This window comes from Paenibacillus sp. 1781tsa1 (assembly GCF_024159265.1).
GTDB lineage: Bacteria > Bacillota > Bacilli > Paenibacillales > Paenibacillaceae > Paenibacillus.
The window spans coordinates 6,286,187-6,401,529 of sequence record NZ_JAMYWY010000001.1 but is presented as its reverse complement, the minus strand read 5'-3'; the positions used below and the strand labels follow the sequence as shown (position 1 = coordinate 6,401,529).

The window sequence follows — 115,343 nt, the reverse complement described above, 5'->3', positions numbered from 1 at the left end:
CGTTAGAATAAAACTAGACATGGCGTCTTGCTGAACAGCTTTGACTTGTGAGCGTATGCGCTGGGTCTGATGGAGCAACGTCCGCTAACGAACCTGTAACACCTTATTTGGCGATTTAGGTGTTAGTTGGGAATCTAACGAATCTCACACACGCTATGAGGCTAGAAAACAGTGATTTACAGCGGATGACGCCAAAGAAAGAGTAAATAACGAGTCTATAGTTCGTTAGATTTTCAAAACGTATGAAAAGTGCTGAATAGTGTCTCTCAGGTTCGTTAGACTGTGAGGGAAACGTGGAACGGTTCATGGAACTATTCCGATGGTTCGTTTGGTGGGCATCAAAAAGTGGCGAGAGCCGAATCTGCAATCTTCCTAAAAGGAGATTGCATTTTTTTTTCGATGATTGATTGATAAACCCCTTTACATACATTCATCTTTCACGGTGATATTCTCATTGGTTACAGTGACGTAGGAATTGCCGGACAAGTATTCGGTATAACCGCAAACTGTTTTGTTATAGGTTTTACCGCGACTGTCCGTAAACGCCAAGGAGACGACCCCCTCACCGGAACGTTTCAGCTGCGGGGCGAATTTCACGTTTGCTCGGCTGGGAATATCTTTTTTGAATACGTAGGTGGAGCCATTCTCATTGTTGTTGTTAAACGAGTTGTCGCCTTGGACTAGGCTAGCCTGAATATTGGTGAGGTCATAGTCGGATTGATTGTGGATCGTGATCCTTAAGTGGCGAAAGGGATCCATTGCATTCAGAAAGCTCATAAAAGCGACAATGGCGATTCCGAGTATGATAGCGGACAAGATAATCATTTTCTTTTTGGAGAATCGACGACGTATGTTCAATATGATCCACTCCTTTCCTTCATGAGGTATAAACGATGGGAGGAGATCAAAAGTTATAAATAAAATGGTTACATATGCAAATTGAAGCTCGAATCGTATCAATAACTTCATGCGCTAAACGGGAGAACAGGATACAATAAGATACTAGTAGTGCAAAAAGGATTGCACAGAGATCATACATAATGAAGATCACTCGAAATAAGGAGGGAAACAACATGGAACTTTCTCCAATGAATCAGGAAGATTATGCGAGTTTTCGCATTCGATCGATTAAGGATTTTGCACAGGAAAAAGTAGAAGCGGGTACCTGGGCGGTGGAAGAGGCACAGCAACTGGCGGAGGAATCTTATGAACGTTATCTGCCAGAAGGCTTGAACACACCCGGAGCGTATCTCTACAATCTAATGCATTCTGTGGACGGAAATGTAGGGTATATCTGGTTTAATATCACGGATAATCGTCGTGGAAAAGATGCTTTTTTGCTGGATATTGTGGTTGAAGAAGCACATCGTGGTAAGGGATACGGAACAGAGACGATGCAGGCGCTCGAAAAGACGGCCTTGAGTCTTGGCGTGGATCGCATTGGTTTGCATGTGTTTGGACATAATGTGCGGGCAAGCAGCCTATATCGCAAGATGGGATATGAGGTAACGGATCTAACCATGTACAAGGAAATCAAAGGGTAAACCTAATAGCGGATATTCTGGGCCAAACTTAAGATCTGCGCAAAACGAATTATCTGCATTAACCGGGGATTTCGGGAAGCGGATGGGACTCTGGTCGAATTGGCGAAGTTCCTTGATGCCTTGAGGTTTGTCATATATAATGTATAGGATTATCCATACCGAACAAGTAATCAATGAGGAGTTGTCATATACATGGCTTTGAAAGCTGGAATCGTGGGTTTGCCTAACGTTGGTAAATCTACATTGTTTAACGCAATTACACAAGCAGGTGCCGAATCGGCAAACTATCCGTTCTGTACAATTGACCCTAACGTGGGAATCGTTGAAGTACCCGATGAGCGTTTGGACAAACTGACAGAACTCGTTGTACCTAAGAAAACAGTACCAACGGCGTTTGAGTTTGTAGATATCGCGGGTCTTGTTCGCGGTGCGAGCAAAGGCGAAGGTCTTGGTAACAAGTTCCTTGCCCACATTCGTGAAGTAGATGCAATTGTACACGTGGTACGTTGCTTTGTAGATGAGAACATCACACACGTCGACGGCAAAATTGACCCGGTAAGCGACATCCAGACCATCAATCTGGAGCTGATCCTGGCCGATATCGAGAGTGTTGAGAAGAAAATCGACCGCTCCAAGAAAAACATGAAGGGCGGCAATAAGTCTGCCTCTCAAGAAGTAGAAGTGTTGGAGAAAGTGAAGGCTGTTCTGTACGATGATAAGCCGGCACGCAGCATGGAACTTACGGATGACGAGCTTTTGATTATACGCGATCTGCACTTGCTTACCCTGAAGCCTGTTCTGTATGCAGCCAATGTAGCTGAGGACGAAATCGGCGACGTGGCGAACAATGCTTACGTGCAAAAAGTAAGAGAATTCGCAGCTGCTGAAAACGCAGAAGTGGTGCCAATCAGTGCGAAGGTTGAAGAAGAGATCTCCGAGCTGGAAGGCGAAGATAAACAAATGTTCCTGGAAGAACTCGGTATCGAGGATTCCGGTCTGAACCTGTTGATCAAAGCGGCTTACAAATTGCTCGGTCTGTACACATACTTCACAGCAGGTGTACAGGAAGTTCGTGCTTGGACAATCCGTAAGGGTACCAAAGCACCAGGCGCAGCAGGTGTCATTCACACGGACTTCGAGCGCGGATTCATCCGGGCAGAAGTTGTTTCCTACGACGATCTGGTGGCAGCAGGTTCCATGAACGGTGCCAAAGAGCGCGGACAACTTCGTCTAGAAGGTAAAGAGTACGTTGTAAATGACGGCGACGTTATGCACTTCCGTTTCAACGTGTAAGTTGTTACACATTTATATGTAGACTTAAAATTATGACCCTACGACCTTCTTCGTGAAGTTCGTGGGGTCTTTAACTTAGAGCTCTGAAGATGAGGATGCAACGGAGAATAGTCTTCCAAGAGAAACGGGTTCTTTGTTTTCATCATCAAAATCAACTGCTGAGACAGAGATGTGAATAGGCATATTATGGTATAATAGAGGAGACAAAGTAACCGGTGGATAATCGATACGGTGATGCTTACCCGAAAGGGGGTGACGCCGTGTCATTTCTTGCAGTAGTGCAGCATTTCCTAGAAATTAGCGACAAGCTAATTAGTATTGCAGTGGGGTTAATAGCCGTATGCAGTGCGTGGAAAGCAGCGCGGAACAAGAAAAACCACCGGGATTAGGTTGGTCGCCTTGCAATCCGGTGGTTTTTCATTCATTTGATTGAAATTCGCCGTGGTCTCCCACCGGCCTTTGTTGGAGAAGTCACGATGTTAGCGCATCGTGGCTTTTGTTTATTTTACACCTGTTATACTTGTATTATACCACAGTAGGATCATTTCGGAACCACATCGAACAACAATTTCATTTTGTATCTTACAGCACAAAAAATTAGTTCATCCGCTTGCGGAACAGTTACTATTCAGAACCATAAGAATATGCTATAATTAAGAGTCGTATACCACGTTAAAATTCGCACTGTAACCGATGAGTCGAAGCGAGTTTAACACGGGGTACACGATTTCTTGATATCACTTTAAAAGTAAAGGATTTGATGACGTTGTAGCGATGTTATACGTCGATCATACATGAATGTGAATACATGCTGCGGTCAGGGGATTCATTGAGAATCCTGTGCGTTGTGGAATATAGATTATAGATGTGATTAATGTTGAATTGAAATATTTATTGAAAATGTGATGTGCTTGGACAAAATAATGCGTGAGGTGACTATACATGTTGGATAAATTACAGGCGTTAGCCGACCGTTATGACAAGTTGAGCGAGCTTTTGTGTGACCCGGATGTGGCAAGTGACAACAAAAAGTTGCGGGAATACTCCAAAGAACAATCCGATCTGCAACCGACTTATGAAGCGTACACGGAATACAAACAGGTAAGTCAGGATCTCGAAGCTGCAAAGGAAATGCAGGGTGAGAAACTGGATGATGAGATGCGCGAAATGGTCAAAATGGAAATTGACGAACTGAGCACTCGTCAGAAAGAGCTGGACGAATTGATTCGTGTACTCATGCTGCCAAAAGATCCGAATGACGACAAAAACGTTATTGTTGAGATTCGCGGAGCAGCTGGTGGAGATGAAGCAGCGTTGTTTGCAGCAGATCTGTATCGGATGTACACACGTTATGCAGATGCACAAGGCTGGCGTGTAGAGCTGATGGACGTTAACACGAATGATCTTGGTGGATTCAAAGAGGTTGTTTTCCTGATCAACGGACGCGGTGCTTACAGCAAAATGAAATACGAAAGCGGCGCACACCGTGTGCAGCGTATTCCAACAACCGAGTCTGGCGGACGTATTCATACGTCAACTTCAACGGTTGCCGTTATGCCTGAAGCCGAAGATTTCGATATCGAAATTCATGACAAAGACATCCGTGTGGATACGTTCTGTTCCAGTGGTGCTGGTGGACAATCGGTTAATACGACGAAATCCGCAGTACGGGTAACGCACGTTCCAACGGGGATTGTGGCGACATGTCAGGATGGAAAATCACAGAACTCCAACAAGGAAAAAGCGTTGCAGGTTCTGCGTACACGTATCTTCGATATGAAACGTATGGAAGAGGAAGCAAAGATCTCTGTTGAGCGGAAGAGCAAAGTGGGAACGGGTGACCGCAGTGAGCGGATACGTACGTACAACTTCCCGCAAAGCCGTGTGACGGATCACCGGATTGGTCTGACCATGCACAAGCTGGATCAGGTGATGAACGGAGAGATTGAAGATATTTTGTCTGCACTGACCATTGCTCAGCAGACTGAGATGATGGATAGAGGAGAATAATCTGTGACCCGCGCGCAGTTTGTCATGACGCCGGAACAGAGCTGTCGGGAAGCCTTCGTGGAGGCTTCCTCTTTTTTGGAGAAGTGCGGCGTGTACGAGCCGCAAAACAATGCCCGGCTGCTGTTGGAACATGTACTCGGTGTCTATGGCGCCGCGTACTACATGATGCAGCCGGAGCCTTTTCCCAGCGAGCATCGCAGCCGCTGGGAGGACGCCGTCACGCGCAAGGCAGCGGGTGAGCCGGCGCAATATATTATCGGCAGCCAGGAATTCTATGGGCTGCCGTTCGAGGTCACGCCGGCCGTGCTGATTCCGCGGCCGGAGACGGAGCTGTTGGTCGAGGCTGTGCTGCGCGAAGCCGACCGCGTGTTTCCTGACGGCGCTCCGCTCGCCGTCGATATTGGCACGGGCAGTGGTGCCATCGCGGTGACGATGGCTTCACTACGCCCGCGCTGGCAGGTCGGCGCCGGGGATCTCTCGGCGGCTGCCCTGCAAGTGGCCGCGCGGAACGCGGCCGCGAACGGGGTACAGATCGACTTCCGTGAAGGCGATCTGCTGGCCCCGTTCGCCGGGGCACGGGTGGACATCCTGGTGTCCAACCCGCCATACATCCCGGCGGCGGATATCGGCGGGTTACAACAAGAGGTGCGCGATCATGAGCCGCGCATGGCACTGGACGGCGGTCCGGACGGGCTTGCACCGTACCGTATCATGCTGGAGCAACTGGCGCTGCTGCCTGCACCGCCGCAGATCATTGGTTTTGAGCTGGGCCAGGGGCAGGCTCGCGACATCGCGGCTCTACTTGAATCGGCGGGACATTGGCCGGAAATTATCATTGTACCGGACCTTGCCGGAATCGAGCGGCATGTCCTGGGTGTTCGTACTTCGGAACAGGTGACGAAAATGTAAGGTTCCGCGGGTTTTCTTTTTACCGTGAAATCCTCTACAATGAGATATACCGAAGATTTCTGAATGCTTGGGGGAACATAATTACATGCTGCACAAATTTAAAAAGATAGATTATTCTATCGTGTTTATACTGGTTATTCTGATGGTTATCAGTATTTTGTCGATTTACAGTACAACGTTTGGTCGTCCGAGGCTGGAGGGACTCCCGAAAGATGCGGTGTTTTATTACATTGTGGGATTCATAGTATTTTTTGGGATGTCCATGATTAACTATAAATTTATAATCAAAAATTATTTATATATCTATGGCGTGGGTATGCTGCTGCTCATTTTCGTGATGTTCTTTGGTAAAGAGTATTACGGTGCAAAAGGTTGGCTGTCCATCTTCGGGGTCAGTTTGCAGCCTGCTGAATTGTTCAAGCTATGTCTGATTGTGTTTTTATCGGCCCTTTTGGCCCGAAAGAAGAATCGTCCGCTTTATTTCGGACGTGATGTTATTCCGATCTCACTCTGTGTTCTGCCACCGTTACTACTCGTATTGCTGCAAAATGACTTGGGAAATGCGCTAAGCTATGTGATCATTCTTGTGGGCCTGTTATGGATTGGCAACATTAAATTCACACATGCCCTCATTGGCTTTATGATTGCTGTGGCTGCTTTTATCGGTGGTACGCAGGCGTATATTCATTATCATGATGAGATTGTAAAATTCCTGAATGACATTGGACGTTCGCACTGGGCGGATCGTTTTGACCCCTGGCTTGTACCAGAGCTGACCTCAAGAGATGTACTCTGGCAGACGTATAATGCGAAGCTTGCGATAGGTTCTGGCGGTATTACGGGCAAAGGATATCTGGAAGGCACAACGATTCAGTCGAATCGGGTGCCGCTGGCCTATGCAGACTCGATCTTTGTACAGATCGGGGAGGAATTTGGCTTCATCGGTGCCTCAGTATTGCTTCTCCTATACTTTATCCTGATTCACAGGCTGGTGCTGATTGCACTGGAGTGTAAGGATCGCGCCGGACCTTATCTTATTGTAGGTATTATAGCGATGCTGCTCTACCAGATCTTTGTCAATATTGGTCCGTTCATTGGTCTGATGCCATTGACAGGGATTACGCTGCCGTTTATCAGTTCGGGTGGTACCTCCATTATGATCAACATGATCAGTATGGGGATTGTGATGAGTATCAAGGTTCACACGGAAGAAAACGAGGATATTCTTGGCTCTGCGGAACAACCGAGTATTACCGATTTGGTGATGAAATTGCTAAGACGCAAGCCATCCCAGCAGGAACAATAACGTTCTCGGAATTAAAAAAATCTGGGGATAACAGCGATTGGTCATCGTAGTGTCAGTGTAAATAATCCTTAGTTTAACTTATATATATAACTACAGAACCCTGGAACAGATCAGCCCTATTGACTTAGGGAGGAATGTTTTGGGGTTTTATTGTTTTTACGGTGGGAGACAGGCCATTGAATGGTTTAATTGTCATCCTGAAGCAATCCTGATTTCCATTTTATTATCCAATTATATACAATGGTAATATTGAGTTCAATTGGAAATCATAGAATGTTAGATTCAGGGGGATGGACGGAGTCATGGTGAGAATGTTGAAAAAGATGGACGGTGTGATTCTCTTCATCATGCTGTTGCTCATGATTATTAGTGTATTTGCAATTTACAGCGGAACGCAAACAGATGCTCACCTGGCGAGTCACCATGTCAAAACGATTTATTTCTATGTGGCTGGATTCATTGCGGTGCTTGTCATCGGGCTTGTGAATTACAAGTTATACGTGAAATATGCGTTTTATTTGTATGGGTTGGGAATTATACTATTGATCCTGGCCAATGTACTGGGCAGTTCGATCAATAATGCCAACGGCTGGCTGAAGCTGGGCGACAACTTTTCTTTTCAACCGGCAGAGCTGTTCAAGATGATTCTGATTCTTTTCCTTGCCCATTTGATTGTGAAGAGACAACGAGGCACGCTGAAATTTTGGAGAGATATTGTGCCGATTGGCTGCTGGGCGTTTATTCCATTTGCTCTGGTTATGGCTCAGAATGATCTGGGAAATGCGCTGGGGTACGTGGTGATTCTGGCTGCGGTATTCTGGATCGGCAATATGAGGCTGAAGCACGCATTGATTGCACTGGCGATTGTGGGAGTGACCTTCTTTGGCTTTGTTAAAGCCTATACGTTCTATCATGATGAAGTGTTCACCTTTCTTGAAAAGATAAAAAGGGAACATTGGGCGGAACGGATTGATCCTTGGTTGGTACCAGAAAAGGCTACCTCCAAAGCTTCCTGGCATACGAAAAATGCAGGTTTAGCCATCGGATCAGGGGGCATCATCGGCAAGGGTTATTTGCAAGGAACATCCGTTCAGAGTGGACGAGTTCCCTATACGTATTCGGATTCCATTTTTGTCGTGATCGCAGAGGAGTTTGGCTTTGTCGGTGCATCCGTACTGATTCTGTTGTACTTTATTCTGATTCAACGGATGGTGTGGATTGCTCTGAGTTGCAGAGATCGCGCGGGACCCGTCATCATTGTAGGTATTATCGGAATGTTGTTGTATCAGGTGTTTGAGAATGTGGGGGCGTTCCTCGGGCTGATGCCGCTCACAGGCATTACGTTGCCATTCATCAGTTACGGGGGCACCTCCCTGCTCATCAACATGGCTTGTATTGGTGTGGTCATGAGCATTAAGTTGTATGGTCAGGAGGAAGAGGATGAACTTCTCATGGGGGAGCAGCAACCTCGGTTATCGGAACGTTTATGGAATATGCTCAAGAAAGAGAAAAGTGCTGTGTAACTGTTGAGTTGGTGTAGTGAAAAGAAAAGCTGTGGAGCGTATAACGTAATTGTTCATTGTTCGTAAGAATGAAGAGGTTGATTTGCCCTGTAACCAGGTGCGGATCAGCCTTTTTAACATGACTGGTGAGCGAATGTATATCCTAGAATCGATCGCTCTAAAGCGTGTCTTCAAGCCTGCTGTAAGCCGAAGTATATGATGCGTATCTAGGAGTCAACATCAGAGTGTTGGTATGGTGTGGATCTTCAGGTGCCTGCTACTAGAAGTTAAGAGTTAAGAGTTAGGAGCTAGCGAACCTGACACATCTTATTCGGGGATTTGGAGCGCTTGGAGAAAGCTAAGGAATCAGAGACACGTTATATCAGCATAAACAGCCTTTTGTAGCATGTTGGTCAGATGATTTTGGGAAATAACGTGTCGCGTGTTCCTTACAATTTCAAAAGAAGACCTGAAGGCCGAATAAGACGTCCTCGGTTCCTTAGAACATCGACTGGTCCTTCGCGAGAATCGTTCGCCAGAGTCATTCGTCAGGGTTAGCTAGTACAGTCTTCAAGGCTATTTGAAAGCTGACATTCGTCATCGCATAACTTGCCTGAGTTTAAACACAGATACTAGTAGTACATGCTCAAAAAAAATGTTTTTTAGTAACGTTTGAGTATAGTTCCAGTAACGAGAAGATGAGATGAAGCAAGAAATGGAGTAGTGGAGTGGAGGATAAACTACGTGAGCAACTGGAATGTTTCCGGGGAAAACAACCTTAATAAGGCCCGCTTATTTCGGCTGAGAATTTCATATCCAACGTTGATGATGCAGCTAGGCATCCTTCGTAATTAAAAGCAAACTTTTTGAATAAACTCTAGTAGATTTATTGCAAATGATAGGTTTATTTCCGTCTCTTCCGGACATACTGATAGACATGAGAGAGTTGCAGGTCGCGTGATCAGAGAGCCGAGGGGGAGAACGGAATGAACAGACGAATTGTAAAGCAAATTGGACTTATTATTGTATGTCTTATGATGATGATCATGATGTGGGAAGGTCAGAAAACGGATGCAGCTGTGGCGGCCACAGCGATTCCTGAACAATCGATCCGCTTGCGTATTCTAGCAAACTCGGATGCACCGGGAGATCAATTGGTGAAACGCGAGATTCGGGATGCTGTCGTTGCTCAGATGGGCGAGTGGGTAGGCGAACTGGAGAATCCGCAAAGTCTGGATGAAGCGCGCCATGTCATTCGTGAGCATTTGTCCGAGATTGAAAATAGAGTAGGAGAAGAGCTGGCCAGTCGCGGTTTGAAGTATGAGTATCAGGTGGAATTGGGTTCTGTTCCGTTCCCAACCAAGCTATATGGAGGCACCGTGTATCCTGCCGGGGATTATGAAGCGGTTCGAATCACGCTGGGCGAAGGCAAAGGTCAGAACTGGTGGTGTGTGTTGTTCCCGCCGCTGTGCTTCATTGATGCAGGAACCGGGGATGCACTGGCGAAACCTTCAAACGTATCAGCCGCAGCGGCTGAACCTGGAGATGTAGATGCATCTGTGCAGGGAGAGACACCGGAGGCGAGATTCTTTCTGTGGGATATGGCTGTGAAACTGTGGAGTTGGGTCACTGGATTATTCGCATAACAACACATTTATACTATACATAAGGGTGGCTTCAATTCAGGGAGCTGCCCTTTTGATATGAATTGGCGTTGAAGCTACAGTAAGACTCATGCGTGGAGCGAAGTATGAAGGGCATCCGAGGCGGGACAGGTATGTTATAATTACTTATATTGAATATGGAGTATGAAGCGAAGTGAACAAAGATGTGTATGGAGTGTGAGGTGTTTTTCTCACGTGCACAAGTAACCTATTATGATGTTTAGGAATGATGGATATATGAATAGAGAGAATGAGCAAGTGCAATCCACCTCAGAAATGGGAAATGACATGGAGGTTCATGACAAGGGAACTCCAGCAGAGATGGTCACAGTCAATTGGGATGTGCGCGTTTTATTGAACAATGAGGATGATCATGGATTGGGTAATATTGAATTAACGGATGTGAAAAAGGGGAGCGCCCATCAAAGGGCGCTCGACGACTTGCAGGCTGCCGCAGCCTGCCTTCGTCAAGGTCAGACGGTGGCCTTTCCGACCGAAACGGTCTACGGCCTGGGTGCGGATGCGCGTAGCACGGCAGCCGTGGAGGCTGTATTTGTCGCCAAAGGCCGACCTTCCGACAATCCACTGATTGTGCATATCGCGCATCGGGACCAGTTGGACGCTCTGGTCACGGAAGTGAATGAGACAGCCGAAGCGCTGATGGCGGCCTTCTGGCCGGGACCGCTGACGCTGGTGCTGCCGGTTAGGCCGGGGGCGGTGTCTCCGCGTGTCACCGCTGGTCTGGACACGGTGGCCGTGCGCATGCCGGACCATCCGGTGGCCTTGCAGTTGATCGCGGCGGCGGCATGCCCTGTGGCTGCGCCAAGCGCCAACCGCTCCGGGCGGCCAAGTCCGACACTCGCGTCTCATGTGCGCGAGGATCTGGATGGCCGCATCGGCGGCATCGTGGACGGCGGCCCCACCGGGGTGGGCGTCGAGTCCACGGTGGTGCAGGTCGGTGACGACGGTACCGTCACCATCCTGCGCCCTGGCGGCATTACGGCGGAACAACTGTCCGCCGTTGCCGCCCGTGTCGCCACGGACCCCGCGCTACTCGCGGAGGGGGCCGATGGCGTGGGAAGCCCGGCGCCGCGCTCGCCGGGCATGAAGTACACGCACTACGCACCCGCAGGGGCGCTGTGCGTGGTGGAGGGGCCGCCCACAGCGGTGGCGGCCTGGACCAGCGCCGCCCTCGCAGAGGCGGCGCAGCGCGGAGAGCGCACCGCCGTGCTGGCGTTCGCCGAGCACGCGGAGCAGTACCGCGCCGATGCCGTGTTCTCGCTGGGTGACGCCAGCGAGCTGGAAGAAGCGGCGCGCCGGCTATACGCCGCGCTGCGCAGTTGCGATGAGCAAGGCGCCACATATATTGTGGCTGAAGCCTGCTCACGCGAAGGGCTGGGAGCAGCCGTCATGAATCGGCTGCTCAAGGCCGCGGGTAACCAACTCATCCAAGTTGGCGACCCACAGCCCTTCTAATCTCTCCTGATCATACAGTCAGGAGAGCCACTTAACTTTTTTCCATAACAAAATCAATTAAAACATCGTATCCACCTGCCCTTATGCATCATGGATATGGAGTAGATACGCAACGTTTACCTTTCATCGGTCATGTTTAGGTCCTTGTCCGCATATCGTGTACAAGAACCTTTACGTGACTTGGGGGTATGGGGATGTGGGATGTGTCTGCCCATGTAGGGCAGTTGGTAACCATTTTGATCATGGCTGTTGCGCTTGGCCTCGATGCGTTTTCGCTCGGAATCGGAATTGGCATGAAGGGCATTCGGCTGAGGGATGTATTGCGGATCAGTACAGTAACGGCGCTATTTCATATCATCATGCCGCTCATCGGCATGTATATGGGCAAATACGTCAGCTCGCTGCTCGGTGACATTACGACGTATGCAGCAGGTGGATTACTTATTCTGCTGGGTGGTCATATGATTCTGAATGCATTCCGTGAAGGTGATACCAAGCTGGTGGACCACCGTTCCCTGCTCGGCGTTATTTTGTTCTCCCTCAGCGTAAGTGTGGATTCGTTCTCCGTTGGCGTTTCCTTAGGGATGTTTAGCAGTAATCTAATCTTGACCGTACTTGCCTTTGGTGTATGTGGCGGGGTGATGTCGGTTATGGGTCTGCTATTAGGCCGTCGGGTGAGTCAGAATCTTGGGGATTACGGTGAGGCCATTGGTGGCGCAATCTTGCTTGCGTTTGGACTTTTGTTTATATTTTAAAATAAAACGTGAGACATCATATCATTCGCATCATATGTAAAATGGGGAGGCTAACACAATGAAACATATTTTATTCGTATGTACAGGCAATACGTGCCGCAGCCCCATGGCAGAGGGGCTTTTGCGAAAGTTGGCATCGGAGCGCGGCATTCAGGTAGAAGTCCGTTCCGCAGGTGTAGCAGCTACGTCGGGTATGCCGATCTCCCGTCATGCGGAAGCGGTTTTAAGAGATCATAACGTTGAAGGTCCGCCTCATTCCACACAGCTTAGCGCTAACCTGGTCGGTTGGGCCGATCTGGTTCTTACACTAACGCGGAGTCATAAGCAGCATGTCATGCAGGTATTTCCCGACTCCGTTCACAAAACCTATACATTAAAAGAGTATGTGGAGGACGACAAGCAGGTATTAAGAGATGTTCAGGAGTTGGACAGCCTGTTTGCAACGCTGGAGATGAAACGTGCCCTTGGTCAAGAGATTCTGGCATCAGAGCGCGAGCGAGCCATTGAGATCAGACAACGCATTCCAAGTTTCGACATCTCCGATCCTTTTGGAGGCAGTCGTGATGATTATAATATCGCTGCGGCCGAGATTCGGACGGCATTGGACCGGCTTTTGGATAAGCTGGGATAATTCTGATCCTACGGGGCAGGTTATAGAAACAGGACGCGTGATGTAAATTAACCGTTGATTTTAGCCGCGGGTTGTTTTATGATGAAGGGGAAAACAGGGATCCGGTGTAACTGGCGACGAAGTGGGCATAACCACGATGGAGCACCGGAACAAACGGCCGGTCGCCTGGGCAAAAGAGCAATTCTGCGTTACCCGCAGACTGCTCTTTTTTTCGTCTTTCATCTGATTATTCGCTATAATAGTACCTGAGATGCCGTGCAAGAATACGAAGGACAGCCAAGAGACAGCGGGCATGATTTTATCGGGAGGCGATGATAGGATGACTATAGAGTTAGATTCAGAACAAGCCGGATTGCAGGAACAGACCGCATCCATTCTGCATGAACTGGCGCTTGCCGGACAGCTTGGGCCTGGACAGATCGTTGTGATCGGTACAAGCACAAGTGAAGTTGCAGGTGCGCGGATTGGTACGAGCGGTGCCATTGAAGTGGCGCAGCAGCTTCTTGCGGGGATACGCGAGGTGCAGGAGGAATTCGGTTTTGACACGGTATTCCAGTGTTGTGAGCATCTGAACCGTGCGTTGGTCATGGAACGTTCTGTGCTTACTCGACTTGGATTGACCGAGGTTGGTGCAGTACCCGTGCCCAAGGCCGGAGGTTCAATGGCATCCGCAGCATATCGTTCGCTGACCGATCCATGCCTGGCTGAATATGTGCAGGCCCATGCGGGAATGGACATTGGGGAAACGATGATTGGCATGCATCTCCGGCATGTAGCCGTACCCTTTCGTACAGCGCTCCGCTATGTTGGAGATGCCCGCGTGACCACGGCGCTTACTCGTCCGAAGTTGATTGGCGGCGAACGAGCGGTGTATCGTATGGAAGAACAACCAGATTCATCATTTTGTGACTGATATCTTCAACCAATATAAAGCTAAATTATACTTTACACGAAAACGGAGAGTGCAACACCAATCTGAAGAAGCGAAGCGTTCGCCTGAAAGCTTTCCGAAGGAAAGCTACATCGGAAGCATACGCTATCCCCGGATTTTCCCCTTATTATAAGTGAGTTCAGAAAAATCCGGGGATAACAGCGATCGGAAGATGGTGATGCAATCGAAGTCAGGAATGTAACCACTGTAGTTTCGCTTTATAACTTCACTTATACCTGGGAGGAATTTAATCATGGAACAATTGCGCAAGAATGACCCGGCAGTACTGGAAGCGATGAATCTTGAACTGAAACGTCAACAGAACAACATCGAACTGATTGCATCCGAAAACATTGTAAGTGAAGCAGTAATCGAAGCATTGGGATCTGTTCTGACCAATAAGTACGCTGAAGGATATCCAGGCAAACGTTACTATGGTGGTTGTGAGCATGTGGACGTTGTTGAAGACATTGCGCGTGATCGTGCCAAAGAATTGTTCGGAGCAGAACACGTGAATGTTCAACCTCACTCCGGAGCACAAGCGAACATGGCAGTATATCTTGCAGCGTTGAAACCTGGTGATACTGTACTTGGTATGAACCTTGCCCATGGTGGACACCTCACGCACGGTAGCCCGGTTAATGCTTCCGGTTTGCTGTACAACTTTGTAGCATACGGCGTACAGGAAGATACATTCCTGATTGATTATGATGAAGTACGCAAAGCGGCTTTCAAACACCGCCCTCGTCTGATCGTTGCAGGTGCAAGTGCATATCCGCGTACCATTGATTTTGAAAAGCTGGCTTCCATCGCCAATGATGTAGGTGCTTTGTTCATGGTGGATATGGCTCACATCGCGGGACTCGTTGCTGCTGGTCTGCATCCAAACCCGGTTCCACATGCGCATTTCGTAACAACAACAACACACAAAACGCTGCGTGGACCTCGTGGTGGTATGATTCTGTGCCGCAAAGCGTGGGCAGCAGCGATTGATAAAGCGGTATTCCCGGGTTCCCAAGGTGGCCCTCTGATGCACGTGATTGCTTCCAAAGCGGTAGCATTCGGAGAAGCTTTGCAACCAGAATTCAAAACATATGCACAGAACGTTGTGAAAAACGCACAGGTTCTGGCTGAAACACTGATCGCTGAAGGCTTGAACATCGTATCCGGTGGTACAGATAACCACTTGATGCTGATCGACACACGCAGTGTGAACATCACAGGTAAAGAAGCTGAGCATGTACTTGATTCCATTGGTATTACCGTGAACAAAAATGCAATTCCATTCGACCCTACAAGTCCGTTTGTAACGAGTGGTATTCGAATCGGTACACCTGCTGCAACTTCCCGTGGGATGAACGAAGAAGCGATGGTAGCGATCGGTAAGATCATTGCCAAAACATTGAAAAATCCTAAAGATACGGCGAAGCTGGATGAAGCCCGTGCAGAAGTGACTGCACTGACAGACCAATTCCCGCTCTATACCGACCTTAAATACTAAAAAACTTTGCTCATGGTGTTTGTATTTGAGTTTCTCTAAAATGGAATACAAAATAACGAAGCAGACAGAATGAGGCCGTAGAAGCGAAGCGCTCGCCTTTATCCCCTGATTTTCTCCTTTTATAGAAGATCAAAAAAATCAGGGAATAACAGCGATCGAAGGAGCATTCTGGTGGCGGAGTGCAATTGTATTTAACATTTTCCTTATCTCAATGACATAACAGCAGGAGCAAAACAGGACCGGATGGATCATTTTCCGGTCCTGTTTTTTATAGGATTCGGTATTCTGTAATGATTGGGTGCCCTTTGATGGTGTAATTCGTTGTTGGTGATGATATAATATACAGGATTTATCGAGCCCATGAATGGTGGCTAGGTATATTTGGAAATGCTGAACATGAAGAACTTACCGGAGGGACAAAATTAATGGGAAAATTAGTAATATGTGATCACCCTTTGATTCAACACAAACTGACGTTTATACGCGACATGCGTACGAATACGAAAGATTTTCGTGAATTGGTGGATGAAGTAGCAACGTTGATGGCTTATGAGATTACAAGAGATGTTGAACTGGAAACGATTGATGTACAGACACCTGTAGCTGCAACACAAGGTAAAGTCATCTCTGGACGTATGCTCGGACTGGTGCCGATTCTGCGTGCAGGACTCGGAATGCTGGATGGCGTTGTGAAATTGTTGCCAGCGGCAAAAGTTGGACATGTTGGTCTGTTCCGTGACCCGGAAACACTGCAACCGGTAGAATACTACACCAAACTGCCTACAGACGTGACAGAGCGTCAATTGATCGTAATTGATCCGATGCTTGCAACTGGCGGTTCGGCGATTGCAGCTATTGACGTGCTCAAAAAACGTGGCTGTACCCAAATCAAGATGATGAACCTGGTTGCAGCACCGGAAGGCGTTAAAGCTGTGCAGGATGCACATCCCGATGTGGATATCTATGTAGCAGCATTGGACGACCGTCTGGATGATCATGGTTATATCGTTCCAGGGCTTGGAGATGCAGGAGACCGTCTATACGGCACTAAATAAGCATATCGCATGCTTGTAATCGGAACTTATAGAAAAGGGGCTTTGCTCGAATGTCCAAGAAAATTAAAGTCATGACGATCTTCGGGGTGCGTCCAGAAGCCATCAAGATGGCTCCGCTTATTTTAGAATTGCAAAAACACCCTGAGTCTATTGAATCTATTGTTTGCGTAACTGCGCAGCATCGCCAGATGTTGGATCAGGTACTTGAAGTTTTCGACATTCATCCCGATTATGATCTGGATGTAATGAAAGACCGCCAGACATTGAATGAGATTACAATTCGTGTTCTCGGTGGTTTGGAGCCGGTGTTAGCTGAAGCCAAACCTGATATTGTACTGGTTCACGGAGATACATTAACTACCTTTGTAGCGAGCTATGCAGCATTCCTGCAACAGATTCAGGTAGGGCATGTAGAAGCGGGGCTGCGGACGTGGAACAAGCTGTCTCCATATCCCGAAGAGATGAACCGTCAGCTGACGGGAGTACTGGCTGATCTACACTTTGCGCCTACGGATTGGTCTTCTTCCAATCTTGCCAAAGAAAATAAATCGGAGTCTAGTACGTACGTCACAGGCAACACGGTAACAGATGTGTTTCAATATACAGTACGGGAGGACTACACACACCCGGTACTTGATTGGGCCCAAGGCAAACGCCTTGTGCTGATGACAGCTCATCGCCGTGAATCTCAAGGCGAGCCTCACCGCAACATTTTCCAGGCCGTCAAACGGATTGCCGACGAATTCGAAGATATTGCCATCGTGTACCCGGTGCATCCAAGTCCTGCTGTGAAGGAGCCGGCTCACGCGATTTTGGGGAATCATCCCCGTATTCAATTAATTGATCCGCTAGACGTGGTGGATTTGCATAACTTTTACCCGCACACTCACTTGATTTTGACCGATTCAGGCGGTTTGCAGGAAGAAGCACCTTCGTTTGGTGTGCCTGTGCTCGTATTGCGCGATACGACAGAGCGCCCGGAAGGTATTGAAGCTGGAACGTTGGAACTGGTAGGTACCGAAGAGGAACGTGTGTATGAACGGACCAAAGCTCTGCTTACAGACAAAACCCTGTATGCAAGCATGAGCCAGGCTGCTAATCCATACGGTGATGGACATGCTTCGGAAAGAATTGTCAATGCGATTCTGCACCATTTTGGTGTAAATAGTGAGCGTCCGGAATCATTTCACAGAAAATTCAAAAAATAATACAATTTTTCTGACGGATTTATAAAGGGCATAGCATACAGTTAAACTGTACGGTTTACGCGGGTTTATGGGCTTTGAGGGTCTGTATTCCCGTCGTTTTCCCCTTTAAAACGCTAAAATCATTCAATTGACAAAGGCTCTCATCATTCAGTAAAATTAACTGGGATTGCAAGGGTGGCGTGGAAAATGGCCGATTCGAACAAACCAAATTCATCCCGTAACCATGACGATAATGTATGGAAAGCGATGGGGCTCGTGACAGCTTTTGGGATCGAGATTGCCATTCTCGCTGTTGCCGGATATTACGCTGGCTCCTGGTTGGACAAGACCATCGGAGGTAACGGAATATGGATCGCCGTAAGCGTTCTCTTTTTTCTTGCGGCAGGCGGTGTAAGCATCTACTTTATCGCGAAAAAATTCATGGGGGAAAGTGATGAGTGAACTAACCAGATACCGCAGATCGATGACTGTTTTCATCATGTACTTTCTTATGATTTGTTTTCTCGCAGCGGCCTTTATGCCACGTGTGGAGACAATTGCTTTGGGACTAGCCCTGGGTACAGGAATTAGCTGGATCAATGCATTTTACTTGGGCTACAAAGTAAGGAAAATGTCTGATGATGCGGCAGAAGGTAACTTGAAGCGTGTGAACCTGGGATTTTTGACAAGAGCGGCACTCGCTGTGCTCGGTATATTCATATCGATGCGCTTTCCGCAGTACTTCAATACATATGCGGTTGCAGGCGGTCTCGTCATTGCACAATTTTCCTTACTGATTATAGGGATTGTCCATTCCCGCAGAGCAGAGTGATGTTAAGGGCTGCAGCTTTCAAGTCGAGAAAGGGGTGAGAAAAATATGCATGAAGCTCCAATTATTATGCTTGGCGGATTTCGACTGGATCTATCTGTTCTGTTGATGCTGGTAGTTACAGGTGCAATTGTTTTTATTTTTGCTGTACTGGCAACACGGAGATTATCCGTTGAAAATCCCGGCAAGCTGCAAAATTTTATGGAGTGGGCAGTAGAATTCGTCCGCAATCTGATTTCCAGCACAATGGATATGAAGAAAGGTAAACATTTTATCTCTCTCGCTCTTTCCATGATTATGTTCATTTTTGTAGGGAATATGCTCGGCCTTCCGCTCGTGGCTGTATCTGAGGTAACAGATGTTAATCAGGCACAGGTATTCGGTAAGCCGATTGTTACAGCGGTGGAGGCGTTTGAAGAAGCGCATGCCAAGGACCCTGAAGCACACCCACACGTTGAACTGGCTTGGTGGAAATCACCGACAGCCGACTTGTCTGTGACGATGGGACTTGCTCTCGTAGCGTTCCTTGTATCTCATGGACTAGGATTGTTCCGCAACACAAAAGGGTATCTCCAGCATTACCTTAAGCCATTCGCCTTGTTCTTGCCAATCAACTTGATTGAGACGGCATCCAAGCTGTTGACACACGGTATGCGTCTATTCGCGAATATCTTCGCGGGTGAGGTACTGATCGCAACGATCCTGAAACTGACCACATTCAAAGTGTTTGGTGCTATTGCAGCAATTCCGCTACTCATGGTGTGGCAAGGATTCAGTATCTTTATCGGCGCGATCCAGGCATTTGTGTTTGTTATCTTGATGATGGTGTACATTTCACAGAGCATCGAGACGCACGACGAGCATTAAGTTTCAAGCCCTACGAAGATTTCTTCATCAGGCTGAACAATAAAAAATTCGATTTATCATTTTAAGGAGGATATACAAATGGGAGCAATGGCATTAATCGCAGCAGCAATTGTTGCAGGACTGGGCGCGTTTGGCGCAGGTATTGGTAACGGTATGGTAATCAGCAAAACGGTGGAAGGTATTGCCCGTCAACCGGAAGCAAAATCCACTCTTCAAACAACAATGTTTATCGGTGTAGGTTTGATCGAGGTATTGCCGATCATCGGTGTGGTACTCGCGTTCATGTTCTACGGTATGGCTTAATTAAATTTTAAAGGTTTGGCGGGGAAGGCCATAGCCATCCGCGCCTTCTTTTTAGGTAATGTCCGTTCTAACGGATGACGTTTCAAGGATACCTCCAGGAAGGAGTGAACAGATTGAGTTTCATATGGGAAAATACGCTTCTTGCGATTGTTGCATTTGCAATTTTATACTGGCTGCTTAGCCGTTATGCCTTCGGGCCTTTGTTCTCCATTATGGAAAAACGTCGTGAACTCGTGATGACGCAGATGAATGAGGCTGCACAGACTCGGGAACAGGCCATTGCCTATGTGGAGGAACAAAAACAAGCTCTTGAGCAAGCACGTCAAGATGCTTACGACATCATTGAACAGTCCAAACAAACGGGTGGCAAACAAGCTGAATCGATTTTGGCTGATGCAAAAGCTGAAGCTAATCGTCTCAAAGACGATGCAGTACGCGAAATCGAGAGCGAGAAGAACAAAGCAGTCGCAGCACTTCGCAGCGAACTGGGTACAGCTTCCGTTCAGATTGCATCCAAGTTGATTAAAAAAGAAGTTGAGAACGGTCCTGCACAAGAAGAGCTTGTGAACCAATACCTCAATGAGGTAGGAGGCCGACAATGAGCCGCGATACGATTGTTGCCAAGCGTTATGCGAAAGCATTGTTCGAAGTTGCTCTTCAGCAACAGCAGGTGCTTGAGGTTGAACAGGAACTGGTTGCAGTAGTCAGTGCATTGACCGGAGATGCAGATATCGAGAAATTTATCGTATCCCCTAATATTTCTGATGAAGCCAAACAGAACGTGATTCACTCAAGTCTTGATGGCAAGGTATCCGAATCAGTCCTTCGCACAGTCTTGTTGTTGATTGAACGCGGACGCGTTGAATTGCTGGGAGACTTGTTGAATGATTATCGGAAGATCCAAGGTGAGTCGCTGGGCATCGCTGATGCACGTGTCTACTCGACTTATGCGTTGAATGATGAAGAAAAAGAAGCGGTAGCCCGTGAATTCGGTGGCCGTGTGAATAAAAAGATTCGTATCGAGAACATTGTTGATCCGACTCTGCTGGGCGGATTGAAAGTCGCCATTGGCGATACGATCTATGACGGCAGCTTGGCTGGCAAGCTCGAACGTCTTGAGCAGTCTTTTAACAGACGAGTACAGTAGATTGGGGTGAGGACACTTGAGTATCAAACCAGAAGAAATCAGTACATTAATTAAGAGCCAAATCGAACAATACAAGACCGATATCGATGTAGTCGAAGTCGGAACGGTAATCGAGGTTGGTGATGGTATCGCTCGTGTTTACGGACTTGAGAACGTCATGTCCAACGAGTTGGTTGAATTCCCAAGCGGTGTTATGGGACTCGCCATGAACGTGGAAGAAAGCAATGTCGGTGTCGTTATCCTGGGACCTTACTACGATATTCGTGAAGGTGACCAAGTGAAACGTACGGGCCAAATCATGCAAGTGCCTGTAGGCGAAGCATTGATTGGACGCGTTGTGAACCCGCTCGGTATTCCAGTGGATGGCAAAGGGCCAATCGCTACAACGGAATTCCGTCCGGTTGAAGGTAAAGCACCAGGCGTAATGGATCGTAAATCGGTTCATGAGCCGATGCAAACAGGGATCAAAGCCATTGATGCCATGGTTCCAATCGGTCGTGGACAACGTGAGTTGATCATCGGTGACCGTCAAACAGGTAAAACATCCATCGCGATTGATGCGATCCTGAACCAAAAAGGTAGCGGCATGAAGTGTATCTATGTGGCTATTGGTCAGAAACAGTCTACGGTTGCTCAAGTTGTGGAAACTCTTCGTCGTAAAGGCGCAATGGAGTACACAATCGTTGTAACTGCAGCAGCTTCCGATCCATCACCACTCTTGTACATCGCACCGTATTCCGGTTGTTCGATGGGTGAGTACTTCATGTACAAAGGCGAGCACGTTCTGGTTATCTATGATGACTTGACTAAACAAGCCTCTGCATACCGTGAACTTTCCTTGTTGCTTCGTCGTCCACCGGGCCGTGAGGCATATCCGGGTGACGTCTTCTACCTGCACTCCCGTTTGCTGGAGCGTGCTGCGAAGCTGAATGATGAACTTGGTGGTGGTTCTTTAACCGCACTGCCGTTCATTGAAACACAGGCTTCCGACGTATCTGCATACATCCCAACGAACGTAATCTCCATCACGGACGGACAAATCTTCCTGGAAGCTGACTTGTTCAATGCTGGACAACGCCCGGCGATCAACGTAGGTATTTCCGTATCCCGTGTCGGTGGTTCTGCTCAGATCAAAGCGATGAAAAAGGTTGCAGGTTCCCTGCGTCTCGACCTCGCTCAATATCGTGAGCTTCAAGCGTTCTCCCAGTTCGGTTCCGATCTGGATAAAGCGACTCAGGCCCGCCTGAATCGTGGTGCGCGTATGATGGAAATCCTGAAGCAAGGTGTTAACCAGCCTCTGCCTGTAGAACAACAGGTTGTAAGCTTGTACACTGCAGTTAAAGGATTCCTGGATGAGATTCCAACAGGTGATGTTACTCGTTTCGAGCGTGAGTTCCTCGCGTTCATGGAGAGCAGCCATCCGGAGATTCTTGCATCCATCCGTGATACTAAAGAATTGACTGCAGACAACGAAAATGCACTGAAAGGTGCAATCGAGAAGTTCAGAAAGAGCTTTGCTGTCTCTGTCTAAATAAATGATTGCAGGTGCGGAGTTGTCTAACCGATTCCGCATGTCTGCATGTAATACGTTGACTCTGTCAAAACAGGGTTGTGTTTACGATGTAGTTTTGACAGAGTCAAAACTAGTGAATGCTTACGAAGTAACTTTGGCTTTGCCAAAGTAGGGTTGTGCTTACGATGTAGTTTTGACTTTGTCAAAACTTTAAGGTGGTGAAATCATGGCAAAAGGCATGCGCGAAATTAAGCGGCAAATTAAAAGCGTACAAAGCACCAAGCAGATCACCAAAGCAATGGAGATGGTAGCTGCTGCAAAACTGCGTAAAGCGCAGGAAAAAGCGGAAGCAGCCCGTCCTTATTCGGAGAAACTGAAAGAAGTTGTAGCTAGTATTGCATCAAGCACGCAAGGCATACAGCATCCGATGCTGGAGAGCCGTCCGGTCAAAAAGACAGCTTACCTGATCATTACATCGGACCGTGGTCTTGCAGGTGGGTACAATGCGAACGTTTTGCGTCAGGTTAATCAGACGCTCAAAGAGCGCCACAACTCCCAGGATGACTACGAGTTGTTCGTCATTGGACGTAAAGGACGCGATTACTTCAGACGTCGTGAAATGGCGATGGCATCCACAACAACGGATCTGTCGGATTCGCCTTCATTTGCAGATATCAAATCCATTGCACACGAAGCTGTTCATGGGTTTGAACTGGCTGAATTTGATGAATTGTACATTTGTTATAACCGCTTTGTGAATGCGTTGACCCAGATTCCTACGGTAGAAAAACTTCTTCCAATGGAAACACCTGAGGTAACTGCTGCGGAAGGACCAACGGCAAGCTACGAATACGAGCCGTCTGCTGAAGCTGTACTTGAAGTTTTGCTTCCGCGTTATGCGGAAACACTGATCTATGGTGCACTTCTGAACGGTAAGGCGAGTGAGCTGGGTGCGAAAATGACGGCAATGGGTAATGCAACCAAAAATGCATCTAAACTCATTAATGACTTGTCATTGACATACAACCGTGCCCGCCAAGCGGCGATTACGCAGGAGATTACGGAAATTGTGGCAGGTGCCAACGCAGCACAAGGCTAACCGTTTTTTTATTAATGAAGGCTTGCAGAGCAAAGATAAACGAACGGTACATTATTTTTGCAAAAGTAGCAGGCTTGTAGGAGGGGAACGTTAAGATGAACAAAGGACGCGTTGTGAGCATCATGGGTCCGGTTGTTGACGTCGAGTTTGATCGCGGCGGTCTGCCGGAAATCCTCAATGCCATTACGATCACGACAGTAAGTGAGAGCGGCGTTAGTGTAAACCTTACACTCGAAGCTTCGAAACATCTGGGTGACAACCGAGTACGTTGTATTGCGATGTCCTCCACGGATGGACTTGTTCGTGGTATGGAAGCTTTAGATACAGGAGCACCAATCTCTGTACCTGTCGGTGAAGCAACACTGGGTCGTGTATTTAACGTACTCGGCGAAGCAATTGATACTGGCGGTGCCGTAGCTGTTGAGCACAAGAACCCGATTCACCGTTCAGCACCTGCATTTGATGAACTGACTACCCAAGCAGAGATGCTGGAGACAGGAATCAAAGTTATCGACTTGCTTGCTCCTTATGCTAAAGGTGGTAAAATCGGTCTCTTTGGTGGTGCCGGTGTAGGTAAAACGGTAACCATTCAAGAATTGATCAACAACATCGCACAAGAGCACGGCGGTATCTCCGTATTTGCGGGTGTTGGTGAGCGTACACGTGAAGGTAATGACTTGTATCACGAGATGAGTGATTCCGGCGTTATCAACAAAACAGCAATGGTCTTCGGACAAATGAACGAGCCTCCAGGCGCACGTCTTCGTGTAGCCCTCACAGGTCTGACCATGGCGGAATACTTCCGTGATGAAGAAGGCCGTGACGTGTTGCTCTTTATCGATAATATCTTCCGTTTCACCCAAGCGGGTTCAGAAGTATCTGCCTTGCTTGGACGTATGCCTTCCGCGGTAGGTTACCAACCTACGCTGGCAACAGAAATGGGTCAACTGCAAGAACGTATCACTTCAACGAAAAAAGGTTCTGTAACATCCATCCAGGCCATCTACGTGCCTGCGGATGACTACACTGATCCGGCTCCTGCAACGACGTTTGCCCACTTGGATGCAACGACGAACCTGGAGCGTAAAATTTCCGAGATGGGTATCTACCCTGCGGTAGATCCGCTGGCATCCAGCTCCCGGATTTTGTCCCCTGAAGTTGTAGGTGAAGAACACTACAGCGTAGCTCAAGGCGTTAAACGTATCTTGGCGCGTTACAATGAATTGCAAGATATCATTGCGATCTTGGGTATGGACGAGTTGAGTGAGGAAGACAGAGCGCTTGTATACCGTGCTCGTAAAATCCAACGTTTCTTGTCCCAGCCTTTCCACGTTGCTGAAGCATTTAACGGTATTCCGGGTAAATACGTTCCGGTTAAAGAAACGGTGCGCAGCTTTAAAGAGATTCTCGAAGGTAAGTATGATGATCTTCCGGAAGCAGCTTTCCTCTTTGTTGGTACAATTGAAGAGGCAGTGGAGAAAGCCAAAACACTGGTTTAGTCTGAATCCAGGATTGTCCTTATGTGGGCTATCCTTCGGATAGTTTCAGGAGGGATGGAATTGAGCACCTTTTTGTTGGAGATTGTAACACCTGAGCGTCTGGTGTATTCAGAACAAGTGGATAGCATCACGGCTCGTGGTATTGAAGGGGAACTGGGCATTCTGCCTGGTCATATTCCTATGGTTACACCTTTGCAGATTTCACCAATCTATATTCGTAACGGAAAAGAAAATAAACAAGTTGCTATCGGTGGCGGGTTTATCGAAGTACGTAAAGATAAGGTTGTTGTACTCGCAGAGAGTGCTGAATTCCCGGAAAACATTGATGTGGATCGTGCGCGTGCGGCGAAAGAGCGGGCAGAACGTCGGCTTGCAAGCCAAAGCAATCAGGACCACTTTGATCACCGTCGTGCAGAGATTGCGCTGCAAAAAGCGGTTAACCGGATTAACGTTTTTGGCAAATAAACGATTCTTGGAAGCCCGGCGGCTTAGTCTGCCGGGCTTTTTTGAGTTTGTCTGATAGAATTGTTTTATCGAATATATCAAAATCGCTGACCACAAAACCCCATCATATTCCTTCAGTAAACAGAAGTATTTTAAGCAAATTATTCACCTATGATGAGGATTTGAATAGAATATAGGACTAAAGTAGTGGGCGTATTTACCACTAAGAGAACCATTTTTTTCATGAGAAAATTAAAATTATTTCCGAGGAAATGACAGAATCGATATCGAAATAGCGCTCTTTTATGTCGTTTTAGTCACAAAATCCCGGCATTTTAAAATTAAAATATTTGAGAAGTGGAAATCAATGTAATTGACAATGTATGATGAAAGAGCCTATATTCCATAGAGTCAGCAGAAGCAGGAAGCTGCGTAGTAGATTCCATAGTCTTGCACAGCCGGATTGTTGCTGCTCGCTCTTTGGGCATCAGGAGATTCCTGCCTGGCAGGAGTAAATCTGACAGTACGCTCAGTATGTTGTGCTTAAGACATTCCAGTGTACTAACAAGTTATGGGTGTCGGGCATATGATATGCTGATCGCTGCAACAAATGTGGAGGTAAAGAATATATGGATACTGATCTGACGAATCAGGTGAATCAGGCGTTAAGCACCAATGGCTTGGTCTCAATCATCGTCTCCCTTTTATGTATTGCGTTGTCTTGGTGGGCTTTGCAAAATCTCAAGCTGGATTTAATCATCAGACAACCACGAGGTGCTCAGGGAAGACTGTTACATTTGTTGCTCGCCATCATTCTGGGGCATGCCGTTGCTGGTTTTGTCATTGACTACTTGTCATGGACTCAAATGTTGCGTAATTTGTTTTAATGTTGAGATGGTTGGTTAATCATCTGTTAGGCCCTTGAAGGAGCTCATTGTCGAATAACATCGATTAATTGTGTTAACAATTAGAGTATGAGTTGTCGGTAAAGAAATTAAGAAAAAAATGTGACGTAAAATTGGATGAATTTGAGATGTTTTATGTAAAAATGCTTGTATCGTACAATTCAACAATGTTATGATGGAAGTTAGGGAATTCACAATTGTTCACTTATTTTGTAGTTATAAACGGGATATCCGGTTCATACCGGCTAATAACCATCCCACTCTGTCTGTTCTGATGCTCTGCTGGCTTGTAAGACACTAATTTTACATGCTGATTAGCAAGACGCACGGCACATGGTATCATTGATATGGATTATAAAAACCAATTCTTTTCTGAACAGACATCTGTGGCAATATGCCAGAATATGTCGAAATTCCACACACAGCAACAGTCCTTTCTACACACAGTGGGGCTTACGTATTCCGGAATGAAGAAAAGGGAATAAAAGCGCGGAGGGAACCATGATGAGCAAATTTATCGTCCGCGGTGGCAAAAGGTTGACCGGAAGTGTCAAAGTTAGCGGCGCTAAAAATTCTGTTCTTCCGATCATCGCTGCCTCTCTCTTAGGGGAAGAAGGACAAAGCGTTATTATTGACGCGCCTCCTCTAGACGATGTGATGACGATTAACAAGGTGTTGGAATCGCTGGGAGCGGGAGTTACATACCGGGACGAAGTGATTACCGTAAATGCGGAGAAGCTTACTTCCTGTGAAGCCCCGTACGAATGGGTAAGTAAAATGCGGGCGTCTTTCCTGGTCATGGGGCCTTTGTTGACTCGAATGGGTCATACAAGAATCTCACTTCCTGGTGGATGTGCCATCGGTACACGGCCTATTGATCAGCATTTGAAAGGTTTTGAAGCCATGGGCGCAGAGATCAGCTTGGGCCAAGGTTATATCGAAGCTCGTAGCCAAGGACGGTTGCGTGGCGCGAAAATTTATCTGGATGTGGCTTCCGTAGGTGCCACTCAAAATATTATGATGGCTGCAACATTGGCCGAGGGCGTAACTGTTCTGGAGAATGCGGCGAAAGAACCTGAGATTGTGGATCTTGCCAACTTCCTGAACGGAATGGGTGCCATCGTACGTGGTGCTGGTACTGGAGTGATCCGTATCGAAGGTGTGGAGAAACTGACAGGTGTTACACACACCGTTATTCCGGATCGGGTAGAAGCGGGTACGTATATGGCTGCTGCTGCAATCTCTGGTGGTGACGTGTACATTGAAGGTGCAATCTCTGATCATTTAGGCTCCGTTATCGCGAAGCTTGAAGAGATGGGTGTAACCATCCAACCGGATGAGAATGGCGTGCGTGTAATCGCAGATCGTCCTCTTAAGGCTGTGGATGTGAAAACATTACCTTACCCAGGATTCCCGACAGATATGCAATCCCAGATGATGGCACTCTTGCTCGCATCTGAAGGAACAAGTGTTGTGACAGAGACTGTTTTTGAAAACCGATTCATGCATGTGGATGAGTTCCAACTGATGAATGCGGAGATCAAAGTTGAAGGACGTTCGTCCATCATCACAGGTAATGCCAAACTGAAGGGTGCCAAAGTAACGGCTACCGATTTGCGTGCGGGTGCCGCACTCATAATTGCAGGTCTTGTTGCTGAAGGTACAACGGAAGTGGGCGGTGTTCATCACATCGACCGTGGCTATGTACATCTCGCTGAGAAGCTTAACGGACTTGGAGCTGACATCTATCGAATCTCGGTTGATGAGCCTAAGCTGGAAGCAACCAAAGCACCTAGTGAAAAAGTGGAGAAAGAAGTACCGATGTTTAAGGTGCAACCAACTCTTGCTTAACATTGGATTGAATAAATAAAAATAGGGTCCCTCTATTTTGAATCACACGCTTGCGTGGATTATGAATGCGATGGAACGTATATTGTAAAAAAATGATAAAGCTAAGCCATCTGGCTTGGCTTTTTTTGTGTTTACTTTTAAGCAGATGACAAGGAATTTGATACCTGATTCTATTAATAGCTGGTCTTAATTTATATAACATAACATCGTATTCTGTACCAATTCTGAACAAAATGAAAGAGCGCCTTTTTTAGGGATTTGGTTTCGCATAAACACCTATTTTGGGCGACAGATCAGCATTTGTAAGAGATGCAAGGCAAAACAAAGCAGGTGAGTGAATGGAAGGAAAAGGGCCTCGTTTCTCTTAAATCAGGTTCTATCAGATCGAGCTAGCTCATAACCTAAACTATGGATTTGAACAACACGACCGGCACATGACCGGCCATAGATAACGGAGGGTTATAGTCGAATGAAAGAAGCTCGTGTACAGGTAAAGGTACCCCTTGTCCCTCGTCCAGGTATGCAAGAGCCGGAGAAGAATACCGTTTCTGGAGTGGAAAGAGACAAGCCTACCCCATTGAATCTGAGGACTGTTCCATCACAGCCTGCAAAATGTTCAAACCCAGGACGGATGTCGACAGATGAGCTGAACCGGCAGGCAACTGAGCATATTCATATACCTGTTATTGAGCTGGACCAATTCCGCCGTGTGAAGCGTCGCCGAATGCGGACATTCGGACGAAAACCCCGATGGGGACGCAACGCTACACGATGGCAACCTGCAGCTGGCGTATCTGCTTTATTGGCAATGGCATTACTGATTCCGGTCATTCTGGTATGGCCGCGGACAACCGAATCACCCAAGCCGATCCCTGCTCCAACAGATGCCAGCAGTACAAGAACTCCAGCTCCTGTGCCAGCAGTTCCTGTTACCTACCCTGAACCTAAAGTGCGCGTATACCTGTCTGCCACAGGCACAATGATGAATCTGCCACTGGAAGACTATGTTACCGGGGTTGTGGCTGCTGAGATGCCAGCGGAATTCAGGCTGGAGGCGTTAAAGGCGCAGGCAATAGCAGCTCGCACATTTATCGTGCGAAGGCTTGCTGCTAGTGATACAAGCGGTGTTCCATCAGGTGCGGCGGATGTGACGGATACGGTCAGCCATCAGGTGTTTATTCCGCCAGATCAGGTAAAAGCGGATTGGACTCGCCTAGGGAAGGCGAAGGAATGGGAGAAGCTGCAACAGGCTGTGCGCGAAAGTCGAGATACGGTGATGACATATCAGGGCAAGGCGATCACCGCATCCTTTTTTTCCACAAGTAATGGGTATACCGAGAATGCGGAGGATGTATGGGGTAACGCTGTACCGTATCTGCAAAGTGTGGACAGTCCATGGGACAAAACCCTGGCGCCAGGCTACAAGCAGACCGTTACCATGAAGCGTAACGAAATTCTGCAGAAACTGAACCTGGATGCCATTCCGGTTACCACCCAGAAGAGTGGAACGTGGATGGAAGTATTGTCTACAACCAAAGGTCATCGGATTAAGGAAATGCAGATCGCAGGTGAAACATTCAGCGGCCCCGAGGTGCGCAAGCTGCTTGGATTAAGATCCAGCCAGTTCAGTTGGAAGACCACAGGTGACGAGGTCCAGATTACAACGTACGGATACGGGCATGGTGTTGGCATGAGCCAGTGGGGAGCAAACGGCATGGCGCAGGAGGGACACACGGCCACCCAGATTCTCAAACACTACTATACTGGCATCTCATTCGGACAGGCATCCAAGATGCTGGCCTCGAAGTAGGAGAGATGAATGCGGATGGATAAAGCGAAATAATTCGAATGGGTAGGAATATGTGAGAATGTGTGCAAAAGTATGTGAAGGACAGCAGTTTAAGTTTGTTTGGAACTGTTCTAAGCTTCCCATAACCCATTGGTGCCCTAACGAATCTGAGAGGCCTTATCAGAGGATATCAGGACGAATGGAAATTCTAACGAATCTCAGACACGTTATATCACGACATACTACGGTAATGGAGCGATCATAGGGCCAAAAAGAGTATTTAGGGTGTCTACGGTTCGTTAGGATTCTTAAGCAGCGATTTCCTCGCCAATAAGGCCGCCTGAGTTCGTTAGAAATATTTTATATCTATTCATTAGCAAAATTGAGGGTGCTGTCATTGACTACATGCTATTCGTAATAAGCAGCCAAACCAAAACCAAAACCAAAACCAAAACCAGAACGTTGAAATCAAGTTTCCAAGTTATAAGCTTACAAATTTGATTTATGTCCCCAATCTACAAAGGAATTTCAAACTATACTGTGACCAATCAAGATCCAGCTTTTTTCTAAATTAGTATGTTAGAAGCATCAGTCATTAGTGTATCACCAATCTCTAATCTCACATCACACTTCAACGAACCTAGAGCATCTTAAATCTGTATTATCCAGTCACAACTTATATCATTTCGCTCTCACCGATAAATGCACTTCATAAAAGGATTGGTCTCTACAGCCAATCCAGACCAGTCTACCAACACCCATTCCGGAGCTTTCGAGATTCGGCTATATATGCGGAGAGTGCTAGTGTATGGAGAGCGCAGGGGACAGAAAAGACCTGTAGAAACAAAGTTAAAAGCTTTCTGAAAGAAAGCTGCATCGGAAGCGTAAACTTGCCTTTACTACCGGATTTCACTTTTGTAGAAGGCGATAGAAGAAATCTGGTAGTAACCAGCGGTCGAAAGGTTTTCTGGCCCCGAAGCGGCGCACCAACTAGCTGCACACACTCCATATATAGCACTCTTTGAAACCTCCGTGAAAATAATTAGAGTCGCGCGTGTATAAAAGAGTTGCACCCGGTAACACTTGTTACTGAGGTGATCAAGATGAATGAACAAAACAAAAAAACAGTCCAAGAAGAAACTCCTAAAACAACTCAAGGAGTACCGGCTAGCCAGCCCTCTTCATGGAAAAGAGCAATGTCCAAACGCTGGGTCTTCCCGGCAGCCTACATCGCAGCAGCAGGCATTATACTAACCTTAGTGTGGGTCTATCAGGGAACAGGCGACAAAGCTATGAACCCGGACTCTGCTAGCGGGGTAGTAGAAACAGGCGCATCGGCGGGTACAGAAGGAACAGCAGCAGGCGGAGAAGAAGAAAGTGTGGAAGTTGTTGCAAAGTCGGAGAATTTTGTATGGCCGGTAGCGGTACCGTCCGAAATTTCGGTAGTGAAACCTTTCTATGATAGCGAAGCTTCAACCGAGGAACATGAAGCGGCAATGGTGCAGTACAATGATACATTCATCCCGAACACGGGTGTGGATCTGGCACGTGGGGATAACAAAACGTTTGAAGTCAAAGCAGCACTTGCCGGTAAAGTTACCCGGGTTGAGCAAAATCCGCTCACAGGTCAAGTTGTGGAAATCACACACAGCGATAACCTGAAGACGGTATACCAAAGCTTGGCAGACGTCAAAGTGAAACAAGACGATGAAGTGAAACAGGGAGATGCGATTGCATCTGCTGGTGTCAATGAATTGGGTAAAACGCTTGGCAACCACCTTCACTTTGAAGTGTACGAAGACGGACAGCCGGTTAACCCGCAAGGATATCTTCCGGAAAAATAAATGATTTTTACCGCAGCAACATGATGGGCAGAGGGGTTGAACCTCTGCTCTTTTTGTGCTTTTCAGAAAATAATGGGACCTTCGAAGCTTGTCACACCTCTAAACCGCGAATATATAGGCATGCTCCTCATATAATGTACCAAACTATCCACACAGTAGGGAGGCGGGAGCGTGCACGATTACATCAAGGAACGGACCATCAAAATTGGTCGCTGCATTGTTGAGACGAGGAATACGGTCCGTACCATAGCCAAAGAATTCGGCGTGTCAAAGAGTACTGTGCATAAGGATCTGACGGAGCGTCTGCCGGAAATCAACCCTGATCTTGCTGACCAGGTGAAACACATTTTGGAGTATCACAAGTCAATCCGCCATTTGCGGGGCGGTGAAGCGACCAAAATTAAATACAAAAAAACGAGTGGCAAGAAACGTGAGGTGTTGGCTTCCGCCAAATCGTAAGCATCTTCACAAAGACGTAGGCCAAAAAGCTCACACATGCATTGAATCCCTCCCCTGAAGTATGATATGTTAAAAGCTGGTACAGGATCGAATTATGACATCTTATCAGCCCGATTTTTACATATATATGTTGCACTTTGTCGAACGAGCGGTGACGTGATAAGGGACTCTTTTTCACAGGATACGCTGACCAAATAATATCACTTTGGGGGCTCTTTTATGTTTAGCAAGGATATCGGTATTGATCTTGGCACGGCCAACGTGCTTATTCACGTGAAAGGAAGTGGGGTTGTCCTCGATGAACCTTCCGTCGTGACCATTGAAAGAGATACGAAACGTGTCCTTGCTGTTGGGGAAGAAGCGCGTCGTATGGTGGGGCGTACTCCAGGTAACATTGTTGCCATTAGACCGCTGCGTGACGGCGTTATTGCGGACTTCGAGATTACGGAAGCGATGCTCAGACATTTCATTAATCGTGTGGGTGCAAGAAGCTGGTACAGCCACCCTCGAATTTTGATCTGTGCACCAACGAACATTACATCCGTGGAACAGAAGGCCATCCGCGAGGCGGCAGAACGCAGCGGTGCCAAAGAAGTGTTTCTGGAAGAAGAGCCGAAAGCGGCAGCGATCGGTGCGGGAATGGATATTTTTCAGCCGAGCGGCAATATGGTCGTGGATATCGGCGGCGGTACGACTGACGTTGCAGTCCTGTCTATGGGCGACGTGGTCACCGCCTCTTCTATTAAGGTCGCAGGGGACAAGTTCGACGAAGCCATTATCAAGTTTATCAAAGCCAAGTACAAGCTTATGATCGGTGAACGGACCGCAGAAGATATCAAGATTGCGATTGGTTCCGTACATCCGGGTGGACGTCAAACCGAGATGGACATACGCGGACGTGATATGGTATCCGGTCTGCCTGTTACCGTAACGGTATCGGGAAATGAAGTACAGGAAGCACTCTGGGATTCTGTGCAATCCATCATCGTAGCAGCGAAGTCAGTATTGGAACGTACACCGCCTGAATTGTCAGCGGACATTATCGACCGTGGTGTTGTATTGACAGGTGGAGGTGCATTGCTGAACGGACTGGACGAGCTTTTGTCCAATGAATTGCATGTACCGGTATGGGTTGCGGAAGATCCAATGCACTGTGTCGTGAAGGGGACAGGCATTATGCTTAATAATTTGGATCAGGTGGTTAAGAAAAAGTTCTAATCTGCCGATATAAAAAGCAAAGGTTCGCCATGCTCGGAAAGCAGAACGGACAAGCAGCCAACCTGCGATGCAGGACAAGCGCTTGAGGAGAGGGGTTAATTCATGTTAAGAGGTCTGTACACCGCTACTGCGGGAATGATTACGCAACAACGCCGCCATGACACAGCAACACAGAATATCGTAAATATGAACACCACGGGATACAAACAGGTGAACAGCGTAAGCCGTTCCTTCCCGGAAATGCTCATTACTTTGGTAGGCGGAGATGCAAATCTTCCAACAAAGCGGCTGGGCAAGCTGAACACGGGGGTGTTCGCGGAAGAGAGTTTGTCCATGAATTTGCAGGGGACTATTATGGAGACTGGGCAGAAAAATGATTTTTCCATTTCATCCAATATGTCGGTCAACGATCCGCAGACTGGACAACCTGTCCCGTTTGACGCATCAGGCAAATTTGTACGGGCCGATGGCACGGTAACTTATCAGCCTCAGGCGTATTTTACAGTTCAAGATGCAGAAGGTAACACCGGATATACACGCGATGGACACTTCGAGATTACAGGAACGGGACAATTGCTGAGCTCAACAGGTTCACAGGTGTTGGATAATAATGGACAACCTATAGTGTTGACAGGTTCCGTAGAGCAATTTAAAGTGGATGAGCAAGGCCGTTTGGTGGATGCAGCAAGCGGTGCACCGACAGGGGTTACTCTCGGGATTAGTGTCATTGACCAGCCGAATCAACTGGTTCGTCAAGGTGATGGCAATTTCAGTCTCAGCGATGCAAACGGGGCAACAGCCCGGATGATGGCTGCAGGAGATAATGTGCAGATCCGTCAGGGATACTTGGAAGGCTCGAATGTCGATGCCTCACAGGCAACGGTTGATATGAACGCCGCATTCCGTGCGTATGAAGCAAACCAGAAGGTCGTACAATTCTACGACCGCAGTCTGGATAAAGCCGTCAATGAAGTCGGGCGTGTATAACGCCGACGTTTAAATATAACCGCGCAGCGGAGAGCCAAACGCCCTTTGCGCAGCAAAGCAGAGAGGCTCACGCGGAGCGAAGAGCTTAGACGCAGTCGAGCTTATGCGAGGAATGCGTGGCAGTACCTGAGCGCAGCGACGGTCTCGACAGTCCCTTGCGAAGCAAAGCAGGGAAGAGACCACGCGGAGCGCAAGAGCCTAGACGCAGCCGAGCCTATGCGAGGAATGCGTAGAAGTACCTGAGCGAAGCGACGGTCCCGACAGCCCTTTGCGAAGCAAAGCAGGGAGAGACCACGCGAAGCGCAAGAGCCTAGACGCAGCCGAGCCTATGCGAGGAATGCGTAGAAGTACCTGAGCGAAGCGACGGTCTCGACAGTCCTTTGCGAAGCAAAGCAGGGAAGAGACCACGCGTAGCTACTCGCCGCACAAAGAGCGTGCCCAACTGATATTTAGCCATGTGAAACCATGGCGTAAATATTAGTTGGGCAGTCGCGGCGCACACACACCACCGTCACTTAGCAAGATCGTACCCCACGCACCCTCTCCGCCTGTTTCGGGAGTCCAGAGGGCAGCGCCATCTGGGGCCCTCCCTACCAGGGAGGGTTTGGGAGGGTAGAACCAGGGGAGGGTAAACCACCGATGAATAATTCCATGATTAGTGCCAAGGTTTCCATGACTGCCATCCAGCAACGACTGGATGTCATTGCCGATAATATTGCCAACGTGAATACGGCAGGCTATAAGAGCAAGCAAGCAGCCTTCGAGGATGTGCTGACCCGGGTGCAACAACAACCGGACAAGTATAAACTGGATGGACGCTCCACACCGATGGGATATAACCTCGGTTTTGGTGCTCGTTTGGCGGATGTGACAAAGGATATGTCTCAAGGCCCTTTGAACGAGACCGGCCTTCCGACCGATCTGGCCATTGAGGGGAATGCCATGTTTGCAGTTGAAGCGAACGGGGAGAAAATGTGGACACGTCAGGGTGCATTTCATTTTGTACCGGATACAAGACCAAAAGCTAATCCAAATGCACCAGATATGATGGTGATGGTCAATGGTGAAGGCCACTTTGCCCTGGATCGTCAAGGTAATCGTATTACGGCACCGAATAATAGCAAAGTTGCTTTTGATGAAAATGGCAACCTGTTAATCCGACGCGGTAATGAGGCAAACGCAACCATTGGGGCACAACTGCAAGTGGTAGACATTGAACGCCCTGAAGGTCTGGTACAATATGAGGATAACCTCTTTGGCCTGGATGCGGGATTAACCGAGGATGATGTATTTGGCGCTAATGCAGCTACACGTCAAGCAGCTGCCTTGATCCGTCCAGGATATCTGGAGCAATCCAATGTGGATATGACACAGGAGATGTCTTTGCTTATGCAAGGACAGCGGACATATCAACTGGCGGCCAAGGCGCTAACTTCAAGTGATTCCATGTTGGGTCTTGCCAACAATATGAGAGCGTAAAAGGTGAATGTGATGACAGAAACACAGCAGCAGAACAGTAAGCCAGAGAAAAAGGAAGTCAAGAAGAAGAAGAGTGGATGGCGCATCGCTAGATGGTTCCTAGTCCCGGCCCTGCTTGTTCTTGCCCTCGCTGGCGGAATGGTAGCTGGATATGTGGTACTGGGCAAACAAGATATCGGTTCCGTATGGCAATGGAGTACATGGGAACATGTATATAATCTGGTGTTCGCGCCATAATGTAACGAGTTAAGCGAAAACTCCTGCGCAGGCAGGAGTTTTCTTTTTGACGTTGAAAACAGTATAATGATGGATGACGTTTGACGTCACAAAAGAGGCCTCCCCTGCGAAAGACATTCGTTATCGCGAAGAGAGACCCCTTATCTTAACCTTCACTACTGCAGTCATGAAGGATATAACTAGTGTTAACCGAAAATATGCTTTCCATACAAAATTTAAAAATTAAAAACCCATTTATATGAGCTTTTGATTTTGTCATGTGGGGGTTGACCTTTCAGCACCGAAGTAAGTGGAGGGAACGGAATCGTTCAGAAGAAGCGAAGCGCTCGCCTTTGTCACCGAATTTTGACCTCTATGAGGTTGATCAAAAAAATTCGGAGACAACAGCGATCAGAAGGACGACCCGTAACCGTAACGACCACCGTAGCGCTAAGAGTCAATCCATGATGAAGAACGCTCATATAAACATCCCGAGAGGAGATTACACTGTGCTCGATATCAAACAGATTCAAGAAATCATCCCGCACCGTCCGCCGTTCCTTTTGGTGGACAGAATTTTGGAGATGGAAGATGGCAAACGTGCCGTTGGTTTGAAAAATGTAACGATTAATGAACCATTCTTTATTGGTCATTTCCCTGAGTATCCGGTAATGCCGGGTGTTTTGATCACCGAAGCATTGGCTCAGGTTGGTGCAGCGGCTATGTTGAACCTGGAAGCGAATAAAGGCAAAATCGGCTTCTTGGCGGGACTGGACAACTTCCGATTCCGTGGACAAGTTGTGCCCGGAGATACGTTGATTCTGGAAGTGGAGATTACACGTCTGAAGGGTTCCATTGGTAAAGGTAAAGCAACCGCCCGGGTAGACGACAAAGTGGTCGCTGAAGGCGAGATTATGTTTGCACTGTCTGACCCAAGCTGATTACATACGTGAGCATTGACATCATGCCGGAACGTGGACGAACCGAATGATGCAAGATGCTGAAGTAACTCAGCACACCTGAATTTATATAGACGGAAGGGGTTTATCGGAATGGAACAGTTAAGCACAGCAGCAGCAGAGACGTTGCAGCAATGGTTGGAGGATGCTTCGATTGATGAAGCAACGAAACAAGAGCTTCGTGACTTGCAGGATCAGCCGAAAGAGCTGGAGGAACGTTTTTACAGAAACCTGGAGTTTGGTACAGGAGGATTGCGCGGGGTCATTGGTGCAGGAAGCAACCGGATGAACCGTTACACCGTAGGTCGGGCAACGCAAGGATTTGCGCGTTATTTGCTTGAGCAGCATGGTGACCAAGAAGGCAAACCTTCTGTGGTCATTGCTCATGATTCCCGTCATTTCTCACCTGAATTCACACTGGATGCTGCGCTTGTACTGGCTGGAAACGGCATTGTAGCCAAGCTGTTCCCATCCCTGCGTTCAACTCCAGAGTTGTCATTTGCAGTGCGTAATCAGAAGGCTACTGGAGGAATCGTTGTAACAGCGAGCCATAACCCACCGGAATACAACGGATACAAAGTGTACAATCATGAGGGCGGTCAATTGGTACCGGATGAAGCGGAAAAAGTCATTCAGTACATCCAGGAAGTACCTTCCCTTGCTGACGTGAAGAAGCTGACGCAAGAAGAAGCAGAAGCGCAGGGGCTCCTGATCTGGTTGGGTGAAGACCAAGACCAGGCGTTTGTGGATATCGTAGCAAGTCGCAGTCTGAGCCGCGAATTGATCCAATCCGGCATAGGCCGTGATTTCAAAATCGTATACACACCGCTGCACGGAACAGGCAACATCCCGGTACGTCGCGTGTTGGAGCAGATCGGTTTTGAGCAAGTGCACATTGTAGCTGAACAGGAACAGCCTGATGCTGAGTTTTCTACCGTGAAATCCCCTAACCCGGAAGAACGCGAGGCGTTTACGCTTGCAATGAAGCTGGGGGAATCCGTGGGCGCTGACATTTTGATCGGAACAGATCCGGATGCAGACCGTATGGGTGCAGTCGTGAAAGACAACGATGGCAGATATTTCGTCTTGTCCGGTAACCAATCTGGTGCCATTATGGTACATTACCTGCTCAGTCGCCTGCAAGAGACAGGAACACTGCCAAGCAATGGCGCAGTTGTCAAAACGATCGTAACCAGTGAGATGGGTGCTGTTATTGCTGAACATTACGGTGCAGAAGTGATGAACACACTGACAGGCTTCAAATATATCGGTGAAAAAATGAACCAGTTCGAAGCAACAGGCAGTCATACCTTCTTGTTCGGATATGAAGAGAGTTATGGATACCTTTCCGGCAACTATGCCCGTGACAAGGATGCTGTCCTTGCCTCGATGCTGATTGCTGAAGCAGCTGCTTACTATAAGAGTCAAGGTAAGACGTTGTATGATGTCTTGCAAGAGCTGTACAACCAATTCGGATACTTCTTGGAGAAGCTGGAATCCCGTACGCTGAAAGGTAAAGACGGCGTAGCTCAGATTCAGGCCAAAATGACGGATTGGCGTTCCAATCCGCCACAAGAAGTAGCGGGAATTGCGGTACAAGATGTACTGGACTACTCCCTTGGTCTGGACGGTCTTCCGAAGGAAAACGTACTGAAGTTCATTTTGGCAGATGGATCGTGGTTCTGCTTGCGTCCTTCAGGAACAGAACCGAAGATCAAAGTATACTTCGCCGTTCGTGGAGAGAGTTTGGAAGATGCGGAAAGCCGGATCGAGCGTCTGGTGACCAATGTAATGTCGCGTGTAGACGCACAATAATACGAATGCAACAATGAGCAAGAACATGAGAAGGCCTCTCCGCACCGTAAGGTTGGTTGGCGGAGGGGTTTTTCTTTGAAATAAAAGTGTAGATAGACTGGCATATATCAGGGCTTGTTGACACAAGCTGTTTGTAACCTATTGTATGAATGTTAAATGAACGAATTACTTGAGCTGAACGTGCATTTGGTTCCAACACTTGAGGAGGTACATGTAGTGCGTCAAAAATGGCTTTATTGGAATAACGCTTCTCGGAAGTGGTTGTGGCTCGTTGTTATTATCGGTCTGGTTGCGTCCATCCCTGTAATCAGTGATCGGGTGCAGACAGAATCTTCTGCCAAAAAGGTAGAACTTGTTTTCAACTATCGGGGTCTGCTGGATATCTCCGCGTATCAGGCACATCCGCAAGATTTCATGAATGAACAATTGACTCGTCTAAAAGACGCAGGCGTTACAACGATGGCTGTGTTCGAAAGTACATTGGACGAGCTGAGAAAGACACGCCGACTGATGGTATACAACGGCCAGGATCTCGCGAACCTGACCAAAGATGTGATTCCTTCTAACGCAAATTACACGTATGTGTTATTTACATCAGAGGAAAACGCACAGACGTATACCCCTATTATTGAACAAACGTTCGCTGATCGGCAGATTCCGGTGCAACCATGGGAATATGAAGGTCGTAGCGGCTTAATATTGCAGACTCCTCCGGAGAATGCCAACATGCAGCCTTTGCAGCCCGATCCGGTTGCCGTGAAGATGCTACGTGATAAAGGTTTTTACATTTTGCCGCGGATCTCGGACAGTGTGCCCTACAGCCAGGAATCGATGGAGCGCTTGCTTACCTTCTTCGAGGAGAATGGCGTAAAGCGCATCTTGTTTGATGGTGATGCTGTGAAAGGGTACAATGATAATGCAGAGATGAAAAGTCTCGACCAATTCGCACAGTTGCTGAACAAGCACAATATTGGTCTTGCAGCCATTGAGAACTTAAAGAAACCGCAGTCTGGATTCCAGACCCTTGCATATAAAACGGATTACAACGTTACGCGTCTGTACTCGCTTAGTGATGGCGATGCCAATCTGGACGTAGACACGATTGCTGACCGTTTTGTACTGGCAACCAAAGACCGCAACATTCGTATGCTCTATATGAATGCATCGCCAAGTCGGAATACAGCCAAGGCCATGATTACAGATCCAATTGAGAATCTGATCAACAGCCTGGGTGAGCCGGGCCATGCGATAGAACGTATGGCTAAACATGGCTTCGAACTTGGACAAGCTGAAGCATTTACAGTGAAGGATTCATCGATTCAGCGTTATGCCAAGCTGGTTGCTCTTGTTGGTGCAATTGCCATGATTGCACTTATGGTTTCTTATTTTATCCCACTACTGACCTTGGTCGCATTTGTGGTTGCTTTGGTGGGCAGTGCAGGATTGTTCCTCTTGAAACCAACGCTGCTGGAGCAAGGAATTGCCTTGCTTGTTGCAATCGCCGCGCCGACCATAGCCATGGTGCTGGCTGTTCGAACAGTGAACTATCAGCAACAGCGTCAACCCGACGCATCTGCAGGTCGTCGTTTGAAACAGACTGTAGTTTTATATGTAAGAACGTCAATTATTTCGTTCCTGGCCGTACCATTTGTCATTGCGTTGCTTAACAGCATTACGTACAGTCTGGTGATTAACCAGTTCCGCGGCGTAAGTCTGTTGCACTTTGCACCTATGGCGTTGGTAGCGATCTACATTGTGTTTTACCGGGGTTCGGGTTCGTTCTCTATCAAGAAAATTAAAGAAATGCTTCGTATGCCAATTAATGTGTTAATGGTTGTTTTGGCACTCGTTGCTGCCGTTGTTGGATACTATTACTTGAGCCGTACAGGCAACTCGGGATCAGTAACACCATTCGAGATGTTCCTGCGTACCACGTTGGAAGATACGTTCGGTGTACGTCCGAGATTCAAAGAATTTATGCTGGGACACCCGCTGTTTATCGTTGGCGTGTTCGCCGCTTTAAAATATCGTAAAGTCATCTTTGTGCTCATTATTGCAGCGATTGGACAGTTGTCCATGGTGGATACGTTCGCGCATATCCATACGCCGGCTGTATTGTCACTCATTCGTGGAGTGATGGGATTGGGACTTGGCTTAATCTTCGGTATCATTGCTGTGGGTGTGTGGCAAGTAGCGGAAGGATGTTGGAAAAAATGGTCACCACTTCTCAAAAGTTAGTCATCTCGGGGTATTACGGATTCCACAATAGCGGAGACGAAGCGGTGCTAAAGTCGATTTTGACAGCACTGGAAGAGGAAAGCCAAAGGTCGAATGTCACCATTGAACCGATTGTTCTCTCGGGTGATCCCGAGTGGACAACCTCCATGTACGGTGTGCGCTCCGTGAATCGTATGAAATTGAAGGAGGTCCGTGAAGCACTCAAGGAGAGTGACGGATTAATCAGTGGCGGAGGAAGTCTATTGCAGGATGCAACTGGACTGAAATCCATTCCTTATTATCTGGGTGTAATCAAGCTGGCTCAGATGCTGAAAAAACCAACGTTTATCTATGCGCAGGGGATTGGCCCTGTGAATCGTAAAATTTTTAATCCGATGATCAAATCAGTCTTTAAGGGCTGCACCTATGTATCCGTTCGGGATGAACAATCTGCAGATTACCTGCGTGGGCTCGGGCTACAGTGGAATCAGATCCATGTTGTACCCGACCCCGTAATGGGCTTGCCATTACCTGAGACAAAAGTTAAGAGTGGGGCAGGTGCAGTTTCAGCAAATGATACTTTTCAAGCGAATCGAGTGGAAGCTGCATCTGGAGCACACACCAAGCTTCCTGTGATAGGCATATCGGTACGGTTCTGGGAATCAGACCGCAAGGAACTAACTGCTATTGCTGCCGGATTGAAAAAGCTGTGCTCCAAACGAGCTGTGCACTTGCGTTTTCTGCCATTTCATTTGCCAGTGGATGAACAGGCATCACGATTCCTTATGGAAATGCTCGGTGATGTGACCAGTAAAGGTAGTGAGATCAGCATCGCACAGGATCTGACCGACCCTCAGCTTATGCTGGAGGAAGTCAGCAAGTGTGATCTTGTCATCGGTATGCGTCTGCACAGTCTGATCTATGCAGCTTCGCAATATGTGCCACCGGTGGGTATCTCGTATGATCCGAAAATCGATCAATTCTTGCTTCGACTGGATAGTGAACCAGCAGGGGATACGAGCTCACTAGATGGCGACAAACTCGCCAAGACTGTCGTCGGATTGCTGGATCAACGATCACAGTGGCTGAAGGAACATGAAGATGGCATCACCGAATTGAAGCAGGAAGCCAGAGTGCCTGCACAGCAGATTATTAACTATTTAGGCCGCAAAGGATGAGATAAAGATGAGTCAGACCGGATCCATACCTACCGTTTCAATCTACGGCATTCCTTTTTCTAAACTGACGATGAAAGAAACGGTAAAGGTTCTCCAGGAAGCTGTGCTGTCCAAGCAACCACATCAAGTCATTACAGCCAACCCGATTATGGTTATGGCTGCACTGGAAAATCCCGCAATCATGGAAGTCATGCAATCTGCGGAATTAATTGTTCCTGATGGAACAGGTGTCGTATGGGCGGCAAACTATTGTGGAGATCCAGTAGCTGAGCGAGTGCCGGGATTTGAGCTTTTACATGAATTGCTGCGTGTTGGAGAAAACTATCGATGGGGTGTATATTTACTCGGTTCCACCCCTGAGGTGATTCAAGAAACGGCAGTTCGGTTACAACAGCAATATCCGGCGATTCGTATTGTGGGTTATCGCGACGGTTATTTTGGTCCGGCTGAGGATGAACAGGTTGTTGCTTCCATACGGGAAGCAGCACCTGATCTGTTGTTTGTAGCACGTGGGGCCGACACACAAGAACCGTGGATTCACAAACACAAAGATGCACTGCAAGTTCCCGTAACCATGGGCGTTGGCGGTAGCTTTGATGTGATTTCGGGCAAAACCAAACGTGCGCCTATGCTGTTCCAAAAGTTAAGGCTGGAGTGGTTTTATCGCTTATTGCGTGAACCAAGCCGGGCTGGCCGGATGCTTGCGCTTCCGAAATTCGCTGTTAAGGTGATGCGGGACAAAGAAAACGTGACGAAAGTCCGTTAAAAACAGGTAATTGCGAGATAAATGCGTGTTTTTGCTAGAAATTGAGGATGGCTTTTCGGGTGAGATCGGCGTATAATTCATTCCGGATTACATGTGTGCCACTCAAATGAAACTTTAAGTTGCACGTTGCCACTTCGATGTCAGAATAACCTTTTGATCGCTGTTATCCCTGGATTTCTTTTTCTAACCTTTACAAGGTTGAAATCCCGTGATAAAGGCGAACGCTTCGCTTATACAGGTTATTTCTGCCCTCTCCGTTCTGGTTCAAATGGCATTTTTCATCAAAAGTGACTAACAATAATTTTTATATATAAAAAGAGATCAGGGGATTTATAATTTCGTACAGGTATTATAATTGGGGGTCGAATGTTCAAATGGTAGCGATCTTTATCATTGGATTTATCGTGTCAATGGGACTGGCTCTTGCCCTGACACCACTTGTCAAAAAGTTCGCAGTCCGCATTGGCGCAATGGATACGCCGAATGCACGTAAAGTACACACACGGATCATGCCGCGTCTTGGCGGTCTGGGTATATTCCTGGCCTTTGTTATTACAGTTGCTGCACTGCTTCCGTTTGTATCGGCATGGTTCACGACTCGGGATATGAGTTTTGTCAGCGCGTTTCTGATTGGTGGAACAATTATCGTGCTGATCGGAGCACTCGATGATCGGTTTGAACTGTCTGCCAAAGTGAAGCTGCTTGGTCAGATCGTTGCTGCATCTGTCGTTGTATTCGGATTTAATATCCGGGTAGATTTCGTTAACATTCCTTTTCAGGATTCCTATTCTTCACTTGAAGCTTGGGTATCCATTCCACTGACGATCTTATGGATCGTTGGTGTAACCAATGCGATTAACCTGATTGATGGTCTGGATGGTCTCGCTGCCGGTGTATCCGGTATTGCGATTGGTACCATTGCTGTGATGTCCTTCCTGATGGGTAACATGATGATCGCCTTGATGTGTCTTGTATTGCTGGGTAGTATCATTGGATTCCTGTTCTTCAACTTCCACCCGGCGAAGATCTTCATGGGGGATACCGGGTCACTATTCCTTGGTTTCTCTCTGGCGATGCTGTCCATGCTCGGATTTAAACAAATTGCTGTCGTGTCCTTCATTACACCGCTGATCATCATCGGTGTGCCGCTCTCGGATACCTTCTTCGCGATCATCCGTCGTGCGGTACAACGGAAACCGATTTTCTCACCGGACAAAGGTCACCTGCATCACTGCTTGCGTGAACTTGGATTCAGTCACCGTCAGACGGTACTGATCATCTATGGAATTGCCGCTTTCTTCGGAGTTCTGGCAATTATCCAATCGTCCGCTGCGATGTTCGAGGCGAACTGGGTAACGTTTGTGGTCATCTGTATCATGATGTTCTTCCTCCAGGTGGGAGCAGAAGTCATCGGACTTGTTAGCAAAACGAGAAGACCGGTTATCAACTTCCTGATGCGCATGCGCGTCAAGATGAGCCCAGAGACTCGTTCGAAATCATAAATAGATAAATGTAATGGTTACAGCTATTCTTGAATATTATTCCAGACCCAACCTTATCCCTTGTGGATAAGGTTTTTTGTTTATTTTGAGATTTTTACTAAATAATTGGAACCTTTTGCCGATATATAAAGGTAACTGACTTAAAAAGAGGAGAGATGATACGTAATGCAACAAAAGAAACGGCCGTTGGTCTGGATCATGTTGGTCACCATGGTGTTCTCATTGTTCCCACAAGGTCTATTCGGTGGGGCTGTTGCTTCGGCTGCAGACGGTGATCCGGTAACTCCTGGATCTAATGCTTATACCACATATTTTACGCCAGATCTTAGAACATTGCGGGAGACCGCTGCTCTATCTATAGTTCAAGATGCAACCAAGGCTTTCTTGACACGTTCGAATGCATATACAACCTCAACTTCAGCAATTACAATTTCAGGTTCTTATGCTTTTGTATCCAATACGAGCTTGAAGGTTAAGGTTGAACAACTGAACTTGGTTACAAGCGGTTCAGATAGCAAATGGGTTCCAGACTCGACTAAATCAATCACAACTGCGGTTACTGCTGATCCAAGTGGTAATAACAAATTCACAGCGAATAATCTAAATCTGTTCCCGGGGTTCAACCGAGTTACTTTCTCTGGTAACCAGGGATCAGTTGAACGGTCAGATACATTTTATGTATTGTACGATCAGGCTCCATTTATTGAGAGCTTCCAAGTATTTACGGACAGTTCCGCTACTGGCGGTAACAAGTCTTATAACCTGAATGAGGGTTCCAACACGGTTGTAGATACACAACGTGTGTCCATTCAAGGTAAAGTACAGAACTCCACCCTGGTTAGTGTGAAAGTTAACGGTGGGGATGAAATCAATGCCTCCATGCTGCAAGATGGATCATTCTTTTTGCCACAGCTAGCATTAAAAGCAGGACTAAATAATTTGAAATTCAAAATTTCAAGTGCATCCAATGCCATTGAAACTGAACGTTCGATTTACTATTTTGATAAAGACCAACCATTCACAGATTTGAAGGTGCAATTGGGGGGCCAGAATAAATCTATTCTGGACAGTAATCCGGTATTTACGGGCACAGCTGAAGCAACAGCAACGTTAACAGGACAGGTGTTGCTTCCGTATTCAGCGAGCCCTAATCCCTTTAGTCCGACGAATGGTGAGATCACGTTGTCTAATGGCAACTTGACGCAACCAACTAATTTTGTGTTTGAGTCGGACCCGGCTGAAGAAGTACTAATCACGGGTTCCGATGGTGTAACCATTGAGTACCGATTGGTGAAATTCGAGGTTACAACACCGTATAACTTGGAACTTGCCGCAGATGGCACATCTCCCAAGAAGGATCAAACGCTTCGTCTCCGTCTCGCATACGGTAATTTCAGTGCAGGATATAACGCAAGTTATACCTTCTCCCCAGGGGCACAGGATATCACAGAGATCTACTATTTGCCTGATTATAAAGAAGGCGAAGCCATTGATTCCCAAACGAAGCTTGATGGAACTAAGCTGCAAACCGATCAATTCTTCATCTTGGTAGAATCCAGTGAACCTATCTCAGGAACGCTTGTAGGTGAATATTTACCAACAGGTACTACAAAGCTTAAAATTGACCCAGTCGCTACTGTTGATGCGATGAAACTGAAAGATAACCAAAAAATCTATAAAGTCTCCGGTTTCCTTGGTGGAGATCAACAAGTTCGCTTCTACTATGGTAGTCCGACGAACTTGCCTAAGATTGTAAAAATTTCTTATGTAACAGCGAGCTCTATTTATGTGGAAAGTCTTCAAAACGGACAAACCTACACCTTTAACTCCAAGAGTAGTTCGCAAAAGCTTACGTTAAAGGGACGTTTTATCGGGTTCAAAACCATAGGCGGTACTAACTTTGTCGCCGAAATTCTTGTGAATGGTAAAAAGTATACAACACCGACAAAATTTCCGGATGATAATGGCACGTTCAGTGTAGATCTTCCGGTCTTGAAATCAGGACCGATTGTCTATGGTGAGAACACCATTCTAATCCGTGCTACAGATGAGGATGCGAATAAACTTCCAATCACGATCTCAACTACGTTGAAGATCAATGTCATTGACCAGAATCAATCAACAGTGACATCTTTCATGCCTACGCTGATTCCTAAGGACTCACGTCAGCAGTTTATTAACAAACCAATTACGCAATATGAAGATGACGAGATGAAGCGCATTTTCTCGGTTACACCTGAATTTGCGTTTAAAGAAGACAAGTATGTTACAAGTGAAGAGAATTATGACCTCGTCATTAATGGCGGTGGTGCAGATATTGTGAACGTCTACTTTGGTTCCGATAAAATTTTCACTAAAGAACTGACAAGTACAACGATTTTCGAAGTAAATCAACCAGCTACAACCGGATTGCCAAGCTATGATATTACAGGTAATAGTGACCTGTTTATCGCACGGATTCAGAATCTTAAGTTTGATGTACCAGGAACACATGTGTACACACTCGAACTGATCAACAGCACAGGTGCGAGAACAACACAGCGTCTTGAGATTGTACGCGAACCTTCCTCTTACCGCATTTTGTCTCCACAACCTACGGTAGGTAACAACATCGTTGTGAACAAAAACTTTGTTCGCTTCGATATTGAAGCAGAGGGTGCTTCTCAAGTATTAATTGGCAAAGAGCCAGCTGTTAAACGTACGGATATGAATAACCGTTTTGTATTGGATTATGTAGGACTCAAAGCAGATAAAAATAATGCAATCAAGATTCAGATTATACGCGAAGGCGGCACGATCAACGATACGATCAATGTGTATTATACAGGTGCGATCGCGATTGATTCACAGTACATGGCTCCTAAGGTAGCCAACAAATATACTGTGTTTAACAAAAATGTGGTGCTTTCATTCCCGAAAGGAACAGTACTGCAATCAACAACAACAAGTGGCATGGTGAAGTTTTATCCAGACAACAAACTGTTGTTTGGTATCGCTGATCCAAAAGACGGTGTTGTAGAACGTAAGAATGACTACGGTAATGTTATCGGAGTTAATGCAGATGACAGAAGTACCAATGGTGCCAGCGTCATCCGTATTCCTACCGAGTTGTCGAGCTTCTTCGCCTCGGTGATCAATACAGCCAACTTTACTCAAGTATCTGATATTTACTGGATCAACGGAGGTCTGGGTGAACTGGGTGATCGTGGTACGAATGGATACAAAGCAGGTACGAACGGAATCACGCCGTATTCCATTGATGGAGAGTTTACAAGATATGCTCAAGAGCGTATTCTGACCCCATCCCAACGCGGAACGTTAACGCTGAGCTATGATCCATCCATTGTTGACGATGTAGGGTCTACGATTACAGTCTATCGTTACTCGGATGACTCTAATGTAGGTAAATGGGTTTCCATAGGTGGTGCAGTGGATACGAAGAGTCACACTATTACCGTACCGTTTGATGAATTTGGTTATTACAAAGTCATGAAGCAAAGTCAAAGCTACCCGGATATCACGAATCATCCATGGGCACGGAACTTGTTAAATGCAATGTATTCCAAAGGAATTATGAATCCGCTCAGAACCAATGCATTTGGTGCGGATGATCAGACAACACGTGGCGAATTTGCTACTTTGCTTGTCAAAGGTATGGACATTCAATTGGTTAAACCAAGTAAAACAACCTTCACAGACGTTTCCGAGAACACCAAATCGGATCGTTGGACATATGAAGCAATTGAAACAGCAGCACGCGCAGGTATTGTTCAAGGGCTTAGTGATGGCTTCTTTGGACCGGATCAGCCGGTTACACGGGAGCAGGCAGCTGTTATGATCGCACGGGCGATGAATGCCAAGCTTGCAGCCAATGACAGTAAATTGACGGCTACTTTGGCCAAATCGTTCCTGGATTCAACTTCTATCGATTTCTATGCACGACCAGCCATTGTGGCGGTTACCAAAGCAAAAATCATGGAAGGAAGCCCTGTAAATATTCCAGGTGCAGCCAAAACGCAATTCCAATTCAATCCAAAAGGTAATATGACTCGTGCTGAAGCAGCCAAGATTGCTGTAGAACTGCTTAAGAAAAGCACGAAGTTATTCCCTAAAACATTGAGCTAATCTAGCATAGTTGAGATAATTTTAGGAAGGACCTGTCCCTTTTACTAAAGGGATGGGTTCTTTTTATGACAGTTGAAGAGCTTATATAGAATTCATTTATAATAGAAGAAATCTGTTTTTTACCAATAACTATTTTTGTAATTTGCTAGAGATTAAGATACAATAACGGTAAATACACAATGATCTAGAGGGTGAAGTTAGCTAATGAAACCGATTTATTCGAGAGCCCAATTGGGTTACATGAAGGCAAAGACACAGTTCGAGAAGCAGGCAGTCATTCTGGAGAAAAAGTTGGAAGATACACGTAAGACAGAGGAGATCTCTCAGGAAGTTATGGAAGGACTTGTACAGTCCACCGGCTTCCATGATGCGTATAACAGTCTGGTTCTGGCCGAGAATGAATTGATTGAATGGTCTCACACCACGATGAAGCATGAGAAGACATACCGGGAGAACAGACAACCAATTGACGATATGTATCTGAGATTGAATAGTGATCCAAATATGCGTGCTCAGATTATTGAGCTGGCAATGAAGATTCGCTAAGTTATAGTTACTTTGAAGAAGAGGGCCCAGAGGGTCCTCTTTTTTTATTTTCGATTTTGTAGAATTTGTCGCTTCATTGTGGAAAATTACGGGTATAAATAAACGTCCACATCAATCCTTACGCAGGGTGATTTCGGAAAATACGTCATTAATTCAACTGCATTAAAGGTTTTGAATCCTTTAAAGACCCGCACTGCATCAATACATAAATAAATTCAAAACTTTTTTTGAGGAATCCGCAACTTTTTGAAATCTGCTGCGTTTAAGATGTAGAGTCGAAAACATTGGGCAACTTACCAAGAATGACCTCGTGAAGAATCTTGTCTATTTATTAGAAAAAATTGCTTTACGGCACGGAAGACCCATTGTATAATACGTAAGGTAGGATTAGGAAACTACTCTATTTACGTATGATTCTATCTTTTACTCTTGTTTACAAGTTTCTGTGATATGCTCACAGACATCATTTATATTAACTTGCTCATAACTCTGGAAAGGGGGTGCGACAATAGAATGAGGAATACGAGCGACCCTATTAAAGAAAATTCCAATGTTATGAACGCCCAAGGAGGAGACAAAAAGGTTATGAAGAAAATTTTATCCGTAGCACTGTCTACAGCAATGGCATTCTCAATGTTTGCATCTGTAGCATTCGGTGACACAGCAGTAACACCACAACAACAGTTTGATGCATTGAAAGCAAAAGGTATCTTCAATGGTTACCCAGATGGCACAGCTGGTCTGGACAAAGAGATGACTCGCGCTGAGTTCGCAAAAGTTATCACTAAATTGCTCGGTCTGAAAGAGATCACTGGAACTCTTTCTTACAACGACAAAAACTACACAGCTAAAAACTGGGCTGTACCTTACATCGAAGCAGTAACTGCTGCGGGTATCATGGAAGGTAAAAACGTAGAGAAAAAAATCTTCGACTTCAATGGTAAAGTGACAGTAGCTGAAATGGCTACAATCTTGACTCGTGCACTTGATCTTGAAATCCCAACTGAAACTAACAACAATGCAGCAGCATGGGCTAAAGGTTATGTTCAAGCAGCGATCAACGCAGGTCTGATCGACGCTAACGCTAACTTCTCTGGCAATGCTTCCCGCGAATTGTTGGTAGGTGCAGCTTACTCTATCGATCAAGCTCAAAGCTTGAAAGTAGAATCTTACACAGTAACTGAAGCTGGTAAAGTAGTTGAGTTCAAAATCAGCGACGGCGAAACTGTAAAAGTAACTTTGGATAAAGCTCTTGAAGCTAACAAAGAAACTGAAGTGAAATTCACTTACAAAGATAAAGAGTTCACTGAGAAAGTTACTTATGTAGTAACTGCAGCGACTAAAGTTCAAAGCGTATCTGCTAACAACTACAAAGAAATTACAGTAGCATTTGATGGTGAAGTTCAAGAAGCTTCTGCAACAAATGTAAAAAATTACACTATCGACGGATTTAGCTTTGATTCCGCTACACTTTCCGCTGATAAGAAAACTGTAACTCTGTTGTTGGATCAAGATGCAGCTGATACTCTTGACAGACAAAAAGAGTACACTATCGCTGTTAACGTGAAAAATGCTAATGAAACAAAAACTTTTGATGATAAAGTTAAGTTCACTCCTGTAGATACTACTATTCCTACAGTTGAATCCGTAACTGGACTTGGAACTAAAGCATTCAAAGTCGTATTCTCTGAGCCGGTTAAACAATCGACTGTTAATACTACTTCTAACTTCCGTATCAACGGTAACGCTGTTTCCGGATCCGTGAAGTATTCTTATCCTAATACTGCAATCATCACTACTGATCTTCCAGTTGGTAACCACAAGTTGACTGTAAGCAATGTAGAAGATTTCGCAGGATTTAAAATTGCTTCTGATGAAAAAGATTTCACAGTAGCTGAAGATACTACTGCACCAGAAGTGGTTTCTGTAAAAACAACTGATTTGACTGAAGTTGAAGTTAAATTTAACGAATCCATCAAATCCGTAGGTACTGTTTATCACACTACATCTGGTTACACTGCAAGCTCTGTAACTATTAAAGATGATACTGTTAAACTGGTATTCGACCAAAAGTTGAGCTTGTCTGAAAACACAGTTTATTTCCAAAATGTAACTGACTACAGCAATAACTCTGCAAATCGCGAAGTTAAAGTTACTCCAGTTCTGGATACACAAAGACCAGCGGTTGTAGGTGTTAAAACTGAATTGACTAACAATGATTCTGCACACAAATTTACATTTGAGTTCAGCAAAAATGTAATTGGTGATGATGCTCGCAAACCAAGCAACTACACTATTAAAGACTCTGCTGGTAAAGTTGTTGTAGGTAAAGGTCTTGATTCAAATGGTCACCCAGCTGTGACAGTAAGCTATGATACTACAACTAAAAAAGCTAGCTTCACTTTGCTTGGTAAACTGGATGCAGGTAAATACACAATTGAAGTAGCTGGAGTACGCGACACAGCTTCAATTGCTAATACAATGCTCCCTTACACTACAGTTGTTGATGTTTCTAACGCTGTTAAACCAGTTGTAACTTCTACTTGGGTTGAAGAGTCACAAGCAGGAACTAAATATGATGCTGTGATCTATGTTCAATTCAGCAAAGCTATGGCTGTTAGCGGTGCAGGAGATGTAACACAGGTTAACAAATATAACTACGCTACTAACTTTGACGCTAATACAAACGCTGGGACTTTCAGACCAATCCCGTCTGATTCCAAAGTTGAATTGGTAAATGCTGAAACAGTAAGAATCACATTGCCACGTTCAGACAATCCAATCTCTGGCAACACTTTGGGATTGCGTATTGCAACTGTAGCAGATACTAATGGTAACTATGCTGGTTCTGACTACTTGGTTTATACACAAGTTAAACCTAAAGTAGATCTGAAAGTGGTAGCTGAAAAAGCTGAAGCTACAGCTCTTGATACTTTGAAAGTTACTTTCTCCAGCACTTTGTCTAGCGTAGATGCTAATGATTTCACAGTAAATGGTAACACTGTAACTGTAACTGATACAACAGTTGTAGACGGTAAAACAGTTGCTACTTTGAAATTGAACACTAAATTTGTTGCTGACTTGACTGGTGCTACATTTGTAATCAGACCTAACCCTACGTCCCAAAATGCGTTCGGTACTGTTATTGATGCAAATGCCCCAACATTGGCTGACAAAATTGCACCAAAAGTTGCTGAAGATTCTGTATTAACAGTTGCTAAGGCGACAGTTGCTGGTCAAACTAATGTGTTCTCTGCTACAGTAGAGTTCAACGAAAAACTTAAAGTTCAATCTAGCCCTGCTGCATTTACTGTTCGTGTAGAAGGTAAAGATGTTACTGTTCTCGGAGCAGAAGCAGATGCTAATGGTAATTTGGTTGTTCTCTTCAACGGCGTTGAAGGTAACAAAATTACTGACAAACAACTTGTTGAAGTATTCTTGAAACCTTTCAATACTGATGCTAAAGTTGTAACTGATTTGAAAGACAATGCTGCTGAAAGCTTCACAAAAGCAGTAAATGTTAATCTTACAGTAGACCCAACTGCTTTGACTTACTAAGCTGTATTGTTTAAAAAGAGTCCATCTTTAATGATGGACTCTTTTTTTGAATATAAAAGACGAGCTACGATGTCTTATACTTGTGAGCGGATAAAACACAACAACATCGTAACTTTCTTCCCTTCCCAAACGTTTATACTATATAGCAACAAGCAACTTATGGGAGGTTTGGAAGTGAATCAAAAGAAAATGTTTGTGAGCTTGCTCGCAAGTGCGTTGTTAATCAGTTCAACAGCTGGCATCGCTATGGCAGCGAGCACAACCAATAAAACGTCTGCCACCAGTTCCAATAGCAGTACATCGAAGAAAACGACATCAACCACGAAAAAGGTTGTACATACACTCGGCAACCTATCCGCTGTTAAAGTGACAGCACGAAGTTCCGTAAGATTAACAGATGTAAATATCTTGGCACAGGATGATGGCAATGTGGTAACGTATACATTGTCTTATAAAAACAATGACAGCACCCCAATGATGATGCTCGATTACTGGAGCAAAGTGAAAACCAAGGGTGGAACATCGTTCTCGCCCAAACTGATTGCAAAAGATCAGGAAAAGAAAACAGTCGCGCCTGGATCAACGGTTGACCTAACCTATGTCATGAAAGTGGGTCGCGAAGTGAAACTCAGTGATCTGAACTTCCTCATCGTGAAATGGGATTTCAGTCAAGCTAACTATGAACGTACGCTGGGTAAGTTTAACGTGCCCGCATCCTATAGCATTACCACACCTGTAGGTAAACCAAAGACAGTTCGTCTAAGCGACTCTGCGGTGAAGGTGAAAGTATCAGGCATTAAAGTGTTTCCAGGTGAAGATAAGAAACAGTATGTGAAAATTGGCGTGAATTTAAACAATATTAGTTATAAATTGCTTGAAAATCCGAATATCAAATGGATCTTACGTACGCCAAGTGGCACGAACTATCCTTTAACTCCGGATAAAGACAGTACGAATGTTAGCATTCAGGCTCAAGCTAATAAGGCGCTCAGTCTGATGGCATCTCTCCCAACGTCAGTGAAGCTGCAAAAGTCTGAGTTGTTGCTGGTAGAAGAACAGGGTGAAGAGAAGAGTGTTCTGCCTGTTGCTGCACTGCAATTGCCAGAGGCTAGCAAGACGAATGTAGAGGTTGCTGCCAATCAACCAAACATTATATCGGTTGAAGGACAACGACTGTCCACATTGCTTGAATCTGCCAAAGTTCGAATTGATGATGGTGAGTATAGTCTTAACCTTCAAATGAAGCTCAAGAATGAAGGCAAGAAAGCCATTAAGGTGCCAACATATACCTTTGAGGTACGGAATAACGACGGCACAGTCTATCCGATTGAAACCAAAGCACTGGATACATTGAAGTTGAACCCAGGCGATATCAAGACAATTAAGCTCAGTGCAACCCTTCAGGGTGATGGGGATACCAAAAAGATTAAGCTCTATGTAATGAGTCCGGTTGACAAAAATGAAAGTACAGAGTCAGCAACAGCTTCTTCTCCAACCAATGGATTTGTTTTTTCCTATCCTGTAGGTGTATATGCCATTCCTGAATCGGTATCCAGTGGGGATGGCTTAACGACTGAGACCGTGATTAAGAATAACAAAGGTACATTTGGTGTGTCTTTTGGATCGTTACAGCGTCTGCCGTGGTTGGATAGTGATATTGTTGCTGCCAAAGTAACCATTCGTAATGCAGGTACCAAAACGGTACAGCTTCCTGAGCTTGAAGCGATGTTTATGATTGATTCTGCTGAGATTGAAGGAGACAAGAAGCTAATCTACACACAAAGTGGCAAGCTACTTGGAGCCGGTATGACAACCGAGGCTTATCTGTTGACCAAGATTCCTTCTGAATTACGTATATCTCGTCTGGAACTTAGTTTGAATGAAAAAGTTAGTGAAGAAGAAACGAATGAATGGATCACGTTAAATACATCTGGATTAATTCCACCGTTATCTTATGTCGGAAACGGCAAGACATACACATCGGGCACAGCTGATAAAGAGACCGAAATGGGTGTGCGCAGAACGATACGTTATCCGGGAACGTCATCGGACATCGTATATACCGAATTTGAGATGACAAACAAATCACTTCGTCAGAGTGGGCTTGGCAAACTGGTAGGTTACTTCAAAACAGCGGATGGCCAGTATTACAGAGCAACTGCGAAGCAAGCAGAGCGTCTGCCTGGTCCGGGTCAGAAGTCGATTGTTACGTTCTGGGCTAAGATTCCGAAGTCTGTTACGTTCTCCGACGTGCGTCTCATCGTGGGCGAGGGCGTTGCAGACAGCAAGTTTGTAACGGGTGAAGGGGAAGCGACTGCTTATGTGAATGCTCTGGCATTCGAAGTACCGCCAACCTCCATTAGTGTTCAAGGCTCGTTAACCAATATTGATCTCTATCCTTACTCCTGGACTGCCAACAGTGTGAGAGCATATCTGGCAGGCAGCTCGTCTGTACAGATCGAGATGAATTACAGCTTATCACGTAATGAAGAGATTGAGATGGGCGAGAACGAGCATAAGTTAATCCTTACAATGACGGATCAAGCAGGCAAATCATATGAGAAAGAGTTGACTTTGGGAACCGATCTGAAAGTGGGAACCAACCAGACACTGAGTTGGAGCGTAGAAGACAGCTTCTTCGAGAAGCTGCGTGGCGGTTCGTATCGCTTAAGCGTAGATGATCAGTTCCAGGGACAACGTCTTCGTCTTGCGGAACAAAGCTACGGATATGACCTGACCAAACTTCCGAAGGAAGAACCCGTCGATATAAGATAGATGGATAGATTCAAATAATCGTTAAATTTGTCCACAAAACCTCGTTTCCACCCCAATGGAAACGAGGTTTTGCTTGTCGCATCCCTATTTTTTCTCTATAGTTAAAGTTAATAGATTACCAGAGGAGGAAAATGATTCACATGAAACCTTATATGAAAGTATCCCTTGCTGCGCTCGCGATTGGTGTTGGCGTGTGGGTTGGGTCGGTATACAGCAATACAGCCATCGGTGCAGGGACAAGTCAGCCAGGAACAGCAGATGATCCAGTTGTAACGAAGAGTTATGTAGACCAGCAGATTCAAAAAGCATTGGGTGGCGGTGTTAGCACAGGTTCTGGTAATTCATCAGGTAACAATTCCGGCTCTACAGGAACCGGGAACTCCGGTAGTACAGTTGGAGATACTTCGCTTCCTCCACTGGTCTCAGGTGCTTCTGATGCCGTTGAGATCGTAACCGTGAAGCCGGGTCAACAGCTGATCGGTAAGTCTGGCGCGGAGTTCATCGTACGTAGCGGCAAGGCTGTGATCGTCAGTGAGGGTACGAATGGTGTAGCGGATCTGACGGACGGGATTGACCTGACGAATGGACAGGCAGCGCCGACCAATCACCTGCTCTCTTTTCCAAGAGATGGTCGGGGGATCACGGTATTGGATGGGAACAAATACAGCCTAACCGTAATGGTTCGTGGTGGATATACTTTGAAATAGGTTTTGCTTCTGTGAAAGGAATTATTCATTCGTCATACATTTCATTTGCGCAGATTAACCAGTTCTAACAAACATTAATACGGCTAGCCAGCCTCGATCCTGCTCACTCTATAACTGTTGATAATTAATTAATGGAGGTGCAGGAACATGGCTAGAAGCAATCGCAAAGTGGTACCCGAAAGTCGTCAAATGCTGGATCAGATGAAGTATGAGATTGCTGCAGAATTTGGTCTCAATGTGGGGTATGGTGGCAGAGGGTTTGCTGGTGCAGATACAGAATTTGGATCTGAACTGGGCGAAGTGAGTGATCACTCTTATGGGCAATACAAAGGGTGGGGACATCTGACCTCCCGCGAGAATGGATCGGTTGGTGGAGAGATCACCAAAAGGCTAATTCGTCAGGCAGAGCAGCACTTATAGGGCTTTTTCCTTACCCCAATTCGTTTGACACGTCTTGACAAATACGTTAAGATGGCATTTGAGGTATGCAACCTTTTCCACTAGGGAAAGGTTGATTTTCGTTTGAGGCAATTACCTGAAAAATCCTTATCTTCGTAACTGCGGACCCAGGGTCCTTATTCCATTTTGGAAAGCTTCGAGGGTACAGTGAACGAATCGCTGTCATGTTTTGTTCGGGCAATCGCCATACTACTAGTTATGGGAGGTTGAAACTTCATGTCTGTTAAAGGCCGGCATCTATTTACATCGGAGTCTGTAACTGAAGGACATCCGGATAAAATCTGCGATCAGATCTCAGACGCCGTATTGGACGCGTTTCTTGCAAACGACCCCAATGCTCGCGTAGCTTGCGAAGTTTCCGTAGCCACAGGCTTAGTGCTTGTCATCGGTGAAATCAGTTCAGCTTCTGAATACGTGGACATTCCGTCCATCGTTCGTAATACAATTAAGGATATTGGCTACACACGTGCCAAGTTCGGTTTTGATTATAACACTTGTGCAGTTCTGACTTCTCTGAATGAGCAGTCTGCTGATATTGCCCAAGGCGTTAACGCAGCGCTTGAGAATCGTGACCCGGAACAAGTCGCTCGTGAAACAGAAAACATTGGTGCAGGTGACCAAGGTCTGATGTTCGGTTTTGCAACGAATGAAACACCTGAACTTATGCCTTTGCCAATCGCTCTGTCCCACCGTATCGCACGCCGTCTGGCGGAAGTGCGTAAGAACGGTACATTGGAATATCTTCGTCCGGATGGTAAAACGCAAGTAACGATTGAATACGACGGGGACAAGCCGGTACGTGTGGATACCATCGTTGTGTCTACTCAGCACGCTGAAGAGACTACACTTGCGCAGATCCAAAAAGATATCAAAGAACATGTCATCTTGCCTGTCGTTCCAGCGGAATTGCTGGATGAGCAGACTAAATATTTCATCAACCCAACAGGACGTTTCGTTATTGGCGGACCTCAGGGAGATGCAGGCCTCACTGGACGTAAAATCATCGTAGATACCTACGGCGGTTATGCACGTCACGGCGGTGGTGCGTTCTCTGGTAAAGATCCAACAAAAGTAGACCGCTCCGCAGCATATGCGGCTCGTTACGTAGCGAAAAACCTTGTAGCTGCAGGACTTGCAGACAAAGTGGAAATCCAGCTCGCGTATGCAATTGGTGTAGCCAACCCGGTATCGATCAACGTGGATACATACGGAACTGGCAAAGTCAGCGAAGAGAAATTGGTTGAGCTTGTGCGCAACAACTTCGATCTTCGTCCGGCTGGCATCATTCGTATGCTGGATCTGCGTCGCCCAATCTACAAACAAACAGCAGCATACGGTCACTTCGGCCGTACAGATCTGGATGTACCTTGGGAGCAAGTGGACAAAGCAGACCTTTTGAAAGCTCAAGCAGGTCTGTAATTAGCTAACGTTATATGGATCATCCAATGAGGCCCTTGGTTCCGATATGGAATCAGGGGCTTTTTGCATCTTTTTACAAAATAAAGCACCATACATTTCCATTTTGTTAATTGAAAATCTCCCTCTGACCGACATAAATATAGAGGTCTGTATATCAGACAATTAGGAAAATGAGAAGAGGGGGAAGGTTGGGTGTTTGTGAAAAAAATGGCCCGTAAGGGATTGGCTAGTCTTATGATTTTGATGTTAGTCACTCAAGGGATACTCGCCGGATGGGGAGGAGTAGAGTCCGCCTATGCCGCCGATGAGTTGACGGGAAAAGGAATTAGCACAACGTCACCTGCTGTGAACGAACAACAGGCGAGTGGATCAGCACCACTGACGATTGATTTTATTAAGCCAGTAAAGAAAATCGACACTTCTACTGAGGAAATTACTGTACGCCGAGTCCAGGATGACTCCATTGTAACAAGAGTTTCCGTAACGGATGCAGCTGTGACTGTCGTTGCAGATGATGCTGCTATTGATGCAGCTTTGGGGAAACGTGTGCAAATCCAGCTTCCTGCAGTTCTGCCTGGAGGTTCATTCTATGTTACGATTGGTAGCCAGTCTTTCGTATATGGGGACGGTCAACCGGTTGAGGGTCTGAACAAAGAGTGGACATTCCGTACAGCAGGAGTTAGTACAGCTCAATTAACAGGGCAGTCACCTCTTAATGCGGCATCCAATGTATCTCCTTCAGCCAATATTCAACTAACTTATGATCGGGCAATGAAGGTTGGTGCAGGCAAACTACAGATCTATCGTGGCAGTACATTATTGGAAGAAATTGATGCCAATTCAAACCGTATCAGTTTCAACACGGCGAGAACCACGGTGACAATTGATCCAGTGAACAATTGGGCGAATAACAGCACGATTTACATAGCAGTTCCGGAAGGTTTTTTGCGTGATGACCTGAACAATGATACGGGAGCCATTCAGCGAACGACGTGGGGATTCAATGTAATATCCGATCCCACAGCCTTGACCGTATCCAGCCTGTCTCCTACAAACGGAGCAACGGGCGTACCACTCACGAATGAATTTACGTTGACATTCAACAAAGACCTGGACCGGAATTTCGCAAGTTCAGCTACGGTTAAGAATGCAAACGGCGGGATTGTGGCTTCCACGACATTAATTAGTACGTCCAACCCCAGACAGTTGCGCATCATCCCGCAAACGACTCTGACAAGCAACACAACGTATACCATTGATATTCCTGCGAATGTCTTTCGGGATCAGACGGGAAATCTGTTCACGGGTCTGAATGGAGCCACATCGTGGACCTTTAGAACGTTGACCGTAGACACAACACCTCCTGTACTGAAAACAGCCAAAATGTACAGCAACACGATCATTCGATTAACGTATGATGAGTTGCTCTCCAGTCTAGATCCGTTTGCTTCCAGCTTCACAGTGACGGTTAACGGAGAGAACCGGAATGTAAGTTCTTCCTATGTTTCAGGAGACAGTGTGTATGTTGTTCTGGATACAGGTGTAGCCGTAGGGCAGGTTGTCCGCATTGCCTACGCACCAGGAACAGGAACACGTAAAATTCAGGATTTGTCTCTTAACGCGGCTCCAGCATTCGGAGCGAGAGATGTAGAGAACAGTCTCGATTCGATTATGTCGAAACCACGCGAAGGTACAGCTTATTACAATACAATTAGTCTGTATTATCCAGAGACCGTTTATATCAACTCCAGTGATGCGGTGAGACAATTCAGTGTTACAGCAGATGGGTCAGCGGTGGGCATCAGCAGCATGTCCACCAATAACAGTTCGTTGGTAACGCTCAATCTCAGTCGTTCCATCCAGAATGGTGAAGTGGTACAAGTATCCTATGCGCCAGGAACATGGCCAGTGAAAGACAGTCGTGGTCAAGCTCTTGCCGGATTCAACGGGTTCTATGTACGTAACAGTATTGATACGAAACCACCCGAGTTCAAGAGTGCAGAAGTGAGTGGTACGACGATGTGGATCAGATATAATGAGCCACTGAGCCGGACGAACAAACCACTCAAGAGCCAATATTCCGTATTGGTAGATGGTAAAGCCGTATTTGTCAATGATTCCGAGATTGAGGATGATCTGATTACATTAACGCTAGCCAACACTATTGCCAGTACTCAAAACGTAACCTTTTCTTATGTGCCAGGCACCCTGCGGTTAACCGATCTAAACAACAATCCTGCAGGATACGTTAATCTGGCTCCTGTAAAATATACCTTTGGTAACGGAAAAATATTGTCGGCAACTCTTCAAGGGGACAAAGTATATATTAACTTTCGAGATGCACTTCAGGCTCAGACGGCTCTAACGGCTTCACAGTTTAGTGTGCAGCTTGGAGGAACAACAACAAATGTCCTGAATGCTTCCATATCGGGTTCGATCGTGACACTTAATCTCTCGAACTCGGCAACAGCAGGACAGACAGGGACGGTCAGTTATACTCCGGGAGCAGTTCCGCTACGTGATGCGTTGAACAACACCATTACTGCGTTTGGACCGCTACCCCTGCAACAAAATGGCAGTAGTTCGACAGGAAATCAGACAAACAACCGTCCTTCCTGGCTGACAGAACAAGACTCGTCAAGTTATGGACAAGCTCTGCTTGTGATGAGCACGGATACGGCAGCTACAGCTTCCATGATGTCACGCAACAATCGCTCTACTCGTCAGTTCAATGTAGATGGTACCAAGCTTTTGCAGGCCTTCCAGTACGCTACAACGACTGGTAAAACAACCCAACCTGTTGTATTTGAAGTCCCTGCGAGCGAATCTTCGGCTTATGTAGGATTCCCGCTGAACACATTGGCTCAGGTTGCATTAAGTAACCGTACAGGTTCAATTGGTGTCAAATATGGTGATCGTCTGTGGATGGTCCCACTATCCAATCTGGATGTATCCGCAATGAGTCAAGCTGTAGGGGGAAACACAACCAACACGGATGCCTCCTACTTCTATGTACAGGTGGAGACGGTTCCTGTCTCCAGTTCAGGTACGATAGATGGAATGCTGGCCGTTGCAGGAGCACAGAAACTTGGTAATGTTACAGACATCTACCTCTCTGCGTTTAGTGGCAATACGAATCAACGGGTGGAACAAAATATCAAAAGCCAGCTCGCGATGCAGTTGCCTGTAAACACACCTACAGCGACTTCCGGGTTTACGTATATTGATCCGACTACACTGATTCTGGCGAATGTGCCGCATACGTTTGCGAGTACAACAGGAGGAGTAGTCGTTAAAGGACAACTGAACGGTAACCAGACCATCGTGCCTGTCACTCATTCCGTGAGCTATCAGGATACCTCCAGTCATTGGGCAGGTGCAGTCATCAAAGAGTTGTCGTCCAAATGGATCATTGGGGCTACGAACGGCTCTTATTACGGACCCAATCAGAAAATAACGCGTGCCGAGTTTGCCGAATTGGTAGCCAAAGGCCTTGGTTTGAAAGGAGATCAGACTGCTGCACGTCGTTTCCGTGATATTCGTGGTGGTGATCTGACCAGCGCCTACATCGGTGCCGCGGCAGAAGCCGGGATTATTACAGGCAACACGGACGGTACATTCAAACCGGAAAGTGAAATCACTCGGGAACAAATGGCTCTAATGATGGTTCGGGCGATGAGCTACGGTGGGAAAACAGTCTCACTTCAATCCTCTGCTACTTCGACATTGTCCAAGTTCAAGGATAGCAATAAAATTCAGTCCAAGGATTCTGTTGCCAAAGCAGTGCAAGAGGGCATTATTCAAGGTATGACAGCGAGAACATTCGAACCCCAGGGAAACGCGACTCGCGCTCAGGCAGCAGTGATGTTGAAACGGGTTCTGGACAAATTAGGATATCTATAATAGTAATTAGCTCTTTTATCTTAGTGAAGCGAAATCGATCAGGGGAATAAGTTCAACTGATTGGTTTCGCTTTTTTATATCATAAGTCATGAATAGAGGGTGTAGATTTGCTGAAAAAAATGCTAGTATTTTTCCTCTTTTTGGGGTTAATATCCATACCATCATTGGTTTATGCTCAAAATAATAAAGAACCCATACAACTGTACGTAAATGAACAGCCTACAGACATTAAACTATTAACAAAATCAGGAACGGTGTATGTTCCGTTTCGAGAGTTTATTCAAATAATGGGGTACCGAGCAGACTACTCAATAGAAAGTCGTGAGATTTTTGCTAGAACGGATCATTCGGAGACATATTTTATACCAGATGTAGGATACTCAGATGATAAGGAAGGATATATTGAGTTGGAAAAACCAGGTATATTAATTGATGGGAAATTCTATCTTCCTATTCGATTTGCTGCTTGGTATACACAACATTCGGTGGCCTATGATCGGAAAACAAACACCGCACGAATGGTGGAGTACGGCTATGGTCAAGAACAAGCGATTCTCGATCTGGTGAGGGCGTATGATAGAGCTTTTACTGTAAAACTACTAGCTTCAAACCATATGCAGAGATTTTATCTGACTGAGAGTTGGATTGCACCCCAAGAAAGAGAAATCCCTGATCGAATCTACAATGTTGATATAACAAGCATTACATACGAATCTGCGAACCAGGCATTATTGTACGTTACTTATATTCATAATAATCAGGTAATAAATGACCAACATGAGGTCGTATTTCGAATTATAAAGGAGAACAATCAGTGGAAAATACTTCAGGATCGATATCTTTCCAGTAATACTACGCTTCCAGAAGATATCGATAAATCTGTACATACGATAAAAGAGAATTTTAATGAGAAGCAACAAAATGTCCTATCTGACCTCAGGCAATATTATAGAGCGATTAATCAGAAAGACTTTGATTTAACGTATAAATATACTTCGCCATTTGATATTGAACGAATTAACGCAAATGCAGTTGATGAATGGAGAACATGGGAGCACATTACAAGAGCTTCCTTTGAGTATGGAGACACTACGTATCATATGTCTAATGAACGAGTCGTGTTTCTTGGTGAGAACCAAGCTGTTGTTCATGCAACCTTGGAATGGAGCTACATCTCAGAGAACATAGAGCAGAACCATTCTATATATGAGGCGCTGATCTACCTCGATTACGCCAATGGGCACTGGAATTATAGTTATGATCATGACATTAGTGAGAACGAAGAGGACCCCAATCGAATGTTACCCGAAATTCATTTCCCAGAGTTAAATTGAAAATATAACGAATATCAGTATACAGATAAATTCCCATGTATGAGTAGCTAATTGCATACATGGGTTTCTTTTTGCCAAGAATCCCCTCAAAGTTAGCTGGGGGCGTAACTTTTTCCACTAAAAGCAGTCTATTAATAGAAGAGTATACTAGGGATCTCGCTATCTGCTGCCTACTTGGCAGTGTTCGTGATGTCTAAGATTGATATACAAGATGGGAGAGACGTTTCAAACATGCTGGGGAAACATGGGAAACAGCTGGAAGACGTTAAGGGCAGTAAGGTAAAGAAATGGGCAATTGTGACGCTGGCGGGTGTGATCTGGATTGCACCGGTGATGAGTGCAGGCGGGCAGATGTGGTCAGGCACTTCGTGGCAATCGGTGGCCGCAGCGGCATCTACGAATACAAGCAAGTTGAGTGAAGAAATTCTGACTTCGGGTGCGAAGCTCATGAAATACAGATATACAACAACACGTTCCGGTTCCAAGGTCAACGTACTGACGGATGTGGTCCAGGTGGATCTGCAGAACCCGTATGTGAAGCTGGATGTGATGACAGGCAAGGGCGGTAATCTGAACAGCAAACAGAGCACAGGTGCCATGGCCAAGGAAAATGGTGCAGTGGCTGCTGTGAATGGCGATTACTTCAATGTATCCGGTGAACTCGCGCCGATTGGTGGACAGGTCTCTGATGGCGTACTGGTCTCCACACCTTCCGAACTGTCGGGCATGTATGCACTCACGGTGACCAAGGACGGTAAGCCGATGATCGACGAGTATTCTTTTGATGGAACAGTGAAGGCCCAGGATGGTTCAACCTTTGCTTTGCGTGGGATAAATAAAGAGGATTATACGGTAGAGTCGGGATCAGTGAAATATAGTCATGCCAACTCGATGTATATTTATACACCGGCATGGACCTCCACCAAACGTCCGAATGACCCTTCCACAACGCCGACAGAGGTTCTCGTGCAGAACGGAGTAATCACCCAAATCTCGGATAAAAAAGCGTTAAACATGACGGTGCCGCAGGATGGGTACATTTTGCGTGCACATGGAACAGCGGCGACATGGATCATGAGCCATCTATCTGTTGGGCAAACCTTGGATGCGGATTACAAGCTGAAAGCCAAAACAACCGGACAATCGGTTGATCCAAGTAATCTGGAAATGATGATTGGTGGTCATACCATTTTGGTGAACGGTGGTAAGGCAGCTTCCTTCTCCCGGGATATCGCTGCGTCCGGCATTGGTGGTATTCGTGCAAGAACGGCAGTAGGCTACTCTCAGGATGGTCGGTATGTCTACATCATTGCAGCGGAGAAAAACAGTAACAGCAGCGGGATGTCGCTGACGGAACTGCAATCCTTTATGACCAGTGTGGGTGTCTGGAAAGGCATGAACCTAGACGGAGGCGGCTCCACAACGATGGTAACACGTCCGTTAGGTGAGCAGACCGCCGGTCTGACGTTCAATACAGAGTATGGCACCGAGCAACGTCAGGTTGTAAACACGCTGGGTGTATTCTCTACGGCTCCAGTAGGTAAACTGAAGGGCTTTGCCGTGAGTGGCAGCCAAACGTTGCTGGTGGGGCAAGAGGGTAAGTACACAGCCAAAGGATATGACACCTACTACAACCCGATTGCAACAGGCGATATCAGCATGTCCTGGAAGTCCAGCAACAACGGCATTGTGAGTGTCAGCAACGGGACGATCAAAGGCGTGAAGCCAGGCACAGCAACGCTGACGGCAACGAGCAATGGAGCCTCATCTTCCATTAAAGTATCGGTACTGGGTGGAAGTGAATTGGCTTCTCTGACAGCAGGATCAGGTCTCGGTTCGCTCAAAGCAGGCACAACGATGTCCATTCCTGTAACGGCAACAACGAAGAGCGGACAAAGTGTGACGGTTCCGGCCGATTCGCTGACATGGGAATTTATCGGGTTCAAAGGTAAAGTGACGGCGGACCAATTAACCGTATCTTCGGTCAACTCTGGTGCACAAGTGGGATATGCGATTGGACGTTATGATGGTTACAGCACAGTCGTTGTACTCTCGGCTTCTGCAAGCGAAACGATCTGGGAGAACTTCGACAACGTGAATTATCCGATCAACTTCACGACAAACGCAGCGGGTGTGACCGGATCGGCAACTGTTACAGCAGGAACGGGTGAAAAAGCCGGCTCCAATGTATTGCAACTTGGTTATGACATGACTGCTGGAACAGGCAAAATGTACGCTTATGCACAACTGAACGGCTCTACCGGCAGAGAGGTATCTGCTGCAGCGACATCAATGTCGATGGATGTTATGGGAGATAAGAGCCTGAACTGGTTGCGCGCTGAATTCACGGATGCCAATGGCAAAACGGTATATGCCGATCTTGCTAAAGCGATTGACTGGAGCGGATGGAAGAAGCTGAGCGTGGACCTGAACGGACTGAATATCGCCTATCCGGCAAAGCTGAAGCGAGTTTATGTGGTGAATGTGGAAGAGGGTCAGGATGAGCGCGCGAAGACAGGTACGGTTGCTTTTGATAATATCGCATTCACGATGCCTTCCAAGTCCAGTGAAGTTGGATTGCCTACGGGAACAGCTTCGCTTGTGCTTGGACAGAAATCGATGACGGTGAATGGAACGAAAAAAGCAATTGATGCAGCACCAGTCCTGAAAAATGGTACGACGTATGTGCCAATCAAACATGTTTTGGACGCTTTTGGTGGTCAGGCAAGCTGGGATAGCAAAAATCAGCGGATCACAGTATTACGTGGTAGCAAGCTGATTGATCTGGTTGTAGGGCAGAAAGAATTCATTCTGAATGGTAAAAGACAAAGCGCAACTGTTGCACCATACGTAACGGGTGGTAGGACTTTAGTCCCGCTCAGACTCGTTTCCGAGCAGCTTGGACTCACTGTAAAATGGGAACAGAAAACGAAGACCGTTACCATCTCATCGTGATATGGTATGATATATACCGGAAACGATAGAAATGGAGTCGAACAAACGTGGATTTACAAGCCGATGCCATAGACCGCGTCATTAAAAACGCCATACAAGTCATGGAAAACAGCAAATATCAAATGTTCGAAATTATGGACGCAACTCGCGATGAGCTGAAGACACTCAACGAGGAGTTGAAGTCGGTACTGAAGGAAACGGCGGAAACGATCGAGAAAGTAGATCAATTGGAGTTGAACTACCGCCGTTCCCGGATCCGGCTGACGGAGGTTAGCCGCGACTTTGTCCGTTATTCCGAGCATGATATCAAGCAGGCGTACGAGAAAGCAACACAGCTGCAGCTGGATCTGATGATTTATCGTGAGAAGGAAATGTATCTGAAGGCTCGTCGGGATGATCTGCAGAAGCGTGCCAAAAATGTGGAAGCTTCTGTCGAGCGTGCCGAGACGATCGGTTCGCAGATGGGTGTTGTACTCGAATACCTGTCAGGTGAGCTGGGTCAAGTGACCCGGATCATCGAATCTGCCAAAAATCGACAAATGATTGGTTTGAAAATAATTTTGGCCCAGGAAGAAGAGCGGAAACGTATTGCTCGTGAGATTCATGACGGGCCTGCACAGATGCTCGCCAATCTAGTGCTTAGGACGGAAATTGTAGAAAGAATGCTCATTAAGCAGGATTTTAAGATGGTCCAGGCCGAAATAGTAGATTTGAAAGGCCAGGTTCGTTCCAGTCTTGAAGAAATGAGAAAAGTTATTTTCAATCTGCGTCCTATGGCACTGGATGATCTGGGACTGATTCCAACGCTTCGGAAGTATGTGCAGGATTTTGAAGTAAAAACAAAAATCCGGTCGCTTTTTGAAACAAGAGGTAAGGAACACCGGTTATCTTCCGCGATGGAGGCAGCGATCTACCGCCTTGTTCAGGAAGGTCTGTCGAATGCTGCAAAGCATGCTTATCCCACTTATGTTGTAGTGGAAATTACATACCAGGCTCAGCTCGTCAAAATTGTCGTTCAGGACAATGGGCTTGGGTTCAAACCGGAGCTTCTTGCAAAGAAAAGCAAGGATCATACCCACTTCGGTCTGATTGGGATGAGAGAACGGGTTGAACTGTTAGAAGGAAGAATAGAGATTGAATCCGGAGAAAATCAAGGAACCAAAATAGTGATTCATATCCCGACAAACGTGGATAAGGGAAAGGAGTAGCAGGATGATGGAAAACCGTGATACTGGTAAAGCATCGATTAAAGTTCTTTTGGCTGATGATCATCAGCTGTTCCGTGAGGGACTGAAACGCATTTTAAATATGGAGGACGACATTGAGGTCATCGGCGAATGCGGCGATGGGATTCAAGTGCTCGAATTCTGCAATCAGGATAAACCTGATATCGTATTGATGGATATTAACATGCCAATTGAAAATGGGGTTGAAGCTACGGAGAAATTGCGTGAGCTGTTCCCTGATGTCAAAGTGATTATCTTGTCCATTCATGATGATGAAAGTTATGTGTTTGAGACGCTTCGTAAAGGGGCTAACGGATACTTGCTGAAGGATATGGAGGCCGAGTCTCTGATCAATGCGATTCGTTCCGTGCATGAAGGACATGCATTCATTCATCCAAAAGTGACAGGCAAACTGATCATGCAGCTGCGTCGTATGACGTATCTTAATGAAACAGGGGCGATGAGTGAAGGAGCTTCGAAGGAAGCAGGCGTTAAATTTGTCGCTGGCGACAATAACCCGCTCACACGTCGTGAGGCTGAAGTGCTTCGCTTAATGGCAGAAGGTAAGAGCAATAAAATGATTGGTGAATTCCTGTTCATCAGTGAAAAAACAGTAAAAAACCATGTCAGCAGTATTCTGCAGAAGATGGAAGTGGACGACCGTACACAAGCTGTTATCAATTCGATCAAGTATGGTTGGGTTACGCTCTAATACCTTATGTTTATCGTAGAAGCAGTATTCTTATGGTAAGTTAGTCCATTGGTTGATTCAACCTTGACGAAGTATAGATTGGTGTTCACTCGCGCCCTTTCCAGAATGCTGGATTGGTTTGCGGGTTAATGGACTTTATCACTGCACATGAGCAAAGCGCAAGGTTGTGCGGAACATGTGTTCAAGCTTAGGCGTGAATGAATGACCTGGCCTGTCTTTCTTCGTCCGGTGTCGATCAGCGTGGAATATGAGTGATAGGAAATGCAAGTGTAACCCTTCAGGAAGTACAGCATATACTTGTTGTATACAGGGATGTTCGCCATGGGTGAGCATGACCTTCCGAGGAGGTGCAGTTGCCATGGTTGCTCATCTGACTATGATTCTGCTCATATACTTCCTGGCGGCAATGGCCGTTCATGCCATGCACCAGCGCCATCTTTCTCGTCCGGAATCTGAAGGATTCGAGCAGATCCTGCTCATCCCTTCCAATCAGGCAGGGCGGATCGAAGGCATTGTAAGAGCACTTTGCCGGGAATTGTTATACCGTGGAAAGAGCTTCAGATTAACCGTTGTTGCTGATCGTACAGAAGCGGAAACGATTACGATTATTGAAAAGCTTATGCAAAGGCAAGGAATGGAGACATCTTATCTGCCTGCTGTCCCTGCTGATATTGAGCGGATAGCACAGATCGATCACACTTTTCGGCTGATTGATTTGCGTGAGTCTGAGCAATAAATCATCATGTGAACGGAAAATGGGATTAACATTTCGCAGATCTACAGTGAAAAGATTACAGCAGAAGCTGTAGTCTTTTTTTGTAATTGTAGCCAAGTCTGCTTTTAAATTAAAAATGGGTTTTTATGCAATCTATGGTTATTGCCTGGGTTCTGACGACGTAGCGATCATTAAAATAAGTTTTTCGAAGTCAGAACTCTTAATTTAAAAGTATAGACGATAGAGATTGGAAAAAGTTTCGCAATTTGAAAGAAAGATTCTGGTTATTAGAAGAACTGGTGTGAGTGAGTAACCTTGTGATGTAAAGATTCAATTGGTATAGTGTAAGTAGATTGAACATAAGCAGATGGAAAATGGACATGAAGCACATGCTCCGGCGAACAGCCGGGTTGGCATGTGCTTTTTTTGCGTTCGGAAAAATTACGATGGGGGAGGAGAGTAAATGAAGGTTGCCTTATATGTGTGCCGTATAGGGGAAGGGTGGAGCATGATGTTATCACTCGACATTCGTGTGGATGTGGCCTGGTGGCTAGAGGGAGGAAGTGGGCGACATGTGCTGCGCTGGTTGCTGTTAGATACGGCGTTGCCGTTAAGTCAGGCATCCTGGTTGGTAGAACATTTTGAGATGGAGCGAGGTATGGATCAGTGGGGTGAGCGTGAATGGCAGAGTTATCTTGCGCGGAAGCTGAATATGTATGAACTGGCCTCGGGGGAAGTTGAGTCGAGAAAAGGTATAGCGGGCAAAGCGGGGAGTGTCGCTGCGCGTTGCATTCAGGTAGGCGGGATGCCCGAGCCGTATCCCGCCGGGCAGTGGGCTCAGCTGGAGCGGGACGCGGCCCTGCTGGCTGAGCGGATCGGCGGCCGCCAATTGCTGGCGGCCGAGGCGGAGGCGTTGCTGGCGGATACCGCCCAGCCGCCAAGGGAGTGGCGCGCGGCTGCGCAGCTCGCGCGCTTGCACGGGCGGCTGAGTATCACAGCCGCCCTCCAAGGGCCTGCCACGCGCCGTCGGCACGCGTGGCTTGGACGCGCGCGGAGCGCGCCCCGCTGCCACCGTTGTGGCAGCGAAGCCAGGCAGCGCGTGCCCTGCGCTGCCTGCGGCTTGGCGGCGTGCGCCTACTGCGAGGCCTGCCTCGCGCTAGGGCGCAGCCGTGCTTGTGCGCTGCTGCTACGCAGTGCAGCGCAAGGGGCCGTGCCACGATGCGGCGAAGCACCGCGTGGCACGGCCTTGGCCCCCACCGGCGGCGGGCTCGCCCGGTGGGGGCTTAGCGCAGCGCAGAGCGCGGCAGCAGCTGCGGCGCTTGCGTTTTTGGCCCAGCCACCCGCAGGGGATGGGCCGGGGCGGTTCTTGCTGTGGGCCGTGACCGGGGCCGGCAAGACCGAGATGATATTCCCATTGCTCCAACATACACTGGATCGTGGCGGACGAGCACTGGTTGCTACGCCGCGCAGGGATGTGGTACTGGAACTGGCTCCGCGTCTGGCCAAAGCCTTTCCCAATATCTCGCTCGCTACCCTTTACGGCGGCAGTGACGAACGTTGGAAAGACGCTCAACTGACGCTCGCGACCACACATCAACTGATGCGTTTTTATCAGGGGTTTGATCTCGTGATCATCGATGAACTGGATGCCTTCCCGTACCATAACGATCCCATGCTCGCTCATGCGGCTGCATCTTCTTGTAAACTGGATGGGAATTTCGTATATTTGTCTGCTACACCACCAGCTCGGCTACAGAGGGAAGCAGCACAGGGGAAACTCACTCATGCCAAAGTTCCGGTACGTTTCCACCGTCATCCGTTGCCTGTGCCAAGATTGATCAAGATGATTACCGTTGCTGAATGTATTAGGAAACGAAATCTTCCTTCTGCTTTGAAAACTAACATCCAAATTTCATTGAAGCGTGACGCCCAGGTATTTGTGTTTGTGACACGCATTGCCCAGATTGAGGCGTTTGTGAATCTGATGCGCCGCACCTTTCCTGGAATACATATTGAAGGAACGTCATCTCAGGACCCCGATCGCGCTAGCAAAGTTATATCCTTTCGTGAACGTACCATTCGTTTGCTCGTAACGACAACGATTCTGGAGCGTGGCGTGACCATTCCACGCAGCGATGTCTTTATATTGGATGCAGACAATGGTCTTTTTGATGAAGCTTCACTGGTTCAGATGGCGGGCAGAGCAGGGCGTTCGATGGATGACCCGGCGGGAAGAGTGGTTTTTGCATCATCTCGTCGGACACGTTCACAGGTGAAGGCCGTTGCACAAATTCGGAAAATGAACACCATCGCTCGTCGCAAAGGCTACCTGCATCCGCCATCCCAGACATAATTGTTAATTGTGATCTGCCAAATATATGAATTAGCATCCATAGATCAAAGTACACACAGCGTATATTTCCTACATACCATTAGATTCTCCAGACCAGATTGGAGGTTTACACGATTATGTTCACCTGGCTCAGCAACATCGCCGATCATGCTCAGCACCTTACCCAACGCCTCCATCATCTGCTCGCCCCACCTGGAGCGACTTGTCTGACATGCGGCACTCGAGCGCTTCTGTCTTCAACTTATCCAGGTATATGCCCACGTTGTGTGAAACAAATTCCATGGATTCGTTCCATTCGCTGTCTGCGTTGTGGTCGGGGTGTCGGATGCCCGGACTGTGCGCGTCCACATATGCAAAACCGTTCTTTTATCTCCAATCGCAGTGCCGTACAATACAACACTTTAATGAAAGAATGGATAGGCATGTACAAATTCAGAGGCCATGAACGATACGCGCCGCTCCTAACCGCTTTGTTGATTCAAGCCTTTCAAGCGATGAGTGAGGAGCAGAATTCTGCTTTGGCAAAAGAACCCCCAGCCCTCGTGGCTCATTCCGCCACACTTGCTCAACAAACGAAGCCGCAATGGCGGCCTGACGCAGTCACCTATGTCCCGGTGAGCAGCGAGCGTCTGGCCGAGCGCGGCTTCAATCAGGCGGAGCGGCTGGCTGCTGGGCTCGCCACCGCCTGCCGCCTACCCATCCTTGATCTGTTGCAGCGCCAGATCAACACCACCAAACAAAGCTTCAAATCACGCGGTGAACGTATCGAAACGATGAAGAACGCTTTTTCCATCAACCCGGATGGCATGCATTTAATTGAAGAGCTATACAGGGGATCATATCTGCCAACACAAAAGGTCATGTCACATGCCAAACCCATACAGATCCTGCTAATCGATGATATATACACAACAGGCAGCACCTTGGACGCTTGTGGGCGGGTTATCTTAAATGCTGGTTATTCCATGGAGATTCCGGTTGAAATTTACACGCTGACACTGGCAAGATCATAGAAAGGAACTCCGAATAATGAATGACTGCCCAGCATCTTTCAGCCACTTTAGGTGTGAGATCTATACTTTATGATGAATAGTAGACAGGAAAATATGTTCTTTTATTAATCGTTGGTACATATGTGTGTATCACATTTCCATGTATACCATGTGAAATATAGGTGTTTGATGAGATTATAAATGAAAGCGTAATAAGAAATTTTTTACATGTAAAAAAGAGGAATTGGTTTTCTCGCGCAGAATAGATAGTTTTGCCGTTCACCACAGGTGACAGCATAGGGAGTGGCACAACATATCTTTTGAAGGGGAGAACAAAAGTGGTCGCAGGTAAAAGAAAAAACGGATTTTACTTATGGACTGTCCGTCTACTAGTATTCATGCTGGTATTCGGGCAGTTTGGCGTGTACGGGGGAAATCGGGCACATGCAGCGGTAGGAAGCGGGATAGTCTCATCAAGCAATGATTATCAATATGTAATGACCAACAATAACGGCCAATTAGAGGTGAACCAAAAATCAGTTAAACTGAGTTGGGCGAGATCCTACAATATTTCATCAACGGGATATTCTTTCACCAGAATGCAGTCTATCCTGGGTTTCACAAGTGATATTACCAACATAAGCTTTGGATCGTATACATCCAAATATGCCGGACAGATCGATAATGCTTTTTTAATTGATCTGAGCAAAGTGCGTGAAATTGCTACCGAGATGACGTACAGACAACCCTATAACCAAGTCGGACAATGGGAGATCACACACTATAATGTGCTAGGTCAACTGACGCCGATTGATGTATATGATTATGATGTAAGACAGTTGAGTTTGGTTGTAAACGCAGATACGGGAGAGGTTGTAGATTTTTACTCTGAACTTAATCCGTACTATACACGTAAAGCTGAACCCGCTTCTTTTACCAAACAGGAGGTAAACCCGTTACCAATTAATAATGTACCATCGGTGCCTTCGAATATAACGGGTAACTCCAGTGAAAACACGACTCATATCCGCTGGGATCATGCAGAGGAAGCTGTACAATATGAAATTGAGCGTGATGGTATGGTAATGGGGCCTTATTATGGTACGAGTTTGGATGATGCCGTGCTCATTCCTAACCAAAATTACTCTTACAAAATACGCGCTATAAATTCGATAGGAAAAAGTGAATGGAGTAGTGTCTTTATTATCAAAACACTGCTTAACGAACCTGTGATCTCCACGAGCTCTGAGCAAGGGAAAAATATAATAGAGTGGGCTGCAATTAATCATGCCGTTGGTTATCAACTTCAGATTGATGGTGAAGTCTCGATTGACCTAGGTAATGTAACGAATTACGAACACGTTGGTTTGGAGGCCAATTCCAGTCATACCTATGCATTAAAAGCAGTATCTTCAGATAATGAGAGCAACTGGAGCAGAACGGCTACGCAACTTGTTGTGCCAGACTCAGCCAGTGGTTTGAAAATTACAGAGAATACATTCAATAAAATCTCTTTAAGTTGGACTGCAATTAAAGGTTCTAGTGGATATGATCTGGAGGTTGATGGAATCGTCGTTCCGGTCTCTGGTACAACATACAGTAAGACGGCTCTTACGCCCAATACCGAGCACACATTTCGATTAAGATCTAAAAATGCAGGTGGCGTAGGTAAGTGGACTGATATGCTAACTGTTTCCACACTTTTAAGTACGCCTGTTCTTAAAGCAATTTCATCGCAAGAAGAAATGATTGTGGCATGGCCTGCAATTGAGGGAGCTACCTCTTATGAGGTGGAAGCTGATGGAGTTAATGTAGGAATTGTTGTAGATCCGGCTTATACACACACTGATCTATCACCAGGGACACTTCATAAATATCGTGTACGAGCTTTGAATGATACCAATACAAGTGCATGGACTGCAATTTTGTCCCAAAGTACACTCCCTGGTCCTGTTTCGAATCTCACTATAAATTCGGTCACTAATACAGCTATTGGTCTGAAATGGACAGCAGTGACAGGGGCGACAGGGTATGATTTGGAGATTGACGGTGCAATTGTACCTGTCACTGGCGTAGCCTACACAAAGAGTAACCTTGCAGCAAATACAGAACACACCTTCCGTATTCGTTCGAAAAATGCTGCAGGCGTGGGTGATTGGAGTGATCCTCTCAGTACAACGACACTGCTGAATACACCTGTATTAAAGGCGGCGTCAGAAGAAACAAGTATCAAGCTGACTTGGGCAGATGTACCAGATGCGATTACATACGAGATTGAAGCCGATGGTACTGTTATGAAAACATCAAGCGAACTAACATTTGTACACAGCGATCTATTGCCGGGGACGGCACATAAGTATCGTATTCGTGCTTTGACAGAAAACAATACAAGTGCATGGACAACAATTCTGACGCAGAGCACGATACCGGCTTCGGTTACAGGGTTGAATATCAGCTCTGCGACGAACGTGGCCATTGCCTTGAAATGGATAGCAGTAACTGGAGCGACGGGGTATGACCTAGAAATCGACGGTACCGTTGTCCCAGTAACGGGAGTAGCCTACACGAAGAGCGGTCTTGCAGCAAATACAGACCATACCTTCCGTATCCGTTCGAAGAACGCCGCAGGAGTAGGTGCTTGGAGCGATTTGATTAGTGGAACAACATTATTGAATACACCCGTATTAAAAGCAACATCAGAAGAAACGGCAATTAACCTAACTTGGGCAGCTGTTGCAGACGCTACTACTTATGAAATTGAAGCCGATGGTGCAGTGATTGCCACAGTTAGTGATCCGGTGTATGAACATGTTGATCTGTTACCAGGGACTGCGCATAAGTATCGAATCCGTGCTCTTACGGATATCAATACGAGTGCATGGACAACAGTGCTGACGCAAAGTACAATACCCGCTTCGGTTACAGGTTTAAATATTAGCTCTGCGACGAACGTGGCTATTGCATTGAAGTGGACAGCAGTAACCGGGGCGACAGGATATGATATAGAGATTGACGGAACGGTTGTCCCAGTAACGGGAGTAGCCTATACGAAGAGCGGTCTTGCAGCAAATACAGACCATACTTTCCGTATTCGTTCGAAGAATGCGGCAGGAGTAGGTGCCTGGAGTGATCTGATTAGCGGAACAACACTACTGAATACACCCGTATTAAAAGCAACATCAGAAGAAACGGCAATTAATCTAACTTGGGCAGCTGTTGCAGACGCTACTACTTATGAAGTTGAAGCCGATGGTGCAGTGATTGCCACAGTTAGTGATCTGGCATATTCACATATTGGGTTGTTACCAGGAACAGCGCACAAGTATCGTATACGTGCTCTAACGGATAACAATACGAGTGCTTGGACTGCTGTACTGTCGCAAAGTACGATACCTGCTTCAGTTGCGGGACTTAATATTAGTTCTGTTACGAATGTGGGAATCACTCTAAAATGGACAGCAGTGACCGGGGCAACGGGGTATGACCTAGAAATTGATGGCACCATTGTCCCGGTAACGGGAGTAGCCTATACGAAGAGTGGTCTTGCTGCGAACACTGAGCATACCTTCCGTATTCGTTCAAAGAACGCCGCAGGAGTAGGTGCTTGGAGCGATCTAATCAGTGGTATGACTCTTTTGAATACACCTGTATTAAAGGCAACATCGGAGGAAACAGCAATCAATCTATCATGGTCGGATGTAGAAGATATGACAGCGTATGAAGTTGAAGCCGATGGTACAATTGTTGGTATAGTTAGTGAGCCAGTATATATACACGATGGTTTATTACCCGGAACAGCACACAAGTATAGAATTCGCGCTTTAAAAGGTGAAAACACAAGTGCATGGACAGCAGTGCTGACGCAAAGTACCATCCCTGCTGCAGTTAACGGTTTCATGTTAAATACCGCTACACCTGTTGCGATCTCAATGAAATGGAGCCCTGTTACAGGCGCTACCGCTTACGATTTGGAAATTGACGGCGTTGTGATTTCTGTGAGTGGCTCTGCTTATACGAAAAGTGGTCTTCTAGCCAATACAGATCATACCTTCCGCATTCGTGCCAAAAATGGTGCCGGCATGGGTAGCTGGAGTGAGATCGTAACTGCTTCGACCCAGTTAAATGTACCCACAACGCTGAAAGGTGTACCTGAAGAAACGGCAGTTACGCTGACATGGAATGAAGTTGCGGGTGCAACTAAATATGAGATTGAGGCAGATGGCATAGTAGTTGCTACGGTGAGTGATCTCATGTATGTACACAATGGAGTATTTGGTGGAACGATTCATAAATATCGTATTCGTGCCCTGACTGACACTAATGCGAGTGCATGGACAGCGATACTGTCCCAAACTACGTTGCCTGCCAGTGTCTCAGGTTTAAGTATTAACTCTGCAACCACAGCGGCTATCGCGCTGAGATGGACTGCTGCAACTGGAGCTACAGGGTATGATCTGGAGATTGATGGTACAGTAGTTGCCGTGAGTGGAGTTGCTTATACAAAGAGCGGACTTGCACCAAATACGGAACATACCTTCCGAATTCGTGCTAAAAATGCTTCTGGTGCAGGAGCTTGGAGTGAGAGTATAAGTGGAATGACTCAATTAACTACACCTGTGCTGAAGGGAACTTCGGACAGAACAAACGTTATTCTGACGTGGGACGCGGTTGGGGGAGCTTCATCCTACGAAATTGAAGCCGATGGGCAAATTGTGGCGACGGTCAGTGATGCAACATTTACTCATTCTGACTTGTTACCGTCCAGTTTGCATAAATATCGCATTCGGGCCTTCAACGATCAGAATACAAGCGTATGGTCTTCTGCATTAAGTATTAGAACATTAAATTAGTGATGAAGAATGGGGAGCGGGGTTGCATATATGTGCATCCTGTTCCCCTCTTTTGTTTTGCAAATAGACTATGGCTTCATCAGAGAAAATAAGGTAATGTATAGTTATTATCTATTCGGAAATGGAAGTTTGAGAGGGGCGTTTTAGCGATGAATCTAGGTAATTGTCCTCGCTGTGGTAAATTATATGCGTTGAATTTTCGAGATGTATGCTCGAATTGTATTAAGGAAATGGAAGCAGAATATCAGATCTGTGTAGATTATTTGCGCGAAAACAAAGGCACCAACATACAGGAACTATCTGATGCAACAGAAGTTTCGATCAAAACCATTACCAAGTTCATCCGAGAGGGACGGATTTCCATCGAAAATGCCCCGAATATGATGTATCCTTGTGAAGTATGCGGAACATTGATTCGTGAAGGTCATATGTGTGACTCTTGTCGTCATCGCTTGACGAAAGACTTGGCTAGTGCAGCTCGCGATGTAGGTCAGAAGGATAACGGCAATATAGGCGGACGAACCTACAATGCTCTCGACAAACTACGCGATTAATAGGAGTCAGGGCTCAAATACATGTTTTGCTATAACAAATGTTTTGAAACGTACCGATAAACTTATTAAAGATTATCGGTTTTTTTTATTATCCTAATCATTTCGATAACATAAAGATAAAGTAAGAAAAACGTATATCAATGTAAAATTCTAACGTGGAAGGAAGTGTAGTTCATATGAAAATCAATGAACCGAGTAGAATTGGCGCCATCAATTCATATCAGAGGAACGTTGAATCCAATCAGCAGGCTGATGCTAAGAAGAGCCGCCGTAAGGACGAAGTATCCATTTCTCCGGAGGCGATGAAGATGCTTGAGGAACAAGGGCGTACACAGGATGCAGGACGCATTCAGCGGATACAGGAACTGAAAGAACAGGTCAGTTCAGGAACGTATCAGGTAGACAGCAGCAAGCTTGCTGACAAATTGCTACCGTATTTTAAGTCTTTTGATAAGGAATAGGTGATCACGTAATGGCAGCACTGGACAGATTAATTGCAGTTTTGCAGCAAATGGAACAAAGTCACCGCGATATGCTGGCACTCAGCGAGGTCAAGAGACAGGTCATTGTCAAAAACGATGTGGATGAACTCATTGCCGTTCTGAACAAAGAATCCCGTTTCATGAAACAACAGGAGCCATTGGAGATCGAACGGCAGAGTGCAGTTCACGAATTGCTTCAGGAGCGTGGAATCAAGTCCATGCTGAACCTGAACATTACAGAGATCTCCAAATTGATTTTTGATCCGGCTGACAAACAGCGATTGCTCGAAGTCCAGAAGAAGCTGGCGGGAACACTCCAGGAATTAAAGGAAATCAATCAACTGAATCAAAAGCTGATCGAGCAATCGTTGATGTTTATTGATCTTTCAATGGATATCTTTGCTTCTCGGCCAGAACAGGATGCCACATATCAGCATCCTGCTGATAAGAACGGCAATCCAGGGCGAATCGGTCTGTTTGACACGCGTGCCTGATTAATTAGGGGGAAACCAGGTGACATCTACATTTCATTCAATCGAAACGGCTAAACGCAGTTTGTTCACACAGACGACAGCTCTTAGCACAACAGGCCATAACGTAGCCAATGCCAACACGGAAGGCTATTCACGTCAAAAGGTAAACATGCAGGCATCCATTCCAATGGAGCCATTTGCATTTTTGCATAGCACAACACCAGGACAGCTTGGTACAGGGGTAGAGTTCGACTCCATTACCCGTGTGCGTGAGAAATTCCTGGACGACCAATATCGTAATGAAAACACCAACTTCGGGAGTTGGTCCATTCAACGAGATACACTTGAGAAACTTGAAGCTATTGTGAACGAGCCATCGGAGACCGGATTTCGAACCGTAATGGATAACTTCTACAAATCATGGTCAGATCTGAGTAAAAACCCTGAGGATGTTACGGCACGCCGGATTGTCAAGGAAACAACTCTCGCTCTTACGGATGCGATGAATCAGATTAGCCGCCAATTGGATGCGCTTAGTCAGGATTTGGACAGTAACATCACTGTGAAAAGTAATGAAATCCAGGGTTACCTGGGTAACATTGCGAACCTCAATAGTGCCATAGTGAAAATTGAGTCTCTTGGCGACAATGCCAACGATTTGCGTGATCAACGTGATCTGATGACCGATAAACTGTCCAAAATCATGAATATTACTGTTACTGATTCTCAACAAGGATACCAGATCCAGATGAATGGACAGGCACTTGTTACAGGCGGGGCAGTACAAGTGGCGGTAGATCCTGCTTTTCTGAATGATGCATATACTGCGGGCACACTCACCAATGGTGAAGTTCATGGCATGATTAAGTCTAGAGATACATTGGTAAGTGATTATCGGAAACAAATGGACGACTTGGCTAATACCCTTGCTAACGGAGATATTGAAATTACTCTTCCTGCCGGTTCGGTCTTGCCAGACAATACTATACTGGATGGTGTTACATACACAGGTGCAGCACGAACACTGGCTACAGACCTGAAGGTTACAGTAAAAGGACTTAATGGATTGCATCAGCTTGGATACAGCATGGATGGAACTAACTCTGGAGGAGTCCCATTCTTTACAGCAGCGGGTGGTGGAACAGCCATTACAGCTGGCAATATTTCATTGAACGCAGAGATCCTGGCTGATCCGAATAAGATTGCGACCTCACTCCGCACATCGGATGCTTCTGGTACAGAGACTGTAATCAAAGGTAACAATACACTTGCCATTTTGCTTGCGAACCTGAAAGATACACCAATGAAATCAGCGGACGGTTTACGTAATGCAACGATCGGTGCACAATTCAGTGCCATTGTGGGACAACTGGGGGTACAATCTCAGGAAGCTGCACGTCAGACATCCAACTCGGAGTTCCTTGTGGAGCAAGTGGACACCCGTCGTCAATCCGTGAGTGGCGTATCTTTGGATGAAGAGATGTCCAATATGATCAAGTTCCAGCATGCATATAATGCATCTGCTCGATTTATGACCACATATGATGAATTACTTGATAAGTTGATTAACTCTACTGGGACAGTAGGCAGATAATAGAAGGGAGTGACAAATCAGACCATGAGAATAACGAATAATATGCTCAGTTCACAGCTACTTTTGAACTTAAACCGGAACGCACAGCAGATGAACAACACCCAGACCCAACTGGCAACAGGCCGCAAGATCAACAAACCTTCGGACGATCCGGTAGGGATTACTTACTCCCTTCGTTATCGTGCAGAACTTTCATCGAACGATCAGTATCAGAAAAACGTAGACAGTGCTATATCATGGCTTGAGTTTAATGATACGGTTATGAATCAGGCGGGTAACGCCGTACAACGTCTGCGCGAGTTGACGGTACAAGCTTCGACAGGGACCAATCCCCAGTCCGCGCTCGACAGTATTAATGAAGAGGTCAAACAGTTGAAAGAGCAACTGATTGATATCTCGAACAGTAAGCTTAACGGAAAATATATTTTTAATGGCGAGACATATGATGTTAAACCATATGATTTCCCGTCTAATCCAGACGGTACTTTAGATACAACAAACGCTGCTTCTATTGTGACGGATAAAGGGAAGATTAACTTCATCGTAGGTGAAAGTGTTCAATTGCCTATTAATGTGAGTGGTAATGAAGTGTTTGGCACAGAGACGGAAGAAGATAACTTGTTCAACATCGTGAACAACATTATGAAAGCTCTCACAGAAGGAAATCAAAAAGAGTTATCAAATCAGTTGAACAATATTGATAGCCGTACCGACAAGATGCTTGCGATCCGTTCTGAGATTGGTGCCAAGACGAACAGGGTTGATCTGATGATGGGACGTTTGGATGATCTCGGCATTAACCTGACAGATCTACAATCCAAAGTCGAGGATGCGGATTATGCCGAACTGGCGATGCAATCCAAGATCCAGGAAAACATCTATAATGCTTCTTTATCTGCGGGGGCCAAAATTATCTCACCATCTCTGGTGGACTTCTTAAGATAAAAAGGAGGAGTTAACGTTTGAGTACTCTTCCCGTTCTTCAGATTAGGACAACGCCTACTCTATTAAGTATTGATGCTGATCCAGGACAGTTCTCCATTCGTCAACCCAAAGCTGAGGTGCAGTTGAACACCAGACCTGCCAAGCTAACAGTGGAGAGTCATCCGATGAGACTGAGTGTAGATCAGAGCAAAGCATTCTCTGCTTACACAGGCGGCAATATGATTGATATGAATGCACGGATCTATTCAGGCATTCAACAGATCTTTTTGCAAAATATGGCTGAACGAGTTCAGCAGGGCAATGAATTGGCTGCAATTCATAAGCCTGGAAATACCATTGCGAATATTATTGGCTCAGACTGGCAGGCGAGGCCGTTTCCTGAAACGCGGACACCCGCTTCTTCCGGGAATGTAGAGACTCGTGTTTATACTCAGGCGCCAGATATCAACTTTACTCCAGCTGTCTCGGAAATGAATGTCATTGTGAATAGACCGGAGATTGAGTATAATCGGGGCAAGCTTGATATCTATGTGAAGCAGTATGCATCGATTCAGTACACGCCACCTGCCATAGATATAGGATTATAGTTACTCTAAAGTAGAGCTATAGACGGTCTTGATCTTAGACATCTATGGCTCTTTTTGCATAAAACTTTCGCCAGGGAGGCGTTTATTATTCATATTCAGACAAGCATGTGGGGATCATTAGAGGTAAAAAAGGAAGATGTATATCAATTTCCTAAGGGTTTACCCGGATTTGAAGAGGAAACCGAGTTTGCATTGGTTCCTTGGGAAGATACACCTTTCAGTTATTTGCAATCGACAAGAGAGCCGGGACTGGCATTCCTCTTGGTAAGTCCATTTACTTTTGTACCAGATTATAGTTTTGAATTGGGAGAGGTAGATAAGGAAGAATTGAAGATTGTTGAGCAAGTGTCTGTATACTCCATGGTCACGATTCATTCACAGGCGAATAAATCAACAATGAACCTGCTTGCACCCGTAGTTCTTAACCCCGAGCGACATTTAGGTAAACAAGTTGTGCTCCATCAGTCTTCTTACGATACACGCCATCTGATCTGGGAAGAAGACGAAGCCAAATCCGTGAAAGGTGGAGTGTAAATGCTGGTATTATCACGTAAAAAAGGCGAGTCCATTATCATTCAGGATCAGATTGAGGTGACTGTACTCGCTGTAGAGGGAGATACAGTACGTATTGGAATCTCCGCACCCAAGCATATTGATATATTCAGGCAGGAAATATATGCATCCATTCAAGAGGCCAATCGGGAGTCTGCGACACCGCTTGCAGCCAATATTGAAGCCTTTATGGAACGTCTGCGAATTACAGATATCAAAAAAGATTAAAAATATTCCAATTTGCTATAAACAGTTGCTCACCTTCCGTCGATATATAATTTAGACGCTGCTTCGGCAGGGCGGCCGACCTTAATGTCGCGGCGTTTACCACAAGGATGTGGAACTAATTTATCTTCAGGGAGGAAATATCAAATGATTATCAACCATAATATTACGGCGTTGAACACTCACCGCCAACTGTCCACTAACTCTGCTGCAACTAGCAAAAACATCGAGAAATTGTCTTCAGGTCTTCGTATCAACCGTGCTGGTGACGATGCTGCAGGCTTGGCAATCTCCGAAAAAATGCGCGGTCAAATCCGCGGTTTGGATATGGCTTCCAAAAATGCTCAAGATGGTATCTCTTTGATCCAAACAGCTGAGGGTGCATTGAGCGAAACTCACTCCATCCTGCAACGTGTACGTGAACTTTCCGTTCAATCCGCTAACGGTACGAACACTGAAGAAGATCGTAAAGCATTGCAAAGCGAAGTAACACAATTGAAATCCGAAATCGACCGTATCGGCGATACTACGGAGTTCAATACTAAGAAATTGTTGAACGGTGCTTTGAAAACTGCAGGTGCTTCTGTAGGGCAGGATTCTACAACTGGTACAGTGGTTGCCAAACAAACAGCTGCTTCTTTGACTGGTGCTGCTGCAATGAACACTGCATTAGCAATTACGTCCGCTGACTTCAAGAGTGAAACTATTAAAATTGATGGTACTGATATTAAAGTCGATTGGCAAAACCTTTCCACAGATGAGCAAAACACAATCTTGGCAGGTAAAGGTACTGGTGCCACTGATTCGTCAATGAAAGCTGCTGCTGATCTGATCGTAAGCAAAATCAATGAAGCAATTGATGCATCCGGCGCAAATGTTGCACATATTTCTGGTTATGTAAATGCTGCTTCGACTCTTGTTCTGGAAAGTGGCTCTAAAGGAACAGAATCGGGCATTTCGATTGCTACGGCTAATCAACAGCTTGTAGGTAAATTCATTGGAGCAGCTGCGGCTAATACTGGAGCTACTGGTACTAGCACTTACAATGGCACTGATGTAGCAGCAGGTGACCAATTCAACTTCCAAATTGGAGATACTAAACTTCAAGCAACATTGACGGGTGCTATTGATAACACAACAACAATGGCAGCAGCAGCAACACAATTGCAAGCGGATATTAACACAGCAATTGCAGCTGCTAATGCTGCAGCTGGAGCAACTAAAGATGGAGATTTCGGCTATATCAAAGATGTCAAAGTAAATGCTTTGTCTGATGGTCGTTTTGAAATCGTAAGTGAGAGTGGTCCAATCAACCTGCAAGATTTGGCTGGTAAATCAACTGTGAAAGATCTGGGTCTTTCTCAAGCTCAAACTGATGCTTCCGGCAACGGTGGTGTTACATTCCAAATCGGTGCAAACAAAGGTCAAAGCATCACTTTCGGTGTGAATGACATGCGTTCCGCTGCTCTGGGTGTAGCTGGTGTAGATATCTCGACTACAGCTGGTGCTTCCAATGCAATCACTTCTTTGGATAAAGCAATCAGCTCCGTTTCCAGCGAGCGCGCTAAATTGGGTGCTGTTCAAAACCGTCTGGAACACACAATCAACAACTTGAACACATCTTCCGAGAACCTGACTGCAGCTGAGTCCCGTGTACGTGACGTTGACATGGCTAAAGAAATGATGGAACAAACGAAGAACAACATCCTTGCACAAGCTGCACAAGCAATGTTGGCTCAAGCTAACCAACAACCACAAGGCGTTCTGCAATTGCTTCGTTAAGATTCACTTTAATACCGAAAGCTCCGGATTATTCCGGGGCTTTTTTTTGTTTTGCTAGGAATTCCCTAAAATTACGTTGACCAATAACCGATATATATAATAAATCAAGCGTTCTTGGAGGATAGAGCACATGAATGTACAGTTTTCCTTCTCGGCATCCGGCGCAGCTAACGGACAGCCACGACCAGAAGTAGCTCCTGTTCAAAGTGCAAGTGAATCAATATCTTCAGCGTCAGCTATTAAAAATTATAAAGACCTGAGCACGAGAGAAAGTCAAGGTGCCAAAATTTCGGTTGCAGATGAGCAATTAATTAAAACGATTGAACGTGCGGTGCAATCTTTGCAAGGCCCCGAGACTACGTTGGAAATCAGTGTACATGAGAAGACCCATGACATCATGGTGAAAGTGATGAACAAAGATACGGGAGAACTTATTCGTGAGATTCCACCAGAGAAAACATTAGACTTGGTAGCCAAGATGATGGAAATTGCAGGTATATTGGTAGACGAAAAAATTTAATTATAGGAGGGATTTCATGGTAACTCGTATTAACGGCTTCTCAGGCATGGACGTAGATAGTATGGTTAAGAGCATGATGACTGCCAAGCGTATTCCGTTGGATAAACTGAATCAGGAAAAGCAAATCCTGGAATGGAAACGTGATAGTTATAGAGAAATTAATAGCAAACTCGTAGACTTTCGTACGAACAAACTCATTGATAAGTATGGAAAAAGTGCGGCATTAAATACACAAAAAGCCGTTGTGAGTGGAAACACCGATGCTCTAAAAGCTGAAGCTTCGGCAAACGCTAACGGAATTGATATGAAAGTCAGTATTACGCAATTAGCAACCAAGAAGACAGTTGAAACATTCGGGCTCAATGCACCAGTAGCCAGTACCAAAACGTTAGCTGATTTGCAGATTATGAAAGAAGGAAAAGATCCAGCTACACTCACAGAGGCAGATCGAACTGCGCTCAATGCTGAAGAATTTAAATTCACGATTAACGGTGTGAGTTTTACCGATAGTAATGGTAAGTCATTATTTACCGGATCTACATCCATCGCTACGATGGTCGCTACGATTAATGGTAATGCCAAAGCTAACGTTACTGCCAAGTATGATGAGATAAGTGGTAAATTAATTATCAACTCTAAAACGAGTGGTACAGACGGTAAAGCAGATCTTGTAGCAACGGATGATGACAGTTTACTTGAGCTTTTTAATCAGAAATATAACCCAGTTAATGATGGGCCGGACAAGTACAAAACAACAAATGCTCAAGATGCCAAATTCAGTGTTAACGGCAGAGATTATACGGACAAGAGCAATACTGTTACCATTAACGGTGTGCAGTTAACTCTTCAGAAGACGACAGCAGATCCGGCAGACCCTTCTAAGGACATACCTGTTAGCATTACGACATCGAGTGATACTGAAACTGCTTTGCAAACTATTAAAAGCTTCGTAGAGGACTATAACTCGTTAATAACGTTGTTAAATACCAAGTTAGATGAGAACAAATATCGTGACTTCAAACCGTTGACCGACGAACAAAAGACAGCGATGAAAGATACGGATATTACAAACTGGACCGACAAAGCTAAGAGTGGTCTATTGAAAAATGATGACATTTTAAGATCAGCGCTTTCTAACATGAGAGGAATTATATCGGGTCAAGTCGTCGCTTTATCTGAGATGGGGATTACAATGGGATCCTACAACTCAGGAGGCAAAATTGTTCTGGATGAAGTCGTCTTGAAAAAAGCGTTGACTGAGAATCCTCAAAAAGCAGTTGATCTGTTCCAGGGCACAGGTAGTGAGGCGAATAATGGTATTTTTGACAAGTTGGCAGACAAAATATCAGGTTCGTTGGATAGTCTCGTTACACGTGTCGGAACCAGTAAATTCTCAGCTGATCTCACAGTCAGTTACAAAGAAGAAAGTGCTATGGGTAGGAAACTCAAAGAGTACAATAGTCGAATTACGAATATGCTTACCATTTTGGAAAACACAGAGACTCGTTATTATAAACAGTTCACTGCGATGGAAACAGCAATGAACAAACTCAGTTCACAGTCGTCCAGTCTATTCTCTACCACAAGCTAAGAGAAATTTTATAATAGAGGGTGACCTAATTGATTAAATCTCCATATGAAAAATATCGTCAATCTTCCGTTCAGACTTCAACGCCAGCTCAATTGGTTATTATGCTGTATGATGGGGCAATCCGATTTGTAAAAGTTGGACTTGAGGGCCTGAATAACCAGGATATTGAAAAGGCAAATTTGAATCTGGGTAAAGCTCAGACGATTATTAGTGAACTTATGTCTACGCTGGACCAGTCATTCGATGTATCCAAAAACTTGTTCGCTCTATATGAGTATACGAACTATCTTCTAATCGAGGCTAATATTCGTAAAAGTCCAGAAAAAGCAGAAGAGGCCATTGGATATTTGACGGATTTGCGGGAAACTTGGGTGCAGGCTTCTAAACTTGCCTCTGCTCAGACTGAAAGTGCTCATGGATAAGCTTATTGAGCAATTGTCTATAATGACTCAGGAAGTCATTGAACGGATTGAGGAGATCTCATATGAGGAACTGGAAACCTTCATACAAGATCGACAACAAATTGTTGATGCTATAGTTAAAGAGAGTGAGAATTGTCCTCTGGGTGTGAAACAAAAAGAGGAAGTTCATCGGATTTTGGCCTATGATAAAACTTTACTTGATCGCATGAATTCACTTCGGATTGAGGCTCAAGATTGGTTGCATAAGCGTAATCAAGCAAAAATGCAGCGAAATGTATATGAGACTGCTTATGCACCTGATAGCATGCTAATGGATAGAAGAAAATAATACATTAAGAACAGGGCAGATCTCCTAAGATTTGCTCTGTTTTATTTTAAAAGTAGTCTGTAATTCTTCTTATCTATGAAAATGAAGATTGTTTTAATAAATAATTTGATTGTTCATATAAATATGAGTTAATAGATTTAAGCAAACAGTGCCATGTTTTTTGTGATCTACTACTTTTTAGTACAGGTCAATTTTCTGCTTATCCTAGCTAACCCCTTATACTAATTAACTATAATAGTAAAATTATAGAATGTTTAACTTTCGTAAATTTTGTTATTCACTCGTTATCTGAATAGTAAACTCTCATTCGAGTTTCTATTATTAATACATCAAAAATAGACTTACCAACCCTCCGATTACTTGATATATTCAAGATATCCCACCTTTCAACACAATCCCCAATTAATCTACAAAAAATTCCAAGAAAACATTTACTTTACCAATTGACAATGGATAACTTTGGGTGGTATTATCTGAATTGTGGGCAGAGGTTAAGGCCGAAAGCTTCACTTCATTTGATGACGAAGGGAATGTTAGTGCATGCAAGGTAAAGTAAAATGGTTCAACGCAGAAAAAGGTTACGGTTTCATTGAGACTGAAGATGGCGGCGACGTATTCGTACATTTCTCCGCAATTCAATCCGAAGGATTCAAAACTTTGGAAGAAGGTCAATCCGTAGAATTCGACATCGTCGAAGGCGCGCGTGGACCGCAAGCAGCTAACGTAATCAAATTATAATCATCCGGACAATCCGACCTACATATATGGTTAGATGGTTACCAAATTGAATTATCGCTAGCATCAGACTCCGGTATGTTCCGGGGTCTTTTTTTGTTCTAATAGATTCGAGATTTTAGATCATTCCGGGAACAGTAATCTTGTGGATTTAATAGATTAAAGAAGTAGATTCAAGAGATTAATTGAAGTTCATTTTACATATTAGATTGAGGTAACTCATAAATGGTTAATTACATCATCAAGCGCCTAATAACTCATACCAAGTAAATATTCGATTATGGCTGAATATGATGAAATATCGCGAAATATGGCGTTATGCCTATGTTGGCAGATGTGGCTTGAACAGATGTCATTATTCGGTCACCGGGAATTTTTACATGGCGCTTACATTCGTGTTATAATGAAGTGGCAAAGGAAAAAGGAGGAGTGCCCTATGAATTTAAGTATTCGAGGTCAACAAATCGAGGTTACTGATGCTTTGAAGGATTATGTCGACAAAAAGTTGAGTAGACTCGAGAAGTATTTCGATGCACCCCTTAACTCTGACGGTGCTGTTACATTGAGCACGACGAGAGGTTTGCATACGGTAGAGGTGACGATCCCTTTGAAAGGCATTGTGCTCCGCGCTGAGGATGAGAGCGATGATATGTATGCATCCATTGACTCCGTGGTGGACAAGCTGGAACGTCAGATCCGCAAACACAAAACAAAAATTAACCGTAAGTTCCGCCAGGAAGGCAGCCTGAAAACGCTCTTCGTTGAAGATCCAACAGGCACTGTAGCTACAGCTGAACTGGATGCGGACACGGATGACGATGATCTTGAAGTTGTACGGACGAAACGCTTTATGTTGAAACCAATGGACGTGGAAGAGGCCATCCTCCAGATGAACATGGTTGGTCACAATTTCTTCGTATTCTCCAACATTGACAGTGAAGAAGTTAGCGTTGTTTACAAACGGAACGATGGCAAGTACGGATTGATCGAACAAGGTTAATCTTAAACGTACAGGATCATCGGTTTGATCTTGCATATGAATATCTAATAATAATGAACACAGGAACTGCAGTTTCCTGGATCAGGTTTAACAAGAGCTTCCATTCCTTAGGGATGGGGCTCTTTTGTGCGTAGAGGAGCTGGGAAATGATCTTTGGAAATAAAATGGTGAAACTATTCCCTATGCTGCTGCGTCTAATAGATAGTATGAAGAATCACAATCCGTACAATTTTATCACCAGATTCCGATGGTTACGAAAATATTCGCACACCTACATTCGAGAACTGGATATTGAGATTTCCATCCAAATTTACCATCAAAATTCGTTGGCAGGGCTTTCTACCCTGCAAAATGAAACATGACAATCGAACGCTTCGGCTAACGACTATGATTTTTTGCACTTAAACTCCATTTGATATGTCTCAGAAGTTCAAAGAAGTGTGCCGTGGCGTGTTGCGGCGGCCCTTACAAACTGTTACAATTTATGCAAAGAGAATCATTGTCCTGATGAGGAATTGTCAACGAATGATCGCTAATCATAATCAATGACAGGCACAGCACCATGAACATGATTCGCAAGGCGCGGGCTTCGGCTAGTTTTTAATAATCGAATCCGTCTGAACACCGAATCAGCTTCATGAGGAACCCTTGGCAAGCCTGGAGTTGATTCATCATATTACTTATTAGCATATGATTTGAATTTGATTTTTACACGGATGACGAAGAGGGCAGAAATGACCTGTAGAAGCGAAGCGTTCGCCTTTATCCCCGGATTTAACCCTCTGAGAAGAGAGTTTAAAAGAAATCAGGGGATAACAGCGATCGAAAGGACATTCTGGCAACTGAGTAGATGAAGTGTAACCTTCATTAAGCTCAAATTATATTGTTTGTCACCCCCGGGGGAAAGTGGATGCAACATCCATCCGATGGTGTCGCGTGGCGGCAACAGGGGGTCTATTCTGTTTTGCACGAAAGGGGTATACCATGCTAGGACTTGTCAAAAAGATCTTCGGCGACATGAACGAACGTGATGTTAAACGTCTGATGAAGACGGTCGATGTGATCAATAAACTGGAACCACAATTTCAGGCGTTGTCTGATGAACAACTGAAAGGTAAAACGGACGAATACCGTGCTCGTATTGAAAAGGGAGAAACAACAGATGAGCTTCTTCCAGAGGCATTTGCAACCGTACGTGAGGCTTCACGCCGTGTACTGGGTAAGCGCCACTACGATGTACAGATGCTGGGCGGTATCGCGCTGCATGAAGGCCGTATTTCCGAGATGAAAACGGGTGAAGGTAAAACGCTGGTAGGAACACTTCCGGTATATCTGAACGCTTTGATGTCTAAAGGTGTACACGTGGTCACGGTCAATGACTATTTGGCACAGCGGGATAGCCAGGAAATGGGACAAATCTATGAATTCATGGGCATGACGGTAGGGGTTAACCTGAGCGGTATGGACCATGCTTTGAAACAGCATGCGTATGCATGTGATATTACGTACGGAACGAACAACGAATTTGGTTTTGACTATCTGCGTGACAACATGGTGCTATACAAAGAGCAAATGGTACAACGTCCATTGTTCTTCTGTATCATTGATGAGGTGGACTCCATCCTGGTCGATGAGGCGCGTACGCCACTCATTATCTCCGGACAAGCCCAGAAATCGACGGACATGTACTATGCAGCAGATCGCTTTGTGAAACGTCTGGTGCCAGAGGAAGACTTTACGGTAGACATCAAGGTGAAATCCGTAGCGTTGACTGAGGCGGGTGTGGCAAAAGCAGAGAAAGCATTTGGTATCGAGAACTTGTATGATCATGCCAACGTTACGCTCAACCATCACATCGTGCAGGGTTTGAAAGCGAACGTAATCATGCGTCGTGACGTGGATTATGTGGTCAGTGATGAGGAAGTCATGATCGTCGATGAATTCACAGGCCGTCTGATGTCTGGACGTCGTTACAGTGATGGATTGCACCAAGCAATTGAAGCCAAAGAAGGCATTGAAGTACAAAACGAGAGCATGACGCTTGCTACGATTACCTTCCAGAACTATTTCCGGATGTACCGTAAACTTGCGGGTATGACGGGTACAGCGAAAACCGAGGAAGAAGAGTTCAAAAAAATCTACGGTCTCGAAGTACTGCAAATTCCAACCAACCGTCCGAACAAACGGGATGACATGGCAGATGTCGTGTACAAGAGCATCGATGGCAAGTTCAAAGCGGTTGTGGAAGAGATCGTGGAACGCCACAGCAAGAACCAGCCGGTTCTGGTAGGTACAGTGTCCATCGAGAACTCAGAGCGCCTGTCGGATATGCTTAAGCGCCGCGGTGTGAGACACCAGGTACTGAACGCCAAGTACCATGCTGAAGAAGCAGAGATCATCTCGGGAGCCGGCCAAGCGGGTGCAGTAACGATTGCAACCAACATGGCTGGACGGGGTACGGATATTATCTTGGGTGAAGGTGTAGCTGAAGTAGGCGGCCTTCATATCATCGGGACTGAGCGTCACGAATCACGCCGGATTGATAATCAGCTGCGTGGTCGTGCGGGACGTCAGGGTGACCCGGGTTCAACACAATTCTACCTGTCACTGGGTGATGAATTGATGAGACGTTTCGGTGCAGACAATGTATTGAACATGATGGAACGCCTTGGTTTTGAAGAAGACCAACCGATCGAGAGCCGGATGATTACCCGTGCAGTAGAATCGGCGCAGAAACGTGTTGAAGGTAACAACTTTGACGTGCGTAAAGTCGTTCTCCAATATGATGATGTCATGAACCAACAACGTGAAATTATCTATAAACAGCGCCGCGAGGTACTGGAGTCTGAAAATATCAAACAGATCGTTATGGATATGATCAAACCTTCCATTGAACGTATCGTTGAAGCACATTGTGGTGACGATATTCCGGAAAACTGGGAACTGCAGGAAGTTGCCGATTACATGAACAGCAAATTGCTGGATGACGGTTCGGTAACGAAAGATGATCTATGGGGTAAGGAAGCAGAAGAGATCATCGAGTACCTGTTCACGAAAGTTCAGAACAAGTACAATGCACGTGAAGAGCGAATTGGCGAAGAGATGGTTCGTGAGTTCGAGAAAGTGGTTGTGCTGCGTGCAGTAGACAGCAAGTGGATGGATCATATTGATGCAATGGATCAATTGCGTCAAGGTATCCACCTTCGCGCCTATGGCGGTACAGATCCACTGCGTGAGTACCAGTTCGAAGGCTTCGAGATGTTCCATCAGATGATCGCTTCAATTCAAGAAGAAGTAGCGACTTATGTGATGAGAGCACAGATCGAGAGCAATCAGGAGCGTCAAGCGGTTGTTGAGGAAAGCCAGATCTCGACAAGCGGTGAACCTGCTGAGAAACGTCCAGTGAAGGTTTCTGACCAAATCGGACGTAACGATCCATGTCCATGCGGTAGTGGCAAGAAGTTCAAACACTGTCACGGTCAAGAGTAGTACAATGGTTTTTATATACACTTTAGTGTAATAAGTTGAACCTTGATTTTACACCATAACGGAGAGTGCAGAAGCAATCTGAAGAAGCGGAGCGTTCGCCTAAAAGCTTTCTGCAAGAAAGCTTTTAGGCGAACGCTATCCTCGGATTTTCCCCTTGAAAGAGGGAATCAAAAAAATCTGGGGATAAGAGCGATCGGAAGATGCTACTGTAATCGGAGTGATAGGTGTAACATTAACTAGGTCAACTTATATAGCATGACATGAACGGCTCCTCGCAGCCGGGCATTCCATAGGATGAAGTGAAGGATGCAAAACCGATGAATGGTGCATAGTTATAATAATATGACCATGATCACGGAGAAGAGATATACTGATACAACAGTAGTCTCAACGCCAGGGTGATGCATCTGATACCTGATCTGAAGGAATACCCTGGATGCGGGGAGCTTATCTTAATGAAAAGAGGAATTGCACATGATCGATCCAAATGTGAAGCATGACCTGCGTGAAATAGGCAAGAAACTAACAAACCTTAGGGGGTCTCTTTGACTTAGATCTGAAGCAAGAGATGATTGGCAACTTCGAAGTGAAGATGTCTGCTCCGGATTTTTGGGACGACAGTGATAAGGCGCAATCTGTAATCGCTGAGCTGAATGCGGTAAAGGGATCTGTGGATCAATACACGAAACTCCAACAGGACTATGATGATGCGGTGATGATGATAGAGCTGGCGGACGAAGAAGGCGACGAAGACCTCGCTACCGAGATTGGCAACAGTATTACAGCCATCGTGAATAAGGTCGCAGAGTTCGAACTTCAGCTTCTCCTGAATCAGCCATACGATAAGATGAATGCGATCTTGGAGCTTCACCCGGGTGCGGGTGGTACCGAGTCTCAGGATTGGGGCCAGATGCTTCTTCGCATGTACACACGCTGGTCTGAGAAGCGAGGCTTCAAGGTGGAGGTACTGGATTATCTGCCAGGTGATGAGGCTGGGATTAAGAGTGTTACGTTGTCGATCAAGGGACATAACGCTTATGGTTATCTGAAAGCCGAGAAGGGTGTACACCGACTGGTGCGGATCTCTCCTTTTGACTCATCGGGCCGTAGACATACGTCCTTCGTATCCTGTGATGTGGTACCGGAGATTGATGACACGATTGAATTGGACATCCGTACAGAGGATCTCAAGATCGATACGTACCGGGCAAGTGGCGCGGGTGGACAGCATATTAATACCACCGACTCTGCCGTACGGATTACTCACCTTCCGACAGGTGTGGTTGTAACGTGTCAGAATGAACGTTCACAGATCAAGAACCGTGAGCGAGCGATGACGATGCTCCGTTCGAAATTGTATGAGCGTAAAATTGAAGAGCAAAAACAACAGCTGGATGAAATCCGAGGAGATCAGTCGGATATTTCATGGGGTAGCCAGATTCGCTCCTATGTATTCCATCCCTATAGTATGGTAAAGGATCACCGTACAAGTGTAGAGACAGGAAATACAGGAGCAGTAATGGACGGCGACCTCGATGCATTCATCGATGGTTATTTGCGTAGCCAGATTAAAGTAGAAACCGATTAAAATAAGTTCCTGTATGGACCCATGCGTGTAGGCGTATGCTGGTGTATACAGGAGCTTTTTTTTGAATCATTTTATAAGATATAGAGAACATGAACAAACAACTGATCAGTCACAACAAAGGAGAGCACGAGAACATGCAACAACGATCACAATTTCATAATAACCGCAAAAAGAGGTTAACCAGCCTCATCCCCCTTAATGGCCCATGGCGGAATGTGGTGGATACGGTGTCTATCATTTTAGGCTCGTTTTTAATTGCAGTGGCCTTTAATTTATTTTTATTACCGAATCAGATTGCTTCAGGCGGGGTGTCCGGGTTATCAATTCTGGGCAAGGAATGGCTTAATTGGGAACCGGCATATACCCAGTGGGCGATTAACATTCCACTTCTGATTGCAGGATTTCTACTCATTGGTAAACAGTATGGAATCCGCTCAGTCCTCGGCAGTATCGTCCTGCCGCTGTTAGTCTATCTGACGAAGGATTGGGCCATTCCAACAACGAACCCGTTGCTTGGTTCACTGTATGGCGGTATTGGCGTTGGTCTGGGGATCGGCATTGTATACCGCGGTCGAGGATCAACAGGGGGCATGAGCATTCTGGCCAGAATCGTGCAGAAATACAGTGGACTGAGTTACTCAATCTGTGTGGTGATTATGGATGCTACCGTTATTATTATGGCTGCTTTTGTATTGTCATTGGAACAATCTCTCTATGCACTGATTGGATTGTATGTTACGGGGAAAGTGATCGATGCGGTTGAGATGGGGCTGGGTTTCTCCAAGGTGGCTTATATTATCTCCAACCAGACAGAAGCGATAAGTAAAGTGATTCTCGATGACCTAGACCGTGGTTTGACGAAGCTGGAAGCCAAAGGTGGTTACACCGATGATCAGCGAACTGTCCTGATGGTGGTGGTTGGGCAAAATGAGGTGCCAAGACTCAAAACGTTGATCCGGTCCGTAGACCCAGGGGCTTTTGTCATTATCAGTAACGCACACGAAGTGCTCGGCGAAGGTTTTAAACGGGGAGAGCATGTGTGAACGGAGTGAGAATTAGGTGAGCGAGCCATATAGGCCCATAATTCTGAAAGCTCAAAATAAAAAGCAGGTACGCTCTTCTCTGAGATAACGGAGAGGGAGTACCTGCTTTTCTATTATTAAAAGTTCAATTTAACATTTCACATAACGGAGAGGACAGAAATATCCTGAAGAAGTGGAACGTTCGCCTGAAAGCTTTCTGAAAGAAAGCTACTTCGGAAGCATGTGCTATCCCCGGATTGTCCCCTTTAGAATAGAAATCAAAAAAATCTGGGGATAACAGCGATCGGAAGGCGATTCTGTCATTGGAGTGCCACCGCTACAGAATCGGAGATAACAGACGGGAAATGGCTTCTTTGAAGCGGATGATTAGACTGCGCTTTTGGTACTCCTCGAGCGTCATCTCGCGCGATACATGCAGGTCGTGCTCAAAGGTTTGTACAAGTGCTGTCGCAATCGTTTCATCATACATAAAGGCATTCACCTCAAAGTTCAACCGGAAACTGCGGTAGTCAATATTGGCGGTTCCCACGGATGCAACCAAACTGTCAATGATAAGTGTTTTGGCATGAATGAAGCCATTATCATATATAAATACCTTGGCGCCAACCTTCAACAACTCACCGATATAAGATAACGTAGCCCAATATACGAAAGCATGGTCGGGTTTATTTGGAATCATAATGCGAACATCAATACCAGATAGACACGCGAGACGAATCGCTTCGAATACACTGGCATCCGGGATAAAATAAGGCGTTTGAATCAGAATCGAGTGTTTGGCACCATTAATCATCTTGAGATAACTGTTCTTGATATGCTCAGTCTCCGCATCCGGGCCACTGGAGACAATCTGCATGGCAGTGTTGCCCGTACCCTCGATATGAGGGAAATGTGCCGGAACATAAGGTGTATCGTGTTGCTTGGACGCTTCATTCCAATCCAGGAGGAAACGGGTCTGCAATGCATGAACGGCATTCCCCTGAATACGCAGATGTGTGTCGCGCCAGTAACCGAATTTCGAGTTCAAGCCTAGATACTCATCACCAACATTGAATCCGCCCGTGTACCCAAGGTTACCATCAATGATGACAATCTTACGGTGATTACGATAGTTCATACGCAAGTTGATCAGACTGAATTTAGACGGGAAAAAGACTTCAACCAAACCGCCTGCTTCGCGCAATTCTTTGAAAAAGCGTTTGGATACTCGCCGCGATCCGAGCGCGTCATAGAGCAGACGAACTTTGATGCCTTCCCGCGCCTTGCGGATGAGTGCATCCCGGATTCTTTTGCCCAGACGGTCGCCTCTATAGATGTAGTATTGCACGTGCACGTGATCCTGAGCCGCTTCGATGTCGTCCAGGAGCCGTTGGAACTTGTCTGTTCCGTCCGTAATGATCTCAACCGCATTATCCTCCGTTAACAGAGCGCCGTTCTGCTTCAGGTTCATATAGATCATGTCCTGGCTACTCTCGGTTGCTTGGTTGCGGAAAGGGGTGCGGTTATCATGCAGCTGCGTGAGCTGGGCTTCAATACGTTCCTCCAGCCCGAGCTTCTTGCGTTCCTTCCACTGGAAAAGCCGGTATCGGGTCAGGTTCTGACCAGTTAAAAGATAAAGTACAAACCCAAACACCGGAATAAAGTTCAAGACAAGCAGCCAAGCCCAGGAAGCGCTAGCATCCTTCCGCTCGAAGAAAACAACGGCTGCTGCAAAAATAATATTCAGGCCCAGGAGTACAATAAGTAAAATGGATTCGATATGCACTATAGTCCCCCACGTCTCATAATGACCATCATGAATCTATTCATATGTCCTTGATTAGCAGGTTAGTTATGAATGAGACCCTGATTGTAATGTTTCCTACTAATACGTATTTTAACAGAAGTATACCTGTTCGTCCCGGATGTTAAAAAAGATATGTTCGGATTGGATGGAAATCCATGTGAAATTGATGATAGAGTGTTGTATTTATATAACCAGAGTCGTATAATAATACACAAATATGCATATAAGCGACGGAATTGCTGTGTTCGGGCTTCATTCATGCAAGGGCATAGCACAAGTAGCGCATACATCGAGATTGGGGGAGCGAGAGTGAATAACAAATTAAAAGTAGCAATCGTCGGTTCCACCGGCTACGGCGGGGTGGAGCTGATTCGTTTTTTCCAGAACCATCCGCAGGTTGAAATCACATCGGTGATCTCATCATCGAGCAGTGGTGAGTCCATCGCAGATGGATTTCCGCATTTGACGGGCGTGATTCACAGGCCACTCGACGGTGTAGATCCGGCTGAAATTGCGAGTCGTGCAGATCTGGTATTCACAGCAACCCCGTCTGGCGTAAGTGCGAAGCTCGTACCAAGCCTGCTGGCAGCAGGGCTTAAGGTCATTGACCTGTCTGGCGATTTCAGACTCAAAGATGGAACAGTGTACGAAGAGTGGTACAAACATCCGGCGCCTTCAGCTGATTTGCTGGAACAAGCTGTATACGGCATGGCTGAGGTGTACGGGGAAAAGGTGAAGGGACAGAATTTCATATCCAACCCAGGCTGTTACCCAACGGCTACACTTCTTGGACTGATCCCTGCAGTAGAGGCAGGCTGGATTGATCCTTCTACTATTATTATTGATGCCAAATCAGGCGTGTCCGGGGCAGGACGCGGAACAAGTCTGACAAACCATTATGCAGAGATGAATGAAAATCTCAAAGCCTATAAACTGAACAAACACCAACATATTCCCGAGATCGAACAAGTGCTTGGTGATCTAACGGGAACGCCTGTTACGGTTACCTTTACAACACATCTGGTGCCTATGACACGTGGGATCATGAGTACGATGTATGCAAAACTCGTTGGGGAACACAGCGATCGGGAGATCGTAGATTTATACCGCAAATATTATGAGAACAGACCTTTCGTACGTGTACGTGAACCGGGCATCTGGCCTTCTACCAAAGAAGTGTACGGATCCAACTATTGTGATATCGGATTTGCGGTAGATCCTCGCACAGGGCGTTTGACCATTATTTCGGTCATCGACAACCTGGTGAAGGGTGCATCCGGGCAAGCGATTCAAAATATGAACCTGATGATGGGATGGGAGGAGAACCTCGGGCTGAACATGACACCGGTATATCCATAAGGGATTGGAATTCAGGAGGAGTACTGGAACATTCGGTGTAAAGTGCTTTCTCGGAGTCACTTAGGGAGATCGGATCAGGTTAAGCAGGCGGATCATCGGCATATAGCTGAGCGCATACGGGGGATATGATATGGGGACGAATGTGGAGCAACAAAGTTTTACCGTGGTTGAGAACGGAACAATTGTAACCCCTGGGGGGTTCACTGCTGGTGGACTTCACTGCGGGTTGAAAAAAACATCTCGTAATGATATCGGAGCGATCCGATGTGATGTACCGGCTACAGCTGCTGCTGTATACACAACGAACGTGTTTCAAGCGGCACCACTCAAAGTAACGCGCGAAAGCTTGAGCAACGGACGCCTTCAGGCTGTTATCGTTAACAGTGGTAATGCCAATGCATGTACAGGGCAACAAGGGGAAGAAGATGCTTATGCGATGCGTTCGGCTGCTGCGCGTGAGTTGGGTGTGGCGGAAGAGGACGTGGCTGTGGCATCCACAGGTGTCATTGGGGAATTGCTCAAAATGGATGCTGTACATTCAGGCATCACCGGACTTCCAGCGCATATGGGCAAGGAGTCTAATGAGGCGGAACAATTTTCACAAGCGATTCTGACAACGGATTTGGTGAAAAAGGAAGCTTGCGTCTCCGTTCTGGTTAACGGCAAGACGGTTACGATTGCGGGAGCCGCCAAAGGCTCGGGTATGATTCATCCGAATATGGCGACAATGCTCGCTTTCATGACCTCTGATGCGGTCATTGGTGCAGAAGCGTTGCAGCGCCTGCTTCGCCAGGCAACCAATCATACATTCAACATGATTACCGTTGATGGCGATACAAGTACGAACGACATGTTGGTAGCCATGTCCAGTGGATATGCAGGCAATGAAGAGCTGACAACAGAGCATCCGGATTGGGACGTTTTTGCAGCCGGCTTCACCTATGTATGCCAAGTGCTGGCCAAAGCCATTGCTCGCGATGGTGAAGGAGCAACCAAACTGGTTGAGGTAGAAGTGACTGGTGCAGTAAGTGATGAATCCGCGCAAGCGATTGCCAAAACCGTCATCGGGTCCAGTCTGGTGAAATCAGCTATGTTTGGCGCTGATGCCAACTGGGGACGGATTATTGCAGCCGTAGGACGTGCAGGGCAACCAGTGAACCCGGATACGGTAAATATACGGTTGGGAGAGATCTCGGTACTTGAACAGTCCCGTCCCGTCGTTTTCAACGAAGAATTGGCATTGGCCTATTTGCAGACCGATACAGTACGCATTGTGGTGGATCTGCACCACGGCGAAGGAACAGCAACAGCCTGGGGCTGTGACCTGACGTATGACTACGTCCGAATTAACGCAGCATACCGCACGTAATAAGCCTTTGGACAAAATGTTTACGAAACAGCTCTCTTCTATTGTGAAGCTGGTTTGAAATATTTCAAAAATCATCAATGAAATTTAAACTTGTTATTTAATGTTTGATATATAGCGATAGTAATGAAGAAGACGGAATTGATTCTGAAGAAGCGGAGCGGTCGCCTTTGTCTCCAGGTTTTCCCCATATAGGAGGAATTCAAAAAAAACTGGAGACAACAGCGATCGAAAGAACAATCCGAATTCGGAATGGACTCATAGCAGCCTTTGTCATCCTTTAAAGGTGTTGGATTTTATTGAATGTGATTTTTACTAAGAAAGGAGCTTGCCCTCATGAATTCAACAATGCCAAACAACAGTACCGCAACGGAAGCGAGCACAGAGAAACAGATGTTTGTCATGAAATGTGGAGGCAGCACACTGGCGGCATTGCCAGAGTCCTTCTTTGCGGATCTGCGTGATTTGCAATCTCAGGGCACGCAGCCGGTAATCGTGCATGGTGGAGGTCCTGCGATTTCGGATAACCTGGCGAAGCTTGGTATCGAAACTGAATTCGTTAATGGCCTACGCAAAACAACGGAACCTGTGCTGGACGTAGTGGAGATGGTGCTTGCGGGCAGTATCAACAAACAGATCGTGCGCCTGATCCAACGTGTGGGCGGTCGTGCACTAGGTTTATCCGGCGTGGACGGTGGCTTGATCCAGGCTAAACCTGTTACAAACCACGCAGAGATCGGCTGGGTAGGCGATGTCACTGGTGTGAACGCAGAAATTATCCAAGGCATCGTGAACATGGGTTACATGCCGGTTATCGCGCCAGTTGGTGTGGATGCCACCGGACAACGCTACAACATCAACGCAGATACAGCTGCGGGTGCTGTGGCGTCTCATCTTGGCGTAAGTCGGATGATTGTCGTGACTGACGTTCCTGGCATTATGAAGAACGTAGGCGGCGAGAAAAAAGTACTGCCATCCGTATCTGTACAGGAGATTGAGGATATGATCCAAACCGGAGAAATTTATGGCGGCATGATTCCTAAAGTGCGTGCAGCTATTGCATGTATTCATGGTCAAGTACGTGAGGTCGTCATCGTAGACGGCAGCGAACCACAGATCCTGAGCCGAGTGCTTGGTGGAGAAATCATCGGAACAAAAATTATCCGTATGCAGTAATTTTCTCAGTGCGCTAGGGTCTTCATGGTCTTATATTAAATAAAAAAAATATGTGCACGGCTTTTTTGTGAATATTGGCATAGCACGATAACGAAGAGCGCAGAATCAATCTGAAGAAACAGAAACGCGAGAACGTAGAGGACAGAAATAACCTGAAGAAGCGAAGCGTGCGCCTTTATCCCCGGATTTCGACCTTTAAACAATTAATCAAGAAATCCGGAGATAACAGCGATCGGAAGGTTGTTCTGTCATCGAAGTGGAGTATGCAGACGTTCAAAAGATGGTACTGTACTCGGAGTGATCTAGTGCTATATTTTATTCACCTTAGGTGTGCACCAACCAATAGGAGTGATATGGTGATGGCAAAAGGCAACGAACAGCCAGGTTCTGGCACAGCGGTAGCGGGCGCAACAGGTGCAGCGGCACAGACGGAAAGCTCACTTTTCCCAACGTATGCGCGTTATCCAATCAGTCTGGTCAAAGGTAAAGGCAGCTGGTTATGGGATGATCAGGGCAACCGTTATCTCGATTTCATGTGCGGGCTCGCTGTAACGAGTCTGGGCCATGGACCGGAGAAAGTCGGCGCCAAGCTGAAAGCTCAGATTGATGAGTTGTGGCATGTATCCAACCTGTTCCAGATTCCGGGCCAGGAGAAGGCAGCAGCTTTGCTGACAGCCAATACATGCGCTGATGCAGTGTTCTTCTGTAACAGTGGTGCCGAAGCGAACGAAGCGGCTATCAAAGTAGCCCGTCGTTATCACCAGAAGGTGAAGGGCACAGATCGCTATGAAGTGATCACATTTGCACAGTCCTTCCATGGACGGACACTCGCTACACTGACAGCAACTGGACAGGATAAGGTGAAAGAAGGATTTTTGCCATTACCAGCCGGATTTGTAACCGTACCTTTGCATGATATCCCTGCACTTGAAGCGGCAATTGGACCTAACACGGCAGCGATTATGCTGGAGATGGTTCAGGCCGAGGGTGGTGTATATCCGGTTGAACCGGAATTCGTCAAGCATGTACGGAAACTGTGTGATGAGCACGGATTGTTACTCATTGTGGATGAAGTGCAGACTGGAATGGGACGTACAGGCAAACTGTTCGCGCACGAACATTATGGCATCGAGCCAGATGTGTTTACTGTGGCTAAAGGTATCGGTAGTGGTTTCCCTGTAGGCGCGATGTTGGGTAAAGGCTTCCTGCGGGATGCGTTCACGCCAGGTAGCCATGCGACCACCTTTGGTGGAACACCACTTGCTTCATCCGTTGTGATTGCAACCATCGAAACGATGCTGGAAGATCGCTTGCCAGAGCGTGCAGCAGAGATGGGTGAATACCTGATGAGCTCCCTGCGGAATCGTTTGGCGGGTAATTCCTTTGTGAAGGAAGTTCGTGGCTTGGGATTGTTGGTCGGCATTGAATGTGCTGAGCCGGTAGGCGACATTGTGCTTGCTGGGCAAAAACGCGGTATCTTGTTCGTCTCTGCAGGACCGAATGTGATTCGTTTGCTTCCGAACCTGTATGTGAGCAAAGAAGAGATCGACGAGGCCGTATCACTGGTAGCCACATTGATTGAAGAGCACGTAGCGGCGAAAGCCTAACATAAAACTGAGAAACCTTTCTGTGTCGGGGCCGTTACTGGCCTCGAAGCAGAATGAGATGATGAATCCCTGTAGCCGCGCGGAGAACTTGCGGAAGATGAACTTGAGAAGCACCAAACGCGATGTTAACGGTGCTCTCTTCTGCCCATGCGGGTGCAGGGAACCGGAAATAAGGAGGACATTATAGATGACAGCACAACAGACGGAAAAGATTCAGAAGATTGATCTGAGAGGCCGGGATTTTATCGAGTTCACGGACTATACGGCCGAGGAGATTCGTTATCTGCTTGATCTCGCGATTGAGATTAAAGGCAAGCAAAAAAGCGGTGTACCGTTTCAACCGTTGAAAGGCAAAACGATCGGACTTATTTTTGAAAAATCGTCCACACGTACGCGTGTATCCTTTGAAGTGGGCATGTTCCAGTTGGGTGGACATGCACTCTTCCTGAGTAAAAATGATATCCAGCTGGGTCGCGGGGAAACGACACATGATACAGCCAAAGTACTGTCCCGTTACCTGGACGGCATCATGATCCGTACCTTTGGACACCATAATGTAACTGAACTGGCAGAACATGCGGATGTTCCGGTCATTAACGGCCTGAGCGATGCAGCGCATCCTTGTCAGGTACTGGCAGACTTCCAAACGGTGCTGGAGCACAAAGGCAAGCTCGCAGGTCTGAAAATGGCTTACATCGGAGATGGCAACAATATGGCACACTCCCTGATGCTCGGTGCAGCGAAGATGGGTATGCATGTTGCTGTAGCAACGCCAGAAGGTTATGAGCCGGATAGCGCAGTTGTGGAGCAGGCGCGCATTATCGCACAGGAGAGCGGTTCTGAAGTAACTGTAACGTACAGTGCACAGGAAGCTGCGAAAGATGCAGATATCGTGTATACGGATGTATGGGCAAGCATGGGCTTTGAGGAAGAGCAGAAGATTCGTGAGCAGGCATTTGCGGCATATCAAGTGGACGAGGAACTGATGAAAGGCGCGAAGCCGGACTACATGTTCTTGCACTGTCTGCCAGCACACCGCGGCGAAGAAGTAAGCGCTGGAGTAATTGACGGACCGAACTCCCTGATCTTTGATCAGGCGGAGAATCGCTTGCATGCACAGAAAGCATTAATGGCTGCGTTAATGAGCGAATAGATGCTGTTTGCCTTTATGGGTTGATTTTAGGCGCAGATTTCGCGATGATAGATTCATCTATAATGTACTTTAAAAAGTTAGTTAAATAAGAAGCTCGTAGGATTCAGTGTATGAAGGCTCTGTTTAACTTAACTGATCTTGGGGAGGACCATCGAACATGGCTAAGGAAAAAATTGTACTCGCGTATTCAGGCGGGTTGGACACATCTGTAATTTTGAAATGGTTGAAAGAAACATATGATGCTGAGATTATCGCCTTCACAGCGGATATCGGACAAAAGGACGAACTGGATGGCTTGGAGGAAAAAGCACTCGCTACTGGCGCTTCCAAAGTATACATCGACGATCTGCGTGATGAATTCGCGAAAGATTTCATCTATCCGATGTTCCAGGCAGGTGCCCTCTATGAAGGACAATACCTGCTCGGCACAAGTATCGCTCGTCCACTGATCGCTAAACGCATGGTGGATATCGCTCGTGCAGAAGGCGCTACAGCCATCGCTCACGGCGCTACGGGTAAAGGAAATGACCAAGTTCGCTTTGAGTTGAATGCGGCTGCGCTGACGCCAGACATTAACGTCATTGCACCTTGGCGTCTGGAAGAATTCCGCAACCAATTCCCGGGACGTGCCGAGATGATTGCTTACGCTGAGAAACATGGTATTCCGGTAACCGCATCTGCGGCTAAACCATACTCCACAGACCGTAACTTGCTGCATATCAGCTATGAGAGCGGTGTGCTTGAAGATCCTTGGTTCGATCCAAGCGCGGACGAGAACAAAGACATGTTCCTGCTGAGCAGTGCACCTGAAGATGCGCCGGACCAAGCGGAATATGTTGAGCTTGAATTCGAAAAAGGCGACTGTGTTGCACTGAACGGTGAACGCCTGAGCCCGCTGCAAGTGATGGAGCAACTGAACGAGCTGGGTGGCAAACATGGTATTGGCCGTGTAGATATGGTTGAAAACCGTTTTGTTGGTATGAAGAGCCGTGGCGTATACGAAACACCGGGTGGAACAATCTTGTTCACTGCACATCGCAAAATGGAATCCATCACGATGGACCGTGAAGTGATGAACCTGCGTGACAGCCTGATCACACGTTACAGCACATTGGTATACAACGGTTTCTGGTTCGCACCGGAACGTCTGGCGCTGCAAGCGCTGGTGAGCGAAAGCCAGAAGAACGTTACAGGTACAGTTCGTGTGAAACTTTACAAAGGCAACATCATCGGCGCAGGTGTGAAAAGTCCTGTCAGCCTCTACAATCCGGACATCGCAACGATGGAAGCTGATCCAACGCAAGCTTACGATCAAGGTGATGCAACAGGCTTTATCCGCCTGAATGCACTGCGTTTGAAAGTAAACTCCGGCGTGGAGCAGAACAAAAACTAATTTCAACCTGCATCATAGATCTATATCAATATAAATGACAAGACAGGCCGTTCTTGCACATCAGGCAGGAGCGGCTTTGTCCATGAGCGAAAGGGGAGTACTCACTGTGAGCAAGCTGTGGGGAGGACGTTTTACAAAACAAACCAATCATTTGGTTGAGGAATATACGGCATCGATTAATTTTGACAAAGCATTGGCTGAAGAGGATATCCAGGGAAGTCTGGCCCATGTGACGATGTTAGGCAAATGCGGCATTCTCCCAGCGGAAGATGTAGAAACGATCAAAGAAGGACTGATCACCGTTCTGCACAAAATCCGTGCGGGCGAAGTTGAATTCTCCGTATCGGACGAAGACATCCACATGAATATTGAGAAAAACCTGATCGAGACGATTGGCCCTGTAGGCGGTAAATTACATACAGGCCGTAGCCGGAACGACCAGGTTGCAACGGATATGCACCTATACTTGCGTGAGCGCGTGGTTGGATTTGTAGGCATGCTGCATTCCTTGCAGGAAGCACTGATTGGACAAGCGAAAGATAACCTCGATACCATCGTACCGGGTTATACGCATCTTCAACGGGCACAGCCGATTCTGTTCGCCCATCACCTGATGGCGTATGTCTCTATGTTCCAACGGGATGCTGAGCGGCTGATGGACAGCTACAAACGCATTAACATCCTGCCACTGGGCGCAGGTGCGCTCGCGGGCACAACTTTCCCGATCGACCGTCATTTTGTGGCGGAACAACTGGGCTTTGACGGCGTGTACGAGAACAGTCTGGACGCAGTAAGCGACCGTGACTTTATCGTAGAGTTCCTGGCGGCAGCTTCGCTGATCATGACTCACTTGTCCCGTCTGAGTGAAGAGCTGGTACTGTGGAGCAGCACGGAGTTTGGGTTTGTTGAACTGGACGATGCATTCTGCACAGGCAGCAGCATTATGCCTCAGAAGAAAAACCCGGACGTTCCTGAACTGGTTCGTGGTAAAACAGGACGTGTGTACGGCAACCTGATTGGTTTGCTGACGGTTTTGAAATCTCTCCCACTGGCATACAACAAAGATATGCAGGAAGACAAAGAAGGCATGTTCGATACGGTAGCAACGCTGGAAGGTGCACTTCAACTGTTTGCTCCAATGATCGCGACAATGACCGTGAACAAGGATCGTATGCGTCAAGCGGTCAACCAGGATTTCTCGAACGCTACGGATATTGCCGATTTCCTCGTAGGCGAAGGCTTGCCTTTCCGTCAGGCGCATGAAGTCATTGGTAAAACAGTGCTGTACTGCATCCAGAACAGCAAGTATTTGCTGGATCTGACGATCGATGAATTCAAGCAGTTCTCACCGCTGTTCGATGAACGCATCTATGACGTACTGCAACCGGAAGCTGTTGTGAACGCTCGTAATGTTTACGGCGGAACAGCTTCGGGTCAAGTCGCGGAAGCCATCGGACGCAGTGAAAAGGTACTGGAAATTACCGAGCAATGGATTACGAACCGCGGTTAATACCACGGTTACTATAGGTATTTGTACAGATACGACAGTACAATAAAGAAGCAGGCCAGAGAACTTTGTTCTCAACGGCCTGCTTTTTTGTGCTTTATAGCGATATGATGTGGATCATTCATAACGCCATAGCAACGGAAGGTTGTTTTGTCATTGGAATGCTAGTCTTCATTATCTGCAGGGGCTACTAATGCTCTACTAATCGCGCTTGGGCAAAGGCAACCATTTCAATACATCCTGGATCTTGGCATCCCAGTAGCCCCATTCATGTTCACCAGGTCCTTCCTCATAGGTCAATTCGAAGTTTGTTTGTTCGCAGGCTTGACGGAAAGTTTGATTATCCTCATACAGGAAATCTTCCGTTCCGCAACATTGGTAGAGCAAAGGTCGTGGGCTTTCGCCAGACTGATTTTCTTTTAACAGATGGATCAGATCGTTCTCTGTACCTGCCACATCGGGTCCAAAAATCCGCTGTAACTCTGTCTGTTGTAATGCTGAGGATGCGTTTCTATCCATATGTGCAGACATATCGAGTGCTCCAGACAAACTGGCAGCTGCCGCATATTGCTCTGGTTTACGAAGGGCCAGCTTGAACGCGCCATAACCACCCATGGATAATCCAGCAACGAAGTTATCCTCACGCTTTGATGACAGAGGGAAGAAAGAACGAGCAAGTGAGGGCAGTTCTTCGCTGATAAACGTCCAGTATTTTCCGCCTTCGACCATATCCGTATAGAAACTACGATGTACCTGTGGCATAACAACGGCGATTCCAAGGTTTGCTACATAACGTTCAATCGATGTGCGGCGCAGCCAGATGGAATCATCATCCGATAGACCGTGTAACAGGTACAGGGTTGGGTGAAGACCTTTGCCAGTCACGTTCTCCATACCGATCTGATTGTGGGTTTGTTGCGGCAGAATGACATGCATGCTGGTACTCAGCCCAAGCGTATCGGAGTAAAAATCACATTTAATAAGTGCCATGAGTATAAGAAACCCCTTTCATAAGTTCGTTAACCACGTGTTTTTGACTTGAGAGGATGAGCCGGGATTGCTCCCTAATAGCTTTTAAGTGTCCATATTTAACAGGTTATACGCATTGCTCGTGCAATGCAATAACAAGATGCACATTAAAAAATCATGCAGGAGTATCTCTAAATTGTAAGGTTTCAACAGGCTAAGCCAGATGAGTGGAATGGCGGGAAGATCAACATTGTTACGACGTTGTTTACAACGTAACAATGTTATGTTACACTGATTTTAATATAAAGGGGGACCATATATGACGGATGATTTGATCTCCAAAAAAGAACTGCTGGACCTGACAGGAATCTCCTACGGCCAGTTATACCGCTGGAAGCGGAAAAATCTCATTCCGGAAGAATGGTTTATTCGAAAGTCGTCCTACACCGGACAAGAGACCTTTTTTCCCAAACAACAGATTTTACTGCGCATTGACAAGATTCTCAATATGAAAGACGGATTATCGCTGGATGAGCTGGCTGACGTGTTCTCACCTACGTTGGGTGAAGTGGAGATGTCTGCACAGCAACTATTAGAGCGAAACATTGTTTCACAAGTCTCGCTGGATCTGTTGAAAGAAGCAGGTCGGGAACAACCGCAATATGCTTTGGAGCAGATTATGATGCTCTACGTCCTTGATAAGCTGTTAATGAGCGGAGATATTACTCGGCAAGAGGGTGCGTTGTTAATCGATGTGATGTCCGAACATTATTATCGTTTTACAGGCAAACCCAGCGAACTGGTGCTTATCCGTAAGATGGGTGTTCCTTCATTCATGCTGGTAACAGCAGGAACGGAGTTTTATTTTGACAATGGTGTGAAGGTGGTTCTCAGACAGCCGATGGGAACATTTATGGAAGAATTAAAACTCAAATTGGGATAAGGAGAGGGTTATCCATGGAAGAACGGAATAAGCGGAATGATCTAAACGTATCGGGTATGAGTCAAACGGCAGGCGGGGAGTTTCACCGCGTATCGATTGATGGCATGGCTAAGGTGAACGGTAATCTGGACTGTACCTCTATGGAAGTGAATGGAACATTGAAGATGCACGGCGCTTTAAGCTCCGAGAGTGCAACGATTAACGGCATGTGTACGTTGAACGGCCCCTTGACCAGTTCGCGTGTTCGTGTGGATGGCATGACAACAATTAACGGAGATCTTCATAGCCCTGAGCTTGAAGTGAACGGGAAATGCACTGTACGGGGACGAGTGGATGGGGAACGAATTGATATTGGCGGCGTGATCGATGTTGAAGGTGATGTGCAATGTGAGTCCCTGAACGTACAGGGAAATATAAAGATCAGCGGCTTCCTGAATGCAGGAACAGTGGAGATCAGGCTTCATACCTCTTCTTCGGCTAGAGAGATTGGCGGAGAGCGTATTGATATTCGTCGCAAGGAACAACAGAACGGGTTCTGGAAAAGTATTGGCCTGGCCGGGACTCCATCATTTAAGACATCCTTAATTGAGGGCGATGAGATTGTGCTGGAAGATACCGAAGCTGATATTGTTCGGGGGAGTAACATTTTTATCGGTCGCGGCTGTAACATCAGGCTGGTCGAGTATTCAGGTGAACTTGAGGTAGATCAGGATGCCAAGGTGGGCAGCAGTCAGCGAATTTAAATTTTGGATATGGAGAGAAAGGGATGGGATCGACATGAATAACAATCCTGGGCGTTCTTTGGACAAAAAAATGGATATCAGCATCGTTGGTGATGGCAGTTCTGCTGGGGGTGTGTACGGCAAGGTCAAGGTCGTAGGGGACGCATCCTTCAACGACAATCTATCTTGTGATCGCTTCAAATGTACGGGTACATCGGTTATATATGGATCGCTTGAATCCACAGAGATTAAAATTACCGGAACCCTTACTCTAAAAGAACGAACTGTCAGCAACGATGGTGAGGATGGAATTCAGATATCTGGCCTGCATGCCAAAGCTGAGCTTATCAAAGTGGTCGGTGAGCTTCATCTGTCAGGGGATTGTCAGGCGGAAAATATCAAGCTGAACGGACGGTTGACAATAGCCGGGATGCTCAGCGCTGAACACATGTCACTCAAAATCATGGGTCCGTCCGAGGTCAAGGAAATGGGCGGTTCCATCATCTCGGTGAAGAGTGGCCGGTTGAATGACTTGTTTACGGGGAATAAGTCAATACTGAAGACACAGATTATCGAAGGTGACGATATTGAATTAGAAAATACCGAGGCCGAGATTGTACGTGGCGATAAAATAAAAATCGGTCCTGGCTGCCGGATCGGTACAGTGGAATACCGTTCATCTCTGCAAATTCATCCGCAATCGGAAGTTTTGCTGCAAAGCAATCGGTCCTTGGACTGATTAACGAAAACTTCTTTTCGGATATACTAATGCAGTCATATGAATAGAGCGTGAATGGAGAGATTGAGTACAATGGTTGCACGTAAAAACAGTATTGGATTGGTGCTGGCAGGGTTACTGCTCAGCATACTAATGGCTTCGATGGATAATACCATCGTGGCAACAGCTATGGGGGATATTGTCGGGAAACTGGGTGGGCTCGACAAGTTCGTCTGGGTTACCTCCGCGTACATGGTGGCTGAGATGGCGGGGATGCCAATCTTCGGTAAGTTATCCGATATGTACGGACGGAAGAAGTTTTTTGTATTTGGTATTATTGTATTTATGCTTGGCTCAGCACTGTGCGGAACGGCAACGTCTATTGTGGAATTGACGATGCACAGAGCGATTCAGGGTATTGGTGCGGGTGCCTTGGTGCCGATTGCCTTTACGATCATGTTTGATGTCGTAGCACCAGAATCTCGTGGTAAATTGGGTGGGTTGTTTGGAGCGGTCTTCGGTCTTTCCAGCGTCTTTGGACCACTGCTTGGTGCTTATATTACTCAGTATGCGACATGGGAATGGGTATTCTATATCAACCTGCCACTCGGCTTGATTGCATTTGTGTTTATTGCATTTTTCTACAAAGAATCTCATCAGCATCAATCCCAACAGATCGACTGGCTGGGTGCAGTAACGCTGATCGGCGCTGTAGTGTGTTTGATCTTTGGTCTGGAACTGGGCGGCAAAACGTTTGCCTGGGGTTCGTGGCAGATTCTTGGCTTGTTTGCCGGATTTGTAGCACTAGCGCTACTTTTCCTTTTTGCAGAAACAAGAGCGAAGGAACCCATCATCTCCTTCGGTATGTTCCGCAACCGGGTCTACTGGTCCAGTAACGTTATTGGGATGTTCAGTGGTGCGGCGTTCATTACAGCATCCGTGTACATTCCGATCTTCATACAGGGCGTACTCGGTGGCAAAGCGACCAACTCCGGTCTTGTGCTGCTGCCCATGATGCTCGGGTCCGTTGTGACGGCGTCCCTGGGCGGTGTGCTGATGACCAAAATCAAATATCGCAATATCATGATTCCTACATTGGCCTTACTTGTCATTGGACTTGGATTGCTGACTACGTTGGATGAGGGTTCTTCTCTCTGGACGATACGTATTTACATGGTGATGGTTGGTCTGGGTGTCGGTGCTTCGTTCTCGGTACTCAGCAATGCAGCCATGAACGCATTTGAACCGCAAAGACGCGGAGCAGCAAGCTCCACGCTTAACTTTTTGCGGTCCCTCGGCATGACGATGGGCATTACGATCTTTGGTATCGTACAGAGCCAGGTATTTACGCGTAAAATGAATGATGCTCTCGCTGGTTCAGCTGCGGAAGCAGGGGGGGCTTCAGCGGGTGGCGTGCCTCAGGGAGTGGATCTGGCTGATCCACATGCGCTGCTCTCACCAGAACTCAGACAGGCGATTCCGCCTCAGGTGCTGGATAGCATCACACATGCTCTGTCTTCTTCCATCGTGCAGTTATTTGCCTGGGCTGTGATTCCGGCTGCACTCGCGTTGGTCGCTTCCTTCTTCATGGGAAAAGAGAAGATGGTCGTAGGCGAAGAGCAAGGCGAATACACAGGCGGTCACTAAGCCGTTATGCAGTAAGCTACAAGTTATGGAATATGGGCTAATCGTGGTCTATTAAAACTTGAAAAACTTATGTTAATAATGAAAAGACACACTTCTCACGTATCCTCGAAAGGGGACGGAAAGGGTGTCTTTTTTTTGTTTTCGTATGATCAGCTTACCCGTGAATGATTAAATTACGGATTGAACTCTGTGCATTTTATTATTGCTGGTACAAGTGATCAGATGCTTCTTACAAAGGGCCTAAGGCTGTTTCGTATCGCTAATCCCATCCTCAACAACAGAAGGTTCTTGTGGATCAGGCAGGCTGCTGTGACCGGAGCGGGCAATCAGACGATTCTGAGCTTTGTACGTGTCTCGTGTAATCGTTTTGGATTCGACCACTTTGCCGTCCAGCCTCTTGGTTCTTACCGTCTCGACAATATAACCAGGCTGTCCGTCTTGCAGCACCTGCTGAGCACCATCAGGAAGTACCGCACTGGACACATATTTCACCGGAACACTTAATGTTTCAATGGTGCGAGATTCAAGTGCATAGCTGACGTTCTCAGGGAATGTGCCGAAAAATTTCACCATCAATTGGTGGTTCTTCACTTCTGCATGAATGAGTAAGGATTTTCCGGTGTTGTTCTTGAAGCGAAAGTTAATGGCTCCAGAGGCAAAGGTGGCATCCAGTCCTTTCGGCAAATATTTGACCGGCAGGGAGTGGTTGCGACGCTCAATAATATCAAGACCCGTCAATAGCGCTGCGTTATACACCGTACTGGATACCTGGCAGATGCCACCCCCAATCCCGGGGGTTAGTCTTCCATTGACAATGACCGGGGCCTCACGAAAGCCATAATCTTTTTCAGCCTTACGGATGATTTTTTCATAATCGAATGTGGCATTCGGTGGCAGAATCATGCCGTTGATCGCTTCCGCCGCTGCGCTGACATTATGTATCCGGCCTTCACTACTATTGCCCAGACCTGTGGAGAACTGGATGATCTTTCGATCAATGCCTTCCTCGCGTAGCAAATCAAGGGTTACTTCAGGCTTCAGCGTATAGAGTGGTACCTGGATTAGCAATGGGGCGGGTTTCTCAGTCGGGCTCAGTACACTGAAATCCCTGTGCAACTTCGTTTGAATGAGACTTGCGAGTGTTTTCCAATCAATCCGGCGGACACCCTTTTCCGGGATATACTGCACTTTGTCACTTGCGGTTATGCGCCGAACAGCGTTCGCGGGTGTACCGAAGGTTTCTTTTTCCCAAGCAGGGCTTAGATGTTCTTTAAGAGGTTCTAAGTCGTAACTCATATGAAGGGAGAACTCTTTCGGAAAATGATAACGTGCATAAGCACGTTCCCACAGGTTACCTTCCTCCAGCTGCTGTATGGCGGATTCCACGCTTTTAACGTTGTAGCTCACCCCCACTTGATCTGCGGTATACGTCATCGTCTGGGGATCGGGTTCAGCCACTTCGAAAGTGACAGGCCAGTCCTCCAGCTTTTGGATCTGTTCGTTCAATTCATGCAATACGTTCTTACGATTGCCTTCCACCAGCATGCCGCCAACACGCACATTCTTGGGCAGCGCAGGCTGGTTCACATACATATACAGCAATCCATATGACGCGGAGCCGATCAAGAGGATGGAGAATAGAACAATGACCGTTAAATGTATTTTTTTCATAACCGTACGCTCCTTTATACTTCTGTTGTTCCCGACTTTGTAACACTTTCTATATATATGATCCAATGCAGGAAAACTTTCGGGTACTCAATAGGTAACAAATTTGTTACAATAAACTTCATATGAATCCATGCTTCACCATCGAAACAGGAACGAAGTGGATTTTTTCCTGATGAAATTCAGGTCTTTTTAAAGGAAATGCCGGGATTGTGTCGAAATGATAATGGCTAACTATGTGAGCAGGAAGTGATGATGTGATAGAAATGCAGGACGTGTGGAAGACCTACGCCAATGGGACCCACGCATTACAAGGGGTGTCGGTGAAGATCGACCGCAATGAATTTGTCTATATCGTCGGTCCGTCCGGCGCAGGCAAATCGACATTTATGAAATTGATGTACAGAGAAGAAGTTCCGACCAAAGGACAAATATCCATTAACGGATTTAATATTGGTAAGTTGAAGCCAAGAAAGATTCCTTATGTGCGCCGCAACATCGGCGTTGTGTTCCAAGACTTCCGTCTGTTGCCGAGAATGACGGCTTTTGAGAATGTGGCATTTGCCATGGAAGTCATTGAGGCGCCTAAGCGGCACATCAAGAAACGGGTCATGGAAGTACTCGACTTGGTGGGACTGCGCAGTAAGGCGAATCGTGAACCTTCACAGCTCTCGGGTGGGGAACAGCAACGTATTGCCATTGCGCGGGCTATCGTGAATAACCCATCGGTTATTATTGCGGATGAGCCTACAGGTAACCTCGATCCGGAGACGTCGTGGGGCATTATGCAGCTGCTGGATGAGATTAATTTCCGGGGAACAACCATTGTTATGGCAACCCACAACAAAGATATCGTGAATACGATGCGTAAACGGGTTATCGCCATTGAACGTGGACAGATTGTACGGGATCAGATGAGAGGGGAATACGGTTATGAATTTTAGTACTCTCTTGCGCCATCTGCGGGAGGGATTCAAAAACGTATTCCGCAACGGCTGGATGTCTGTGGCCTCCATCATGTCCATCATTGTGTCGCTATTGATTCTTGGTGTGTTTATGCTGCTGGTGCTTAATGTGAACTCCATGGCGAATCAAGTGGATAGCCAGGTGGAGATCAGCACGTTTCTCGAACTGAATGTGGACGAGAACCTGCGTAACACATTGGAACAAGAAATCAGCGCGATGCCTGAAGTAAGTGAGATTCGTTTTGTTTCCAAGGAAGAAGGACTCAAGGAGTTCCGTGATCGTCTCGGAGAGAGTGCAGATAACGTGCTTAGCGGTTTCGATGTGGACAACAACCCACTGCCGGAGACTATTGAAGTTGAGGTCATTGAACCGGAAACCGTCACTTTTGTGGCGCAAAAAATCGAAGCTTTGAACGAAAAATACCCGGAGAAGCCAATCATGAAAGTGAACTACGGCAAGGAAACGGTGGAAGTGTTGTTCAAATTTACGAAGCTTGTTCGTAACATCGGATTTATTTTTGTTGGGGGACTGGGTCTCATGTCCATGTTCCTGATCTCGAATACGATTCGCGTAACGATTCTGGCCCGTCGCCGGGAGATCGGAATTATGAAGCTGGTTGGCGCAACCAACACCTTTATTCGTTGGCCTTTCTTTATTGAAGGTGCACTCATTGGATTTATTGGCTCTGTGATTACGGTTGGGGTACTGTTCGTCGGATACAGCCAGTTGATGGCCACGATTGGTCAGGATGTCTTCATGCAGATGCTTAACTTGATTCCGCTCAGCGAAATCTGGTTGCTGTTTGGAACCCTGTTGATCGGACTCGGTGTGCTGGTAGGTATTTTGGGAAGTACACTGTCCATTCGAAAATCACTTAACGTTTAAATTTTGTTTTCAAACGATCAAATTGCAGAATATGTCGAAAAGAATGGTAAAGCAGGTTCATTAATGGACGCTGTTTGACGATATGTAGGAAAGACGGAGTCTTTAAGATTGAAGAAAGCAAAGAACATGCTGTTCACCACCTGTGCAGGTTGCTTTCTTGTGAAATCATAGGATGGGGGATCATCATTTTGAAAAAAACTGCTTCGCTGCTGGCCTTTACGTTATTGGCCAGTCTGACGCTTCAACCTTCTGACGGATATGCCAAGAGTAGCATCAGCGATATTGACCA

General features: G+C 46.3%; 93 protein-coding genes and 1 riboswitch (2 of these 94 running past the window's edge). Of the genes, 89 read left to right on the top strand and 4 right to left on the bottom strand.

From position 1 onward, the window contains the following. Positions 1–6 carry the 3' portion of a type 2 isopentenyl-diphosphate Delta-isomerase gene (gene fni / locus NKT06_RS28735; RefSeq protein WP_253441339.1) on the top strand. It extends 1,062 nt beyond the left edge of the window, so the window shows 6 of its 1,068 coding nt (coding positions 1,063–1,068); its start codon lies beyond the left edge, outside the window; its stop codon occupies positions 4–6. Positions 7–420: 414 nt separating this feature from the next. On the opposite strand, the gene NKT06_RS28730 is transcribed toward fni, so the two are convergent. Then, on the bottom strand, positions 421–858 hold the full coding sequence (locus NKT06_RS28730) for a hypothetical protein (RefSeq protein ID WP_253441338.1): 438 nt from the start codon (positions 856–858) through the stop codon (positions 421–423). Positions 859–1,073: 215 nt separating this feature from the next. On the opposite strand from NKT06_RS28730, the gene NKT06_RS28725 reads away from it, so the two are divergent. The 74 genes from NKT06_RS28725 to NKT06_RS28365 all read left to right on the top strand — a co-directional run bounded on the left by NKT06_RS28725 (position 1,074) and on the right by NKT06_RS28365 (position 95,189). Next, positions 1,074–1,544: a GNAT family N-acetyltransferase gene (locus tag NKT06_RS28725; RefSeq protein ID WP_253441337.1), complete on the top strand. Its 471-nt coding sequence runs from the start codon at positions 1,074–1,076 to the stop codon at positions 1,542–1,544. Between the two features lie 192 nt (positions 1,545–1,736). Next, positions 1,737–2,837 (top strand): redox-regulated ATPase YchF, encoded by a 1,101-nt coding sequence (gene ychF / locus NKT06_RS28720; RefSeq protein WP_124116543.1) that lies wholly within the window; start codon positions 1,737–1,739, stop codon positions 2,835–2,837. Between the two features lie 260 nt (positions 2,838–3,097). Continuing rightward, positions 3,098–3,226: a hypothetical protein gene (locus NKT06_RS31780; RefSeq protein WP_301290198.1), complete on the top strand. Its 129-nt coding sequence runs from the start codon at positions 3,098–3,100 to the stop codon at positions 3,224–3,226. Positions 3,227–3,779: 553 nt separating this feature from the next. Further along, positions 3,780–4,847, top strand: a complete 1,068-nt coding sequence (gene prfA / locus NKT06_RS28715; protein WP_249912672.1) for a peptide chain release factor 1 — start codon at positions 3,780–3,782, stop codon at positions 4,845–4,847. Between the two features lie 24 nt (positions 4,848–4,871). Further along, a complete protein-coding gene (prmC, locus tag NKT06_RS28710) occupies positions 4,872–5,756 on the top strand; it encodes a peptide chain release factor N(5)-glutamine methyltransferase (protein WP_253442860.1) in 885 nt (294 codons plus the stop codon). A gap of 85 nt (positions 5,757–5,841) precedes the next feature. Further along, positions 5,842–7,062: an FtsW/RodA/SpoVE family cell cycle protein gene (locus tag NKT06_RS28705; RefSeq protein WP_253441336.1), complete on the top strand. Its 1,221-nt coding sequence runs from the start codon at positions 5,842–5,844 to the stop codon at positions 7,060–7,062. Between the two features lie 302 nt (positions 7,063–7,364). Beyond that, the gene (locus tag NKT06_RS28700) at positions 7,365–8,585 is read left to right on the top strand and encodes an FtsW/RodA/SpoVE family cell cycle protein (protein ID WP_253441335.1); all 1,221 of its coding nucleotides are present in this window, start codon (positions 7,365–7,367) and stop codon (positions 8,583–8,585) included. Between the two features lie 965 nt (positions 8,586–9,550). Beyond that, entirely contained in the window at positions 9,551–10,210 is a 660-nt protein-coding gene (gene spoIIR, locus NKT06_RS28695) for a stage II sporulation protein R (protein ID WP_253441334.1), read from the top strand. Positions 10,211–10,465: 255 nt separating this feature from the next. Beyond that, positions 10,466–11,704 (top strand): L-threonylcarbamoyladenylate synthase, encoded by a 1,239-nt coding sequence (locus NKT06_RS28690; RefSeq protein ID WP_253441333.1) that lies wholly within the window; start codon positions 10,466–10,468, stop codon positions 11,702–11,704. Between the two features lie 194 nt (positions 11,705–11,898). Beyond that, positions 11,899–12,459, top strand: coding sequence for a manganese efflux pump MntP (locus NKT06_RS28685; RefSeq protein WP_253441332.1), 561 nt, complete (start codon positions 11,899–11,901; stop codon positions 12,457–12,459). Positions 12,460–12,517: 58 nt separating this feature from the next. Next, positions 12,518–13,090, top strand: a complete 573-nt coding sequence (locus NKT06_RS28680) for a low molecular weight protein arginine phosphatase (RefSeq protein WP_253441331.1) — start codon at positions 12,518–12,520, stop codon at positions 13,088–13,090. Positions 13,091–13,186: 96 nt separating this feature from the next. Further along, a riboswitch (ZMP/ZTP riboswitch) is annotated at positions 13,187–13,268 on the top strand. 141 nt (positions 13,269–13,409) lie between these two features. After that, entirely contained in the window at positions 13,410–14,003 is a 594-nt protein-coding gene (locus tag NKT06_RS28675; RefSeq protein ID WP_253441330.1) for a TIGR01440 family protein, read from the top strand. A gap of 271 nt (positions 14,004–14,274) precedes the next feature. Then, positions 14,275–15,522, top strand: a complete 1,248-nt coding sequence (locus tag NKT06_RS28670; protein WP_253441329.1) for a serine hydroxymethyltransferase — start codon at positions 14,275–14,277, stop codon at positions 15,520–15,522. 425 nt (positions 15,523–15,947) lie between these two features. After that, the gene (gene upp / locus NKT06_RS28665) at positions 15,948–16,577 is read left to right on the top strand and encodes a uracil phosphoribosyltransferase (RefSeq protein WP_017691929.1); all 630 of its coding nucleotides are present in this window, start codon (positions 15,948–15,950) and stop codon (positions 16,575–16,577) included. A gap of 50 nt (positions 16,578–16,627) precedes the next feature. Then, positions 16,628–17,785, top strand: a complete 1,158-nt coding sequence (gene wecB, locus NKT06_RS28660; protein ID WP_253441328.1) for a non-hydrolyzing UDP-N-acetylglucosamine 2-epimerase — start codon at positions 16,628–16,630, stop codon at positions 17,783–17,785. A 186-nt stretch (positions 17,786–17,971) separates the two neighbouring features. Beyond that, on the top strand, positions 17,972–18,226 hold the full coding sequence (locus NKT06_RS28655; RefSeq protein WP_024632723.1) for an AtpZ/AtpI family protein: 255 nt from the start codon (positions 17,972–17,974) through the stop codon (positions 18,224–18,226). Continuing rightward, the gene (locus NKT06_RS28650) at positions 18,219–18,596 is read left to right on the top strand and encodes an ATP synthase subunit I (protein ID WP_062836961.1); all 378 of its coding nucleotides are present in this window, start codon (positions 18,219–18,221) and stop codon (positions 18,594–18,596) included. Before NKT06_RS28655 ends, NKT06_RS28650 begins: the two co-directional genes overlap by 8 nt. Positions 18,597–18,641: 45 nt before the next feature. Beyond that, the gene (gene atpB, locus NKT06_RS28645) at positions 18,642–19,460 is read left to right on the top strand and encodes a F0F1 ATP synthase subunit A (protein WP_124116536.1); all 819 of its coding nucleotides are present in this window, start codon (positions 18,642–18,644) and stop codon (positions 19,458–19,460) included. A 78-nt stretch (positions 19,461–19,538) separates the two neighbouring features. After that, the gene (gene atpE, locus NKT06_RS28640; RefSeq protein WP_017691934.1) at positions 19,539–19,763 is read left to right on the top strand and encodes a F0F1 ATP synthase subunit C; all 225 of its coding nucleotides are present in this window, start codon (positions 19,539–19,541) and stop codon (positions 19,761–19,763) included. 113 nt (positions 19,764–19,876) lie between these two features. After that, positions 19,877–20,365, top strand: a complete 489-nt coding sequence (atpF, locus tag NKT06_RS28635) for a F0F1 ATP synthase subunit B (protein ID WP_036612568.1) — start codon at positions 19,877–19,879, stop codon at positions 20,363–20,365. Then, the gene (locus NKT06_RS28630) at positions 20,362–20,910 is read left to right on the top strand and encodes a F0F1 ATP synthase subunit delta (RefSeq protein ID WP_253441327.1); all 549 of its coding nucleotides are present in this window, start codon (positions 20,362–20,364) and stop codon (positions 20,908–20,910) included. Before atpF ends, NKT06_RS28630 begins: the two co-directional genes overlap by 4 nt. A gap of 16 nt (positions 20,911–20,926) precedes the next feature. Next, on the top strand, positions 20,927–22,441 hold the full coding sequence (atpA, locus tag NKT06_RS28625; RefSeq protein ID WP_047840700.1) for a F0F1 ATP synthase subunit alpha: 1,515 nt from the start codon (positions 20,927–20,929) through the stop codon (positions 22,439–22,441). A gap of 208 nt (positions 22,442–22,649) precedes the next feature. Beyond that, the gene (gene atpG, locus NKT06_RS28620; RefSeq protein WP_076209796.1) at positions 22,650–23,522 is read left to right on the top strand and encodes an ATP synthase F1 subunit gamma; all 873 of its coding nucleotides are present in this window, start codon (positions 22,650–22,652) and stop codon (positions 23,520–23,522) included. 95 nt (positions 23,523–23,617) lie between these two features. Beyond that, positions 23,618–25,021: a F0F1 ATP synthase subunit beta gene (atpD, locus tag NKT06_RS28615; protein WP_253441326.1), complete on the top strand. Its 1,404-nt coding sequence runs from the start codon at positions 23,618–23,620 to the stop codon at positions 25,019–25,021. A 60-nt stretch (positions 25,022–25,081) separates the two neighbouring features. Beyond that, positions 25,082–25,486 (top strand): F0F1 ATP synthase subunit epsilon, encoded by a 405-nt coding sequence (locus tag NKT06_RS28610; RefSeq protein ID WP_253441325.1) that lies wholly within the window; start codon positions 25,082–25,084, stop codon positions 25,484–25,486. A gap of 608 nt (positions 25,487–26,094) precedes the next feature. Continuing rightward, positions 26,095–26,352: a DUF1146 family protein gene (locus NKT06_RS28605; RefSeq protein WP_124116534.1), complete on the top strand. Its 258-nt coding sequence runs from the start codon at positions 26,095–26,097 to the stop codon at positions 26,350–26,352. Positions 26,353–26,874: 522 nt separating this feature from the next. Further along, positions 26,875–28,221 carry a UDP-N-acetylglucosamine 1-carboxyvinyltransferase gene (murA, locus tag NKT06_RS28600; RefSeq protein WP_082762960.1) on the top strand — a complete coding sequence of 449 codons (1,347 nt, stop codon included), beginning with the start codon at positions 26,875–26,877 and terminating at the stop codon, positions 28,219–28,221. A gap of 469 nt (positions 28,222–28,690) precedes the next feature. Continuing rightward, positions 28,691–30,031 (top strand): stage II sporulation protein D, encoded by a 1,341-nt coding sequence (gene spoIID, locus NKT06_RS28595; protein ID WP_253441324.1) that lies wholly within the window; start codon positions 28,691–28,693, stop codon positions 30,029–30,031. Positions 30,032–31,113: 1,082 nt separating this feature from the next. Continuing rightward, entirely contained in the window at positions 31,114–31,854 is a 741-nt protein-coding gene (locus NKT06_RS28590) for a M23 family metallopeptidase (RefSeq protein WP_253441323.1), read from the top strand. A gap of 171 nt (positions 31,855–32,025) precedes the next feature. Then, entirely contained in the window at positions 32,026–32,313 is a 288-nt protein-coding gene (gene spoIIID / locus NKT06_RS28585) for a sporulation transcriptional regulator SpoIIID (protein WP_024632710.1), read from the top strand. 219 nt (positions 32,314–32,532) lie between these two features. After that, a complete protein-coding gene (gene mreB / locus NKT06_RS28580; RefSeq protein ID WP_253441322.1) occupies positions 32,533–33,531 on the top strand; it encodes a rod shape-determining protein in 999 nt (332 codons plus the stop codon). 102 nt (positions 33,532–33,633) lie between these two features. Then, a complete protein-coding gene (locus NKT06_RS28575; RefSeq protein ID WP_253441321.1) occupies positions 33,634–34,518 on the top strand; it encodes a flagellar hook-basal body protein in 885 nt (294 codons plus the stop codon). 639 nt (positions 34,519–35,157) lie between these two features. Further along, on the top strand, positions 35,158–35,997 hold the full coding sequence (locus tag NKT06_RS28570; protein ID WP_253441320.1) for a flagellar hook-basal body protein: 840 nt from the start codon (positions 35,158–35,160) through the stop codon (positions 35,995–35,997). Positions 35,998–36,009: 12 nt separating this feature from the next. Further along, the gene (locus NKT06_RS28565; RefSeq protein WP_210109216.1) at positions 36,010–36,234 is read left to right on the top strand and encodes a DNA-directed RNA polymerase subunit beta; all 225 of its coding nucleotides are present in this window, start codon (positions 36,010–36,012) and stop codon (positions 36,232–36,234) included. Between the two features lie 488 nt (positions 36,235–36,722). Then, complete coding sequence (fabZ, locus tag NKT06_RS28560) at positions 36,723–37,154, top strand: 3-hydroxyacyl-ACP dehydratase FabZ (protein ID WP_105406857.1); 432 nt, start codon at positions 36,723–36,725, stop codon at positions 37,152–37,154. A gap of 111 nt (positions 37,155–37,265) precedes the next feature. After that, the gene (locus tag NKT06_RS28555) at positions 37,266–38,987 is read left to right on the top strand and encodes a phospho-sugar mutase (protein ID WP_253441319.1); all 1,722 of its coding nucleotides are present in this window, start codon (positions 37,266–37,268) and stop codon (positions 38,985–38,987) included. A 216-nt stretch (positions 38,988–39,203) separates the two neighbouring features. After that, positions 39,204–41,225 (top strand): DUF5693 family protein, encoded by a 2,022-nt coding sequence (locus NKT06_RS28550; protein WP_253441318.1) that lies wholly within the window; start codon positions 39,204–39,206, stop codon positions 41,223–41,225. Next, positions 41,201–42,382, top strand: a complete 1,182-nt coding sequence (csaB, locus tag NKT06_RS28545; RefSeq protein ID WP_253441317.1) for a polysaccharide pyruvyl transferase CsaB — start codon at positions 41,201–41,203, stop codon at positions 42,380–42,382. The genes NKT06_RS28550 and csaB overlap by 25 nt, the downstream gene beginning before the upstream one ends. A 7-nt stretch (positions 42,383–42,389) precedes the next feature. Then, positions 42,390–43,148, top strand: a complete 759-nt coding sequence (locus NKT06_RS28540) for a WecB/TagA/CpsF family glycosyltransferase (RefSeq protein ID WP_253441316.1) — start codon at positions 42,390–42,392, stop codon at positions 43,146–43,148. Positions 43,149–43,522: 374 nt separating this feature from the next. Next, positions 43,523–44,650 carry a glycosyltransferase family 4 protein gene (locus NKT06_RS28535; protein WP_253441315.1) on the top strand — a complete coding sequence of 376 codons (1,128 nt, stop codon included), beginning with the start codon at positions 43,523–43,525 and terminating at the stop codon, positions 44,648–44,650. Between the two features lie 165 nt (positions 44,651–44,815). Beyond that, on the top strand, positions 44,816–48,775 hold the full coding sequence (locus NKT06_RS28530; RefSeq protein ID WP_253441314.1) for an S-layer homology domain-containing protein: 3,960 nt from the start codon (positions 44,816–44,818) through the stop codon (positions 48,773–48,775). 204 nt (positions 48,776–48,979) lie between these two features. After that, positions 48,980–49,321 carry a hypothetical protein gene (locus tag NKT06_RS28525; protein ID WP_076332560.1) on the top strand — a complete coding sequence of 114 codons (342 nt, stop codon included), beginning with the start codon at positions 48,980–48,982 and terminating at the stop codon, positions 49,319–49,321. Between the two features lie 585 nt (positions 49,322–49,906). After that, positions 49,907–52,879, top strand: a complete 2,973-nt coding sequence (locus NKT06_RS28520; RefSeq protein ID WP_253441313.1) for an S-layer homology domain-containing protein — start codon at positions 49,907–49,909, stop codon at positions 52,877–52,879. A gap of 174 nt (positions 52,880–53,053) precedes the next feature. Then, positions 53,054–55,654 (top strand): hypothetical protein, encoded by a 2,601-nt coding sequence (locus NKT06_RS28515; RefSeq protein WP_253441312.1) that lies wholly within the window; start codon positions 53,054–53,056, stop codon positions 55,652–55,654. A 140-nt stretch (positions 55,655–55,794) separates the two neighbouring features. Continuing rightward, the gene (locus tag NKT06_RS28510) at positions 55,795–56,361 is read left to right on the top strand and encodes a hypothetical protein (RefSeq protein WP_253441311.1); all 567 of its coding nucleotides are present in this window, start codon (positions 55,795–55,797) and stop codon (positions 56,359–56,361) included. 147 nt (positions 56,362–56,508) lie between these two features. Further along, positions 56,509–56,781 (top strand): alpha/beta-type small acid-soluble spore protein, encoded by a 273-nt coding sequence (locus tag NKT06_RS28505; protein WP_253441304.1) that lies wholly within the window; start codon positions 56,509–56,511, stop codon positions 56,779–56,781. 255 nt (positions 56,782–57,036) lie between these two features. Continuing rightward, the gene (metK, locus tag NKT06_RS28500; protein WP_253441302.1) at positions 57,037–58,239 is read left to right on the top strand and encodes a methionine adenosyltransferase; all 1,203 of its coding nucleotides are present in this window, start codon (positions 57,037–57,039) and stop codon (positions 58,237–58,239) included. A gap of 192 nt (positions 58,240–58,431) precedes the next feature. Continuing rightward, a complete protein-coding gene (locus NKT06_RS28495; protein WP_253441300.1) occupies positions 58,432–62,142 on the top strand; it encodes a SwmB domain-containing protein in 3,711 nt (1,236 codons plus the stop codon). Between the two features lie 107 nt (positions 62,143–62,249). Beyond that, positions 62,250–63,476: a stalk domain-containing protein gene (locus NKT06_RS28490; RefSeq protein WP_253441298.1), complete on the top strand. Its 1,227-nt coding sequence runs from the start codon at positions 62,250–62,252 to the stop codon at positions 63,474–63,476. A 231-nt stretch (positions 63,477–63,707) separates the two neighbouring features. Beyond that, a complete protein-coding gene (locus NKT06_RS28485) occupies positions 63,708–66,431 on the top strand; it encodes a stalk domain-containing protein (protein ID WP_253441296.1) in 2,724 nt (907 codons plus the stop codon). A 47-nt stretch (positions 66,432–66,478) separates the two neighbouring features. Further along, positions 66,479–67,639, top strand: a complete 1,161-nt coding sequence (locus NKT06_RS28480; RefSeq protein WP_074092506.1) for a sensor histidine kinase — start codon at positions 66,479–66,481, stop codon at positions 67,637–67,639. Positions 67,640–67,646: 7 nt separating this feature from the next. Further along, positions 67,647–68,369 carry a response regulator transcription factor gene (locus NKT06_RS28475; protein WP_026081439.1) on the top strand — a complete coding sequence of 241 codons (723 nt, stop codon included), beginning with the start codon at positions 67,647–67,649 and terminating at the stop codon, positions 68,367–68,369. A gap of 358 nt (positions 68,370–68,727) precedes the next feature. After that, a complete protein-coding gene (locus NKT06_RS28470; RefSeq protein ID WP_253441294.1) occupies positions 68,728–69,105 on the top strand; it encodes a hypothetical protein in 378 nt (125 codons plus the stop codon). 442 nt (positions 69,106–69,547) lie between these two features. Next, complete coding sequence (locus NKT06_RS28465) at positions 69,548–71,437, top strand: helicase-related protein (protein ID WP_253441291.1); 1,890 nt, start codon at positions 69,548–69,550, stop codon at positions 71,435–71,437. A 116-nt stretch (positions 71,438–71,553) separates the two neighbouring features. Next, the gene (locus NKT06_RS28460; RefSeq protein ID WP_253441289.1) at positions 71,554–72,450 is read left to right on the top strand and encodes a ComFC family protein; all 897 of its coding nucleotides are present in this window, start codon (positions 71,554–71,556) and stop codon (positions 72,448–72,450) included. 317 nt (positions 72,451–72,767) lie between these two features. After that, positions 72,768–77,279, top strand: a complete 4,512-nt coding sequence (locus NKT06_RS28455; RefSeq protein ID WP_253441287.1) for a fibronectin type III domain-containing protein — start codon at positions 72,768–72,770, stop codon at positions 77,277–77,279. 149 nt (positions 77,280–77,428) lie between these two features. Then, positions 77,429–77,833 carry a TIGR03826 family flagellar region protein gene (locus tag NKT06_RS28450; RefSeq protein ID WP_253441285.1) on the top strand — a complete coding sequence of 135 codons (405 nt, stop codon included), beginning with the start codon at positions 77,429–77,431 and terminating at the stop codon, positions 77,831–77,833. Positions 77,834–78,009: 176 nt separating this feature from the next. Continuing rightward, complete coding sequence (flgM, locus tag NKT06_RS28445) at positions 78,010–78,294, top strand: flagellar biosynthesis anti-sigma factor FlgM (RefSeq protein ID WP_053779526.1); 285 nt, start codon at positions 78,010–78,012, stop codon at positions 78,292–78,294. An 11-nt stretch (positions 78,295–78,305) separates the two neighbouring features. Further along, entirely contained in the window at positions 78,306–78,809 is a 504-nt protein-coding gene (locus tag NKT06_RS28440) for a flagellar protein FlgN (RefSeq protein ID WP_076333996.1), read from the top strand. Between the two features lie 19 nt (positions 78,810–78,828). Then, positions 78,829–80,382, top strand: a complete 1,554-nt coding sequence (flgK, locus tag NKT06_RS28435) for a flagellar hook-associated protein FlgK (protein ID WP_253441284.1) — start codon at positions 78,829–78,831, stop codon at positions 80,380–80,382. A gap of 24 nt (positions 80,383–80,406) precedes the next feature. Next, the gene (gene flgL, locus NKT06_RS28430; protein WP_253441282.1) at positions 80,407–81,327 is read left to right on the top strand and encodes a flagellar hook-associated protein FlgL; all 921 of its coding nucleotides are present in this window, start codon (positions 80,407–80,409) and stop codon (positions 81,325–81,327) included. A 17-nt stretch (positions 81,328–81,344) separates the two neighbouring features. Then, positions 81,345–81,914, top strand: coding sequence for a DUF6470 family protein (locus NKT06_RS28425; protein WP_076333998.1), 570 nt, complete (start codon positions 81,345–81,347; stop codon positions 81,912–81,914). A gap of 105 nt (positions 81,915–82,019) precedes the next feature. Next, entirely contained in the window at positions 82,020–82,448 is a 429-nt protein-coding gene (gene fliW, locus NKT06_RS28420) for a flagellar assembly protein FliW (RefSeq protein WP_301290191.1), read from the top strand. After that, a complete protein-coding gene (gene csrA, locus NKT06_RS28415; protein ID WP_253441278.1) occupies positions 82,449–82,694 on the top strand; it encodes a carbon storage regulator CsrA in 246 nt (81 codons plus the stop codon). Positions 82,695–82,838: 144 nt separating this feature from the next. Next, positions 82,839–84,473, top strand: coding sequence for a flagellin N-terminal helical domain-containing protein (locus NKT06_RS28410; RefSeq protein ID WP_253441276.1), 1,635 nt, complete (start codon positions 82,839–82,841; stop codon positions 84,471–84,473). 130 nt (positions 84,474–84,603) lie between these two features. Then, complete coding sequence (locus NKT06_RS28405; RefSeq protein ID WP_253441274.1) at positions 84,604–84,993, top strand: flagellar protein FlaG; 390 nt, start codon at positions 84,604–84,606, stop codon at positions 84,991–84,993. Between the two features lie 16 nt (positions 84,994–85,009). After that, positions 85,010–86,584 (top strand): flagellar filament capping protein FliD, encoded by a 1,575-nt coding sequence (gene fliD, locus NKT06_RS28400; RefSeq protein WP_253441272.1) that lies wholly within the window; start codon positions 85,010–85,012, stop codon positions 86,582–86,584. A 29-nt stretch (positions 86,585–86,613) separates the two neighbouring features. Beyond that, a complete protein-coding gene (gene fliS / locus NKT06_RS28395) occupies positions 86,614–87,006 on the top strand; it encodes a flagellar export chaperone FliS (protein WP_253441270.1) in 393 nt (130 codons plus the stop codon). Further along, positions 86,999–87,334, top strand: a complete 336-nt coding sequence (gene fliT / locus NKT06_RS28390; RefSeq protein WP_253441267.1) for a flagellar protein FliT — start codon at positions 86,999–87,001, stop codon at positions 87,332–87,334. The genes fliS and fliT overlap by 8 nt, the downstream gene beginning before the upstream one ends. 540 nt (positions 87,335–87,874) lie before the next feature. Further along, on the top strand, positions 87,875–88,072 hold the full coding sequence (locus tag NKT06_RS28385) for a cold shock domain-containing protein (RefSeq protein ID WP_024631599.1): 198 nt from the start codon (positions 87,875–87,877) through the stop codon (positions 88,070–88,072). A gap of 433 nt (positions 88,073–88,505) precedes the next feature. Then, on the top strand, positions 88,506–89,069 hold the full coding sequence (hpf, locus tag NKT06_RS28380; RefSeq protein WP_047840659.1) for a ribosome hibernation-promoting factor, HPF/YfiA family: 564 nt from the start codon (positions 88,506–88,508) through the stop codon (positions 89,067–89,069). Between the two features lie 984 nt (positions 89,070–90,053). Further along, entirely contained in the window at positions 90,054–92,558 is a 2,505-nt protein-coding gene (gene secA / locus NKT06_RS28375; RefSeq protein ID WP_253441265.1) for a preprotein translocase subunit SecA, read from the top strand. Positions 92,559–93,032: 474 nt separating this feature from the next. Beyond that, positions 93,033–94,146 (top strand): peptide chain release factor 2 gene (gene prfB / locus NKT06_RS28370; RefSeq protein WP_124116498.1). Its coding sequence is split into 2 segments (ribosomal slippage): positions 93,033–93,104 and positions 93,106–94,146, totalling 1,113 coding nucleotides; the frame shifts between segments, so codons are not numbered across the junction. 134 nt (positions 94,147–94,280) lie between these two features. Beyond that, positions 94,281–95,189: a YitT family protein gene (locus tag NKT06_RS28365; RefSeq protein WP_253441263.1), complete on the top strand. Its 909-nt coding sequence runs from the start codon at positions 94,281–94,283 to the stop codon at positions 95,187–95,189. A gap of 316 nt (positions 95,190–95,505) precedes the next feature. Here NKT06_RS28365 and cls read toward each other — a convergent pair whose 3' ends face one another. Beyond that, positions 95,506–96,954, bottom strand: coding sequence for a cardiolipin synthase (gene cls / locus NKT06_RS28360; RefSeq protein ID WP_253441261.1), 1,449 nt, complete (start codon positions 96,952–96,954; stop codon positions 95,506–95,508). A gap of 330 nt (positions 96,955–97,284) precedes the next feature. Between cls and argC the strand changes: the two genes are divergently transcribed. From argC to argH, 7 genes are all read left to right on the top strand, one after another. Next, positions 97,285–98,334, top strand: a complete 1,050-nt coding sequence (gene argC, locus NKT06_RS28355; RefSeq protein ID WP_253441259.1) for an N-acetyl-gamma-glutamyl-phosphate reductase — start codon at positions 97,285–97,287, stop codon at positions 98,332–98,334. Positions 98,335–98,464: 130 nt separating this feature from the next. Beyond that, positions 98,465–99,703, top strand: a complete 1,239-nt coding sequence (gene argJ / locus NKT06_RS28350) for a bifunctional glutamate N-acetyltransferase/amino-acid acetyltransferase ArgJ (protein WP_253441257.1) — start codon at positions 98,465–98,467, stop codon at positions 99,701–99,703. 333 nt (positions 99,704–100,036) lie between these two features. Then, entirely contained in the window at positions 100,037–100,876 is an 840-nt protein-coding gene (gene argB / locus NKT06_RS28345; RefSeq protein ID WP_253441256.1) for an acetylglutamate kinase, read from the top strand. A 359-nt stretch (positions 100,877–101,235) separates the two neighbouring features. Beyond that, positions 101,236–102,483, top strand: coding sequence for an aspartate aminotransferase family protein (locus NKT06_RS28340; protein ID WP_253441254.1), 1,248 nt, complete (start codon positions 101,236–101,238; stop codon positions 102,481–102,483). 187 nt (positions 102,484–102,670) lie between these two features. Next, positions 102,671–103,636, top strand: coding sequence for an ornithine carbamoyltransferase (gene argF / locus NKT06_RS28335; RefSeq protein WP_047840650.1), 966 nt, complete (start codon positions 102,671–102,673; stop codon positions 103,634–103,636). A gap of 157 nt (positions 103,637–103,793) precedes the next feature. Beyond that, on the top strand, positions 103,794–105,029 hold the full coding sequence (locus NKT06_RS28330; RefSeq protein WP_253441252.1) for an argininosuccinate synthase: 1,236 nt from the start codon (positions 103,794–103,796) through the stop codon (positions 105,027–105,029). Positions 105,030–105,135: 106 nt separating this feature from the next. Beyond that, positions 105,136–106,539 carry an argininosuccinate lyase gene (gene argH / locus NKT06_RS28325; RefSeq protein ID WP_253442857.1) on the top strand — a complete coding sequence of 468 codons (1,404 nt, stop codon included), beginning with the start codon at positions 105,136–105,138 and terminating at the stop codon, positions 106,537–106,539. Between the two features lie 198 nt (positions 106,540–106,737). Here argH and NKT06_RS28320 read toward each other — a convergent pair whose 3' ends face one another. Then, on the bottom strand, positions 106,738–107,526 hold the full coding sequence (locus tag NKT06_RS28320; RefSeq protein ID WP_253441250.1) for an alpha/beta hydrolase: 789 nt from the start codon (positions 107,524–107,526) through the stop codon (positions 106,738–106,740). 298 nt (positions 107,527–107,824) lie between these two features. On the opposite strand from NKT06_RS28320, the gene NKT06_RS28315 reads away from it, so the two are divergent. The 4 genes from NKT06_RS28315 to NKT06_RS28300 all read left to right on the top strand — a co-directional run bounded on the left by NKT06_RS28315 (position 107,825) and on the right by NKT06_RS28300 (position 111,535). Beyond that, on the top strand, positions 107,825–108,448 hold the full coding sequence (locus NKT06_RS28315) for a YhbD family protein (RefSeq protein WP_253441248.1): 624 nt from the start codon (positions 107,825–107,827) through the stop codon (positions 108,446–108,448). Between the two features lie 14 nt (positions 108,449–108,462). Further along, on the top strand, positions 108,463–109,191 hold the full coding sequence (locus NKT06_RS28310) for a polymer-forming cytoskeletal protein (RefSeq protein ID WP_253441246.1): 729 nt from the start codon (positions 108,463–108,465) through the stop codon (positions 109,189–109,191). A gap of 34 nt (positions 109,192–109,225) precedes the next feature. After that, entirely contained in the window at positions 109,226–109,909 is a 684-nt protein-coding gene (locus NKT06_RS28305) for a hypothetical protein (RefSeq protein ID WP_253441244.1), read from the top strand. A gap of 72 nt (positions 109,910–109,981) precedes the next feature. Next, positions 109,982–111,535, top strand: coding sequence for an MDR family MFS transporter (locus NKT06_RS28300; RefSeq protein WP_301290186.1), 1,554 nt, complete (start codon positions 109,982–109,984; stop codon positions 111,533–111,535). 240 nt (positions 111,536–111,775) lie between these two features. On the opposite strand, the gene NKT06_RS28295 is transcribed toward NKT06_RS28300, so the two are convergent. Beyond that, complete coding sequence (locus tag NKT06_RS28295) at positions 111,776–113,206, bottom strand: VanW family protein (RefSeq protein WP_253441240.1); 1,431 nt, start codon at positions 113,204–113,206, stop codon at positions 111,776–111,778. A 254-nt stretch (positions 113,207–113,460) separates the two neighbouring features. Between NKT06_RS28295 and ftsE the strand changes: the two genes are divergently transcribed. The 3 genes from ftsE to NKT06_RS28280 all read left to right on the top strand — a co-directional run. Further along, the gene (gene ftsE / locus NKT06_RS28290; protein ID WP_024631580.1) at positions 113,461–114,147 is read left to right on the top strand and encodes a cell division ATP-binding protein FtsE; all 687 of its coding nucleotides are present in this window, start codon (positions 113,461–113,463) and stop codon (positions 114,145–114,147) included. Further along, the gene (ftsX, locus tag NKT06_RS28285) at positions 114,137–115,054 is read left to right on the top strand and encodes a permease-like cell division protein FtsX (RefSeq protein ID WP_253441238.1); all 918 of its coding nucleotides are present in this window, start codon (positions 114,137–114,139) and stop codon (positions 115,052–115,054) included. Before ftsE ends, ftsX begins: the two co-directional genes overlap by 11 nt. 188 nt (positions 115,055–115,242) lie before the next feature. Next, on the top strand, positions 115,243–115,343 hold the beginning of the coding sequence (locus NKT06_RS28280) for a murein hydrolase activator EnvC family protein (RefSeq protein ID WP_091013080.1). Its footprint extends 1,180 nt past the window's final position; the window shows 101 of its 1,281 coding nt (coding positions 1–101); the start codon lies at positions 115,243–115,245; its stop codon lies off the right edge, out of view.

Coding starts and splice junctions, on each gene's coding strand:
- spoIIR (WP_253441334.1), top strand. CDS start 9,551: ATGAACAGACGAATTGTAAAGCAAATTGGACTTATTATTGTATGTCTT.
- NKT06_RS28630 (WP_253441327.1), top strand. CDS start 20,362: ATGAGCCGCGATACGATTGTTGCCAAGCGTTATGCGAAAGCATTGTTC.
- NKT06_RS28365 (WP_253441263.1), top strand. CDS start 94,281: ATGCAACAACGATCACAATTTCATAATAACCGCAAAAAGAGGTTAACC.
- NKT06_RS28655 (WP_024632723.1), top strand. CDS start 17,972: ATGGCCGATTCGAACAAACCAAATTCATCCCGTAACCATGACGATAAT.
- ftsX (WP_253441238.1), top strand. CDS start 114,137: ATGAATTTTAGTACTCTCTTGCGCCATCTGCGGGAGGGATTCAAAAAC.
- prmC (WP_253442860.1), top strand. CDS start 4,872: ATGACGCCGGAACAGAGCTGTCGGGAAGCCTTCGTGGAGGCTTCCTCT.
- NKT06_RS28505 (WP_253441304.1), top strand. CDS start 56,509: ATGGCTAGAAGCAATCGCAAAGTGGTACCCGAAAGTCGTCAAATGCTG.
- flgM (WP_053779526.1), top strand. CDS start 78,010: ATGAAAATCAATGAACCGAGTAGAATTGGCGCCATCAATTCATATCAG.
- fliT (WP_253441267.1), top strand. CDS start 86,999: ATGGATAAGCTTATTGAGCAATTGTCTATAATGACTCAGGAAGTCATT.
- NKT06_RS28295 (WP_253441240.1), bottom strand. CDS start 113,206: ATGAAAAAAATACATTTAACGGTCATTGTTCTATTCTCCATCCTCTTG.
- prfA (WP_249912672.1), top strand. CDS start 3,780: ATGTTGGATAAATTACAGGCGTTAGCCGACCGTTATGACAAGTTGAGC.
- NKT06_RS28670 (WP_253441329.1), top strand. CDS start 14,275: ATGGAACAATTGCGCAAGAATGACCCGGCAGTACTGGAAGCGATGAAT.
- NKT06_RS28575 (WP_253441321.1), top strand. CDS start 33,634: ATGTTAAGAGGTCTGTACACCGCTACTGCGGGAATGATTACGCAACAA.
- csaB (WP_253441317.1), top strand. CDS start 41,201: ATGGTCACCACTTCTCAAAAGTTAGTCATCTCGGGGTATTACGGATTC.
- NKT06_RS28540 (WP_253441316.1), top strand. CDS start 42,390: ATGAGTCAGACCGGATCCATACCTACCGTTTCAATCTACGGCATTCCT.
- upp (WP_017691929.1), top strand. CDS start 15,948: ATGGGAAAATTAGTAATATGTGATCACCCTTTGATTCAACACAAACTG.
- NKT06_RS28570 (WP_253441320.1), top strand. CDS start 35,158: ATGAATAATTCCATGATTAGTGCCAAGGTTTCCATGACTGCCATCCAG.
- NKT06_RS28510 (WP_253441311.1), top strand. CDS start 55,795: ATGAAACCTTATATGAAAGTATCCCTTGCTGCGCTCGCGATTGGTGTT.
- wecB (WP_253441328.1), top strand. CDS start 16,628: ATGTCCAAGAAAATTAAAGTCATGACGATCTTCGGGGTGCGTCCAGAA.
- NKT06_RS28725 (WP_253441337.1), top strand. CDS start 1,074: ATGGAACTTTCTCCAATGAATCAGGAAGATTATGCGAGTTTTCGCATT.
- NKT06_RS28410 (WP_253441276.1), top strand. CDS start 82,839: ATGATTATCAACCATAATATTACGGCGTTGAACACTCACCGCCAACTG.
- NKT06_RS28440 (WP_076333996.1), top strand. CDS start 78,306: ATGGCAGCACTGGACAGATTAATTGCAGTTTTGCAGCAAATGGAACAA.
- NKT06_RS28685 (WP_253441332.1), top strand. CDS start 11,899: ATGTGGGATGTGTCTGCCCATGTAGGGCAGTTGGTAACCATTTTGATC.
- NKT06_RS28680 (WP_253441331.1), top strand. CDS start 12,518: ATGAAACATATTTTATTCGTATGTACAGGCAATACGTGCCGCAGCCCC.
- metK (WP_253441302.1), top strand. CDS start 57,037: ATGTCTGTTAAAGGCCGGCATCTATTTACATCGGAGTCTGTAACTGAA.
- NKT06_RS28315 (WP_253441248.1), top strand. CDS start 107,825: ATGACGGATGATTTGATCTCCAAAAAAGAACTGCTGGACCTGACAGGA.
- flgL (WP_253441282.1), top strand. CDS start 80,407: ATGAGAATAACGAATAATATGCTCAGTTCACAGCTACTTTTGAACTTA.
- NKT06_RS28330 (WP_253441252.1), top strand. CDS start 103,794: ATGGCTAAGGAAAAAATTGTACTCGCGTATTCAGGCGGGTTGGACACA.
- murA (WP_082762960.1), top strand. CDS start 26,875: ATGAGCAAATTTATCGTCCGCGGTGGCAAAAGGTTGACCGGAAGTGTC.
- NKT06_RS28385 (WP_024631599.1), top strand. CDS start 87,875: ATGCAAGGTAAAGTAAAATGGTTCAACGCAGAAAAAGGTTACGGTTTC.
- NKT06_RS28605 (WP_124116534.1), top strand. CDS start 26,095: ATGGATACTGATCTGACGAATCAGGTGAATCAGGCGTTAAGCACCAAT.
- hpf (WP_047840659.1), top strand. CDS start 88,506: ATGAATTTAAGTATTCGAGGTCAACAAATCGAGGTTACTGATGCTTTG.
- NKT06_RS28555 (WP_253441319.1), top strand. CDS start 37,266: ATGGAACAGTTAAGCACAGCAGCAGCAGAGACGTTGCAGCAATGGTTG.
- atpG (WP_076209796.1), top strand. CDS start 22,650: ATGGCAAAAGGCATGCGCGAAATTAAGCGGCAAATTAAAAGCGTACAA.
- NKT06_RS28650 (WP_062836961.1), top strand. CDS start 18,219: ATGAGTGAACTAACCAGATACCGCAGATCGATGACTGTTTTCATCATG.
- ychF (WP_124116543.1), top strand. CDS start 1,737: ATGGCTTTGAAAGCTGGAATCGTGGGTTTGCCTAACGTTGGTAAATCT.
- fliD (WP_253441272.1), top strand. CDS start 85,010: ATGGTAACTCGTATTAACGGCTTCTCAGGCATGGACGTAGATAGTATG.
- NKT06_RS28460 (WP_253441289.1), top strand. CDS start 71,554: ATGTTCACCTGGCTCAGCAACATCGCCGATCATGCTCAGCACCTTACC.
- NKT06_RS28340 (WP_253441254.1), top strand. CDS start 101,236: ATGGCAAAAGGCAACGAACAGCCAGGTTCTGGCACAGCGGTAGCGGGC.
- argJ (WP_253441257.1), top strand. CDS start 98,465: ATGGGGACGAATGTGGAGCAACAAAGTTTTACCGTGGTTGAGAACGGA.
- argB (WP_253441256.1), top strand. CDS start 100,037: ATGAATTCAACAATGCCAAACAACAGTACCGCAACGGAAGCGAGCACA.
- NKT06_RS28475 (WP_026081439.1), top strand. CDS start 67,647: ATGGAAAACCGTGATACTGGTAAAGCATCGATTAAAGTTCTTTTGGCT.
- atpD (WP_253441326.1), top strand. CDS start 23,618: ATGAACAAAGGACGCGTTGTGAGCATCATGGGTCCGGTTGTTGACGTC.
- NKT06_RS28530 (WP_253441314.1), top strand. CDS start 44,816: ATGCAACAAAAGAAACGGCCGTTGGTCTGGATCATGTTGGTCACCATG.
- NKT06_RS28320 (WP_253441250.1), bottom strand. CDS start 107,526: ATGGCACTTATTAAATGTGATTTTTACTCCGATACGCTTGGGCTGAGT.
- csrA (WP_253441278.1), top strand. CDS start 82,449: ATGCTGGTATTATCACGTAAAAAAGGCGAGTCCATTATCATTCAGGAT.
- secA (WP_253441265.1), top strand. CDS start 90,054: ATGCTAGGACTTGTCAAAAAGATCTTCGGCGACATGAACGAACGTGAT.
- argF (WP_047840650.1), top strand. CDS start 102,671: ATGACAGCACAACAGACGGAAAAGATTCAGAAGATTGATCTGAGAGGC.
- NKT06_RS28675 (WP_253441330.1), top strand. CDS start 13,410: ATGACTATAGAGTTAGATTCAGAACAAGCCGGATTGCAGGAACAGACC.
- spoIID (WP_253441324.1), top strand. CDS start 28,691: ATGAAAGAAGCTCGTGTACAGGTAAAGGTACCCCTTGTCCCTCGTCCA.
- fliW (WP_301290191.1), top strand. CDS start 82,020: ATGTGGGGATCATTAGAGGTAAAAAAGGAAGATGTATATCAATTTCCT.
- NKT06_RS28305 (WP_253441244.1), top strand. CDS start 109,226: ATGAATAACAATCCTGGGCGTTCTTTGGACAAAAAAATGGATATCAGC.
- NKT06_RS28520 (WP_253441313.1), top strand. CDS start 49,907: ATGAAGAAAATTTTATCCGTAGCACTGTCTACAGCAATGGCATTCTCA.
- NKT06_RS28590 (WP_253441323.1), top strand. CDS start 31,114: ATGAATGAACAAAACAAAAAAACAGTCCAAGAAGAAACTCCTAAAACA.
- NKT06_RS28470 (WP_253441294.1), top strand. CDS start 68,728: ATGGTTGCTCATCTGACTATGATTCTGCTCATATACTTCCTGGCGGCA.
- NKT06_RS28405 (WP_253441274.1), top strand. CDS start 84,604: ATGAATGTACAGTTTTCCTTCTCGGCATCCGGCGCAGCTAACGGACAG.
- NKT06_RS28690 (WP_253441333.1), top strand. CDS start 10,466: ATGAATAGAGAGAATGAGCAAGTGCAATCCACCTCAGAAATGGGAAAT.
- atpB (WP_124116536.1), top strand. CDS start 18,642: ATGCATGAAGCTCCAATTATTATGCTTGGCGGATTTCGACTGGATCTA.
- NKT06_RS28310 (WP_253441246.1), top strand. CDS start 108,463: ATGGAAGAACGGAATAAGCGGAATGATCTAAACGTATCGGGTATGAGT.
- NKT06_RS28525 (WP_076332560.1), top strand. CDS start 48,980: ATGAAACCGATTTATTCGAGAGCCCAATTGGGTTACATGAAGGCAAAG.
- NKT06_RS28565 (WP_210109216.1), top strand. CDS start 36,010: ATGACAGAAACACAGCAGCAGAACAGTAAGCCAGAGAAAAAGGAAGTC.
- NKT06_RS28705 (WP_253441336.1), top strand. CDS start 5,842: ATGCTGCACAAATTTAAAAAGATAGATTATTCTATCGTGTTTATACTG.
- NKT06_RS28465 (WP_253441291.1), top strand. CDS start 69,548: ATGAAGGTTGCCTTATATGTGTGCCGTATAGGGGAAGGGTGGAGCATG.
- NKT06_RS28485 (WP_253441296.1), top strand. CDS start 63,708: ATGCTGGGGAAACATGGGAAACAGCTGGAAGACGTTAAGGGCAGTAAG.
- NKT06_RS28300 (WP_301290186.1), top strand. CDS start 109,982: ATGGTTGCACGTAAAAACAGTATTGGATTGGTGCTGGCAGGGTTACTG.
- NKT06_RS28450 (WP_253441285.1), top strand. CDS start 77,429: ATGAATCTAGGTAATTGTCCTCGCTGTGGTAAATTATATGCGTTGAAT.
- atpE (WP_017691934.1), top strand. CDS start 19,539: ATGGGAGCAATGGCATTAATCGCAGCAGCAATTGTTGCAGGACTGGGC.
- NKT06_RS28700 (WP_253441335.1), top strand. CDS start 7,365: ATGGTGAGAATGTTGAAAAAGATGGACGGTGTGATTCTCTTCATCATG.
- NKT06_RS28535 (WP_253441315.1), top strand. CDS start 43,523: ATGGTAGCGATCTTTATCATTGGATTTATCGTGTCAATGGGACTGGCT.
- mreB (WP_253441322.1), top strand. CDS start 32,533: ATGTTTAGCAAGGATATCGGTATTGATCTTGGCACGGCCAACGTGCTT.